We start from the raw sequence: 90,053 nt of genomic DNA on the forward strand, positions 1-90,053 counted from the left end.
CCTCAAAGCGGAGCGTGGCCGTCAGCCCGACGCCTCACCCACGTAGCTCAGCGTGTCCGTGCCGCCGCCGTCCTCCCAGGTGATGACGACGTCGTCGCCGGAACGGCGGACCGTGGCGAAGGTGATGTCCTCGTCGTCGACGTCCTGTGAGGCCATCGGACGCAGCGCCATACGGAAGTTGTTGTCGTCGCGGTACTTGCCGACGCCGGTCATGATGCCCTTGCCACCGATCATGTCGATGTAGGAGAGCGGGTGCTGGCCATTGAGGTCGCCCGAGGACTGCTCCTCGCCGATCGTCAGGGTCCGCGCCTCGTCGTCCTGCCACTGGCCCTCGACACCCTTGCCGGGCGGGGTGGACTCGTCCCCTCCGGCGTCGGTGTCGTCGGGGGTCGGGGTGTACTCCTCGGTCGGCTCACCGGTCGGTGTCTCCGACTCGTCGGCCCGCGCCGACACGCTCTGCCGGGGCTTGGCCGAGGTGTCGTCGCCGTCGTCGGAGGTGAGCAGGAAGATGCCGCCGCCGATCACCGCGAGGGCCGCCACGGCGGCGACCACGATGAGCGCGATCTTGCCGCCGTTGCCGCCGGAGGGCGGAGGCGGCGGATAACCGCCGTACTGCTGGCCGTAGTTCGGCACACCGGGCCCGCCAGGGGCGCCCGGCATGCCCGGCGCACCCCCGTAGGGCGGCTGCCCGCCGCCGTACGGCTGCTGCGGGGCCGTCGTGTAGGGGTTGGGCGGCGGACCGGGCTGACCGGGAGCCTGACCGCCCGCCCCCGGCGGGGGCCCGTACGGCCCCGGGTACGGCGGTTGCTGCGGCTGCTGGGCCCCGTAACCGTCGTACGGGGGCTGGCCGGGAGGCTGAGTCATCGGCGGGTGTCACTCCTCGGGTCGCTTCGGCGAGGCAAGGAACGCCTGCCTCAAGCGAGCCCAACATCCATCACCGGCTCAGCCGTACGCAAGTGCGTATCCCGGTTGGTTACGTGGTCAGTACATGACCGGAAGGCGGCCGGGGGCGGCCGTGGTGCCGCCGCCCCCGGGGCCGTTCAGTGCCTGCGTGCGCTCCGGCGGGGCCGTCCGCCGTTCGGCCACAGCCGCGGTCGGCGCCGGGCCGCGAGGTCCTCCGCCCAGCCGAAGGCGACGACACAGCCGACGATCAGCGCCCAGGTGACCGCCAGCACGGGCCAGGGGCTCTCCAGCAGCCAGGGGACGTTCTGCTCCAGGACCACCACGGACCAGAGCCGGTCCCACTGGGTCGCGGCGATGAGGATGCACGTGTTGTGCCACAGGTAGATCGTCACCGCTCGGGAGTTGAGGAAGGTGATCACCCCGTCCCAGCGGCGCAGCCGGCGCGGCCACCGGGGCCACGAGGGGCTGATGTGGAGCAGCAGGGCCACCGTGCCGAGCGACCACAGCGCCTGGGCGAACGGCATGGCGTCCAGGTCGTTGCCGTTGCCGAAGTCGTGGTTCAGGGCGTACCAGAGACCGGTCAGGGCCACGGCCGGGGCGACGGACGGGACGATGTACCGGGGGAGGCGCCTGAGCATGCCCTCCTGGTGGGCCATGCCGAGGATCCAGCAGGCGCCGAAGGTGCTGAAGTCCGTCAGCCCCGACGCGAACCGCTCCCCGGGCAGGGACAGATAGCCCAGTTGGAACACGGCCGACAGGACGACCGGCGCGAGGAGCGTCACCACGGGCACCGCGCGCAACGCGCGCAGCAGCACCGGGGACAGGACGACGTACCAGAGGTAGGCGCGGACGTACCAGAGGGGTCCGGCGAGTTCCGCGGCCCAGTCGGCGCCGATGAGGCCGTGCACGCCGGGCAGGCCCTCGGCGTACGGCGGGTCGCTGATCGGGAGGACCCAGAAGGTGAGGTGGAACCACCACCACGCCGGGTGCCCCTCCGCGTCGGGCCGCCAGCCCTGGGCGACCATCCCGGTCACGCCGATCGCGCCCAACAGCCATACGGGCGGCAGCAGTCGGCGGAGCCGGCCCTTGACGACCCGGACGGCCGGGCGCCTCAGCGAGCGGGCCATGAGGTTGCCGGCCAGCGCGAACATCACGCCCATGGAGGGGAAGACGAGCGGCAGCCAGGCCCATCCGGTGAGGTGGTAGAGGACCACGCGGAAGAGGGCGAGGGCCCGCAGGAAGTCGAAGTAGCGGTCGCGGGCGGGCGCGGACGGCGCCTGCGGGGTCTCCTCCGCGGAGGTCTGCGTCAGGGTGCTCATCCGACCGGGCTCCCCTCACGCGGCTGCGTCTCGGCATCGGGCGTACCCGCGCCGCCGGACCCGCCGGGATCACCCGGCAGTCCCACCGCGCCCGTCCGCCGCAGCTTCTGCCAGCGCAGCCGGCCGCCGGTCAGGGCGGTGATCCACGACTGGAGCAGGACGACGTACATCAGCTGGCGGTAGAGGAGTTGCTGGAGCGGCAGGGAGACCAGATGGGTCATGCGTTCCTTGTCGAGGTGGAAGGCGTAGGCCGCGCACACCGCCTGCACGGCCAGGACGCCGAACCACGCGCCGATCGTCCTCTCGGTCGGGCCGAACACCAGCCCGTACAGCAGGAACACGTCGATGAGCGGGGCCAGCAGGGGCGCGACCACCATGAACAGCGACACCAGCGGCAGGCCCACCCGTCCGAAGCGGCCCGAGGGGCCCCGCTCGAAGAGTGCCTTGCGGTGCTTCCAGATGGCCTGCATGGTGCCGTAGCACCAGCGGTAGCGCTGCGACCACAGCTGCTGCACGGATTCGGGTGCCTCGGTCCAGGCGCGGGCCTTCTCCGCGTAGACGACGTGCCAGCCGTCGCGGTGCATGGCCATGGTGATGTCGGTGTCCTCGGCGAGGGTGTCCTCGCTCATGCCGCCGACCCGTTCGAGCGCCTCGCGGCGGAAGGCGCCGACCGCGCCGGGGATGGTGGGCATGCAGCGCAGGACGTCGTACATCCGGCGGTCGAGGTTGAAGCCCATCACGTACTCGATGTGCTGCCAGGCGCCGATGAGGGTGTCCCGGTTGCCGACCTTGGCGTTCCCGGCGACGGCGCCGACGCGCGGGTCGGCGAACGGCTGGACCAGTTCGCGGACGGTGGACGGTTCGAAGACCGTGTCGCCGTCCATCATCACGATCAGGTCGTGCCGGGCGTTGGCGATGCCCCGGTTGAGGGCGGCGGGCTTGCCCGCGTTGAGCTGCCGTACGACCCTGACGTCCGGCAGGTCCCGGCCCAGCTCCTCGACGATCCGGGCGGTGCCGTCGCTGGAGCCGTCGTCGATGACGAGGACCTCGATGGGATGGTCACTGGCCACCAGCGACCGGACGGTCTTCTCGATGCACTTGGCCTCGTTGTACGCGGGGACGAGGACGGACACCGGTTCGGTGACGGGGCCCCGCGGTCCCCAGCGGAAGTCCCGGCGGCGGACCTTGCGGGCGTGGGCGACCGACAGGATCAGCATCAGGCCGAAGCGGGCGAGGACGAGGACGCCGACGACCGCGAGGGCCACGACGAGGATGCCGGTGATCCGCTCCGAGGCCTGGACGAGCGCCACCCACGCCTTGCCCTTCCACAGGCCGACCCCGGTGACCCCGGTGTGCGCGCTGGGCGCGTTCAGCGCCCCGGTGAGGTTGTGGAACTCGTATCCCTTGGCGCGCAGTTGGACGATGAACCGGTCGAGCGCGGCGACGGTCTGCGAGCGGTCGCCGCCGGAGTCGTGCATCAGCACGATCGCGCCCCTGCCGTCCTCGGGGGTGGCCCGGCGGATGATCTCGTCGACGCCGGGCCTGCTCCAGTCCTGGCTGTCGGTGTCGCTGACGACGGTGATGTAGCCGCGGCTGCCGATGTACTTCGTCACCGGCCAGGACCGGTTGTCCATCCGGCCCGAGAACGACGAGTACGGCGGCCGGAACAGCGAGGTCCGGATACCGGCGGCGCCCGCGAGCGCCATCTGGTTCTGGGACAGCTCCCAGTCGATGCGGCGTTTGGACTGGAGCGAGAGGTCGGGGTGGTTGAAGGTGTGCAGCCCGATCTCGTGGCCCTCGTCGACCATGCGCCGCACCAGGTCCGGATAGCGCGAGGCCATGGTGCCGGTGATGAAGAAGACGGCGTGCGCGTCGTGCTTCTTCAGCATGTCGAGGACCCTGGGCGTCCAGGTGGGGTCGGGGCCGTCGTCGAAGGTGAGGACCAGTTTGCGGTCGGGTACCTCGAGGCTGGTCTCGCGGCCCGAGCGGGTGTCGATCACCGGCCCGCCGTCGAGGATCCGCTGCGGCACCCGGTCGTTCGACACGGGCGGCCGGACCCGGTGGTCGGCGAGGATCTCGCTGTGCACGTACCCGCGCAGCATCAGCATCGCCATCAGGGCGACGAGGACGAGGCAGGGCAGGATGTGGCGGAGCGGCAGCCGTACGGTCCGCCGCTTCGGCCGGCCCTTCGCGGGGCTCCCGGCCGTGCCGTCGGCGGCCTCGGACGAACGGGGTGTGCGGGTACGACACTTGGCGGCGGCACGTGAGAACGTGCCGCCGCGCCTGGAGCGGGTCATTATGCGGGGTTCTCCGGGGTCTGCGGGTCCTGCGGGTTCTCCGGCGCCGCGGGGCCGGGCTCGACCGGTGCCGGGGTCGGCGGACCGACGGCGACGGTGTCCGTCTCGGATCCCGGACCGGGATCGGCGCCGCCGGACTCGGAGGGCGTGGGCGAGGGACTGGGCGAGGCGCTGGAGCCGCCGCCCGGCGGCTGGGACGCGGGATCCGAGGGCTCGGTCTCCTTCACGCCGGTGCTCGGCTTCGGCTGCGGGCCGGCGCTCGCGCCGCCCGTGGGCCCGGCACTGGCGGAGGCCTCCGGCTCCTCCTTCTCCCCGGCGTCCCGGGCGCCGCGCGGGACGCCGCCCGGCGGGGGTGTCGCTCCCGGGGAGACCGACCCCGCGCTCGGCGGCGGCACGGCGCCGTCCGCCGTGTCGGCGATGCCGGCCGACTCGGTCGGCGGCGGCGGGGAGTCCACCTTGTCCGCGGGTGCCTTGTCCTTCTGCATGGGCATCGGCAGCCAGGGCGCGTCCGAGTTGCCGGACATCAGCGTGCCGACGATGACCACGGCGTACGCCGCGCAGGTCGTGCCGACCGCGATGCCGAGCCTGCGGTAGCGGTTGCGGCGGCGCCCCGACTCGTCCACGAAGACCGGTCCGTCGGGCCGGCCTCCGGCCGTCCCGGCCGCCCCGGCCGCGTCCTCGCCGGCGTGCCTGCCCGGCCCGTCCAGTTCCCGTCCGACGCCGTCCAGCTGGACGGTCACCTCGTGCGGGTCGTGGTTGCGGCCGGGCCGGCCGGGCTGCTCCCAGGGGGACGCCACGGCGGTGGGCCGCCCGGCCTCGCGCCCCGAGGCGTCGGGTTGCCGGGGCACACCGGCGAAGGCGCCCGGCTGCCGGGGCACCGCCCCCGTTCCCTCTGCGGCCTTGGGCCACAACAGGTCGTCTCCGGCAGAGGCGCCGGTCCTGGCGAACGGGTCGGCGGCGAGACCGCCCCCCGGTTCACCACGGTGTTCGTCACGGCGTTCGCCGTCGGACCGCTCCGGCTGGACGCCATGCGGCCACTTCTCCACGTGCACGCGCTTCCCCCCACGGGTTGCGGATGCATGTTCGATGCCGGACTCTCGCACTTTCCTGTACCGGACCGGGCCCCCACCCGATCCGGGGCGCCCCGCCCATCACACGCACCCGGAGGCCCGAATGTAGAGGTGGGAGAGATGTGCATGTGTGTGCTGTCAGGTGAAGCTCATCATGATGAGTGCATCCGTGGGCGGAATCCACCCGTCCTCCGGCTGTGAGAGCCATACTTCCGCCCCCGCATGTTCGGCGGCAGCTCGCCGCAGGGCATCGAGCCCCGGATGCGTGAACCCCTTCCGCCACACCAGCGAGACGGGTGACAGCGGTACGGGGTCGACGAGCGGCCGCAGCACACTGCGCGGCATGGGCGGGAAGTCCACCACCGCCAGCACGGGGGTCCGCGTCTTGGCCATGACCCGCGCGAACTCCTCCTCCCCCACCACGAGCGGCACCGCGGGCGCGACCTCGATCCCCCGCCCCTCGAACAACTTCCGGGCCAGCTCCGTCCACTCCGGTGTACGGGGGTTGCCGGCGCCCGCGTACACGGTCTCGCCCCTCAGCTCCGCCAGCGGCACGGCGTCCAGCGCGGCCAGCCGGTGGTCCTCGGGCAGGATCACCGCCATCGGCTCGTACCGCACGGGCTGCTGCTCCAGCCGCGCCCGCACCGCCGGGTCCAGCCCCGCGAACCTCCCGAACGACACGTCCAGCCGTCCGGCGAGGATCTCGGCGGCGGCATACGTCAGCCCGCTCTCGTACCGCGCCAGCAACTCCACGTCGGGCACCAGCTCGCGGGCCCGCCGCAGCACCCGTACGCCGGTGGCCAGCCCCGGCGAGTTCAGGTCCACCAGCAGGGGCCGGGCCTGCCGGAACGCCCCCACGAGCGCGTCCTGCGCCTCCAGCACCCGCCGCGCGTACGGCACCAGCCGCTCCCCGTCGGGCGTCAGCACCACCTGCCGCGTCGTCCGCACGAACAGCTCCGCCCCCAGCTCCCGCTCCAGCCGCCGCACATCCCGGCTCAACGCCTGCTGCGCGACATAGAGCCGAGCGGCGGCCCGGGTGAAGTGCAACTCGTCGACGACGGCGAGAAAGGCGCGCAACAGCCGCGGCGCCACGGCATCGGAGGCGATGGACATCCGCCGAATTTACAACCGGGTTGCGTGAATCACCACGGAGTAGGTGTTGGACGGTGGATCAAGGACCGGGCGACGGTAGGACGCATGCCGCACCGCTCGAACCCTCTGCTGACCGTGACCGCCGACCAGCTGGTGGCAGTCGACTTCACGCCCAGGCGCCCCCAGGAGCGCGACGACCCCGGTACCGCCCGGCCCCAGGAGCGCGACGCCCCCGGCACCGCCCGGCCTCGGGGGCGCGGGGAACCGCGCCCCGAACCTCCGCGCACCCCCAACGCCCCGCGCGCCGCCTCCTACCGGCGCCTCTTCCGACACCCCGGCGCCCGCGCCTTCACCCTCGGCGCCCTCCTCGCCCGCCTCCCCATGGGCATGTTCAGCGTGAGCGCGATCCTCATGATCGCCCCGGCCCGCGACTCCTACGCCCTGGCCGGCGCCGTCGTCGCCACCGGTCTCGCCGCGACCGCCCTGGTCGCGCCCTACACCGCCCGCCTGGTCGACCGCCACGGCCAGGCCCGCGTCGCCGTCCCGGCCACCGCGCTGGCCCTCCTCGGCGGTCTCTCCCTGATCGCCTGCGTCCACTGGAACGCCCCCGCCTGGACCCTCTTCGCCTCCTACGCGGCCACCGCGACCGCCCCCAACACCGGCGGCATGGCCCGCGCCCGCTGGGCCCACCTCCTGAAGGACGACCCGGCGGCCCTGCACACCGCCAACTCCTTCGAACAGGCCGCGGACGAACTGTGCTTCATGGTCGGCCCCGTCATCGCCGCCTTCCTCTGCACCGCCCTCTTCCCCGAGGCCGGCACCCTGATCGGCGGCCTCGTCTTCCTGACCGGCGTGCTGGTCTTCAGCGCCCAGCGCGCCACCGAGCCGCCGCCGAGCGGCCGTACGACCGCGAAGTCCCCCGTCCGCGCCCCCGGCATCCCCGCCCTCCTCGCCGTCTTCCTCGCCATGGGCGCCGTCTTCGGGTCCCTGGAGGTCGTCACGATCGCCCACGCCGACGCACAGGGCGACGCCTCCGCGGCGGGGCTGATCCTCGGCCTCCAGGCGGCGGGCTCCTGCGCCGCGGGGCTCGCGTTCGGGGCGATACGGGTGACCCGCTCCGCCGAACGCCGCTTCCCCGTCTGCCTCGCGGCCATGGCGGCCCTGATGACCCTGCCCTGGCTCACCGCCTCGGCCACCGGCTCCCTGCTCCCCCTCGCCCCCGCCCTGCTCGTGGCCGGCATGGCCACCGCCCCCACCATGGTCACGGCGATGTCCCTGGTCCAGGAGCGCACCCCCGGGGGCCAGTTGAACGAGGGCATGACCCTCGCCGTCACCGGCCTGCTCGGCGGCATCGCGGGCGGTTCCGCGCTCGGCGGCTGGATGGTGGACCACGGTCCGGGCCCGGCCACCACCGGCTTCGGCATCCCGGTCGCCGCCACCACGCTCGCCCTGCTGCTCTCCCTGGCCGCGCCGAGACGGCGTACGGCCGATTTCCGCACCCCCCATTGACGTGTCCACGCCCGACGCTTACCTTCGCCCGTCGAATCGCTTCGACGTGACTCGTCGAAACGATTCGACTGCGCGGCGCCCCGAGAACCCATCCGACTCCCCCGGAGGCACTGGATGCTGACGGCACGACGGCGTGTGACGGCGGTAGAACGGCGCGGAGCGACGGCGGAAGGACACGCGACGACACCCGCCACGGCGGCGAAGGGACGCCGGACGGCCCGCGGCGGCGCGGAGTGAAGTTCACCGACGGCTACTGGCTGCTGCGGGAGGGCGTCACCGCCGCCCACCCGGCGCAGGTCCTCGACGTCACCGCCACCGACGCGGGCGCCCTGGAGATCCTCGCGCCCACCCGGCCCGTCCGCCACCGCGGCGACCTGCTGAAGGGGCCGGTGGTGACGATCAGCGCCCACGCCCCGATGCCCGACGTCATCGGCGTCACCCTCACCCACTTCGAGGGCGAGCGGCCCCGCGGCCCCGAGTTCGAGCTCACCACAGAGGAGTTCACCCCGCACATCTCGTACGACGACGAGCACGCCGGCCTCACCGCCGGTGAGCTCTCCGTCCGCGTGGCCCGCACCGGCCCCTGGCGGGTCGACTTCCTCGCCCGCGGACGCACCCTCACCGGCAGCGGCCCCGGGTCGACGGGGATCATGCGGGACGGATCCGGCGCCCACCATCTGCGCGAGCAGCTGAACCTCGGCGTCGGCACCTCCGTCTACGGCCTCGGCGAGCGCTTCGGCCCGCTCGTGAAGAACGGCCAGGTCGTCGACGTCTGGAACGCCGACGGCGGCACCGCCACCGAACAGGCCTACAAGAACGTGCCGTTCTATCTGACGGACGCGGGCTACGGCGTCTTCGTCGACCACCCGGGCAAGGTGTCCTTCGAGGTCGCCTCGGAGGTGGTGTCGAGGGTCCAGTTCAGCGCGGAGACCCAGCGGCTGACGTACTACGTCGTCTACGGCCCCACCCCGAAGGAGATCCTCCGCAAGTACACGGCCCTCACCGGCCGCCCGGCCCTGCCGCCCGCCTGGTCCTTCGGCCTGTGGCTGTCGACCTCGTTCACCACGTCCTACGACGAGGAGACGGTGACCTCGTTCATCGAGGGCATGCGGGAGCGCCGGCTGCCGCTGTCCGTGTTCCACTTCGACTGCTTCTGGATGCGCGAGTTCCAGTGGTGCGACTTCGCGTGGGACCCGAGGGTCTTCCCGGACCCGGAGGGCATGCTGGCCCGCCTCAAACGCCGGGGCCTGCGGATCTGCGTCTGGATCAACCCGTACATCGCCCAGCGCTCACCGCTGTTCGCCGAGGGCAGGGCGCTCGGCCATCTGCTCCGCAGACCCGACGGCGGTGTCTGGCAGTGGGATCTGTGGCAGCCCGGCATGGCCCTCGTCGACTTCACCAGCCCGGCGGCCCGCCAGTGGTACGCGTCGAAGCTCCGGGCGCTGCTCGCGCAGGGCGTCGACTGCTTCAAGACCGACTTCGGGGAGCGGGTCCCGCTGGACGTGACCTGGTCCGACGGCACCGACCCCGAACGGATGCACAACTACTACACCTACCTCTACAACCGCACCGTCTTCGACGTCCTCCGCAAGCACCGGGGCGAGGGCGAGGCGGTCCTCTTCGCCCGCTCCGCGACCACCGGAAGCCAGCGCTTCCCCGTCCACTGGGGCGGCGACTGCGAGTCGACGTACGAGGCGATGGCCGAGTCGCTGCGGGGCGGCCTGTCGCTGGGGCTGTCGGGCTTCGGGTACTGGAGCCACGACATCGGCGGCTTCGAGGGCACCCCGACGCCCGCGCTGTTCAAGCGGTGGATCGCCTTCGGCCTGCTCTCCTCCCACAGCCGGCTGCACGGCTCGTCGTCGTACCGGGTGCCCTGGCTCTTCGACGACGAGTCGGTGGACGTCCTTCGGACGTTCACCCGCCTGAAGCTCGGCCTCATGCCCTACCTGTACGAGGCCGCGCGCACCGCGCACCGCGAAGGCGTGCCGATGATGCGGGCGATGGTCCTGGAGTTCCCCGACGACCCCGGCTGCGCCCATCTGGAACGCCAGTACATGCTCGGCCCCGACCTCCTCGTGGCACCGGTCCTCAACGACGAGGGCGACGTCGCGTACTACGTCCCCGAGGGCACCTGGACCCACTACCTCACCGGCGGGACGGTCGACGGCCCCCGCTGGGTCCGCGAACGGCACGGCTTCCTGAGCCTGCCGCTGCTGGTGCGCCCGGGGGCGGTGATCCCGGTGGGCGCCGTGACGGACCGCCCGGACTACGACCACGCCGACGGCGTCACCCTGCACGCGTACCGCCTCGCCCACGGCGCCCAGGTCACCGTCCCGGTGGGCGACGTGACCTTCACCGTCGTACGGGAGGGGGACGTCCTGCGGGCCTCCTGCGGCGACCCGAGGGCCCCCTGGGGCCTGTCCGCGGACGGCCGGGAGGTCCGGGCGGAGCCCGGCACGGGCTTCCTGACGGTGGAAGTGGAGCCCGACCCGGAAGGCGGGGGAGCGCGATGACGGTGAAGATCACGGACGTGGCGCGGCACGCGGGGGTCTCCCCCAGCACCGTGTCGTACGCGCTGAGCGGCAAGCGCCCGATCTCGGCGGAGACCAAGGCGCGGGTCGAGGCGTCCATCCGCGAGCTGGGCTACCGCCCGCACGCGGGTGCCCGCGCCCTGGCCAGCAGCAAGTCGAACGTGCTGGCGATGGTGGTGCCGTTGCGGGCCGGGATCCATGTGCCGGTGGTGATGGGCTTCGCGGTGTCGGTGGTGACGTCGGCCCGCGCACACGACCACGATGTGCTCCTGGTGACCCAGGAGGAGGGCGAGGAGGGACTCCGCCGGGTCGCGGACACGGCCCTCGTCGACGCGTTGATCGTGATGGACGTCCAACTCCACGACCCCAGACTGCCGTTGCTGCGCATGCTGGACCGCCCCTCGGTGCTGATCGGCTTCCCGGCCTCGGCCGACGGCCTGACCTGCATCGACCTGGACTTCCGGGCGGCGGGCGAGTTGTGCGTGGACCACCTGGCCGGTCTGGGCCACCGTGTCGTGGGCCTGATCGGCTCGCCTCCCGAGGTCTACGTCCGCCGCACCTCGTTCGCGCAGCGGGTCCTCCAGGGTTTCACCGCCGCCGCCACCCGGCACGGCATGACCTCCACGGTCCATCCCTGCGAGGCCACGCCCGCCGGGGCCCGCGAGGTCGCCGAGCGCCTGCTGCGCGAACACCCCGCCCTCACCGGCGTGGTGGTGCACAACGAAGCCGTCCTGGACCACCTCCTGGACGCCTTCGAGCACCTCGGCCTGCGCATCCCGGCCGACCTCTCGGTCACGGCCCTCTGCCCCGACGACCTGGCGACGTCCCTCCGTGTCCCTCTCACCTCGATCGCCATCCCGTCGACGGAACTGGGCGAACAGGCGGTGGACCTGCTGATGAGGAAGCTGACCGGCACGCCCGTCCCCCAGGCCACCCTGCTCGCCCCGCACCTGACCCCCCGAGCGAGCACGGCCCGCCGCCTGACGGGCTGAGGAGCGGCGCGAGGAGCGGAGGGCGGAGGCGCGCAACGCAGCGGGGCCCGGTGGTCTGAGCGACCACCGGGCCCCGCTGTTCATGCGTCACATGGGAATTGTGGAGATGGCGGGAATCGAACCCGCGTCCAACGGTGCGGAACCAGGGCTTCTCCGTGTGCAGTTCGCTATGAGTTTCTCAGCCCCGGCGATCACGCGAACAAGTCGCCGACGGGCTCAGTCACTGTTTGATTTCCCTCTTCACCCCGTGACCGGGATCAAGGTTTAGTCCCCTAGCTGATGCCAGGATCCGGGTCGGGAACAGCCCCGGGCTGACACTCCCTTTAGATGAGAGGCTCGGTCTCGCTACCTGAGATCAGGCGGCGAGAGCGAAGCGCTGCTCGGGAGAATCGCTCTTAACAGTGGCGATTATTTTTTTCGGCCTGTGGTTTACGAGATCATGGCCGCTTCCTCGACACGCTTCCCCTGCTTCGACATCCGCTGTCGAAACCGATCATCCCCATGTTGTTTTTTCAACCCCTCCGGAGAGGGCGCTGCACCCGCTGTGCGGTGCGGATGCCATCGTACGTGACCAACGCGCGCGCGTGCCACCGTATTCCCGGCCGCCACGCGCCCGTCACCCCGGCTACGCGCGCTGCTTCCGCTTAGCCGCCGCGATCGCGCGGTCCGACTCGCGCCGGTCCTGCTTCTCCCGCAGGGTCTGCCGCTTGTCGTACTCCTTCTTGCCTCGTGCGAGCGCGATCTCCGCCTTGGCACGGCCGTCCTTGAAGTACAGGGCGAGGGGCACGATCGTGTGACCCGTCTCCTGGGCCTTGGCCTCCAGCTTGTCGATCTCCTCGCGGTGCAGCAGCAGCTTCCGCTTGCGGCGCGCGGAGTGGTTGGTCCAGCTGCCCTGGTGGTACTCGGGGATGTGCGCGTTGTGCAGCCACGCCTCTCCCCGGTCGATCTGGACGAAGCCGTCGGTCAGCGAGGTCCGGCCCTCGCGCAGCGACTTGACCTCGGTGCCGGTCAGGACGAGCCCGGCCTCGTAGGTGTCGATGATCGCGTAGTCGTGGCGGGCCTTCTTGTTCTGGGCGACGATCTTGCGCTTGCCGCCCTTCTCGCCGTCCCTCGCCTTGGCGGCCGCCCCGCCCTGCTTGGGCTGGGACTCCTTGGGTACGTACATTCCCTTGCTCATAGTGCCGTCCATTTTCGCACTACGGAGGGGTGCCGGGGAAAGCCGATTACTCGTACTCGCCGAGCCCGCTCAGGACCGTCTCGGCCCGCTGCAGGGCGTCGTCGGCGGCGTCCAGGTCGGGTGTGATGCCCCTGCCGTCGACGCCGCGGCCGGAAGGGGTGCGGTAGTGGCCGACGGTCAGCTCGGCGACGGACCCGTCGGGCAGACGGCTCGGCATCTGCACGGAGCCCTTGCCGAAGGTGCGGGAGCCCACGACCACCGCGCGGCCCCGGTCCTGGAGCGCTCCGGTGAGCAGCTCGGCCGCGCTCATCGTGCCGCCGTCGACGAGTACGACCAGGGGTCTGGTGCTGTCGCCGCCCGCGTCGGCGTGCAGGGCGCGCTGTTCGCCGTTGACGTCGTAGGTGGCGACGAGGCCGCCGTCGAGGAAGGCGGAGGAGGCGGTGACGGCCTCGGCGACCAGGCCGCCGGAGTTGCCGCGGAGGTCGAGCACGAACCCCCGCGCGCCCTCGGCCTGCTCGACGGCGGCGCGCACCATGTCACCGGAGCCCTTGGTGAACGCGTCGGCCTTGATCACGGTGATCCCGCCGGCGAGGCGGCTGACGGTCACGTCCTCGGTGGACAGTCGGGCCCTGCGCAGGGTCTCCTGCCACGTGCGGGTGCCGCGCTGCAGGCCCAGCGACACCTTCGTACCGGCGGCGGCGTCCTCGGCGGTGTCCTGCTCCCCGTCGATCGCGTCGCCGCGCAGTAAGGAGACGACGTCCGTGACGGGGCGGCCGTCGACCTTCTCGCCGTCGACGCTGACGAGCCGGTCCCCGGCGCGGATCCCGGCGTCGGCGGCGGGCGAGCCGTCCTGGACCCGGGTGATCTCGACCCGGCCGTCGCGCTCCAGCCGCGCCCACAGCCCGACGCCGGTGTACTCGCCGTCGAGGGCTTCCTCGAACTCCTCGTACTCGCCCTCGGAGTAGACCGCGCCCCAGCGGTCGCCGCTGCGGCTGACGGCCCGCTCGGCGGCCTCCATCGGGGACTTGCCCTCGGCCATGGCCTCGGCGGCGGCCTCGGCGACGTCCTGCTGCCGGGCGGCCGGGGCGGAGCGGGCTGCGCCGGTGGCGCCCTCCTCGCGGTACCGGTCGCCGAAGGAGCCGGTCGCGGCGCCCGTGGCGAGCACGCCGGCGAAGACCAATGTCAGCGCCGCCCCGCGGCCGATGCGGCGGGGCTGGGAGAACAGGTCGCGGCCTGGCATGTCGGCGAGTCTAGGACAACGGGAGGGACCGTACCGGACCTTGCCGGTACGGCCCCGTTGGCGTACGTCACACCATCGGACATGCCGTGATGTGCGGCACATCTCCTCCCCTGGTCGTGCGCCCGGCCCTCAGACCCTGAGGTACTTCCGCAGCGCGACGAACGCGGCCATGGCCGGCATGAGGAGACCGATCGCCAGGACCAGCGGCAGCTTGGTCAGCACGACGTCCCAGCCGATGAAGTTGACCAGCGGGATCTTCTCCGCGAGCCACTGGTCGACGAGGAAGTACTTGCCGCCGACGATCAGCGTCCCGGCGAAGCCCGCGCCGATCAGGCCCGCGATCGCGGCCTCCATGATGAACGGCGCCTGGATGTAGAAGCCGGACGCGCCCACGAGCCGCATGATGCCGATCTCCCGGCGCCGGCTGAACGCCGAGACCCGCACCGTGTTCACGATCAGCAGCAGCGCCACGACCAGCATCAGACCCATCACCCCGAGCGCCGCGACGTTCATGCCGCCGAGCAGGTTGAACAGGTTCTCCAGCACGTCCCGCTGGTCCTCGACCGACTGGACCCCGGCCCGCCCGGAGAAGGCGGTGTCGATCACCTTGTACTTCTCCGGGTCCTTGAGCTTGATCCGGTACGACTCCTGCATCTGGTCCGGGGTGAGGGAGGCGGCCAGCGGGGAGTCCTTGAACTGCTCCTTGTAGTGCTTGTAGGCCTCGTCCGCCGACTCGTAGTAGACCTGCTCCACGATGTCGAGCTTGCCCAGGTCGTTCTTGATCTGCTGCTTCTGCTCCGTGGTGACGGCACCCTTGGAGCAGTTGGCGTCCGCCTCCGCGTCCGCCTTGTTGCAGAGGAAGATCGACACCTGGACCTTGTCGTACCAGTAGCCCTTCATCGAGCTCACCTGGTCCCGCATCAGCAGGGAGCCGCCGAACAGGGCGAGCGAGAGGGCCACCGAGATGACGACCGCGAAAGTCATCGTGAGATTGCGGCGGAGACCCACACCGATCTCCGACAGGACGAACTGCGCGCGCATGGCGTCTGGTCAAGCCTTTCCGTGGACGGTCGTCGAGCAGTGGTCAGTGCTGGTAGCCGTAGACGCCGCGCGCCTGGTCGCGGACGAGGCGGCCCTTCTCCAGCTCGATGACGCGCTTGCGCATCTGGTCCACGATGTTCTGGTCGTGGGTGGCCATGACCACGGTCGTACCCGTCCGGTTGATCCGGTCGAGCAGCTTCATGATGCCGACGGAGGTCTGCGGGTCGAGGTTGCCGGTGGGCTCGTCGGCGATCAGCAGCTTGGGCCGGTTCACGAAGGCCCGCGCGATGGCGACGCGCTGCTGCTCACCGCCGGACAGCTCGCCCGGCATCCGGTCCTCCTTGCCGCCGAGGCCGACCAGCTCCAGCACCTGCGGGACGGACTTGCGGATCTCGCCGCGCGACTTCCCGATGACCTCCTGGGCGAAGGCGACGTTCTCGCCGACCGTCTTGTTCGGCAGCAGCCGGAAGTCCTGGAACACCGTCCCCAGCTGGCGGCGCATCTGCGGCACCTTCCAGTTGGACAGGCGCGCGAGATCCTTGCCCAGCACATGCACCTGCCCCTGGCTGCACCGCTCCTCCCGGAGGATCAGCCGCAGGAAGGTGGACTTTCCGGAGCCGGAGGACCCCACGAGGAACACGAACTCGCCCTTCTCGACCTCCAGGGACACATCCCTGAGGGCGGGGCGGGTCTGCTTCGGGTAGACCTTGGACACGTTGTCGAATCGGATCACGGATGCACCACAGGCCGTCGGGGAATGGATGGTCGAGACTGTACCGCTACCCGTCCTCGTCAGAGGTGCGGGGAAGTGGGCGAGTGACCTCGACGAGCCCGGCCCGTGCGACGAACGGCACCCGTCCCTTTCGCGGGCGCCCGCGCACGCTCCGGAGGAACCTGGCACAGTGGAGTAGGCGGGGACCGGCGGATCAGCGGAACGCACCGGTTCCGCCAAGCGTTGAGGTGTGTGTGAGGCCATTGCAAGGAGGGCGAGGCGCATGACGTACGACCGGTTGGTGTGCGCGAACTGCGCGTCGCCCGTCGCCGAGGGCCGCTGCCATGTGTGCCGGGCCAGTCGCGAGCGGCTCCAGCAGGAGAACCCGTTCGCGGGCCTGAGCCCGATGACCCTGATCGCCCTCCTGGCGATCCTGATAACGGCTCTGGCGCTGCTGGCGCACCAGACGACCGCGTAGGGCGACGGCAGCGGAGAGTGAGCGACCGGCGGTCACGGCCGGCCGCGACCGGATACGACGAAGGCCCGGGGCCGGAAGCGCTGCCCCGGGCCTTCACCCGTGTGTGGTGCCGTGCGTGACCGCGAGAGGTCAGGCGGCGGCGCCGCGGCCGTCCATCAGGCGCGGCAGCAGACGGAAGCCGATACCGCCGACGATCATCGTGGCGGCCCCGACCAGCAGGAACGTGGTCTCGGCGGCACCCGTCTCGGCCAGCTCACCGGTCCCGGAGCCCTGAGCCTCGGTCTCGGAACCGGTGTCGGTCAGCTGCGAGGAGCCCTCTTCCTGGACGACCTCGTCGTTGCCGCCGTCGGGGTCGGCGCCACCGGAGGTGGCGTCACCGCCGCCGATGGTGGAGGAACCGCCGCCCGAGGTGGAGTCGCCGCCGCCGATGGAGCTGTTGCCACCCGAGTTGCCGTTGCCACCCGTGGAGCTGTTGCCACCCGAGTTGCCGTTACCGCCGGTGGAGCCGTTGCCGCCCGAGTTGCCGTTGCCACCGGTGGAGCTGTTGCCACCCGAGTTGCCGTTACCGCCGGTGGAGCTGTTGCCACCGGAGTTGCCGTTGCCGTTCGAACCGCCGTTGCCGTTCGAACCGCCGTCGGTCGTGGTGCCGCCGTCCGTGGTGGTACCGCCGTCGGTGGTCGTACCACCGTCCGTGGTCGTACCACCGTCGGTCGTGGTGCCACCGTCCGTGGTCGTACCACCGTCCGTGGTCGTACCACCGTCGGTCGTCGTGCCACCGTCCGTGGTCGTACCACCGTCGGTCGTCGTACCGCCGGTCGTGCCCTGCGTGGCACCGATGGACGTGCCGTCCGTGTCACCCTCGGTGTCGACCGAGACACCGACGTCGGCGGAGACGCCGTTACCGGTGTTGACGCCGATACCGACGCCGAGGTCGAGAGCGGAAGCGGCACCCGCGGCGGTCAGCGACGCGCCGGCGGCGATCACGGCACCCGCGGCGATACGCGCCACGCGGATCCGCGTCTTCTTCGTCATATGGCTGCTACCCCCAGTAGCTCATCAGAAAATGGAGCAGCGCCCGGGGCCGCGATCAACGGGGGCAGTCGGTAGCTTCGAAGTCCCCCGGTTCACATGCGTCCCAGTAATGCGCATGCCACGCGCCAGCCTTCCCAGTTTTTGATGCAACGTCAAGGTCGTTGCGTACGCGATGTCCTGTTCACCGGATTTGACCGCGGTAACGTCGTGTGAGTGTGACGTAAAACCCAGACATCCCCCTACAGACAAGGCAACTGCCATCCGGTGAATGGCAGTTGCCTTGTCGACAAAGCGCTGAAATTGTCCGGGGTTGTGCGGCGGGGTCGCTTCCCCTACTTCTCCTGCTGCTTGCGCCAGCGAATTCCGGCCTCCAGGAAGCCGTCGATCTCGCCGTTGAACACTGCCTCGGGGTTGCCGACCTCGTAGTTGTTCCGCAGGTCCTTGACCATCTGGTACGGGTGGAGGACGTACGAACGCATCTGGTTGCCCCAGGAGTTGCCGCCGTCGCCCTTGAGCGCGTCCATCTTGGCCTGCTCCTCCTGGCGGCGCCGCTCGAGCAGCTTCGCCTGGAGGACGTTCATGGCCGTGGCCTTGTTCTGGATCTGCGAGCGCTCGTTCTGGCAGGAGACGACGATGCCGGTCGGCAGGTGCGTGATGCGCACGGCGGAGTCGGTCGTGTTGACACCCTGGCCGCCGGGGCCGGAGGACCGGTAGACGTCGATGCGCAGCTCGGACTCGTCGATCTCGACGTGGTCGGACTGCTCCACGACGGGGAGCACCTCGACACCGGCGAAGGAGGTCTGGCGGCGCCCCTGGTTGTCGTAGGGCGAGATCCGGACGAGGCGGTGCGTGCCCTGCTCGACGGAGAGGGTGCCGTACGCGTACGGCGACTGCACGGCGAAGGTGGTCGACTTGATGCCGGCCTCTTCCGCGTACGACGTCTCGTAGATCTCGGTCTTGTAGCCGTGCTGCTCGGCCCAGCGCAGATACATCCGCTGGAGCTTCTCCGCGAAGTCGGCCGCGTCGACGCCTCCGGCCTCGGCGCGGATGTTGACGAGCGCCTCACGGGAGTCGTACTCGCCGGAGAGGAGCGTACGGACCTCCATCTCGTCGAGGGCCTTCTTCACGGAGGCGAGCTCCGCCTCGGCCTCGGCGCGGGTGTCCGGGTCGTCCTCCTCCTCGGCCATCTCGAAGAGGACACCGAGGTCGTCGATACGACCACGGAGCGCCTCCGCCTTCCTGACCTCGGCCTGGAGGTGGCTCAGCTTGCTGGTGATCTTCTGCGCCTCGTCGGGGTTGTCCCACAGGGACGGCGCGGCCGCCTGCTCCTCGAGCACGGCGATCTCTGCCCTCAGCTTGTCGAGGTCCAAAACGGCCTCGATCGACTCCATGGTCGAGGAGAGGGACTTCAGCTCTTCGGATACATCGACGACTGCCACGCCCCCAGCGTAACGGCTACGGCAACGGATCCCTCCCGGGAGCCTGTGAGCACCTCAGAGCTCGGGGGTGCGGGTTCGCTCTGCGGTGCGGGTGGCTGGGGGCTGATCGCGCAGTTCCCCGCACCCCTGGAAAAGCAGGGGCCTGCGGCCCCGTGCTTCTCCGATGAAGGGCGGGCCGCAGGGCCCGTTCCTTCAGGGGCGCGGGGAACTGCGCGAGAAACCACGACGAACCCGCAGCCGCCGGACAACAGTGGCCCCCGAGTCAGAAGGCGCCCCGGTCAGGGAGAACCCGGCGCCGAATTCTTCGTGTCGGACGGCGCTCCGCCCTCCTCGTCCCCGGAGGTGGCCGCCCACGTCCCCAACCCGACCACGGCGATCAGCGCCACCGCCGCCGCGCCGAGCGTGATCCGGCGGCGACGGGCGGTCGCCCGGTTCCGCGCGGACCCCGGCCGGGGCGCCCCCGCCGCCCGGGGTGCCCGCGCGGTCCCCCGCGCGCCCCCGGCCAGCTCGTCGGGGGCCGGCACCCGCATCGACGTGTGCGTGTCCCGGTTGGAGTCCGGCTTGGCCCCCGGCACCAGCGGCACGGCCCCGCGCCGCACCCGCTCCCGCGGGGCGGCCGCCTCCGCCGGCTTCTCCTCGTACGCGTCCTGCGTCTCCGTCCCCGGCTCGTCGACGTCCAGCGGCGGCATCCCGGCCAGCAGGGGCAGCTGCTCCCGCAGCCGCGCCGCCAGCTCCGACGCCCGCAGCCGTGAGGCCGGGGCCTTGGCCAGGCACTGCACGAGCAGCTGCCACAGCTCCTCGGGGATGCCGGGCAGGGGGACGACCGTCTCGGTCACATGACGGCGCAGCACCGCGCCGGGGTGGCCCCCGCCGAACGGGGTGAAGCCCGCCAGCAGCTCGTACAGGACCGTCGCGAGGGCGTAGATGTCCACGGCCGCCCTCGGCGGCAGGCCCTCCACTATCTCGGGCGCGAGATAGTCCGGCGTCCCGATGATCTTCGTGGCGCGGGTCCGCCGGGGAGAGTCGATCAGCTTCGCGACGCCGAAGTCGGTCAGCAGGGCCGGGTGGGAGCCGCCGGGACCGAGCGGGCCCTGCATGTCCAGCAGCACGTTCTCCGGCTTGACGTCCCGGTGCACGATCCCTGCCGCGTGGGCCGCCGCGAGGCCGTCCGCGACATCGGCCACGATGGCGACCGCCGCCTCGGGGGCCATGCGGCGCTCCCGGTCCAGCCGGGTGCGCAGATCGGTGCCCCGGACGAGGTCCATGACGAGGGCGAGGTCGTTGCCGTCGACGACGAGGTCGCGCACGGACACCACGTTCGGGTGGTCGAGACCCAGCAGCGCCGTGCGCTCCTGGACGAAGCGGCTGACGAGCTCCTGGTCGGACGAGAGGTCCTCGCGCAGCAGCTTGATCGCGACGGGGCCCTCCGGGCCCTCACCCAGCCACACCGTGCCGGCGCTGCCCCGCCCCAGAATCTGGTTCGCGGTGTACCGGCTTCCGATCTTCCGTCCCAAGACTGCTCCTACAGGCCGCGTGTTGGCGACAAAGCTACGCGCCCGAAGAGCCAACCTTCACCGCCGAGGCGGAAATCACCCCTCAGATGTCGACAAGTCCCCAACCCGGGCGCGGTTGCCGGACGGATCGCCGACCGCGCCCGTCACTGACCGGAACCAGATCCTCCGGAACCCGAGTCGGTCAGGTCGCCGATCCACTTGGTCGCCGTGTTGAACCAGTCGGTCAGCTGCTCCCAGTAGCCCTTGCCGGTCCCGATCCACTGCTGGAGGGGGGTGAACTCCCAGATCAGCCAGCCGCCGACGAAGAGCAGGACGATCATGAACAGGCAGCCCTTGAGACAGCCCAGCCCCGGGATCCTCATCGGGTTGGCGCTGCGCCGACGCGGCTCGCGCGGCGGCCTCGGCTCGCGCTGCGGTCGCGGCGCGGGCTGCTGCGGCTGGGGCTGCGGCGCGGGCGCGTACCGCTGCGGCTGCTGGTGCTGCGGGGCGGGGGCGTACGGCTGGTGCTGCTGCGGCCGGCCGTAGCCGGGGGCGGGCTGCTGGGGGCGGCGCTGCGACCGCTGCTGCCCGCGCGGCGGCTGCTGTGGCTGCGGGGCCTGCGGGGGCTGCTGCGGCCGCTGGGGCTGCCGCTGGGGGCGGCGGCGCAGCGGGTCCTCGCCCGGGTCGAGGTACTGGATCTGGGTCTGTTCGTTGCGGTCGCGGGCGGCGCGCAGCTGGTTCTGCCAGGGGTGCGGCTGCTCGGGTCCGGCCGGGTCGTGCGGCGGCACGGGCGGCATGACGGAGGTCGGGTCGGCCCCGCCGGTCTGCGGGAGGACGGCGGTGGGGTCGGCCGCGCCCGCGGGCTGGTTCCCCGGGCCCGAGGTGTGCGGGAGCACGCTGGTCGCCGCGTTCGGGTCGTACGAGCCGGCGCCGTGCGGCAGCACCTGGGTGGCGTCGGACGAGCCGAACGGCTCCGGGGCCCCTCCCGGCACCGGCGCGGGCGCCGGGTCGGGGGCGAGGAGATGGCTCACGCCCTCGGCGGCGGCGATCTGCGTGGAGTTGGCGTGCACCCCGATGCCCTCGGCGACGACGCGGAGCGCGCGGGCGAGGTTGACGGCGCCGGGCCGTTCGTCGGGGTTCTTGCGCAGACAGCGTTCGATGACCGTCCACAGCGGGTCGGGGACGGTGGACGGGCGGCGCGGCTCGGCGCTGAGGTGCTGGTGCAGCACTTCGAGGGCGCTCTGGCCGGCGAACGGCGGGCGCCCGGTGACCAGTTCGTACAGCAGGATGCCGGCGCCGTAGATGTCGACGGCGGAGGTCTGCGGCCGGCCCTCGGCGGACTCGGGGGCGACGTACGCGGGCGTGCCGACGAACTCGCTGGTCCGGGTCAGGCCCGGGGAGTCGGCGAGGCGGGCGATGCCGAAGTCGGTCAGCATCGGGTGCATCTGGCCCGCGTCCTGCCGGAGCAGCACGTTGGCGGGCTTGAGGTCGCGGTGGACGACGCCGTCGGTGTGGCTGGCGGCGAGCGCGTCGGCGATCTGCGCGGTGAGCAGCGCGGCCGCGACGGGGGTGAACGGGCCGTTCTCGCGCAGGTAGCGGTGCAGGTCCGGGCCGTCGATCAGGTCCATGACGAGGGCCAGGAGATCGCCCTCGACGACGAGGTCGCGCACCCGGACGATGTTCGGGTGGGTGAGCCTGAGCAGGACGGAGCGCTCGCGCAGGAAGCGCATCACGATGTCCGGGTCGCCGGCCAGCTCCTCCTTGAGGACCTTGATCGCCACGGTCTCCCCGGGGTGGCCCGGCACGGCCGCCTCGGCGCCCGCCGTCTCCCGCTGGCGGGCGCGCCAGACTGTGCCTGTGGCGCCGCGTCCCAGCGGCTCCTCAAGGAGGTACTTGCTCCCTACCGGCCGCACGTCATGCGCTCCCTGCTGCTTGCTTGCCCGACCCCGTCCCACGGGTGTTCCGACCCACTGTAGTGCGGCCTTCCCCGGGACCAGGGGTCCTGTCGTCCTGCGCCTGCCGTGGCTTGCCGTGGCTCGCCGTGCGCACTGTCCGTCCCGTGTACGCGGATACGTACGGGTTCCCCGGTGCGTTCGATGGAAAGACGCTCTTCCCCAGGCGCTCGGTTGCCCAAAGCGGACACGGAGCAGACGTGACCGATCTCAAGTGATCGATTGGCGGGCACTGGTCAGGCACTTTTGGGGGCAGAGCCGACCAATCAAGATCACTTGACGGTGGGCGACGGGCGTGTTGTCTGTGGCAGGTGCAAGGATGCCCCCAGTACTGGCCGACGTGCCCGTGAGCGGTGGGGGAAGTCTGCGGTGGGGACCGCGCAGTCTCGTCCTCGTCGTCGCGGGTGCCCGCGCGGAAGGGACCGCTGACGGCGATGCAGATCCGGCTGACCGTCGTAGACCCGCTCGGACCGACCTCGGAGCCGCGAGGACGTGCCACGGCCTGCGACGTGCTGGTCACGGCGCCCGCCGGGACGGCTCTCGCCGCCGTGGCGTCGGGCCTGGCCTCCGCGGTCGGCGACGGCGGCGCCGCGCAGCCGGAGCGCGGCCGTGAGGCCGGCGGCCAGGTCGTGCTGTACGCCGGTGCGGAGCGCCTCGACACCCAGCGCTGCACCCTCGGCGAGCCGCCCCTGATCGACGGCGCCGTGCTCTGCCTGGGCGCCCCCTCCGAGGCGGGCCCCGAGGTCGACGAGGCCGCCGCCCAGCTGCATGTCGTGGCCGGCCCCGACGCCGGCGGCGTCCATCTGCTGCACGGGGGCAAGATCCACATCGGCCGCTCCGCCGACGCGGACGTCCCCCTGGACGACCCCGACGTCTCCCGCCTCCACTGCGCGGTCACCCTCTCCGCCGACGGCCGGGTCACCGTCGTCGACCTCGGCTCCACCAACGGCACCACGCTCGACGGCGATCCCGTCGGCGACCGCCCCGTCCGCCTGGCGCCGGGCGCGCTGCTGCGGATCGGCGAGTCGGCGCTCCGCCTGGCCTCCTCCTCCGGCACCCGCGGCGTCGCGACGACACCCGACGGCGAGGGCCACATCCGGGTGGCCACGGGGGCCGGGGGCGCCGCGTATCCCAAGGGCTCCGCGGCGGCCGCGGGCTCGGCCGGCGGTACGACGTCGGGGACGGGGACCGGCTTCCTCGGCGGCTCCGGAGGCGTGTCCCCGGGCGGCGGAGCCGGGGAGGCCGCCCGGGCCGCGGGTCAGGGCCGTACGGAGCGGAGGACGGTGCCCGGGCAGGGCGGGGCACCGGGGATCGAGCGGGCGGCGGGTGCCGCGGGGCCGGAGGGCGCCGGGTTCGCGGGCGGGGCGGCCGCAGGCGCGTCCGGGTCCGGGTCCGGGTCCGGTGGCAGGGGTGCGGGACATCAGGGCTTCGGCGCTGCCGCCGACCCGGCCGGCCCCGGCTGGTACGACGGCTCCGACGGCGGCCCCGGTGACCTCGGTGACGGCGCCGATGCCCTGGGGCCCGCCGGTTCCGGCAGCCGCAAAGGCACGCCCCTGCGGGGGACGGACGTGCCGCGCGGGGTGCGCAGACGGGGCGGGTTCGGCGCCTGGGCGCGCCGGCTGGCCGGGGGGCGCGGGCAGGCGGGGGCCGCGTACGACCCGTACGAGTACGACACGGAGGACGAAGAGGACGAGCGCGGCGCTCCGGCGTCGCTGCTCCCCGCCGCCGGCGAGCGGCTGCCGGAGACCTGGCCGGATCCCGCCGCGCTCCTGCTCACCGCGCTGGGCCCCGGGCCCCGGCTGTGGGAGCGGGGACCCGGCCACCCGGAGGCGCTGTCGGTGCGGCTGGGCACGGCCGACCGGGCGACGCCGGACGGTTCCGGCCTGCTGCCGGCGGTGCCGGTGACCACCGGGCTGCGTGAGGTCGGCGCACTGGGCCTGGCCGGGCCGCGCCCACGGCTGATGGGCCTGGCCCGTGCCGTCGTGGCCCAGCTCGCCGCGCTGCACTCCCCCGACACCCTCGAACTGATCCTGATCAGCGCCGACCGCTCCCGCCCCGCCGAGGAGCGCACCGCCGACTGGTCCTGGCTCGGCTGGCTCCCCCACCTGCGCCCCGCCCACGGCCAGGACTGCCGTCTCCTTCTCGCCTACGACCGCGAACAGGCCACGGCCCGCGCGGACGAGCTGCTGCGCCGCCTGGACGACCACACGGCGGACACGGCCGCCCTCCACCCCGAGGACCTCGCCGGCGGACGGCCCGCCCGGCGGCCGTCGTGGGCCAGGGACGACCGGGCGGCGGGCGGCTTCCCGGGGCCGTACACGGTGGTGATCGTGGACGGGGACCCCGGCGGTGCCGATGTGCGGGAGGCCGTGGTGCGGCTGGCGCAGGACGGGCCGGCCGCCGGGATACACGTGGTGTGCCTCGCCGAGGCCGAGGCCGCGTCACCCGCCTCCCCGGTGGCGGAGACATACGCGGCGGCCTGCGCGATCTCGCCCGCGTTCCGCGCGTGCGGGGCCGTCGCCCTGCTGAGCGGTGACGTCGCCACGGCGCTGCGGCTGCTGCGTGTCGCCCCCGGGAACACCGCCGCGACCGCCCCCGGGAGCGGCCTCCCGGGGCAGGCCACGGCGGCGCCAAGTGGAGCCGTACGAGGCGGGGCCGAGCGCCTCGGCCCCGTCGACCACGCGCGCGGGAGCGGACCGGGCCACCCCGGCTCCGGGGCCGTGCCCGGCCGTTCGCGTTCCGACCGCCCCGGTGTGCCGGGCCATCCCGGTCGTCCGGCTCACCCCGAGCATTCCGGCCGTACCGGCGGGGCGGAGTCCGGTTCCGGTGGGCGTACGCACCCGCACATCGACCTCCCGGGGGCCGTACGTTCCGGCGCGGACGAGCGCACGCGTCCCGGCACCCACGAGCCGTCCTCGATCGACCCGGACCCGCCCGGGCTGCTGAACCACGGCACGGTGGCCACGCTGGACGCGGTGTCGGCGGCGTGGGCGGAGCGGTTCGCGCGGGCGCTCGCGCCCCTGCGCACGGACGGCTCGACCGGGGACCGGCAGGCGCGGGTGTCCGCGCCGCTGCCGCAGTCGGCCCGGCTGCTGGACGAGTTGGGGCTGGCACGGGCCACCCCGGCGTCGCTGATGGCGCGTTGGGCCGACGCCGCCGACGACACGACGGCGCTCGGCGGCCGGGCCTGGGCCGTGCTCGGCGCGGGACCGCGCGGACCGGTGTCCGTGGACCTCGTGGCCGAGGGCCCACATCTGCTGATCGAGGGGCCCGTGGGCAGCGGGCGTACGGAGTTGCTGCGGTCCGTCGCCGCGTCCCTCGCCGCCGCCGAGCGGCCCGACCGGCTGGGCATCGCCCTGGTTGACGGGCGGGACGGAGGAGGCGGTGCGGCCGGCGGCCCCGGTGGGGCGGCGGGGCGCGCCGGGGAAGGGCTGGGCGTCTGCACCGACCTGCCCCACGTGGGCACGTATCTCATGGCCAACGACCCCGTCCGGATGCGGGAGTTCGCGCAGTCGCTGAGCGCCGAGCTGAAACGGCGGGCCGAGTTGCTGGGCGGGCTGGGGTTCGCGGAGTGGCACACACGGCGTGAGGTGTCGGGCCGGATCGTCCCCCAGCGTTCGGCGGGGTCGGTCGGCCGGTCCGGGGCGGGGGCCACGGGTTCCGCGGCGGCGGGTGCCAAGGCGGCGGGTGGCGGACCGGAGGGCGCCGGGTCCACCGGTGGCGGTCCGGCCGGGAGCGGCGGTCCGGCCGGCGGGGTGCCGGCCGGCGGGGGTGCCGCCGATCTCGACTCGTCCTCCAGTTCCACGCTGCGGCTGCGGCCGGGTGCGGGGCGCGGGGCCGCCGAACAGGGCGGGCGGACGGGCGGGAGGGGCTCCGAGCTGCCGCGGCTCGTCGTGATCGTCGACGACCTCGACGCGCTGCTGTCGCCGCCGCTGGGTTCCACGGGCCGGCCCGCCGCCGGATCGGTCGTACGGGCGTTGGAGGCCGTGGCGAGGGAGGGCGAGCGGCTCGGTGTGCATCTCGTGGCCGCCGGCGCGGGGGGCCGGGTCGGCGAGGGTGAGCTGGGGCGGGCGGCCGGGGGACGGGTCGTCCTCAGTGCTCCGCTGCCGGGCCCGGACGAACCCTCGCCCGGCCGCGGTGAGTTGCTCACCCAGGGGCGTTCCGCACCCACCCCGTTCCAGGCGGGCCGGGTGACGGGTCGCATCCCCCGCACCGCCACCCTGCGGCCCACCGTCGTCCCCGTCGACTGGGCCCGCATGGGCGACCCGCCGGCCCGCCGCCAGGTCCGCGAACTGGGCAACGGCCCCACGGATTTGGCACTCCTCGCGAGCGCGCTCGACCGCGCGGCGAGAGAGGTGTCGGCGGCGGAGGTGGCGTCCCTGCTGTAGGGCGGCGGGCGACGGGGCGCGGAGCCGATCGGGCGCGCCCCAGGGGGCGCGGGGAACCGCGGGAGCAACCACGTACGCCGCGCACCCGCCCATGACGAGCGGCCCCGCGGCGAGGAGGCGCCCGGCCCTCACCCCGCCCTACGCATGGTCACGACGCGGTCACGATCAGGGAGTTGAGGGGGCAGGCGCTCTTGCCGCCCCCAGGCGCGCGGCGTAGACCAGAGCGCACGGGACAGCGCCTCTACGTTCGACGACGCACGGAGAACGGGGTCAGTGATGCGCAGCATGCTTCGTACACGCAACGCGACGACCGAGCACCATCCCTCACCCAGGTCGAGATCGACGACCAGGGCTCTGGCCGCCCTCGCCGCGGGCCTCCTCGCCGTATCCCTCTCCGCGTGCGGCGGGGACGACGACGGTGACGGCGGCGACAAGGCAGCGGGCGGTGACGGCGGCAAACCCACGGTCCAACTGCCTCGGCTCGAAGGCCAGAAGCTGGAGGTCGCGGCCGTCTTCACCGGCCCGGAGCTGGACAACTTCCAGAAGGTGCTGGACGAGTTCGAGAAGCGCACCGGCGCCTCGGTGAGCTTCGTACCGACCGGCAACAACACCTCCACCTTCCTCGGCACGAAGATCGAGGGCGGCAAGCCGCCGGACGTGGCGTTCCTGCCCCAGGTCGGCGTACTGCACCAGTTCGCCGAGAAGGGCTGGATCAAACCGCTCGGCGGCGAGGCCCTGGCCCAGCTCGACAAGAACTTCTCGGACGGCTGGAAGGACCTGGGCGCGTACGAGGGCAAGCAGTACGGCGTGTACGCGAAGGCCGCCAACAAGTCCCTCGTCTGGTACAACAGCGCGGCCTTCGAGGCGGCGGGCATCACCGAGGAACCGAAGACCTGGGACGAGTTCCTGCGGACGGCGCAGACGCTGTCCGACGCGGGGTCCCCGGCCGTCTCCATCGGCGGCGCCGACGGCTGGACGCTCACCGACTGGTTCGAGAACGTCTATCTCTCGCAGGCCGGCCCCGAGAAGTACGACCGGCTCGCCAAGCACGAGATCAAGTGGACGGACCCCTCCGTCGAGAAGGCCCTCACCACGCTGGCCGAGCTGTGGGGCAAGGACGAGCTGATCGCGGGCGGGGCCTCCGGCGCCCTGCAGACGGAGTACCCGAAGTCGATCACGCAGACGTTCAGCGGTGACACCCCGGCCGGCATGGTCTTCGAGGGCGACTTCGTGGCCGTCACCATCAACGGCGACACGGACGCGAAGATCGGCACGGACGCCAAGGTCTTCCCGTTCCCGGCGGTCGGCGACGATTCCCCGGTGGTCACCGGCGGTGACGCGGCGGTGGCGCTGAAGGACGGCGAGGGCGCGCAGGCGCTGCTCACCTTCCTCGCCTCGACCGACGCCGCGGAGATCTGGGCGGCGCAGGGCGGCTTCCTCTCCCCCAACAAGGAGATGGACCAGGGGACGTACAAGGACGACGTCACCCGGGAGATCGCCGAGGCGCTGCTCGCGGCGGGCGACGACTTCCGCTTCGACATGTCCGACCAGGCGCCCGCGGCGTTCGGCGGCACCCAGGGCGTCGGTGAGTGGAAGGACCTCCAGGACTTCCTGAAGAACCCCGACGACGTCGCCGGCGCGCAGAAGCGGCTGGAGACGGACGCGGCGAAGGCCTACGGGAAGGGCTGACGTCCGTCATGCCGTCCGCCGTGGCGAAGACGGCGGGGGGTGCCGGCGCGCTGCCGACACCGCCCGCCGCACCGCGCAAGAGCGTGACGGGCACCCGGCTGTGGGTGGCGGTGCTGTTCCTGCTGCCCGCGCTGGTGCTGCTCGGCGCGCTCGTGGTCTACCCGATCGGGTACTCGGTCTGGCGGAGCCTGTTCGACGCGAGCGGCTCGGGCTTCGTCGGCCTCGACAACTACGCGGAGATCTTCACCGACGACGCCACCCTCGTCGCCGTCCGCAACACCGCGATCTGGGTCGCGGTGGCCCCGGCCCTGGTCACCGCGCTGGGTCTGATCTTCGCGGTGCTGACGGAACGGGTGCGCTGGGGAACGGCGTTCAAGCTGATCGTCTTCATGCCGATGGCCATCTCGATGCTGGCCGCGGGCATCATCTTCCGGCTGGTGTACGAGCAGGACCCGGACCAGGGCGTGGCGAACGCGGTCGTGACGTCCGTGCACGACGTGTTCGCGGACGAGTCCGTGTATCCGAAGGCGCGCCCCAACGCCCAGGTCAGCGATCTACGGCCGTCCGGCGGCGGCTCGTTCACCACGGAGGGCGCCGTCCGTGCGGGCACCCCGGCGCTGCTGCCGCTGGTCGGTATCGCCCCGAACCGGCTGCCGGGCACCCCGGCGGACGCGAAGGCGCCCACCGGGAACGGTGTCACCGGCACCGTCTGGCTGGACTTCCGGCTCGGCGGCGGCGGTGAGAAGGGTGCCGTCGACCCGGGTGAGAAGGGCCTGGAGGGCGTCAGGGTGGAGGCGGTGAAGGACGGGCAGGTGGTCGCCACCGCGACCAGCGGCGCCGACGGCACGTTCCGCCTGCCGGAGTCGGCCGACGGGTCCCGGCTGCGGTTGCCGGGCTCGAACTTCGCGGCGCCGTACAACGGCGTCGAGTGGCTCGGCCCGACCCTGGTGACACCGGCCGTCATCGGCTCGTACGTCTGGATGTGGGCCGGGTTCGCGATGGTGCTGATCGCCGCCGGGCTGGCCGGTGTCGACCGGAACCTGCTGGAGGCGGCGCGGGTGGACGGGGCCAATGAGTGGCAGGTGTTCCGCCGCATCACGGTGCCGTTGCTCGCGCCGGTCCTGGTCGTCGTCCTCGTCACGCTGATGATCAACGTGATGAAGATCTTCGACCTCGTCTACATCATCGCGCCGCAGCCGACCCAGGACGAGGCCAACGTCCTCGCTCTGCAGCTCTACTTGGCGTCGTACGGCGGCGGGGGCGACTTCGGGCTGGGCAGCGCGATCGGTGTGGTGCTGCTGCTGCTCGTGCTGCCGGTGATGTGGGTCAACATCCGGCGACTGCGGAAGGAGCGCCAGCGGTGACCGCCCTCGAAACCCCGGCCCCTGCGCCGGCCCCGAAGAACCCCGCCCCCGAGACGCCCGTACGGGGCAGGCGCTCCGTCGCCGCCCGGGTGGCGAGCGGTGTGGCGGGGGGCGCGCTACGGGTCTTCCTGCTGCTGGTGGCGCTGTTCTGGCTGGTGCCGACGTTCGGTCTGCTGGTGTCGTCGTTCCGCGACCCGACCGACATCGCCGAGTCGGGCTGGTGGAAGGTGTTCTCGGCGCCCGCCCAACTCACCACGAGGAGCTACGAGTCCCTCCTGGAGAACGAGGGCATCACCGACGCCCTGTTCAACACGGTGTGGATCACGGTCCCGGCGACGCTGCTCGTCGTCCTGATCGGCGCGATGGCCGGATACGCCTTCGCGTGGATGGACTTCAAGGGCCGGGACTGGTGGTTCATGGTCGTGGTGGGGCTGCTGGTGGTGCCGGTGCAGGTGGCGCTGATCCCGCTGTCCGGGCTCTTCCGGGACCTGGGGATCTTCGGCGACATCATCGGTGTGGTCCTCTTCCACGTCGGCTTCGGACTGCCGTTCGCGATCTTCCTGCTGCGGAACTTCTTCGCGGAGATCCCGCGGGAACTGCTGGAGGCGGCGCGGCTGGACGGGGCGGGTGAGGTGCGGCTGTTCGCGACGGTCGTCCTGCCGCTGGCCGCCCCGGCGCTCGCGTCCCTCGGGATCTTCCAGTTCCTGTGGGTGTGGAACGACATGCTGGTCGCGCTGGTCTTCTCCAGCTCCGGCTCACAGCCGCTGACGGTCGCGCTCCAGCAGCAGGTACGGCAGTTCGGCGGCAACATCGAGGTCCTCGCGCCCGGCGCGTTCATCTCGATGGTGATCCCGCTCGCCGTGTTCTTCGCGTTCCAGCGGCAGTTCGTGTCGGGGGTGATGGCGGGGGCGGTGAAGTAGACAGCCGGCACGCTCCGCTTCGTGGGCCGGGAGCCGGGGGCCCAAGCCTTCAGGGGCGCGGGGCGGTGACACATGCGGCTCCGCCGTGTGGGCGCGACCAACCCCCACTCACCCGCAGCCAGAAGGCCAACGCACCACCCGGTTCACACCCACGCGCCCCTCGCTTCCGCAGATTCCCCCGTATGGCACACGCAACGTAACCAAATCATCCCATCGGCCGTTTCCGGGCAGTATGCCCGTGCCGACCCATGGATGTCCTCCTTGCCCAGGTTCAGTGTCATCGTCCCCGCGTACAAGGTTCAGGCGTACCTGCACGAGTGCCTGGATTCCGTGCTGTCCCAGTCCTTCACCGACCTCGAACTGATCGTCGTCGACGACGCCTCCCCCGACGGCTGCGGAGCGATCGCCGACGAGGTCGCGGCGCGTGATCCCCGGGTACGGCGCCCGGTACGGCTGCGGGAGAACACCGGGCCCGGTGCCGCCCGCAACCAGGGGATGCGGTGCGCGGGGGGCGACTACCTCGTCTTCCTCGACGGCGACGACAGGCTCGCCCCGGACGCGCTCCGGGCGATCGCCGACCGCGTCAAGGAGACCGGCGAACCGGACGTCCTCGTCCATGACTTCGCCGCCACCACCTGGGCGGGCGAGCCCGTCCGCGGACGGCGCGACCCCCGGCTCGCCGAAGCGGGCCCGGCCCCCTTCCGTCTCGACGGCCGCCCCGGGCTGCTGGGCGTCCGCCCCGCCGCGTGGAACAAGGCGTACCGGCGGGAGTTCGTGGCGGAGCACGGCTTCCGTTTCCCGCCCGGCATTCACGAGGACGTGGCCTGGACGTACCAGGTGCTGATGAGCGCCGCGTCCGTCGCCACGCTCGACCGGGTCTGCGTCCACCTCCGCAGGCGCCGCCACGGTGGTCTGCTGGAGCGGACCACACGGGCGCACTTCGACGTGTTCGAGCAGTACGACCGGGTGTTCGCGTACGTCGACGAGCGGCCGGAGCTGGCCCCGTGGCGTCCGCTGCTGTTCCACCGCATGCTCGACGACCTCACCGCGGTGTTCTCACGGCGCGACCGGCTCCCGCGCGCCGCGCGCGCCGAGTTCCTGCGCACCGCCCGCGCGTACCGCGCCCGCTACCGCACCCCGGGCGCCCCTCTTCGCGCCGGCGCCCGGCTCCGGCACGCGCGGCTGCGGCTGGGCAGCCACCGTCTGCACGGCGCGCTGTGGGCGACGGCCCGCGCGGGCCGTGCGGCGGGGCGTCTGGCGCGGGGCCTGGGCCTGCTGGCCCGCGGCGGCGGGCTCCGCCTGCACTACCGCGTCCAGCGCCTGCTCCCGCTGCGGGCCGACCGGGCGGTGTTCGCCGCGTACGACGGCCGTGGCTATGTGTGCAACCCGGCCGCGCTGGAGAACGCGTTCCGCACGTACGTGCCCGGCATGCGCACCTCGTGGGTCGCCCGGCCGGAGCACCACCACACCCTTCCGGTGCCGACCCGGCGGTTGCTGCCCGGCTCGATGGCGTACTGGACGGCGCTCGCCCGCTCCAAGTATCTCGTCAGCAATGTCGACTTCGACCGGCGGCTGGTCAAGCGTCACGGCCAGGTACTGGTGCAGACCCGGCACGGCACCCCGCTCAAGCGCATGGGGCTCGACCTCCAGGACCGTCCGGCGGCCGCGCGCGGCACGGACTTCGACGCGGCGCTGCGCGGCAGCGACCAGTGGGACTACGTCCTGTCCGGCAACCGCCACTCCACCCTCGTCTTGGAACGCGTCCATCCGTCCCCGTACACCGTCCTCGAATACGGTTCGCCGCGCAATGACGTGCTGCTGCGGGCCGGCTCGGTGGATGTGGCGCGCATCCGCGAGCATCTCGGGATCCCCGCGGGCTCGGTGGTCGTGCTGTACGCCCCCACGCACCGCGACTACCGCCACTCGCAGCGCGCCCATCTCGACCTGGAGCGGGTGCTGCGCGAGCTCGGGCCGCGCTTCGTGGTCCTCGCCCGGGCGCACCACGCGTACGACGCCCCGCTGACGGATCTCGCCCACGGCCGGCTGCTGGACGTCACCGGGCATCCGAGCGTGGAGAGCCTGTTCCTGGCGTCCGACGCGCTCGTCACCGACTACTCGTCCGTGATGTTCGACTACGCCAACCTCGACCGGCCGATCGTGATCCACGCGGAGGACTGGGAGGCGTACGAGGCGGCGCGGGGGATGTACTTCGACCTGCGGTCGTTCCCGCCGGGCGCGGTGGCGCGCAGTGAGGACGAGCTGATCGACATCTTCGCCACGGGGCACTGGCGGGGATCGCGGTCGACGCAGCTGCGTGGGGCGTTCCGGGAGCGGTTCTGCCGGTTCGACGACGGGAGGGCCGCGGAGCGGGTGGTGCGGCGGGTGGTCTTCGGGGAGGCGGAGACCCCGGTGATCGTTCCGCTGGCCGGCCGTCGTCCCGTGCCGTCGGCGGTGGCCGGGCGGGAGCGGTCGCCGCAGGCGTCCGTGCCGGGGCAGGGCCGGCCGGGGCAGGCCGATCCCTTGCGCAGGTAGCCACCGGGGCCCTTCCCCGCCCCCGCCGCCCCTGCCCGCCCCTCCCCCAGGGGCTGCCGCCCCTTCGACCCCGCTCGGGCGCCTCGGGGCCCGGGGGTGCCGGTTCGTCGGCGGGTGCGGGTGAGTGTGCGGTTTCTCGCGCAGTTCCCCGCGCCCCTGAAGGGACGGGCCTGCGGCCCCCCTCCAGCGAAAGCCACGGGGCGCGGCCCGGGTGCCTTTCAGGGGCGCGGGGAACTGCGCCACAGGCCCCCGCTCACCCGCACCCGCACCCGCACCCGCACCCGCACCCGCCAAACCCACCCCCGCCCCCGAGCCCTCCCGCGCAACGGACCGAACCCGAAAGGACAGAATGCCCCGCTTCAGCGTCATCGTCCCCACGCACGGTGTCGAAGGCCGCCTCCCCCTCGCCCTGGACTCGGTGCTGACCCAACCCTTCGGTGACTTCGAGCTGATCCCGGTGTACGACGCCGAGGACTCCCCCGCGGGCACGGTCACCGCGGCCTACTCCGGCCGGGACGCCCGGGTCGCCCCCGCCGAGTCACCCCCGGACGCGGGGCTCCACGGTGCCCGCAACACCGGTCTGGCCACGGCCCTCGGCACCTACGTCCTGTTCCTCGACGGAGACGACACCCTCGTGCCGGGCGCCCTCCAGCGGATCGCGGACCGGCTGCGGGAGGCGGCCGACCCGGACGTGCTGTATCTGTCGCACGAGCGGGCCCACTGGTGGGAGGGCGGTACGACCGTGGTCCGCCCCTGCGGCGTCGGGACACCGGCGTGGAGCGCCGTCTACCGCCGGGACTTCCTCACGGAGCACCGGCTCGCCTTCCCGTCCGGCCACTTCACGGACCTCGGCTGGAACGGCCTGGTCGCCCTCGCCGCCGACCGCACGACGGAGCTGCGCGGCACGGTCTGCGTACGCCATCTGCTGCGCCGTCAGGGCAGCCGGCTCGACACACCCGGCGAGCACCAGCTCGACCTCCTCGACCAGGTCGAGACGGTGCTCGCCCGGGCCACCGCCGAACGCTCCCTCTCGGAGGCGATGTTCGAGCAGCTGTTCGCTGTCGTGCTGCGGACCGCGGCCCACCCCGAGCGGCTGCCCGCCCGCCTCCGGCGCGGCTTCTTCCGCCGGGCCACCCACCTCTACCGCCACTACCGCCCGACCGGTTTCCGCCCGCCCTCCGGAAGTCTCGGCGTACAGCACCTGCTGCTCGCGACCGGCTCGTACGCCGCCTTCACGGCGCTGCGCGCCGCGAACCGGACGGTGGCGCGGGCCATGGCGGCGGCCCCCCGCCCGCGCGCGCCCCTGACCCGCGCCCTCTACGCGGCCCATCGCCGCCTCCCCCTGGACGAGAACCTCGCCGTGTACTGCGCGTACTGGGGCCGCGGCCACACCTGCAATCCGGCCGCGGTCCACGCCAAGGTCCGTGAGCTGGCTCCGCACATCCGCTCGGTGTTCCTCGTGGAGCCCGACGCGGTGGCCCGTCTGCCGGAGGGCGTCGACCACGCCGTCATCGGCAGCCGGCGGTACTGGCAGGTGCTCGCCCGCGCCAAGTACCTCGTCAACAACGCCAACTTCGCGGACGCGGTCGTCAAACGCCCCGGCAGCGTCCATCTGCAGACCCAGCACGGCACCCCGCTGAAGACCATGGGCGTGGACCAGTCGCCCTATCCGGTGGTGGCCGCCGCGTCCGGCGGCTTCACCGCCCTTCTCGCCCGCGTGGACCGCTGGGACTACAGCCTCTCCGCCAACCGGCACTCGACGGAGACCTGGGAGCGGGCGTTCCCCGGCGCCTACGAGCAGCTGGAGTACGGCTATCCGCGCAACGACGTCTACTACACGGCGACGGCCGCCGATGTGGCCCGGACCCGGCGGGAGCTGGGCGTCCCCGAGGGCAAGACGGCCCTGCTGTACGCCCCCACCCACCGCGACCACGTCTCCGGCTACGAGGCGCGGCTCGACCTGGAGGCGTTCTGCGAGGCGGTCGGCGAGGGGTTCGTGGTGCTGCTGCGGGCGCACTACTTCTACGACCGGGGCAGCGGGATCGCGGACGGCGTGGCGGGCGGCCGGGACGGCCGGGTCATCGACGTCACCGGGCACCGCTCCACCGAGGACCTCTGTCTCGCCGCCGACGCACTGATCACCGACTACTCCTCCATCATGTTCGACTACGCCAACCTCGACCGGCCCATCGTGATCCACGCCGACGACTGGGACGTCTACCGCGAGACGCGGGGCGTCTGCTTCGATCTGCCGGCCGCGCCGCCCGGCCATGTGGCCCGCAGCCGAAGGGAGTTGGCGAACCTGTTCCGCGACGGTGTGTACGCCGACGCGGCGTCGGACGCGCTGCGGGCCGCCTTCCGTGAGCGGTTCTGCCAGTTCGACGACGGGAGGGCCGCCGAACGGGTCGTACGGCGGGTGTTCCTCGGCGAGCCCCCGGAGGCTCTGCCGCCCGTCGTCCCGCTCGCCGAGCGCACCCCGGCCCCCCGCCCCACGGCCACCCTCGTTAGGAGCTGACGGACGTGCCCCGCTTCAGTGTCATCGTCCCCGTGTTCAAGGTCCGGGGCTTCCTGCGCGAGTGCCTCGACTCGGTGCTGGAGCAGTCGTACCGGGATCTGGAGGTCATCGCCGTCGACGACTGCTCGCCCGACGGCAGCGGCGAGATCCTCGACGCGTACGCCGCCCGCGACCCCCGGGTCCGGGTGGTGCACCTGCCGGAGAACGTGGGCCTCGGCCGCGCCCGCAACGCCGGACTGCCGCACGCCGCCGGGGACTTCGTCCTCTTCCTCGACGGCGACGACACCTTCACCCCGGGCGCCCTGCGCGCGCTGGCCGACCGGCTGGACGAGGCCGGTGACCCCGATGTGCTGGTCTTCGACTACGCCCGCACGTACTGGTGGGGCGGCACCCGCCGCAACTCCCTCGCGCACCTGCTGAAGGACGTCGGTGCCGGCACGTTCACGGTCGCCGAGCACCCGGAGATCCTCGAACTGCTGATGGTGGTGTGGAACAAGGCGTACCGCAGGGAGTTCGTCGAGGCGCGCGGCTTCCGGTTCCCGTCGGGCTACTACGAGGACACGCCGTGGACCTTCCCGGTGCTGCTGAGCGCGGAGCGGATCGCGACCCTGGACCGGATCTGTGTGGCCTACCGGCAGCGGCGGCAGGGCAACATCCTGTCCACCAGGAGCCGCCGGCACTTCGATGTGCACGACCAGTACGAGCGGGTCTTCACCTTCCTGGACTCGCGGCCGGAGCTGGCGCGCTGGCGGCCGTATCTGCGGCACAAGATGGCGGAGCACTGCCTGGACATCCTCGCCAAGCCGGACCGGGTGCCGCCGCGGGACAAGGGCGAGTTCTTCCGGCGGACGGCGGGGCTCTACCGGAAGTACCGCGTGCCGGACGAGGTGCCGGTGGCGCCCGAGTTCCGGGTGCTCGAAGGGAGTTGGGCCGCGTGCCGGGCCCGGACGCGGGCGGCCCGGTTCCGGGCGGCCCTCACCGCGCGCGGGGAACGGGTGCGGGCGGCGGGTGCCGAGCGGATCCGGCGGTACTGGTCGCTGGTGCACGAGCGGCTGCCGCTGGACCCGCGGCTGGCGGTGTACTCGGCGTTCTCGCACCGGGGCCTGCTCGGCGACCCGGCGGCGATCTACCGGGCCGCGCGTGATCTGGCCCCGCACATCCGCGGCGTGTGGGTGGTGCGGCCCGAGCTGGTGGGGACGCTGCCGGCGGACGTGGAGTACGTGACGCCGGGCTCGCCCGAGTTCCTGCGGGTGGCCGCCCGGGCCACGTACTTCGTCAGCAACGTGAACTGGCCGGGCACCCTGACGCGGCGTCCGGGCAGCGTGCACATCCACACCCATCAGGGCACGCCCCTGAAGTTCATGGCCGCCGACCTGCTGCACAAGCCGGGCGCCCGGCTCGGTGTGGACGTGCCGCGGATGCTGCGGCGAGCCGACCGCTGGGACTACAGCCTGGTCGCCAACCGGCACTCGGAGCTGGTGTGGAGCAGGGCCTACCCGTGCGGTTTCGTCTCGCTGCGCACCGGCAGCCCGCGCAACGACGTACTGGTGAACGCCAAGCCGGACAGCGGCGCGGCGGTCCGGGAGCGGCTCGGCATCCCGGCGGACCACACGGTCGTGCTGTACGCGCCCTCGCCGCGCGACTACCGGCGGGGCGGGCACGTCGAGCGTTTCGACCTGGCCCGGTTCGCCGACGATCTGCGCCGGAGCCTGGGCGAGCGCCACACCCTCGTCGTACGGCTGCATCCCTCGCTCGCGGACGGTCCGGCGCGCGGGTTCGGGTTGGCCGAGCTGCACCGGCGGGGCGTGCTGGTGGACGCGACGGACGAGCCGCACGTCGAGGAGGTGATGCTCGCCTCCGACGTCCTGGTCACCGACTACTCGGCTCTGATGTTCGACTACGCCAACCTCGACCGGCCGATCGTGGTCCACGCGGACGACTGGGGTGCCTTCACGGCCAGCCGGGGCGCGTACCTCGACATCACCGCCGAGGCGCCCGGCCATGTGTCCCGTTCGTACCGTGAACTGGCCGCGCTGTTCGACTCGGGGCAGTGGCGGGACACGGAGTCGGCGCGGCTGCGCGCGGCGTTCCGCGAGCGGTACTGCGAGTTCGACGACGGGAGGGCCGCCGAGCGGGTCGTCCGGACGCTGATGCTGAGGGAGACGGTGACGACGGTGCCCGCGCCGAGCGCCCACCGCGCCTCGTTCCTCGTCTCGTCATGAGGGAGCGCGCGTTCACGACCGGGGGGCGCGCGTTAGTGATGAAGGCGCGTACCTGGGTGGTGCTGCTGGCCGTGGGCTTCGCCCTGTGCCAGCTCGCGGGCGTCACCGGGCGGGCCACCCCCGACACCAAGAACTACGTCTCGTACGCCCTCACCCTCGGCGGGGCGGGCGTGCGGGAGTCGGCCGCCGGGGCCATCGACCACTACTGCGAGAGCCGGGCGGCCACCGCGGCGCGGAACCGGAGCGTGGACGTGGTGCGCTTCCGCGCGCCGAGCCCGGCCGGGCGGGTGGCCGAGGAGTGCAGCCGGGAGCTGTGGCGGAAGGTGGACCGGCGGCTGGCGGCCGGGCAGACGGACGGTCCGATCGCGCCGTTCACCTCGGAGCGGTTCCTGCGGATCTTCGAGGTGCGGCCCGGCTATCCGGTGCTGCTGATGCCGTTCGTCACGGTGTTCGGGGTGACGTGGGGGGTGTGGCTGGCGAGCGTGCTGATCGCGGCGGCCGGGGGCGTCCTCGCCTTCCTGGTGCTGCGCGCGGTGCGCGCGCCGGTTCCCTCGGCCCTCACCGGTCAGGCCCTGTACTACGTCCTGCCGTGCGGGGCGACCGCCATGCGCCCCATGACCGAGGGGCTGCTGCTGGCCCTGACGCTGGGGGCGCTGTGGGGCTGCGCGCTGGCCGCGCGGGGACGGGTGCGGGCGGGGGCGCTGCTGGTGGGCGGTGCCTCGGCGGCGTTGTTCACGGTGAAGCACTCGCAGGCGCTCTTCCTCGGGGTCTGCCTGACGGGGGCGTGCGCGATGGTGGCCCTACGGAGCGCGCGGCGTGGGAGCGGGCCGGGGGAAGGCGCCCCGGGCAGTGGGGCTCCGGGCGGTGGGGCTCCGGGCAGCGGCGCTCCGGGTGAGGGCGGTCCGGCGGAACGCGTTCCGGCGGCGAGCGGTCGCGGGGTCGAGGCGAGCGGTCGCGGGGTCGAGGCGAGCGGTCGCGGGGTCGGGGCGAGCGGTCGCGGGGTCGAGGCGAGCGGTCGCGGGGTCGAGGCGTGGGTGCGGGTGATCGGGGTGGTGTCGGCCGGCGTGGTGGTGTGCGCGCTGCTGATCGCCCGGCTGCTGCACTACCCGGCCGCCGCCGAGAGCCTCCAGGACCTGCTCACCGACCACTTCACCCGGCCCGACCGGGCCCGCCCGTGGCCGGAGTTCCTGCATCTCGAGGTCGACTTCTGGGTGGAGTGGGGCCGTCGTCAGCTGACGCAGCCGCTGTTCCTGGCCGCGCTGGCGGCGGGGGCGTGGGGGGCGCTGCGGCAGCGGCCCGTGTTCGGGTGGTTCGTGCTCGCCGGTGCGGGCACGGGCATCCTCAACCAGGCGGCCCACCCCGACATCACCATCTGGGGCGACCGGCTGATCGTGGTGGCGTGGCTGCTGCCGGTGCTGGGGCTGCCCCTGCTCCTCGAACGGGTCACCACCCCCCGCGCTTCACTCGATGTGGTGACGGCCAGCTAAGCGGCTGAACTGATCCGGGAATAGACGGCCAATGCCCTATACCGGACCTGGTTCAGCCTCCCTGGACGGTGGCGCCCGCCCCCGGCGCCGCCTCCGCGGCGCACTCGGCGCCACGGCGCTGCGCGGCGGACGTACCCGGCTGCTGACCCGCCGGCCGAGCCCGTACGCCGTGGTGGGCGGGCTGTTCTGGCTGGTGATGACGCTCGCGTACTGGCGGGTGCCGCTGTGCTGTGACGCCGGCCAGCACGCGGCGGTGATCGAACGCCTCCGCTGGGACCTGTGGCACCCGGCGCACCCGACGGCCGACCTGCCGGGCGCGGGCAGTCCGTACTACACCCCCTACACGGTCGCCCAAGGAGTCCTCGCCCGGCTGACCGGCCTGAGCGGCTGGGCGCTGGTGAAGCTGGCCGGGCCGTTGCACCTGCTGGTGCTGCTCACCGGGATCGGCCGCTTCGTCCGGGTGCTGACGCCCCGGCCGTGGGCGCCGGTCCTCGCACTGCTGTGCATGACGCTGCTGTGGGGCACCGAGCGGATCCTGTGGAGCGGCTACCTCGGACTGATGTCGATGACGACGAACCTCGGCTACCCGTCGGCGTTCGCCATCGGTCTGACGTTCTGGGCGTGGGCGTGGACGGGTGCCCGCGCGCGGGGCGGCGGCCCGCCCCGCGGGGTGCGGTACGTCGGGCCGAGCGGTCTCGGGAGCGCCTGGGCGTACGCCGGGCTGGGCGCGCTGTACGGGCTGATCGTGCTGACGCACCCGATCACGGCCGTGGCCGCGCTGGCCGGGGCCGTCGCCGTGGTGGCGGCCTGGCAGCACGCGTGGCGGCGTCCGGTGGCGGGGCGCTGGGCGCTGGCGGGCGCGGCCGCGCTGACGGTCGCGGTGTCGTGGCCGTACTACGGCGTCCTGTCGCTGGCCGGGAACACGAGCGTGGACGGTGTGCACCGGCTTCTGTACGAGAACATGGGCGGGCATCTGTGGCTGGCCCTGCTGGGGCTGCCGGCGCTGTGGGCGCGGGCGCGCAGGTCGCGACGGGATCCACTGGTGCTGATGTTCGGGGCCGAGTGCCTGGTGGTGGCGTACGGCTGGGTCAGCGGCCACTACACGTACGGCCGCGTCCTGGGGCTCGCCGCCGTGCCCGCGCAGTTCGCGCTGGCGGTCGAGCTGGCGGCGCCCCGGCCGTGGGGGTGGGGGCGGAGGATGCTGGGCGCCGTCGCCGCCGCGGGGGCCTGCGCGGGTTTCCTGACCGTGCAGGCGGGGGCGGTCGTGCCCCGGTCACTGGACCCGGTGGGCTTCGCGCAGCCGCCGCGCTGGCCCGCGTACGCGTGGGCGGCGCGGCATGTGGGGGCCGGCGAGGTGCTGATCACCGACGGGTACTTCGCGGGGCACGCGATCGCCGGGTACGGCGTGAACATGGCCGCGCCCACCTGGCCCGATCCGGCGCTGGACGAGGAGGAGCGCGCGCGGCGGTACGCGGATGTCCGGGCGTATCTGGATCCCGCGGCCACGCGCGAGGAGCGGACGAGGATCGCCCGGCGGTACGGGGTGAGGTGGCTGCTGCTCACCCGGTGGCGCGAGGCGCCGGAGGAAGCGGTGGTCGTGGACTGGAGTCCGCGGACCGGGGAGGTGCTGGCGCGGATCGCTCCGTAGGGGTGGTGCGGAGCGATCCGCGTTCGACGCGGCCGGCAGGGGGGCCGGGGGGCAGCGCGGCGTGTCACGCTTCGGCACTGCCGCGCGGCCGGGAAGGGGGCCTTCCCGGACCGGTGACTACTCGATGACGAGCTCGACCGGGATGTTGTTGCGCGTGGCGTTGGAGTAGGGGCAGACCTGGTGGGCCTGCTCGACGAGCTTGCGGCCGGTGGGCTCGTCGACGGTGTCGGGGAGCTCGACGCGGAGGGTGGCCTTGAGGGCGAAGCCCTCGCCCTGCTTGCCTATGCCGACCTCGGCGGTCACCGCGGCCTCGCTGACGTCGACCTTGGCGGCGCGGCCGACCAGGCCGAGGGCGCTGGCGAAGCAGGCGGCGTAACCGGCGGCGAACAGCTGCTCCGGGTTGGTGCCCTGGCCGTTGCCGCCCAGCTCCACCGGGAGGGCCAGGTCGAGGTCGAGCTTGCCGTCGCTGGTGACGGCGCGGCCCTCGCGGCCGTGGGTGGCGGTGGCGACAGCGGTGTAGAGCGCGTCCATGGGAAACCCATCCCTTTCACAGTTCACGTCACGTCCGGCGGTCCGTCCGACCGCCGTTCACGAACCCAAGTAGAGCACACAATTCAATTGGGCACAACTAAATGGTGGGCGGCGCGGTACCCTGGAGTCATGACCAGCGCCATCCCATTGCCCGAGGGGGTCTCCGAGGAGGAGTTCCTCCGCCTGGACCGGCAGATCTGCTTCTCCCTGCACGCCGCCTCGCGCGCGTTCAACAGCGTCTACCGGGTGGTCCTCAAGGATCTGGGGATCACCTATCCGCAGTACCTGGTGATGCTGGTGCTGTGGGAGCAGGGCGAACTGCCCGTGAAGAGGCTCGGCGAGTATCTGCGGCTCGACTCCGGGACCCTGTCCCCGCTGCTGAAGCGGCTGGAGGCCGCGGGTCTGGTGCGGCGCGAGCGCAGCGCGCGCGACGAGCGGTCGGTCGAGGTGCGACTGACGGAGGAGGGCACCGCCCTGCGGGAGCGCGCCCTGGCCGTGCCGCGCCGGATCGTCTCCGCGACCACCTTCGACGTCGACGAGATCCGCGAGCTGCGCGACCGTCTGGACCGCCTCACGACCGCCCTCGACGAGGCGGCACTCCGGGACCCCGCGGGCGGCTGAACCTCCTCCCGGCCACCGCGGCAGCGCACGGCCGGGCCGGCGACGAGCCACCCATTGATCGATCTTGACCGTCCTTGTCACTATGTGACGGCGTATCGCCGCTTTCAGGGCTTTCGGTCGCCTTACGATCCGGCCGATGAGACCTCTCACCGTCGGCTGGCTCGCCACCCGCGCCCTGATGCTGTGGCTGCTCGCGCACAACCACCTCGGCCCGCTCGGCGAGGGCGGGGTCGCGCGGGAGGCGCACGAGCTGTACGCCCGCTGGTACGGCGTCCTCGCGACCGGCACCTACCCCTCGGGCGACCGGCTGTGGCAGTACCCGCCGGGCGCGGGCCCGGTGCTCCTCTCCCCCGGGCTGCTGCCGGGGCTGACGTACTTCCAGGCGTTCGTGGCCCTGACGCTCGCGACGGACCTGGTCGTCACGCTCGCCCTCGTCCGCGCGGGACGGCGCCCCGGACGCAGCCTGCTCGGCGCGGCCCTGTGGACGGCGGCCCTGCCGCTGCTGATGTTCCTGCCCCTGGTGCGCTACGACGTGCAGGCCACCGCCTTCGCCGTCGTCGCCCTGCTCGCGCTGGGGCGCTCCCCCCGCGCGTGCGGGGTACTGGCGGCGGCCGGCGCCCTGGTGAAGGTGTGGCCGGCCCTGACGCTGATCGGTGCGCCGAGGGGCCGTACGACCCGAGAGGCATGGACGGCGGCGGTGGTCACGGCGGCGGTGCTGCTGGGCGTGCTGGCCGCGCTGTTCAGGGATCCGTTCGATTTCCTGCGACAGCAGGGCGGACGGGGCGTGCAGATCGAGTCGTTCGGCGGCACCGTCCTGGGACTCGCGCGCCGGGCGGGCTGGCCGGGGACCGTGCGCCATCGCTACGGATCGCTGGAGTTCGTCGGCCCGTACGTCTCGTCGGTGGCCGCCGCCCTGCTGGCGCTCAGCATGCTGGCGCTCGGCGCGCTGGTGCTGTGGCGGACACGGGCCCGCCGCTGGTCGCCGGCGACACCGTACGACGCCGCCCTGGCCGCCGTCCTGCTCTTCACGGTGACCAGCCGGGTCATCAGCCCCCAGTACATGGTGTGGCTGCTCGGTCTGGCCGCCGTCTGCCTGACCTCGCGGCACACCACCCAGCGGCCGGTGGCCGTCCTGCTCGTGGCGGCGACCGCACTCACCACGGTGGTCTATCCGGTGCTGTACGACGACGTGGTCGCCTCCACCTGGCGGGGGTGTGCGCTGATGGTGGCGCGCAACGGACTGCTGGCGGTCGCGGCGGGCCTGTCGTTCGCCCGGCTTTGGCGGGGTACCACCGAGAATCCGCACCCCTCCGGCACGAACGGCCCCGACGATCCGACGGAATCCCACACGCCCGAACGGAACCCGGACTCCGTGCGGGCCATCTTCCCCACGGGGCCGCGAAGTCCCTCTTAAGGGAAGATTGCAGACAAACCTCTCATAGGTCCGGGGCAACCATGCTTCTTCAGCAGGCGCAGGTCACCGTCGTCGTCATCGGGTACGACGATGCCGCTCATGTGGCGGACGCGGTGCGCTCGGCGCTCGCGCAGGGGCCGGCCGTCCATGAGGTGATCGCGGTCGACGACTGTTCGACCGACGGCAGCGGGGAACTGCTGGAGAAGCTGGCCGCCGCCGAACCCCGTCTGAAGGTCGTCCGGCGCCGGACCAACAGCGGCGGCTGCGGCACCCCGCGCAACGACGGGCTCGACGCCGCGACCGCCCCCTATGTGATGTTCCTGGACAGCGACGACGCGCTGCCGCCGGGTGCCGTGGACGCGCTGCTGGAGGCGGCCGTGGAGCACGACGCCCCGGTGGCGGCCGGGCTGTGCGTCCGCCGGGAGCTGCCCTCGGGGCGCGAGACCACCTGGCAGCCCGAGGTGTACGCCGAGCGCACGCTGGTCACCCATCCGGCCCTGCGCGAGCGCCTCGTCCACGACACGCTCTGCGTCAACAAGCTCTACCGGACCACCTTCCTGCGCGACCACGGCATCCGCTTCCCCGAGGGACGCTTCCCCTACGAGGACTTCGTGTTCGCCGCACGCGTGCTGGCCGCCGGGCCGCGCGTCGCGCTCGTCCCCGACCCCGTCTACGTGTGGCAGGTACGCCGTTCGGCGGCCCGGCTCTCGCTCTCCCTCGACCGCTCCGACATCGACAACTGGCGGGCCCGGATCGAGGCCGACCGCCTGTCGTACGACATCCTCCTCGGTGCCGGCGAGAAGCGGCTGGCGCGGGCGGCACGGACCCGTTTCCTCGACCACTCGCTGCGCATGTACGCGCGCGAGCTGGAGCTGCGCAGCGCGCACTACCGGCGCGAGTGGTGGGCCCTCACGCGCGCGTACCTGAGCACCTTCGACGAGGGGGACTTCCCGCCGGCGCCCGCGCCCGGCCGGGTCGTCGCCCGGGTGATCCTGGCCGCCGAGGAGCCGCGCGACCTGGGCCGCCTCAAGGAGATGGCGGCCCGTCCGGCCCGGCTGAACCCGCCGTACGCGCGCGCGGACGACGGCACGCCCGTCTGGTCGGCGGACCTGCCCCAGGTGGAGCTGGAGCACCTCCTCGTCCGCCCCGTGCACCTGCTGCCGGCGGCCGTCGACGCGGAACTGCGGCCACGTGCGCGGGGCACCGCCCTCCGGCTGCGCCTGCACGAGCTGTACGGGCGGATGGCCGACGCGGGGCCCGAGACGGTGGAGGTGGAGTTCACCGAGCGGGACGACGGGCGCGTGGGTTTCGCGGGCACGGCACCGCTCATCCCCCGCCCCGAGTCCGAGCACTGGGAGACCGAGGTCCCGCTGGACCTGGCAGCACTGGGCAGCGGCACCTGGGACCTGCGGCTGAGGCTGCTCTTCCAGGACGGCGGCCGGCGCGAGACCACCGCTCACGCGGTCGCGGGCGCCGGTCTGCTGCGCCGTCGCGCGCTCCCGAGCACCCGGCACGGAGTGCTCCTGGTGCAGCCGTACGCGACCCACGCGGGCGCGCTCGCGTTGCGTCTCGCGCCCGGTTGGCGTGGATTGACCGAGGTGATGATCCGTCGCCTCAAACGCCTGCTTCACTGAGGACCGACCTGGTCACGCCCTCGCCGGCACACCACCCGCGCGGGCGCGCCACGACACGGGGCCCACGGGCCCGAAAGGACTCGGAGGCCCCCGAAGGGACTCAGCGGTCCACCGACAGGACCCGTGGGGTCCACCGACAGGACCCGCGGGTCCATCGACAGGACCCGCGGGTCCATCGACGAGGGGACGGTCGTCCATGACCTGGCTGATCACCGGCGGCGCCGGCTACATCGGAGCCCATGTGGTGCGCGCGATGCTCGGCGCGGGCGAGGAGGCAGTCGTCTACGACGACCTGTCCACGGGGATCGCCGGGCGGGTGCCCGACGGGGTGCCGCTGGAGGTCGGCTCCACCCTGGACGGTGAGCTGCTGGCACGGGTGATCCGCGGCCACGGCGTCACCGGTGTCGTCCACCTCGCGGCGCGGAAGCAGGTCGGCGAGTCTGTCGAACTGCCCCTGCACTACTACCGGGAGAACGTCGAGGGCCTGCGCACCCTGCTCTCCGCCGTCACGGACGCCGGCGTCCCGTCGTTCGTGTTCTCGTCCTCGGCGGCCGTGTACGGGATGCCGGACGTGGACCTGGTCACGGAGGAGACGCCGTGCGTGCCGATGAGCCCGTACGGCGAGACCAAACTGGCCGGGGAGTGGCTGGTGCGGGCCACGGGCCGTGCGACGGGCCTGTCGACGGCGTCGCTGCGGTACTTCAACGTGGCCGGGGCGGCGGCGCCCGAACTGGCCGACACCGGCGTCTTCAACCTCGTCCCCATGGTCTTCGAGAAACTCACCGAAGCGGCCCCGCCGCGGATCTTCGGCGCCGACTACCCCACCCCCGACGGCACCTGCGTCCGCGACTACATCCACGTCGTCGACCTGGCCGAGGCCCATGTCGCCACCGCCCGGCGCCTGCGCGAGGCGCCCGGCACCGACCTCACCCTCAACATCGGCCGCGGCGAGGGGGTTTCGGTACGGGAGATGATCGACCGCATCACCGCCCACACCGGCCACACGCTGCCCCCGGCCGTCGTGGACCGGCGTCCGGGCGACCCCGCCCGGGTGGTCGCCTCCGCGGACCGCGTCGCCGGCGAGCTGGGCTGGAAGGCCAGGTACGGCGTCGACGAGATGATCGCGTCGGCATGGGAGGGCTGGACACACCACCACCCCGTGCGGTGAGTGCCCCTGGCGGCCTCGCCCGACGGCCCGTCACCGCATCGGCGTTGCGCCCGTAACCGCCCCTTTGGTACCAACGATTGACATGCGCGTCCGTGCGACGGCCGTGAAGTCCCGCTCTCCGGTGGGAACCGGACGGTGCCGGTTGCGCGTGTGTAATGAGGGAAGCGAACGTTACGGGGGTAGCGACGATGCCGGCTTGGGACATCGATCCGGTCCATGTGCAGAGCACGCTGAACTCGACCGGCGAGGCGGCGGGCGGCCTGGAGAAGGCCGCCAACTCACTGGTGACGAACATGGCGAGCGCGGCCGAGTCGGCCGGAACGGCCGTACCCGGCGGGCAGTTCAGCGGCCCCATGATCGGACCGGTCGCCGTCGGCACCCCGCGCGTACCGGTGGGACCGGTGGCGGCGGCGCTGAGCAAGTACCTGGAGGAGCGGCAGAACAAGCTGGCGTTCATGGCGCAGCGCACCATCGACTCCGTGCAGGGCGCGGCCAAGGCCACCAACGCGTACGTCACCGGTGACCTGGACATGGCCGCCCAGCACCAGGCCAACGCGCTCAAGGCGACGGTGGTGCCCCCGCCGCCGGGCGTCGGCGGCAACGGCGGGCAGGGGCCGAAGTGAGCGACGACATCCCCGTCATCCCGGAGGAGGTCCCCGAGTTCACCGGCAACCTGGAGCTGCTGGACCAGCACATCGGCGGCATCCGGTCGGCCGGGACGTCGCTCAAGGACTCGGGCTCGGCGATCGACACCCGCTTCGGCGGCCTGTCGGCGTACTACAAGGCACCCGAAGCGGAGCAGCTGTTCGCGACGACCGCGCCGGTCGCGGCGAAGGGCGAGGAGTTCTCCACCGAGCTGGCGACCGTGGCCTCCGCCCTCGACGACTACGCCGCCGCGGTCGGCCCGCTCAAGCAGAAGTTCGACCAGCTGCGTCAGGAGGCCATCGCCTTCCGCGCGAAGATCGCGGACGACGACGAGTGGCGTGCCGACGGTGACCTCGTCGAGGAGAACAACAACCGCCGCTCCGACATCAACGCCGCGTACGCGGCGTTCCAGGCGGCCGAACGCGACTGCCACAACAAGATCGTCGCCCTGGTCGGCGGGGAGCCGCTGATCGTCAACGACGGCTCGAACAAAGAGAACATGTACGGCTACCGGGGCGAGGACCTCGACAACGCCGGCGGACTGCCCTGGGGCGACCCGGTGGAGGAGTCCAACCCCTGGTACTACATCCACGAACACGTCTGGGACTTCGCCGTCGGCTTCGTCGTCGACGGCGTCTGGGGCACCATCAAGGGCCTGGGCACCCTCGTCGGCGTCAACGGCTGGGACGCGGCAGGCCAGGCTTGGACCGGCCTGGGCAAACTCCTGACCGGCATCGCGATCACCGCTACCCCGCTGGGCGCGGCGTACTGGCTCACCCCGGCCGACAAGCTGCCCTCATGGCTGCGCGACTCCCGCACGGCCGTCGTGGAGACGGGCAAGGCGCTGATCGCCTACGACGAGTGGGGCAAGAACCCCTCACGCGCCGCCGGGGCGGTCACCTTCAACGTCGTCACCACCATCTTCACCGGCGGCGCGGGAGGCGCGGTCTCCGGCGCCGGCAAGGCGGGCGCCATCGCCAAGGCGATCTCCTTCGCGGGCAAGGCCGGCAGGATCGTCGACCCGATGACGTACATCACCAAGGGCGTCGGCGCGACCGCGGTGAAGATCAGCGACGTCATGGCCAGCCTGCGCGGCATCACCGACGGCACCCACATCCGGCTCGGCGAGGGCACCTACCGCATCGCCGACACCCCGCACCTCGCGGACGACCTCCCGGCGGGCCTGACCCCCGAGAACAGCGTCCGCATGGAGACCCCCAAGGGCGAGGTCGTCTACCTCGACACCAAGACCCTGGTCATGCACAACGCCGACGGCACCGTGCGCGAGTCCCTGGACGGCATCGGGCACGAGGGGACGGCGGCAGAGCGGGGCACCGAAGTACGGACTTCGGAGCAGGAGTTGGTGGGGGCCGGGGCCAGGGTCGGCGACGGCAGTACGGCTGTGGGGCGAGTCGCGGACGACCTGAGCGGCACCGCGCGCGTAGGTGACGACCTCGGCGGCACCGGGCGGGTCGGGGACGACGGCCTCCCGGGTGGGCGTGCCGATGATCTGGGCCGTGGTCCCTCCGCGAGCCATGAGCCGCCGACCGGTCCGCGGGACCCCTCTACCCCGCCCCCGCATGGCGACGGCCCCACGGCGAACGGTCATGGCGACGACGGGGCCCGCCCCGGCACGGGGCACGAGCCGGGCCCCGTCGGACACGGAGACGACGGAGTTCGCCAGGGCGGCAATGGCGATGGCCATGGCTCGGGCAGCCATGCCGACGACGGCACGTCACCGCATGGGCAGGCCGACGGTGCCCACCACGGCGACCGGGACGTACGGGAACCGGGCGGTTCGATCGCGGAGGACGCCGCCCGCCGGGCCGCGCCCCCTACCGAGATCGTGCCGGGCCGGCCCCTGCCACCGGCCGGGCCTGGCACGAAGATCCTCGGCCAGGTACCGCCGGGCCGCGTGGAGACGGTGGAAGTCAACGGCTACGAGGTAATTACCAAGGTCGATGGCAAAAACGTCGAGCATTTCCTCAAGGAGCTGGGATATCAGCGTGCCGCTTCCTATTTGGAGGCGAAAGAACTGGGGACGTTTCCCAGGAAGCAAACAGGGGCCTGCGCCGGCCCGGTCATGGACCTGCGGACAGGCATAGTCGCCGAAGGAATCAACGGCAAGGCCACCAACATCATCCCGCCGGATCACGTCCACCCGACCATCGCGGCCCGATACGGCGAAATCGGCGACCCCCCGCCGGGACCGGACCACCCGCTCGGGCACGCCGAGGTCAAGGCAGTCAACGAGTTGCTGTGGGAACGGCAGAAGCGAGGCCTTCCCGACGGGGAGGAAGCGCTCGCCGACATGATCGCCTCCATCGAGTTCCCGTACCTGAACCACATGAAGACGGGGCTTCCCGTACGGCCGGCGGCTTTCTGCGTGAACTGCCACCATATGCTGCACGGTGTGGACAGCCTGCACGGCAGGTTCACGGGCACCCCGCCGACCGATGACAATTGGATCCCACAATGACTCCGGTACCACGAATCGACATCGACGACCCCGAGGTCGATATGGATTACGAGCAACGTCTGCTGTATCGGGGGCGCCCCTTCACCGGAGAAGTCGAAGAGCGCTCAGGCGGTGTTGTCATCAGTCTGGACTCGTACGTCGACGGCCTCCAGGACGGTCCCAGCCGCGAGTGGTACAAGGACGGCACCCTTCGCTCCGAGGCGACGGTACGCAAGGGGCGCCCGGTCGGAGTCGCCAGGGAATGGCACGCCAACGGCACGCTCGCATCGGAACAGGTCTTCGCCGAGAACGGCCTGACCATGCTGCAGGACTTCCACTGGGACGAGAACGGGCAGCCCACCAAGACTTGGCGCAAGGAATCTGAATGACCGCGCTGTTGGACACGGCCTGGCGGAGACGACAGTGACGCCGTTGTTCGAGGAGGCGCACGACGTCCTCGAAGCAGGGGAGCCGGCCCTCCGGGTCGTCCACGACCTCCGCCGGCGCGCTGCGGGCCACGAGCACCTCCCGCCGCAGCGGCGCCGGTTCCGCGAACAGCGCCTCGACCCCGGCGCACTCCCCCAGAGCCGCTCCACCCCGTCCTCGTCCTCCTGCACCAGGAGGTACCTCACCGGAAGATCCCGGCCCCACGCAACGTGATCCCCGACCCGTACCTGTCCCTCGGGCATCCGAGCAACTCCAGGAGAGGGCAGGCCCCTTGAACGAAGGACCTTCTCCCTTGGCCGTCCACCCGCAGCGCGCCCTCGGCACGGTCCTCGGCTCCGCCGTGGGTGACGCCCTGGGCGCCCCCTTCGAGTTCGGCCCCGAAGGGGCGTTCTCGGCCCGATTCCCGCAGGCGGGCCACGGCGGTGAGATGTGCGGGGGCGGTGGCTGGGATCCCGGCGAGGCGACCGACGACACCCAGATGGCCGTGCTCGTCGGGGAATCGCTCGTCGAGCACGGCGGGCTCGAACCGGCCGACGTGTTCCGGCGGTTCCAGCGGTGGGCCGCCGCAGGCCCGAAGGACATCGGGCTCCAGACCGAGGACGTCCTCGCCAACGGCGAACCCTGGGACCGCGCCGCCGCCGCGCACTTCGAGGTCAACCTCAGAGCCGCCGGCAACGGGGCCCTGATGCGGGCGTCCACCTCCGCCGTGTACTTCGCGCGGCAGGGGCGGGAGGCGACCATGGACGCCGCACGGCGGCTGTCCGCGCTCACGCACGGGGACCCGGCGGCGTGGGAGGGCACGGCCGTCCTCCACGAGCTGGTACGGGTCGCGCTGGGCGGGGACGACCCCCTGGCCGCCCTTCCCCGGACGCTGGACGAGGTGGCCCCCGCGCACCGGCCCCGGTACGCCACCGTCCTCTCCCCCGACTGGCACCCCGACCGGGCCACCGAGTTCAACGGCGCCGTCTGGCCCTGCCTCGGCTCCGCGGTGTGGGCGGTGCGGACGACGGACTCGTACGAGGACGCCGTACGGGCCGCCGTCGACCTCGGCGGCGACACCGACACCGTCGCGGCCGTGACGGGAGCACTCGCGGGGGCGGTGTACGGCGTCGACGGCATCCCGCGCCCCTGGCTCGACACACTCCACGTACCACTGCCGGGCTTCGGCGGGCGGGTGCTGCGCGCGGCGGAACTGACCGGACTGGCGCGGCGATTGGCGGCGTAGAGCCGCTCGGTGAGCCGAGTGCGTGAGGCCGTCCGGCCCAAGGCGCGGGATTCGGCGGCACCGACCGGCGGACCCGGCCCACGGGGCCGGGTCTTCAGGGGCGCGGGGAACCGAGCGGCCGGCCCCCGCCCAGCCGCGGAGAAGCACACGCCGGAACCGCCTCACCCCGGCCGGCCCGCGGCCTACAGCGCCCGCAGCGCCGCCGCCGTGGCCCGGGTCAGCCCCTCCAGGTACCCCTTCGGCAGCTTCGGTGTGCGGACCACCACCGACCGCCAGTACAGCGGGCCGGAGATCAGGTCCAGCGCGAGGTCCTCGTCGATGCCCTCGCGCACCTCACCCCGTGCGACCGCCGCCGCGACGATGCCCGTGGCGACGCTCTGCTGCCCTTCCCGCAGCGCCTTCTGCATGGCCTCGGCGATATCGGGGTTGCGCGCGGCCTCGGCCTGGAGGTCGGGGATGATCTGGCCGGCCACCGGGTGCCGCAGGGCGCGGGACGTGACCTCGTAGAGCAGCCTGAGGTCGCCCTCCAGTGACCCCGTGTCCGGCGTGGGCAGCCCCTGCACCGCCACGGCCGAGACGAGGTCCAGCACGAGGTGCAGCTTGGAGCGCCAGCGGCGGTACACCGCCGTCTTGCCGACGCCCGCGCGCCGTGCGATCCCCTCGATGGACATCCGCGCGTAGCCGACCGCCGCCAACTCCTCGAAGACCGCTGCACGGATCGCCTCGGTCACGTCCTCGCGGAGCACGGCCGCCCCGGCGGGCGCCCGGCGGCGCGGCCGGGGCGGCGGCTGGGCCGCGGAGGGATCGGCGTTCGTCGTCATGCGGACCAGCATAGGGGCGTCACGACGAAACGGTTGCGTTCCGACGTCCGATCGGCTTACGCTCACGTGACGACGATACGGTCCCGTCCCGACGCAGCCCGGGCGGGACAGTCCGCACAGACCCCGTCGCCCTCGCCCTCCATCGCCCCCACCTAGCGAAAGCAGCGGATGTGAGCCAGGTCCTCGACACACCGCCCCCGACAGCCTCCGGCGCCCGGCCCCCCGCCGAGTCCCCGGCGCAGCTCGCCGCGCGCCACGGCCTCAGCGTCAGCGGGGCCCGCCCCTCCCTGGGTACGTACGTACGGCAGCTGTGGGCGCGGCGGCACTTCATCACGGCCTTCGCCACGGCGAAGCTCACCGCGCAGTACAGCCAGGCGAAGCTGGGCCAGCTCTGGCAGATCGCCAACCCACTGCTCAACGCGGCGGTGTACTACTTCATCTTCGGCGTGCTGATGGGCACGAAGAACGGCGTCCCGGACTACGTCCCGTTCCTCGTGACCGGCGTGTTCGTGTGGACCTTCACCCAGAGCTCGATCATGGCCGGCACCCGGGCGATATCCGGCAGCATCGGCCTCGTCCGCGCCCTGCACTTCCCGCGGGCCTCACTCCCGGTGTCGTACTGCATCCAGCAACTCCAGCAACTGCTGTTCTCCATGGCCGCGCTGGCCGTCATCCTGCTGGCCTTCGGGGTTCCGGTCTCCCTCTCCTGGCTGCTGATCGTGCCCGCCCTGGCCCTGCAGTTCGTGTTCAACGCCGGCGTCGCGATGGTCATGGCCCGGATCGGTGCCAGGACCCCCGACATCTCCCAGCTGATGCCGTTCGTGCTGCGGACGTGGATGTACGCGTCGGGCGTGATGTTCAGCATCGACCAGAAGCTCTCCGGCCGCGATCTGCCGTACGCGGTGCACCTGTTGCTGGACTACAACCCGGCGGCGCTCTACATCGACCTCATGCGGTTCGCGCTCATCGACAGCTTCGAGGGCGGCCATCTGCCCCCGCACGTGTGGGCGGCAGCCGCGGGGTGGGCGCTCCTCGCGGGCGTCGGCGGATTCATCTACTTCTGGAAGGCTGAGGAGACGTACGGCCGTGGCTGACACCAACACCCTCCAGGGCACGCGGCGGGAAACGCCGGGCGCCGCCCACGCGGCCGCCCCCGCCGTCGAGGACGAGCGCGTGCCCACCGTCGTCGTCGACGGCGTCGACATCGTCTACCGGGTCAACGGCACGGGGGCCGGGCGCGGCAGCGCCACGGCCGCGCTGAACCGCATACTCCGGCGCGGGAAGGCCGAGAAGGCGGCCGGTGTGCGCAAGGTGCACGCCGTACGGAACGTGTCCTTCACCGCGTACCGGGGCGAGGCCATCGGGCTCATCGGCACCAACGGCTCCGGCAAGTCGACGCTGCTCAAGGCGGTGGCGGGGCTGCTGCCGGTGGAGAACGGCCGTATCTACACCGACGGCCAGCCCTCCCTGCTCGGGGTGAACGCCGCGCTCATGAACGACCTCACCGGGGAACGCAACGTGCACCTCGGGGGGCTCGCGATGGGGATGTCCCGTGAGCAGGTCCGCGAGCGGTACCAGGAGATCGTCGACTTCTCCGGCATCAACGAGAAGGGCGACTTCATCACCCTGCCGATGCGGACGTACTCCTCCGGCATGGCGGCGCGGCTCCGGTTCTCCATCGCCGCGGCCAAGGACCACGACGTGCTGCTGATCGACGAGGCGCTGGCGACGGGCGACCGGTCCTTCCAGAAGCGGTCCGAGGCGCGCATCCGCGAACTGCGCAGGCACGCGGGCACGGTGTTCCTGGTCAGCCACAACAACAAGTCGATCCGGGACACCTGCGACCGGGTGCTGTGGCTGGAGCGGGGCGAGCTGCGGATGGACGGGCCCACCGACGAGGTGCTGAAGGAGTACGAGAGGTTCACCGGCGGGAAGAAGTAGGCCCGCCGCTCATCTCTCCAGGAACGCGAAGAGCTTCTCCCACCTGTCCACGATCTCGGCCGTCCCGTAGCGCCGAATGTTCTGCCTCGCCCTGTCGCCCATACGGTCCCGCAGCGCCCTGTCCGACATCAGCAGGTCCAGCCTGCGGGCCAGTTCGGCCGTGTTGCCGGGGGGCGCGAGCAGGCCGTCCTCCCCGTCGGCGACTATCTCGCGCACACCGGGGGCGCAGTCGAAGGCGGCGCACGGGACGGCCAGCGCCATGGCTTCCATCAGGGCGAGGGGGAAGCCCTCGCCCCGGGAGGAGAGGACGAAGACGGAGCCCTGCCGCAGGGCCCCCGGGACATCGGCCGTACGGCCCATCCAGGCCACCGAGTCGTCGAGGCCGAGTGCCGTGCACTGCTTGCGCAGGATCTCCTCGTCCTCACCCGACCCGTGGATGCGCAGGGTCCAGTCGGGGTGGGCCGGGGCGACCTCCGCCCAGGTGTCGAGGAGCATGTCGACGCCCTTCTCGTCGCTCAGCCGGCCGATGCTGACGACGGTCTTCTCCGTGCGCGGCGAGGGGACGTCCGGCAGCCAGGGCACGGCGTTCGGCATGAACGAGGCGTTGTTGAGTCCCTCGCCGATCCACAGGTCGGCGTCCTCACGGGTGAGGACGAGCATGCGGTCGACGTCCCGGTAGTACTTCAGGACGCGGCGGAAGCGGGAACTGGCCTTCGCGGTCTCGTACGACTCGTGGCTCATGCCGATGACGGTCAGCCCACGGGTGTCGGCGAGCCGCACCCACTCCATCGCCCACACCTGGGTCACGACGACGACCCCGCCGGGGCGCGCGGCGCCGAAGAGCCGGGTCAGCCGGGCGGCCCGGTCCCGCATGCCCGCCTCCCGCGCCCGGCCGGGGGCCGGCGGCTGACCGTCGTACAACCTGGTCGTCGCGTAGGGGAGTTCGCCGAGGTCGTAGGGGTCCTCCGGGGTCGCGACACCGATCACGTGGACGCGGTGGCCGCGTTCGGTGAAGAGCCGGGCCATGTGATGGGTCCAGCTGGTCACCCCGCCCAGTTCGTCGACGCTGTTGGCGACGAGGAAGATGTCCCGCTGCCCGGTCACTTGCGCCTCCACTCGGAGAAGAACTCGTCGACGATCTGCCGCGCTGCCGTGCCCTTGTCGTACTCGCCGAAGTCGGCCACGAACCGCAGCCGGGCGGCCGCGTACTTGACCGACTGCTCCTCCAGCGAGGAGCCGGCGAGGGCCGCGTGCAGTTCGTCCTCCGTGCGGACCACCGGGCCCGGCGCCCGTTCCAGCAGGTCGAAGTAGGTGCCCCGGCCCTCGTGCACATACTCGTCGTAGTCGTACGTGAAGAAGAACATCGGCCGGTCCAGGAGCGCGTAGTCGAACATCACCGACGAGTAGTCCGTGATCAGCGCGTCGGCTAGGGCGAGGACGGGCGTCACGTCGTGGTGGTCGGAGACGTCGATGACGCGGCCCCGCACCGAGGGCGGGAGCACGACGTGGTTGAGGTAGTGGGCGCGGACGAGGAGGACGTACTCGTCGCCGAAGGTCTCCGCGAAGCGCTCCACGTCGAAGGGCAACGCGAAACGCTTCTGCCCCGACTGGCGGAACGTGGGTGCGTACAGCAGCACCTTCCTGTCGGCCGGAATACCCAACTCGGCCGCGAGCGACGGTCGTTCGACGGCGTTTCGCGCCTGGACGAGCGCGTCGTTGCGCGGGTAGCCCACCCGCAGCAATGCCTTCTCGCGCAGCCGGAATGCCCTGGCGAGGGTGCGGACGTCGTGCTCCGAGCGGATCAGGAAGTGGTCGAAGCGGTCCAGCGTGCGCTGCTGTTCCGCCTGCGCCGCACGGGACTTGAGCTTCCAGCTCGGCTCGTCGAAGCCCATCCGCTTGAGGGCGGAACCGTGCCAGGTCTGCAGGTACGTCGTGCCGGGCCGCTTGGTCAGCTTCAGCGGGTAGCTCTGGTTGTCGATCCAGAACTCGGCGCGGGCCAGCGCCCTGAGGTAGGGCAACGACCAGCGGCGTACGAGGGTGGCGTCGGCGGGGAAGCCGTCCGGGCGGCCCGCGTACGACCACACCGCCTCGAAGTCGAGGCCCTGGCGGCGCATCTCCTCGTAGATCGCCCGCGGGCTGTCGCTGTACTGCCGGCCCAGGTGGCTCTCGAACACCACCAGGCGCCGGCGCACCGGCATCCGCAGGAACGCCTCGTGATACAGCCGGATCTTGCTGTCTCCGGAAGTCGCCTTCCTCCGCAGCGCCTTGGCCTTGCGGTAGCCGTTCTTGGCCAGCTGCCCGGGGGTTCCCCGCAGACCGCGGGCGACGAGGGCGTTGGCCTTCTTGTCCGGGACCAGCCGGAAGGCGAGGTGGCCACGGGCGGAGACATGCGGTTCGACACGGTCGGCGACCAGCCGGGTCAGCCGGGGGCGGACCGGCAGTTCCCCGGTCGCGAGGCCCGGTTCGGCGGCGGTCAGCCGCGTGGACGTCCGCTCGCCGTCGACACCCAGGTGGAGGCGGACGTCCCACACGGCGTCCACGATGCCCAGAGGCCGCAGGACCTTCGAGATGTCGGCCGTGGCCTCCCACGACACATACGGGCCCTCGTGCCGTACGGCACTCACCGGCACACGGAAGGTGCGGAAGCGTACGCCGGGGCGGCGGGCGTAGAACTCCAGCTCGGCGGTGAGCCGGGCGCCCGGCGGGATCACCCCGAGGGGGTTGGTGACACGGCCCGCCAGCCGGACGACTCCGGCACGCCCCGGCCGTGTGTACTCCGTCAGTTCGTTGCGCAGGAACATCTTCCGGACCGGTCTGGCGTGGTAGCCGAGTTCGGTGACGTCCAGGATCCGCCGCGCGAAGGGGTCCTCGTCGAGATGCTCGGCACACCAGTAGATCCGCCCGTCACGCTCGACCATCGGGGCGGACACCTTGTCGCGGTTGGTGAGGGTGTCCACGGCGGGCAGCAGGTTCTCCCAGTCGCTCTCGCGCAGCAGATAGGCGCAGATCGCGTGGATGGGCTCGACCTCGTCGTACGCTGCCGGATCGATCGACGCCAGATAGGCGTTGGCCAGCGCGGCGAACTCCCGGCGGTAGGCGGCGTCCCGGAAGGGCAGGTCGCGCAGGTGCAGCACCAGGTCGTGCTTGAGGAACTTGACGTCCTTGGCGAACTTCAGCTCCAGCAGCCCGCGGTCGGCGAGGAGCCGGTCGACCCGGCGGTGGATCTCCATGCGGTGCGCGAAGTTGGCGATCTCGGCCCGCCGGTTGCTGATCGACCTGGCCTCGGACCGCTCGACCACGTTCCAGTCGTAGACCCGGTTGGGTATGAGCGTGATCCGGCGGGCGGCCGCGTACACCTGGGCGGAGAAGAACAGGTCCTCGTAGTGGATGCCCACCGGGAACTCAAGGCCGCGCTCGACCAGGAAGTCACGCCGGTAGCACTTGTTCGTCGACAGGGTGTCGTAGACCAGCAGGTCGGGCAGCTCGGAGACGGAGTCGAGGGTGCGTGTGCGGGCGTACAGCCACGGGTACCACTTGACCTCCTTCCTCGTACGGGTGTCCACGTGCACGCGGACGCAGAGCCCGGAGACGAGGTCGGCGCCGGTGGTCTCGGCCGCCTCCAGCATGTTCCGGCAGGCGTTGCGCTCCAGGACGTCGTCGCTGTCGAGGAAGAGGACGTAATCACCACGGGCCCGCCGGATGCCCTCGTTGCGGGGCGCGCCGCAGCCGCCGCTGTTCTCGGGGAGCCGGTGCGCCCGTACGCGGTCGGGGTGCCGGGCGGCGAGCCGGGCGGCCACCTCGTACGAGCCGTCCGTGCTGTGGTCGTCGACGATCACGACCTCGACGCTGCGCAGCGTCTGCTCCAGGACGGAACGCACGGCCGTGGGCAGTCTGGCCTCGTCGTTGTAGACGATGACGACGACGGACACGGCCGGCCGGGCGGGCACGGCCGGCCCGCCTGTCGCTGGTTGCGGCTGCTGCTCCACGTTCACCCCAAACGTCATGCCTTGTTCCCTCTATAAGCCATCCAGCCGTTGAGGGCCACTCAGGTAGAGGTCGTGGGAGGTGCCCGGGTTGCGTCCGGGGCGCGGTGGGGCGGCGTCCCCCGCGATACCCTCCGGGAGGACGGGGAGCGGGGAGCAGAGGGGGCCGGTCGATGCGCGGAGTGGTGCCTGGGCCGCTGCGGGCGGACGATCCGCGGGAGATCTCCGGGTATCCGCTGTACGCCAGGATCGGCGAGGGCGGCATGGGGACCGTGTACCTCTCCCGCAGCCGGGGCGGCCAGCCCGTCGCGCTGAAGCTGGTCCGTCCCGAGTACGCCGGCAGCCCGGCCTTCCGCGAACGCTTCGCCCGCGAGGTGGCCACCGGCCGCCGGGTCTCCGGCTACCACCTGGTGCCGATCGTCGACCACGACGCGGGAGCGGAGCGCCCCTGGCTGGCCACGCGCTACGTCCCCGGCGTCCCGCTCGGCGACGCCCTTCAGACGCACGGCCCGCTGCCCATGCCGACCGTCCTGCAACTGCTGGCCTGCGCCGCGTACGCGTTGGACGCCGTGCACACCGCCGGAGTGATCCACCGGGACATCAAGCCCGCCAACCTGCTCCTCGCGACCGACGGGCCCTGGCTGCTCGACTTCGGCATCGCCCGGGCCGCGGGAGCCGCCACGCTCACCACCGCCGGCCGCCTCATCGGCACCCCGCGCTACATGTCCCCCGAGCACGCGCTGGGCCGCCCGGTCACGTCCGCGTCGGACGTGTTCGCCCTCGGTCTGGTCGCCGCGGTCGCCGCCACCGGACGACACCCCTACGGGCGGGGCAACCCCCTCGCCATCGCGACCCGCATCGCCGCCACCGACGTCGACCCGCCCGCCCTCGACGGCATCGACCGCCCCCTGCTCGACGTCATCCGCCGCTGCCTCACCGCCGACCCCGTCGCCCGCCCCTCGGCCGCCGACATCGCCGAGCACTGCGCGGGAGCGGCCCGCCGGGACGTCCGCGACTTCACCGGCTGGCTCCCGGCCCCGTTCGCGACCTCGGTGGCCATCATCGAGACGGCCTTCCGCACCCTGTCGCTCGCCGAGGCCCCGACGGCTCCGGTCCCCCCGCGGCTGGCGGAGGCGCCGACGGTCCGCGGGGTCCCGGCGACGGCGCCGATCACGGTGCGGGACGAGGAGTGGCAGCGACGGGTACGGCGCGAACCGTAGCCCTTATACGGCGCCACGTACCGGTACCCACACGGAACCGTCACGCCCGCTCCCGGTGTCGTAAGTGGCGTATAAGCTTCGGAACCGCTTCAAGTGCCCGCGCGCGGCACAGGAGTTCGGCACCGTACCGGGGGAGGCTCCCATTACCACCAGCACTGGCGACATCCTGAGCCCGCTGGGACCGCAGGACCCACGTGAGACCGCCGGCTACCACCTGCAGGCCCGCATCGGCGAGGGCGGCATGGGCACGGTCTACCTGTCGCACACCCGCGGCGGCCAGCCGGTCGCCCTGAAGGTCATCCGCCGCGAGTACGGCCAGGACGCGGACTTCCGCCGCCGTTTCGAGCAGGAGGTCCAGGCGGCCCGCCGCGTCCAGGGCTACCACATCGTCCCGGTCGTCGACCACGACACCACGGGCGAACTGCCGTGGCTGGCATCCGCGTTCATCGCCGGCATCTCCCTGCACGACGCCCTCGTCGCCTTCGGGCCGCTGCCGCTGCCCGCGGCCTTCCAGCTGGTCGGCTGCGCGGCCCGCGCCCTGACGTCGATCCACGCGGCCGGCGTCATCCACCGCGACCTCAAGCCCAGCAACATCCTGCTGGGCACCCAGGGCCCGTACGTCATCGACTTCGGTATCGCCCGCGCCGCCGACGCCACCCAGCTGACCCAGTCCGGCGGCCTGATCGGCACCCCGCAGTACATGTCGCCGGAGCACGCGCTCGGCGAGCGGGTCACCCCCGCGACCGATGTCTTCTCCCTGGGGCTGATCGCGGCGGTCGCCGCCACCGGCCGCCATCCGTACGGCGACGGCGGCGCCATCACGATCGCCGCGCAGATCGCCAACACCGCCCAGCGCCCGCCGCAACTCGACGGCTACGACGAGCAGTTGAGGCCACTGCTGGAGCGCTGCCTGACCGCCGACCCGGCCGAGCGCATCGGTACGGAGGAACTTGCCTCCCTCTGCCAGGAGTTGGCGGGCCGCGGCCTCAGCGACTTCAACGGCTGGCTGCCGGGGCCGCTCACCGCCGAGATCGCCCGGCGCGAGCAGTCCGCGCAGACCCCGCCGCAGCCGACGGCACCCCGGATGCCGGCCGCGCCCCCGGTCACCGCTCCCCCCACCACGGCTCCGGCGGCCGCTCCGACGCCCCCGCCGCACGACCCGGCGCCGGGCACCACCCAGGGCGTACCGCAGGCGGCCCCGATGCCCGGCTTCGGCCCCGCCGCCCAGGGCCCGGTCGCGGGCTACGGCTACCCGCAGCCCGCCGCTCAGACGTACAGCCTCACCCCGCAGGCCCCCGCCCCGGCGCCGCCCGCCCCCAAGAAGGGCCGACGCGGCCTCAAGGCGGCCCTCGTCGCCCTGGCCCTCGTCGTCGTGGCAGGCTCCGGCGCGGCCGCCGCGGCGTGGGTACTGAACAGCGGCAACGACAGCAAACAGACGGCGGGCGGCACCAAGGACAGCGGCAAGAGCGATGCCGCCCCGTCCCCGACCGAGTCCGAGACCGGGTCCGACACGGGCTCCGACACCGGCTCCGGTGACCAGGGCGGCGAAGGGGAGGGCACGGACCCGGGCGAGTCCCCCAGCATCCCCGAGAACGCCCGGTACACGCCGATTTTCGAGGGCAAGCCCTTCACGCTCCGCACTCCCGCCGGCTCGTCCTACGTCAACGTCGACCTCGACAAGCCGGAGGTCGACGCCAAGGACGAGATGGTCGACGGCCTGAAGGACATGTACCTCGACAACAGCTACTGGTACTTCGACACGACGATGGGCAAGAGCGCGGGCACCACGCCCCAGGAGTGCGCCGAGGGCACGGGGACGGACGCCCTGCCATCGAGCCTGGACTCCGGTCACTTCGGCGAGGAGGCCGAGATCGACAAGGGTGTCCGGCTCTGCACGATCACCAAGCAGGGCAACCTCGCCATGTACGAGATCACCAGTCTGACCCCGGGCAAGTACAGCTGGGAAGTCCCCACGGTCCAGGGCAAGCTGACCCTCTGGGAGATCACCGAGTAGGGCCTGCGACGCCTACGGGACACAAACGGTGGGGGCGCCCCGAAGCCACGGGGCGCCCCCACCGCCGTATCGCTACGAGTGGCTGCGCAGCAGCGTGCGCATCGTGCGCATGGCCACCGACAGGTTGGCCAGATCGAACGCGTCGGAGCTCTGGATCTCCTCCAGGGTCGTCCGCGCCCGGCCCAGGATGGGCGCGTTCTTCTGCTCCCACACCTTGAACCGCTGCTCCGGCGTCGACGAGCCGTTGCCGGCGGACAGCACGTCGGCGGTGAGCGCGGCGTGCGCCGCGTACAGGTCCTCGCGGATCGCCGCGCGGGCCATGGACTGCCAGCGGTCGGCGCGCGGCAGCTCGATGATGCGGTCCATGAGCTGGGTGATGCTCAGCCGGTCGGCGAGGTCGTAGTACACCTCGGCGACCTCCATCGGCGTCCGGCCGACCCGGTCGGCGACGGCGACGATGTCGAGCGTCGGGAACGCCGAGGAGAAGCCCGCGACACGGGTGGCCAGTTCCTCGGGCACCCCGGCGCCGGCCAGCTCGTCGTAGATCTGCTGGTACCACTCGAGGTCGGCGCCGCGCAGCAGCTTGGGCAGCTCGCCCCAGACGAGGTCCACGCCGTCCTTGAAGAAGGCGATGGTCTCGGTCAGTTGGAGCGGCTGCGGCCGGTTGTTGAGCAGCCAGCGCGTACCGCGCTCGACGAGGCGACGGGAGTGCAGTCGGATCCGGGTCTGGACGGCCGCGTCGACCTTGTTGTCCAGGCCCTCGACCCCGTCCCACACCGCGCCCGACCCGAAGATCGCGCGGGAGGCGGTCTGCGCCCGGACGATCTCCTCCAGCGAGGCCCCGGTCTCCTCCCGCAGCCGGTGCAGGAAGCTCGTGCCGCCCGTGTTGACCGTGTCGTTGACCAGCAGGGTGGTGACGATCTCCCGGCTCAGCGGGTGGCTGTCGATGTGCTCGGGGAACTGCCGGCGCAGCGCGGTCGGGAAGTACGTGTGCAGCAGGGTGCGCAGGTAGGGGTCGTCCGGCAGCGAGGTGTGCAGCAGTTCCTCGGCGACGGTGATCTTCGTGTAGGCGAGGAGGACCGCGGTCTCGGGACCGGTGAGGCCGTGGCCGGTGTTCAGCCGCTCACGGATCTGCCGGTCGGAGGGCAGGAACTCCAGCGCCCGGTCGAGATGGCCCTCCCTGACCAGGTGGCGCATGAAGCGCTGCTGGGCGTGGAGCATGTCCTTCGACTGGGCGAGGGCGTTGGCGATGGCGGTGTTCTGCGCGTAGTTGTTGCGCAGGACCAGCCGGCCGACCTCGTCGGTCATCTCGGCGAGCAGCTTGTTGCGCTGCTTGACGGTCATGTCGCCCTCGGCGACCAGGCCGTTGAGCAGGATCTTGATGTTCACCTCGTGGTCGGAGGTGTCCACACCCGCGCTGTTGTCGATGGCGTCGGTGTTGACCCGTCCGCCGTTCTGCGCGAACTCGATCCGGCCCAGCTGGGTCAGGCCGAGGTTGCCGCCCTCGCCGACGACCTGGACGCGCAGGTCCCGTCCGTCGACGCGGATGGCGTCGTTGGCCTTGTCACCGACGTCGGCGTGCGACTCGGCGCTCGACTTGACGTATGTTCCGATGCCGCCGTTCCACAGCAGGTCGACCGGTGCCTTGAGGATCGCCTTCATCAGGTCGGCCGGGGTCATCTTGGAGATCTTCTCCTCGATGCCCAGGGCGTCCCGGATGTGGCCGTTGATCGGGATGGCCTTGGCGGTGCGGGGGAAGACGCCGCCGCCGGCGGAGATCAGATCGGCGTCGTAGTCCTCCCAGCTGGAGCGCGGGAGTTCGAAGATCCGGCGCCGCTCGGCGTACGAGGTGGCCGCGTCCGGGTTGGGGTCGATGAAGATGTGCCGGTGGTCGAAGGCGGCGACCAGCCGGATGTGCTCGCTGAGCAGCATGCCGTTGCCGAACACGTCACCGGACATGTCACCGATGCCGACGACCGTGAAGTCCTCGGTCTGGGTGTCGACGCCCAGCTCCCGGAAGTGCCGCTTGACCGACTCCCAGGCGCCCCGGGCGGTGATGCCCATGCCCTTGTGGTCGTACCCGGCGCTGCCGCCGGAGGCGAAGGCGTCCCCGAGCCAGAAGTTGTACGACTCGGCGACCTCGTTGGCGATGTCGGAGAAGGTGGCGGTGCCCTTGTCGGCGGCGACGACGAGGTAGGTGTCGTCCTCGTCGTGGCGGACGACGCCGGCGGGCGGGACGACCTCTCCGGCGACCATGTTGTCGGTGATGTCGAGCAGCGCGGAGATGAAGGTCCGGTAGCTGCGGATGCCCTCGGCCAGCCAGGCGTCGCGGTCCACCGACGGGTCGGGCAGCTGCTTGGCGACGAAGCCGCCCTTGGCGCCGACCGGCACGATCACGGTGTTCTTGACCATCTGCGCCTTGACCAGGCCCAGGATCTCCGTGCGGAAGTCCTCGCGCCGGTCGGACCAGCGCAGACCGCCGCGGGCGACCTTCCCGAACCGCAGGTGCACGCCCTCGACGCGCGGCGAGTACACCCAGATCTCGAACGCCGGGCGCGGCGCGGGCAGGTCGGGGATCGCCTGCGGGTCGAACTTCATGGAGACGTAGTCGTGCGGCTTGCCGCCGTCCGCCTCCTGGAAGAAGTTGGTGCGCAGCGTCGCCTTGATGACGGTGAGGAAGGACCGCAGGATGCGGTCCTCGTCCAGGGAGGCCACCTGGTCGAGTGCGGCGTCGACCTCCTCGAGGAGCGCGTCGACGATCTCCCGTCCGGCCCGCTGCCGGTCCGGCGACATCCGCGCCTCGAACAGCGACACGAGCAACCGGGTGGTGTGGACGTTGTTGCGGAGGGTGTCCTCCATGTAGTCCTGGCTGAAGGTGGAGCCGGCCTGCCGCAGGTACTTGGCGTACGCGCGCAGCACCATGGCCTGCCGCCAGGTGAGCCCGGCGCTCAGCACCAGCGCGTTGAACCCGTCGTTCTCGGCCTGCCCGGTCCAGGTGGCGGCGAAGGCCTCCTGCACCCGCTCCCGGGCGTCGTCGCCGTGGAGGTCCCCGGCCGCCGAACGGGGCATGCGCAGCCCGAAGTCGTAGATCCAGGCGGTCGAACGGTCCTCGCAGCGCAGTTCGTAGGGCCGCTCGTCGATGACCTCGACGCCGAGCCGGTTGAGGACGGGCAGCACCGCCGAGAGCGAGACCGAGCCGCCCCTGCGGTAGATCTTGAACCGCCGCTCGTCGGGCGCGGCGCCCACGGGCTCGTAGAGGCTGAGCGCGAAGTCCTCCTCCTCGGCGAGCTGTTCGATGTTGACGAGGTCGGCGACGGCGGAGCGGGGGCTGTGGTCGGCCTTGTACCCCTCGGGGAAGGCGTTGTTGTAGCGGCGCAGCAGCTCGGCGGCGCGCTCCTCGCCCAGTTCGGCGTTGAGCGCCTCGCCGAATCCGTCGGCCCAGGAGCGGGCGGCCTCCACCAGGCGGGCCTCGACGCGCTCCTTGTCGGCGTCGGTCAGCTGCGGCAGTTCGGTGCCCTGCGGGACGCGGACGACGAAGTGCAGCCGGGAGAGGATCGACTCGGTGTTCCAGGCGGTGAAGTCGACGCTGGTACCGCCGAGTTCCTCCTTGAGGATGTCGATGATCCGCAGCCGTACGCCGGTGGTGTACCGGTCGCGCGGCAGGTAGACGAGTGCGGAGTAGTAGCGCCCGTACTCGTCCTGCCGCAGGTAGAGCCGCAGCCGCCGGCGTTCCTGGAGGTAGAGCACGGAGGTGACGATGGACCGCAGCTCGTCGGCGGGTGTCTGGAACAGCTCGTCGCGCGGATAGGTCTCCAGGATCTGGAGCAGGTCGCGTCCGTCGTGGCTGTTGGGCGAGAACCCGGCGCCCTTGAGGACCTCGTCGACCTTGCGCCGGACGACGGGGACTCGGCGGACGGACTCGGTGTAGGCGGCCGAGGAGAACAGGCCCAGGAAGCGCCGCTCACCGACGACGTTCCCCTCGCTGTCGAACTTCTTCACGCCCACGTAGTCGAGGTAGGACGGCCGGTGCACGGTGGCGCGGCTGTTGGCCTTGGTGAGGATGAGGAGCTTGTGCTCGCGGGCCTTGGCGCGGGCGTCGGCGGGCAGCCGCTCGAAGGAGGAGCTGACGGGGTGGTCGTCGGGCCCGGCGTGGTGCGGGTCGGCCCGCAGGATGCCGAGTCCGGTCCCCGCCACGGCGGCGAGTGTGTCATCGGGACGCAGTTCGTACTCGCGGTAGCCGAGGAAGGTGAAGTGGTCGTCGGCGAGCCAGCGCAGCAGCTCGCGGGCCTCCTCGACCTCCTGGTCGCGCAGATCGTCGGCGGTGGGTTCGGTGGGCAGTCCGTCGGCGATCCGGAGTGCCGCGTCCCGCATCTTCTCCCAGTCCTCGACGGCCTCCCGCACGTCGGACAGCACCCGCAGCAGGTCGTTGGTGATCTGCTTCAGATCGGCCCGGTCGGTCTCGCGGTCGATCTCGACGTGGATCCAGGACTCGATGTGGGCGTCGTGCGGAAGCGTCTCGCCGGCGGCCACGGCCGCCGCGGCGGCGGCGACGGCGGACGGCTCGCTGACCAGCTCGACGAGCTTGCCGGTCACATCGCGCCGTACGACGACCTGCGGGTGGATGACGACATGGATGCCGCGACCCTGCCGTGACAGCTCGTTGGTCACGGAGTCGACGAGGAAGGGCATGTCGTCGGTGACGACCTCGACGACGGAGTGGCTGCAGGTCCAGCCGTTCTCCTCCACCGTCGGGGTGTGGACCCGTACGTTGGCCGTGCCCTGGGGGCGGTTCTCGGCCAGTCGGTAGTGCGAGTAGGCGGCTCCGAAGACGTCGACCGGGTCGCGGCCGCTCAGGTCCTCCGGGGCGGTGTGCAGGTAGTAGCGCTGGAGGAACGCGAGCACGGTGTCGTGGTCCGGGGTGTCCGGGGCACCCGCGGCACTCTCGCTCGTCGTCCCAGTCGGTAGGTGCCCCCCGACCGGGCTGTTCTCAGCTACCCGGGCGGCCCTCTCGAGCAACTCGGCCTTGGCTTCGTCCAGCTTGGTCTGCATTGTCCTCTGGCTCCTGTCGCGCGCCGTTGCGTGACGTAGAAGGAAGTACGGCCTCATCCCCTCCGACGCGACGCCACGACACGGGGTGTCCGGTCTGGTTCGACGCTATGCCGCGGGGTGGGATGAGCGGGGGGCAATCGGCCATTCTGGCCATGGAACCGGCGTGTGACGCTGCTCTCGGGGCCGTCGGCCCACCGGCGTCGGTCGGCGCCTCGGGGGCCTTCAGCGCCCCCGCCCGCCCGCAAGGACCAGCGAGCGCCGCCCGGTCACGGATGTGGTCCGTGCTCACCGGGCGCGGGGCAGGGACGACGGCGTCCCCGCGAACTATCGCGCTGATCACGCCACCAAGGCTATCGCTCCTTGCGGGCCCCCCGTCATGAGCCGTATGTGTACAAAACCGGGGCCGGAACTTTGACATTCCACACAGAGACAACCACCCGACTTCCACACTCACCCCGCGCACCCGAGCATACTCCCGCTCAACTGTGCCTCTCGGGCGGGGCGCGGGCAGGGTTTCTCCACCGAACGGACCGTCTCGGGAGCAGGCGCACCCACCGAGTGACCGGAATGCGCCGGGGCAACCCTTACGCGTCAAGGCGGCAATCGGAGGGTGAGGCTGCCGCCAAAGAGGTGGCGAAACGGCCGCACCGGCACCGCGTCGCCGCAGACCCCCTTGGCAAACCCCCACCCTGGATGCACGGTGCCCAGGACACCCCTGGAGACGAACCCCACCACGAGGCCGAGGGGAACCCGCCATGACAGCCAAGATCCTCATCATCACCGGTGACGCGGCCGAGTCACTTGAGGTCCTCTACCCCTACCAGCGCCTGCGCGAGGAGGGCTACGAGGTCCACATCGCCGCCCCCTCCCGCAAGCAGCTCCGCTTCGTCGTCCACGATTTCGAACCCGGCTTCGACACCTACACGGAGAAACCCGGCTACACCTGGCCTGCGGACCTCGCCTTCTCCGAGGTCGACCCCGGCCAGTACGCCGCCCTCGTCATCCCCGGCGGCCGGGCCCCGGAGTACCTCCGCAACGACCCGGAGCTCCGCAAGATCCTCAAGTCGTTCTTCGACACCGACAAGCCGGTCGCCCAGATCTGTCACGGGCCGCTGCTCACCGCCGCCGTGGACGCGCTCCACGGCCGCCGCGTCACGGCGTATCCCGCGCTGGAACTCGACATGCAGTCCGCCGGCGCGACCTTCCAGGACGCCGAGACCGTGGTGGACGGCACGCTCGTCTCCGCCCGCGCCTGGCCGGACCACCCCGGCTGGATGCGCGAGTTCCTGAAGGTGCTGCGGGCGAAGGCGCCGGCGACCTGAGCCGGTCCTCCCGGCAGGAGCGGGCACCGGCCGACCGCGCCCCCGGTGAGGGCACGTGCCCCGGGACCCGCTCTCCCCGGCGGGGACCGCTACGCCGCCAGCCGCTCGGCCTCGGCGACCGCCTCCTCCAGGGTGTCCACCACGGGCACCCCGGGCACGCTCTCCAGACTGGCCCGGCTGTGGGAGCCCCCGGTGTAGAGCACGGCCCGCGCCCCGACGTGCCGGGCGGCGATGGCGTCGTCCGCGGCGTCCCCGATCACCACCGTCCGCTCCGGTTCCACCCCCACGAGCCGGCGCAGGTGGCGCACCATGTGCTCGGCCTTGCTGCCCCCGGACGGCCCGGTCCGCCCGTCGACCCGCATGAAGTGCGGCTCGATGCCGAACCCACGGACCAGCGGCACGAGTTCCTCGTGCACGTACATGCTGAGGATCGACTGGCTGTGCCCCTCGGACCGCCAGTCGGCGAGCAGCGTGGGCACCCCGTCGGTGAGTCCGCACACGACCCGGTGCTCCGCGTAGTACCGGTGGAAGACGGCGTCCATGGCGTCCCACTCCGCGTCGGTGGGCAGCCGCCCGATCAGCCGCTCGTAGAACTTCGGCACCGGCACGCAGTACAGCTCCCGGTACCGCTCCAAGGTGAGCGGCTCGATCCCCAGCTCGGCGAACGCGGCGTTCGTCGCCCCGATGATCGCCTCGTTGTCATGGAACAGCGTGCCGTTCCAGTCCCAGACGATGTGCGCCCCAGCGCCCTGCTTCCCCATACCGAAAAAATACCCCTCGCCACCGACAACGCACCGCGACCTCGAGTGCGCACCCCGCGAACCCGTACGACACCGAACCTTCGCACGAACCGCTCCCGCCGGGAGCGTGCCGGGCTCCGCCCGCTCCCCTTACGGGGCGCCGGGCGCGGTGGACCTCACTCCCCCGGCCCCACGAGGTTCGGGATCTCCTGCGTCGCGTACCACAGCAGCTCGTGGTCGTCCGCTCCGTCGACGATGAACTGGGCGTCGTCGTCGCCCTGGTCCGCCGCACCGAGCGCGTCCGCCGCCTCGGCCACCTCGGCCTCGGCCTCCGCCGAGTCGACGTGCACGGCCGCCGCCTTGGCCAACGGCACCGGCCCGGCGACCCGCACCTCGCCGAGCGCCGCCGGATCGAGCCCCCGGTCGGGGTCGGCGACCGCGTCCCGGTCGGCCACGTCCACGGCCACCACGACCCGGCGCCGAGCGGCCCCCGGCTCCTCGGCGACCAGCCGCAACGACGCGAGCGCGGCCCGGTTCAGCGCGGCGTACTCCAACTCCTCGATGTCGTCGGACAGGTACCACTCGCGCAGCGCCGGCGTGACGGCGTACGCGACGAGCGGCCCCTCTCCCAACTGCCCCGTCTTGTACGCCTCGGCGAGCCCGGGAAGGGTCAGGGGGACGTAGACGCGCATGGCAGGCCGCTTTCGTAGTCGTGTTCGCCGCAAGGCTCCGCGGAGGGCTCCGGCGGGGACGGTCCGTCCCGCCGGGAACGATCCGTACCCCGATGGGGTCGCTCCCGCACCCCGGCAGGGGCCCGGGGCGGTTGGAGGAGTCCCGACGGGCCTTCAGGATACGTGCGGGCGTCCCCTTTCGAGCCCCCGGCCGGACCTCCGGCCCCGTCCACCCCACGCCCACCGCCTCACCCGGTACACCCCCGCCACCCCGGCCTCGGACCCCGCCCCCATCACCCTGATAGGTGAACGTTCCGGGGCCCTCGCCGATCGCCGCCCTTCCTTGCGACGGCCGCCTCCCGCCTCGTACAAGATCCCCAACGCGAAGTTACCGACTGGTACCCGCGGCTCGCCCGACACCGACGAACGGGGATCCCGATGAACAAGGTCATGACCAGGACCCAGCGCCGCCCCGGCACCCGCCCACCCGTCCGCCACGACACGCGCCGCCCCGGCCGCGCCCCCGCCCGCACCACGCCCGGCGGCGGCCGTTCCTCGACCACAGGCCGCAGCCCGGCCGCGACCCTGCTGCACGAGGCCCTCGCCGCGCCCGCCCCACGGCCCCGCCCCACCGACCGCTTCGCGGACCTCCTCCTGGCCGTCCTGAGCGGCCGCCGCCCGGTCCACAGCATGCTGCGCCACACCGCGGGCCGGGCCTACGACGAACTGGCCTGGCTCGCCGAACGAGGTCCCTTGCGCACCGCCCACGGCGCCGACCCGGTCATCCGCGACATCGGCTACTACGTGGCCGCCCCCGGAGCCCTGGAGGTCTTCGCCCGCATCGGCGCGGGCGACCGCCTCAGCGCCATGGCCTTCCGCCTGGAGCACGGCCCCGACCACCGCTGGCGCTGCACAGCGGTGGAACTGGGCGGCCCGAGGCGACCCCACACGGACGACGTCTGAGCCACCACCGCGCCACCCGGCCGTACGCCGTACGCCCGCATCCGCCCGCATCCCGGCCGCCCCCAAACCGCGCCCAGAGCGCCCCAGCACCCGTACCGCGCACGCAGAAGGGCCGGGCACCCGAAGATGCCCGGCCCCTCCCCGTCTCACGGCCTACGGCCTCACAGCCCCCTCGGCACCGGCGCCACGGGCCCACGCCCACCGGGCCTGCACGCGGGACGACGACGCGGACCGGCGGCCGCTCACCGCCCCGCGTCCCGCGGAGCCGCGAGTGCCCTCACTTCTTGCGGCGACGGCCGCCCGCCCTGCCCTGCTGCTTGCGGCGCTCCGCGCGGGTGAGGCCGTCGGCCTCGGAGCGGATGGGCTCGTCCTCGGGGAGGTCGCCCTCGACGATGCCGCCCTCGCCGTCGACGGTCGGCGCGGAGAAGTGCAGCCGGTCCCGGCGCTGCGGGGCCTCCAGGCCCTTCGCCCGGATCTCCGGCCGTGCGGCACCCGCCTGGGCCGGCACCGCGTCGCCCTTGTCCAGGGTCGGCCGGGCGTCCTCGACCGGGACCTCCTCGACCTGCTGCTCGACCTGGACCTCCAGGTTGAACAGGTAGCCGACGGACTCCTCCTTGATGCCCTCCATCATGGCGGTGAACATGTCGAAGCCCTCGCGCTGGTACTCGACCAGCGGGTCCTTCTGGGCCATCGCGCGCAGGCCGATGCCCTCCTGGAGGTAGTCCATCTCGTAGAGGTGCTCACGCCACTTGCGGTCCAGGACGGACAGGACCACCCGGCGCTCCAGCTCACGCATGATCTCGGAGCCGAGCTGCTCCTCACGCGCCTGGTACTGCTCGTAGATGTCGTCCTTGATGGACTCGGCGATGAACTCGGGGGTCAGCCCGGCCCGGTCACCGGCCGCCTCCTCAAGCTCCTCGATGGTGACCTTCACCGGGTAGAGCTGCTTGAAGGCGCCCCACAGCCGGTCGAGGTCCCACTCCTCGGCGAAGCCCTCGGCGGTCTCCGCGGCGATGTACGCGTCGATCGTGTCGTCCATGAAGTGCTGGATCTGCTCGTGCAGGTCCTCGCCCTCCAGGACGCGGCGCCGCTCGCCGTAGATGACCTCGCGCTGGCGGTTGAGGACCTCGTCGTACTTGAGGACGTTCTTGCGCGTCTCGAAGTTCTGCTGCTCGACCTGCGACTGGGCCGACGCGATCGCGCGGGTGACCATCTTGTTCTCGATCGGCACGTCGTCCGGCACGTTCGCCATGGACATCACACGCTCGACCATCTGGGCCTTGAACAGGCGCATCAGGTCATCACCGAGGGAGAGGTAGAAGCGGGACTCGCCCGGGTCGCCCTGACGGCCGGAACGACCGCGCAGCTGGTTGTCGATACGGCGGGACTCGTGCCGCTCGGTGCCGAGGACGTAGAGACCGCCGAGGGCCTCGACCTCCTCCTTCTCGGCCTTGACCGCCGCCTCGGCCTTGGCGAGGGCCTCGGGCAGGGCCGCGGCCCACTCCTCGATGTGCTCCTCGGGGTCGAGCCCGCGCTGGCGCAGCTCCGCCTCGGCGAGGTCCTCGGGGTTGCCGCCGAGCTTGATGTCCGTACCACGGCCGGCCATGTTGGTGGCCACGGTCACGGCGCCCTTGCGGCCGGCCTGGGCGACGATGATCGCCTCACGGTCGTGCTGCTTGGCGTTCAGCACCTCGTGCTGGACGCCGCGCTTGCTCAGCTGCTGGGACAGGTACTCGGACTTCTCGACCGACGTCGTGCCGACGAGGATCGGCTGGCCCTTCTCGTGCTTCTCGACGATGTCGTCGACGACCGCCTCGAACTTCGCGACCTCGGTGCGGTAGATCAGGTCCGACTGGTCCTTGCGCACCATCGGCCGGTTCGTCGGGATCGGGACGACACCGAGCTTGTAGATCTGGTGGAACTCGGCGGCCTCGGTCATGGCCGTACCGGTCATGCCGGACAGGCCCGGCATCTCCTTGCCGTTGTGGTCGCGGCGCTTGTAGAGACGGAAGAAGTTCTGGAGGGTGATCGTGGCGAGCGTCTGGTTCTCGTCCTTGATCGGCACCCCTTCCTTCGCCTCGATCGCCTGGTGCATGCCCTCGTTGTAGCGGCGGCCGGCGAGGATACGGCCCGTGTGCTCGTCGACGATCATGACCTCGCCGTCGATGACGACGTAGTCCTTGTCCTTCTTGAAGAGCTCCTTCGCCTTGATGGCGTTGTTGAGGTAGCCCACCAGCGGCGTGTTCACCGACTCGTACAGGTTGTCGATGCCCAGCCAGTCCTCGACCTTGGAGACGCCGGACTCGTGGATGGCGACCGTGCGCTTCTTCTCGTCGACCTCGTAGTCGCCGGTCTCCTCGATGCCCTTGAGGGGGTTGCCGGGCTCGCCCTTCTTCAGGCGCGTCACCAGCTTGGCGAAGTCGCCGTACCACTTGGTGGCCTGGTCGGCGGGGCCGGAGATGATCAGCGGCGTACGGGCCTCGTCGACGAGGATGGAGTCGACCTCGTCGACGATCGCGAAGTTGTGGCCGCGCTGGACGAGCTCGTCCTTGGACCACGCCATGTTGTCGCGGAGGTAGTCGAAGCCGAACTCGTTGTTCGTGCCGTACGTGATGTCGCAGTTGTACTGCTCGCGGCGCTGGGCCGGCGTCATGTTGGCGAGGATGCAGCCGACGCTCAGGCCCAGGAACTTGTGGACGCGACCCATCATCTCGGAGTCGCGCTCGGCCAGGTAGTCGTTGACCGTGATGAGGTGGACGCCCTTGCCGGACAGCGCGTTCAGATACGCGGGCAGGGTGCCGACGAGGGTCTTGCCCTCACCGGTCTTCATCTCGGCCACATAGCCGAGGTGGAGGGCGGCGCCACCCATGATCTGCACGTCGTAGTGACGCTGGCCGAGGGCGCGCTTGGCGGCCTCGCGGACGGTGGCGAACGCCTCGGGGAGCAGGTCGTCCAGGCTCTCGCCGTCGGCGTACCGCTGCTTGTACTCATCGGTGAGGGCACGCAGCTCGGCGTCGGAGAGGTCGACGAAGTCCTCTTCGATGGAGTTGACCTGGTCCGCGATGCGGTGCAGCTTGCGCAGGATCTTGCCTTCGCCTGCACGCATGATCTTCGAGAGGACGGACACGGGGGTTTGTCTCCTTGCCGGTCGGGCCTGGGACGGTCGGTTTCAATTGACAGATTCAAATCACAGCTTGAGCAACGGCCATCGTAAGCGAGGACCCCGCCGTGCCGGGAGGTCTGGCCCTGACAGCCACTAGGACAACGGGCAGGCGTCACCGATGGTGCCGCGTTCCGCCCACGAAATGCACGAATTGTGACCGCCTGGTCGCCGCCGTGCCCCGGTTCCGGCCACGGAACGGGCGCACATGAGATGGCGCCCTTCCGCGGCGCCGAGCACAATCGCCCGATGGACCCCGTCACCCTGACCACCGAGCGCCTGCTGCTGCGCGCCGTGGACGCGCGCGACACCGACACGGTGTACGCCGCCGCGCAGGACCCGGACATCCAGCGCTGGACCACGATCCCCTCGCCGTATCTGCGCGAGCACGCGGTGACCTTCGTCGAGCACGCGGTCCCCGAGGGCTGGGCCCACGCCTCCATGTTCACCTTCGGCGTCTTCCTCCCCTCCGGGGTGCTGACGGGCATGCTCGGCATCACCATGCGTTCCCTGGGCACCGCCGAGATCGGCTTCTGGACCGCCAAGGAGCACCGCCGCAACGGCTACACCTCCGAGGCGACCCGTGTAGCGGCCCGCTGGGCCTTCACGGCGCTCGCCGTCGACCGCCTGGAATGGCGCGCCGAGGTCGGCAACACCGCGTCCCGAGCGGTCGCCGAGCACACCGGCTTCACCGTGGAGGGCACCCTGCGCTCCGCCCTCAACAACAACGGCACCCTCCGCGACTGCTGGGTGGGCTCCCTCCTCCCCTCGGACCTGAGCCTCCCCTCCAGGTCCCCTTACCTGCCGGCGCCTCGCTGACGCACCAGCCCCGGCCCGGCCGCCCGCTCGCCGGTTCTTCGAGTGTTTCCCCAGCTCAGCCCGGCTTGTCAGTGCTCTGGCCTACCCTGCGGACCATGACACCCCTGCCGCCCCCCACGACAGAACTCACCGCGGACGAGGCCCGCCGCATCGCCCTGCGGGCCCAGGGCTTCCTCGGCGCCCCCGACCGCAGGGCCGGCGTCCGCGGCGTGCTCCGCCATCTGGGCGCGGTCCAACTCGACACCATCTCGGTCCTCGCCCGCTCCCACGAACTCGTGCCGTACGCCCGCCTCGGCGCCATAGGCCGCACCACGGTCGACCGCGCCTACTGGGCCACCGGCCCGGACGGCGCCGTTCCGGCCCGGCCCCACGCCTTCGAGTACTGGTCCCACGCGGCCTGCATCCTCCCCATCGAGGAGTGGCCCCACTTCGCCTTCCGCCGCCGCGCCTACCGCGCCCGCCCCCCGTGGGGTCACGACCTGCCCGACGGCGCCTACGACCGCGTCATCAAGCAGCTCCGCGACGAGGGCCCCCTCACCGCCACGGAACTGGGCGGCGCGAAGCGCACCAGCGAGTGGTGGGACTGGTCCGGCGAGAAGATCGCCGTCGAACGCGCCCTGATGTACGGCGAGGTGGTCTGTGTGCAGCGCCGCGGCTGGAAGCGGGTGTACGACCTCGCCGAGCGCGCCGTCCCCGCCGAGCTGCTCCATGACGAGCTGGACGACACCGAATGCCTGCGCCGCCTGGTGCGGCTGGCCGGTGAGGCCCTCGGCGTCGGCACGCGCGCGGACATCGCCGACTACCACCGCCTCAGGGGCGAGCAGTTCGACGCGGTGGTCGCCGACTCGGGCCTGGTGCCCGTGACGGTGGAGGGCTGGTCCAAGCCCGCCTGGGCCGACCCGGCGGCCCTGGCCGCACCCCCGCGCGGCCGCCACCGTACGACGCTCCTGTCCCCCTTCGACTCCCTGATCTGGGAACGGGCCCGCACGGAACGCATCTTCGGGTTCACCCACCGCCTGGAGGCCTACGTCCCCAAGCAGAAGCGCGTCCATGGCTATTTCGCGATGCCGGTGCTGTCCGGCGGCCACCTGGTCGGCCGTGTCGACCCCGCCCGCGACGGTCGCACCCTGGTCGCCAAGCAGGTCACCCTGAAGGGCCCGAAGGCGGTCCCGGCCGTGGCGCAGGCCCTGTTGGAGGCGGCGAGCTGGGTGGACTGCACGAACGTCCGTGTGGAGCGGGTGGACGCCGCCGAGCTCCGCGACCCGTTGACCAGGGAACTCACCCGCGCACTGGCCTGACCGCGACCGGTCCGGTCCCGGCCGGCGGGTCGCGGGGGCTGCTCCCGGCCGGCTGTTCCCGCGCGGCCGGACCGGTACGCGACCGGGGGTCAGCGGATCTCGAGGATCTTCTCCCGCATGGCGTACACCACGGCCTCCATCCTGGAGTGCAGCTGCAGCTTCTCCAGGATGTTGCGCACGTGGTTCTTCACGGTGTTCTCGGAGATGAACAACTCCTTGGCGATGTCCCGGTTGTTCATCCCGGTCGCCACGAGCTTGAGGACCTCCAGCTCCCGGTCGGTCAGCCGAGGCGCCGGCACCAGCCGCCGCTCGTCGGTCCGCTGGATCATCGACTTGAACTCGGTGAGGAGCTTCGACGCCATGGACGGGCTGATCTGCGACTGCCCGTCGGCGACCGCGCGGATCGCCGTGGCCACCTCGTCCGTGGAGATCTCCTTGAGGAGGTAGCCCGTCGCCCCGGCCTTGATCGCGTCGTAGAGGTCGGCCTCCTCGTCGCTGATCGTCAGCATGATGATCTTCGCGCTGGGGGCCACCTCCTTGATGGAGGTGCACGCCTCGATCCCACCGCGCTTGGGCATCCTGACGTCCATCAGCACGATGTCGGGCAGCAGGTCGGCGGCCTTGTCGACCGCCTCCGCCCCGTCGCCGGCCTCGCCGACGACCTGGATGTCCTCCTCGGCGGCGAGCACGATCTCCAGACCGCGGCGGAAGAGCGCGTGATCGTCCACGACAAGGACACGGATGGGCTCCTTGCGGCCGCCCGCTCCGGGGCCCATGCCGACGGAATCCTCGTCGGCCTCCGCGTCACGCATCGGTCCGAAGCTGCTGTCCGCCATCGTTCCTCCCCCTGAAGGCCGTGGCCTGTGTTTCTGTGCCATCGCCAACCCAAGGCAACGACCCGCCGGTTGGGGCCGGTTCGGCCATGATTTCATGCCGGGGCGACAGTGCGGTGACAGAGCGGGCCTCCAGGGGTGGCACACCGGTGCCCCTGGGGGCGCACGCGCGCTCCAGGGGCACCGGCGCAGCTGTCACCCGGCGCGGTCAGCCTCCGAGCGTGCCGCCCGCATCGTTCGAGTGCACCTCTGTGACCATCGGGTCCGTGCTGAGGTGGATGACGCCGTAGTCGTAGGCGTGCCGCCGGTAGACGACGCTCGGTTCCTTGGTCTCGGAGTCGACGAACAGATAGAAGTCGTGCCCGACCAGCTCCATCTCGTACAGCGCCTGGTCGAGGCTCATCGGTGACGCGACATGGGTCTTCTCACGGACGACGAGGGGGCCTTCGCCCTTCACTTCGAGCGAGCCGATCCGCTTGGTGGGCACGCCGTCGGTCTTCTCCTCCTCGACGACATATCCGTTGCCGTTGAGAGTCGCCACGCCCGGGACGTGGTCGGCGACCTCGGCGGCCGTGAGCCTGCGCGCGCCCCGGCGCGTGTAACGCTTGTCGTGCTGCTTGCGCAGCCGGGCCTCGAGCTTGTCCGCCGCGAGGTCGAGCGCCGCATACGGATCGCTCGCCGCGGCCTCCGCCCGGATCACCGGTCCGCGGGAGCGGAGCGTGATCTCCACTCGGTCACTGCGGTCGGCCTGTCGGGGGTTGGGCTCCTTGGACACCTCGACGTCGAGGCTGATCACCTTGCCATCGAGCTTCTGGATCTTCTCCAGCTTCAGCTTCTCGGCCACGTGCTTGCGGAACCGCTCGGGCACCTCGGTCTTGCGGCCCTTGACGACGATGTCCACGCAGAACTCCGTTCCCGGATCGCTCCGCTCCACTGGCGGAGCATCTCCCTTGTGCACCAGGTTCCGGCTACTTCCGGAACCGCGGACTCGGTGACTCCACCTCCTCCTCCCCCGTGGACGAGATCTCCACCCCACCGATACGGGTGATTACAGAAATCCCGCAGCACGGCATCCGGATATGTGGTGAACGGCCGGGGCCATTCCCTCACAACCGAACATATCTCGCCCGGGCGGATGGCGTCACCCTCTACCGAGACGTACCTCCGTTCAGGTGAATTGACCCTCGCATTACCTGCAACGATGGAAGTTCTCTGTCAGTTCCGGTTTATCTGGAAAGCATCCGGCGGCGCGGCGACGACCGCCGCGCACAGCCCCTCACCTGCACGGTCCACCCCGTGGATTCCTCTGGCGCCCCGGGACCGGACCGCGTTCCTCACCGTTCGCCCAGCGCCTTTCCCCTCTGGCGCCGACGACACCCCCCATCTGTCATGTGCCGCCCGGACCGCCCGTGCCGCCTCCGCGAGCGACGCCCCGGTGGTCATCAGGTCGTCGACGAGCACGACCCGGCCGTCGCCCAGCAAGGTGACGCCTCCGGCGGCCACCTCCAAGGCGCCCGCCAGGTTGTCCAGCCGCTGCCGGGAGTCCAGCCCCGACTGGTCGGCCACGGCCCGCCGCTGCCGCAGCACCGCGAGCACCCGGGCCGGCGTCCCGGCGCGCCTCAGCACGCGGGCCGCCGAAAGCGCGATCCGCCGTGCCGGGTCGTGCCCGCGCGCCCGAACCGCCCGTCGCGCGGAGGGCACCGGAACGAGCAGCACGTCCCCACCCGCACCGCTCCCCTCACCCGCCGCCGAAGCCCCACGCCTCCGCGGGCGGTCCTCGGCGCCCCCGGTCCACGGCTCACCCAGACTCGCCCGCACGGCCCCCGCCAAGGCCGTGCCGAGCGGTTCGGCGAGCGCCAGGGCACCTCTCTCCTTGTGCGCGAGCAGCGCCGCCCGGACCGCGTCCTCGTACGGAGCCGCCGCGTGCACCTCGGGCAGCCCGACCGGCTCCGGCACCGGTCGCACCCGGCTCGGCAGGGCCCCCATCAGGGCGGCGCGGCACTCCGGACAGAGCACCTCGCGAGGCCTCCCGCAGCCTCCGCACTCGGCCGGAAGCACCAGATCCGTGAGGTCCTGCCACCACCCCCGCATGCCCACCACTGTGCCCCCGCGTACGCGGCCCTGCCACCCCTGTGGAAAACCCCCTGTGGACAACTCACCGAAACAGCAACGGCGTTCACCCACACGGGTAAGCCCGGTGCGCGGAAGGCCGTGGGGCACTTTCTGAAGGCCCCGCCACCGGCGCGGCACGGCCTTCGAGCAGTCGTGCGGCAGGTCGGCCGAGCGGTCCTCCCGAAGGATCCCGGCCGGTCCTCCCGAAGGATCCCGGCCGGTCCTCCCGAAGGATCCCGGCCGGTCCTCCCGAAGGGTCCCAGCCGGTCCTCCCGAAGGGTCCCGGCCGGTCCTCCGGGAGGACTCACCCCGGATAGACCGGAGCCGTCCCCTCCTTGACCACCGTCTGCCACTGCTCCCCGGGGGCCAGCCGGACGATGCCGTCCGCGGAGTGCGCGACCAGCGGCTGGCTCTCGTCCTCGGACGCGGCGATCTCCTCCACCCCGGTCAGCGCGGAGGGCGCGGGACCCGGCATCGTGGAGCCGTCGACCTGCACGTACCGCGTCTGCTGCACCCCTCCGGACTCCCGGCCGACCACCACGAGCCGGCTGTCACCGGCCCACGACATGGCCGAGACGTCCTCGAGGTCCGGTGTCACGGAGCGCGGATCGACGATGGAGACGGTGGTGCCGTCCGCGTCCGCGTCCCGCTCGACGCGCCCGATGAACAGCGACCGCTCGCCGCCCTTCTCCACGATCAGCGCCACCCGCACCCCGTCGGCGGCCACGCGCACCGCCTCGATGCGCCCGTCGAGCCCGGTCGTCCGCACCTCCAGCGGCTCGCCCATGCCGTCCGCCAGGACCAGCAGACGCGGCTTCCCGGGATCGCGGTCGGCCACCCACAGATCGCCACGCCCGTCCCAACTGGGCGTCGTCAGCCGGTCCTTCGCTGTGGCACCCGCGCTGCGCAGCACCGGTTCGCCGATGGCGCCGCCCGACGTCAGCGGCGCCACGTACAGCGCGCTCCCGTCGGTCGACACCCCGGCCGCCCGCTCCTCGTCCCGCGACACGGCGGCCGACCGCAGCTGCTTCACACCCTCGCCGAGATCGCCCGGAACCGGCGTGGGCGTGCTCTCCCTCGCGGACAGCCGCACAAGCCTGTGCTCGCCGTCGATGAAGTACTCGTACTCGATGCCCTTGCCTGGCCGGCGCACGGCGTCGAGGTCGGTCTCGCTCTCGCCGAGCGCGCACAGCTGCGCCCCGGTCGAGCCCTGGAGCTCCACCTCGTCGATGCCGTTGGGCATGTAGTCGCGGAGCGTGTACAGGAGCTGGGCCGCCATCTCCTGGCATCTGCTCGCCGAGACCCGGTCGGCCTTGGCGTTGAGCGGCACGACCAGTCTGTTCTGCTCGTCGGGCGTCAGATGCGCGGTGCCCTTCCGCAGTGCCGTGCCCGAGGGGAAGCTGGTCCTCGCGACCCAGTTGAGCCAGCGGGTCGGGCCCTTCAGCAGATCCCGTACGACCTGGGTCACCGGGTCGACCTGGCTGCGCACGTACACCGGGTCGGCGACCGTCCCCGCCTCACCCGACTGCGCGGCGGAGGTGAAGTAGTACTTGTTGATCGACTTGTAGTTCCGCTCGAAGTCGGACCTGCCGAGCACCACACCCTGCGGCAGCTTGTCGATGCGCCACTGCCGGGTGTCCTTCACCTTCACCTTCGTGAGGTGCACGGTCTCCTGGTACTCACCGCTGGCGGGCGTGTAAGCGTGCTGCCCGTCCACACGGGCGACCTTCTTGCCGCTCAGCTCGTACCGGTACTCGGTGGTCTCCGGCTCGCTCCCCGTGACCTGCGTGAACGGGGAGGGTGCCTCGGCCAGGACCATGGTCGACGTGCCCGGATCCCACTTCTTCAGCGCGTCACCGGTCAGATACTTGCGGGCCGTCTCGTAGTTCGGGTCATCGCTGGTGAGGGCCTCCAGGAAGCCCTGCACGATCTCCCGGGGCTGGGCGTCCTCAGCGGGCGGCAGCGCGAAGACCCGCACCTGCGTGTCCTGCCGCGGAGTCGACTCGACGTCGCTCATGTCCCCGCTGTCCGGCATCGAGGCACACCCCGCCAGCAGTACGGCACCGATGCCCACGTACGCCGTCGCCCGCCCCGGACGCCCACGGCCGCGTTTCGCGCGGTCAGCGCCCACGGAATGCCTCCCCCTGCTTCTCGTGCTGCTGGTCGGAGCCGGCCGCGGAGAGCCGGTCCTCCGCGTGCCCCGCGTCCTCGCCCGCCCGCTGCGCGGGCGGTGCGGTGGGCGTGCCCGGCCGGGACACCACACGCGCGCCGTTCCCGGGCAGCGCCGTCGGATCGGCCGTGGGCACCTGCCCGCCGCCCGGCCGCGGCCCTATGGCCGCCCTGGCGACCCCGTGCTCCCCCGCCTGCACCGGCACCGTGGCCAGCTTGCCGCCGGCGGGCCGCGCGGCGCCGTCGCCGAGGCCGTGGTTGCGCCGGGAGTCCTTCGGTTCCAGGGGTATCGGAGAGCCGCGCAGCGGTTCGTCCGCCGTCCTCGGCAGGGTCAGCCGGAACTGCGAACCGCCGCCCGGCTCGCCCCACGCCTGCAGCCAGCCGCCGTGCAGCCGGGCGTCCTCCAAGGCGATGGACAGCCCCAGTCCCGTACCGCCGGTGGTACGCGCGCGCGCCGGGTCGGCCCGCCAGAAACGGCTGAACACCCGCGTCGCCTCGCCCGGCTTGAGCCCCACGCCGTAGTCGCGCACCGCGACCGCGACGGCTCCGCCCGCAGCCGCCAGCTTGACCACGACGTCCTTGCCCTCGCCGTGCTCCACGGCGTTGACCACGAGGTTGCGCAGCACCCGCTCCACCCGCCGGGCGTCGGCCTCGGCGACGACGGGCTGCTGGTCGCCCAGGACCCGTATCCGCGTCCCCTTGCGCTCGGCGAGCGGCTCGGCCCCGCTGACGACCTTCCGCACGACTTCACGCAGGTCTATCGGCTCGGCCTCCAGGGCCGCCGCGCCCGCGTCGAACCTGCTGATCTCCAGCAGGTCCGACAGCAGCGACTCGAACCGGTCCAGCTGGTCGGCGAGCAGCTCGGCCGACCGCGCGGTCACCGGGTCGAAGTCCACACGCGCGTCATGGATGACGTCCGCCGCCATCCGGACGGTCGTCAGCGGCGTCCGCAGCTCGTGCGAGACGTCGGAGACGAACCGCCGCTGCATCCGCGACAGGTCCTCCAGCTGGCTGATCTTCAGCTGCAGGTTCTGCGCCATCTTGTTGAAGGCCTCACCGAGGCGCGCGATGTCGTCCTCACCGCTGACCTTCATCCGCTCCTGAAGGCGCCCGGCGGACAGCCGCTCGGCGATCCCCGCCGCCATCCGCACGGGCGTGACGACCTGGCGCACCACGAGCCAGGCGATGGCCCCGAGCAGGACGACGACGAACAGCCCGGCCGTCGCCAGCGTGCCCTTGACCAGGCTGAGGGACTTCTCCTCCTGGGTGAGCGGGAAGAGGTAGTAGAGCTGGTACGGCCTGCCGTTCGGGTCGCTGACCTGCTTGCCGATGATCAGCGCCGGCTGCGACTCCTGACCGTTGGTGTAGAAGATCCGCGTATAGCTCTGTACGGCGCTGGTGCCGTCGTCGACGCGCTCGCGCAACGCCACCGGCACGCTGAGATCCCAGGCCACACCACCCGAGGCGCGCGGACCGAGCCCGCCGGTCTCGCCGTCCGCGGAGGCCGGGCTGAGCGTCACGACGTCGAACGCGCCCTGTCCACCGCTGGACAGGGAGTTCACCAGGTTGGTCATCCACTCGACGACGTTCTGCACCCGGTCGCCGCCCAGCTCGGCACTGTCGTTACCGGCCCCGCTCGCCGCGCTGTCGGACCGCTGCTGGGCCACCGTGAACCCGCCCGTGGCCTGGCTCTGCGCGGCCTTGACCTTGGCGTCCAGCAGCCCGTTGCGCACCTGGCCGATGACGACGAAGCCGAGCAGCAGCACCACGCTGAGCGACATCAGCAGCGTCGTGACGACGATCCTGAGCTGGATGTTGCGTCGCCACAGCCGCATCACGGGCAGCAGGGGGCGGCGCACCCAGCGCATGAAGAGCCTCAGGACCGGGCTGCCGTGGACTCCGCCCTGCAGCAGCCCGCCCTCGAGAAAACGCCCCCAGCGGGAACCCGACGTCTTCCGGCCGACAGGCCGCTCCGTGCGGGTCCCGGACTGACCGGGCGCCGAAGCGGCGCTGTCCCCGGGCATGTCAGCTGGGTCCTGCCTTGTATCCGACACCACGGACAGTCACCACGATCTCCGGCCGCTCCGGGTCCTTCTCGACCTTGGAACGCAGCCGCTGCACATGAACATTCACCAGACGGGTGTCCGCCGCATGGCGGTACCCCCAGACCTGCTCCAGCAGGACCTCTCGAGTGAACACCTGCCACGGCTTCCGCGCCAGCGCCACCAGAAGATCGAACTCCAGCGGCGTCAGCGCGATCGACTGCCCGTCGCGCTTCACGGAGTGCCCGGCAACGTCGATGACCAGGTCGCCTATGGCGAGCTGCTCCGGCGCCGGCTCCTCCGACCTGCGCAGCCGCGCCCGGATCCGCGCCACCAGTTCCTTCGGCTTGAACGGCTTGACGATGTAGTCGTCCGCGCCCGACTCCAGGCCCACGACCACATCGACGGTGTCGCTCTTCGCCGTGAGCATCACGATCGGCACCCCGGACTCCGCCCTGATCAGGCGGCACACCTCGATCCCGTCCCGGCCCGGCAGCATCAGATCGAGCAGCACCAGATCCGGTTTGACCTCTCGGAACGCGGCCAGCGCCTTGTCGCCGTCGGCTACGAAAGACGGCTCAAAACCTTCACCACGCAGCACGATGCCGAGCATCTCGGCCAGTGCGGTGTCGTCGTCGACGACAAGGACTCGTCCCTTCATAAACGACATCATCCCATTAACTAAATCGTTACCTGTCGTGACCTGCCACACAGCTCCGCGAGGGCACCGGCCGTCACCGGCGACACCGCCCCCTCCTCGGTGACGATCGCCGTCACCAACTCCGGCGGTGTCACATCGAACGCCGGGTTGTACGCCTGGGTCCCCAGAGGTGCCACCGGAATACCGCCTCCCGCCTCCGCTCCCGCCACCGGCACCTGGGGCGCTGTGATCTCCGTCACTTCATGCCCCGCGCGCTGCTCCACCTCGATGGACGCCCCGTCGGGGGTGTCCGGATCCACCGTCGTCAACGGAGCCACCACGATGAACGGAACATGGTGGTACCGGGCCAGCACCGCGAGCGGATACGTCCCCACCTTGTTCGCCACCGAACCGTCGGCGGCTATCCGGTCGGCCCCCACGAGCACCGCGTCGACCTCTCCGGCCGCGAACAGCGAGCCCGCCGCGTTGTCCGTGAGCAAGGTGTACGCCATCCCGCTGCGCGCCGCCTCGTACGCCGTGAGCCGGGCGCCCTGGAGCAGCGGCCGGGTCTCGTCCACCCACAGCCTGCGCAGCCGCCCCGCCCGGTGCGCCGCGAGCGCCACCGCGAACGCCGTGCCCTCACCGCCCGACACCAGTGCTCCGGTGTTGCAGTGCGTGAGCACGCGGTGCCCGCCGCCGGGCAGCAGTTCGTCGAGCAGCGCCATCCCGTGCCGGGCCATGCGGGTACTGGCCTCGGCGTCCTCCCGGTGCAACGCCCGCGCGGCGGCGAGGGCGGCCTCCGCGGCCTGCTTCTGGTCGCCCGTCCGACCGAGTTCGGCCAGGTACGCGCCCTGCGCACGCCGCACCCCGACGGAGAGGTTCACCGCGGTCGGCCGGGCACCCGCCAGCGCCTCGGCGGCCTCCTCCACCGCGAAACCCCGCGCGGCGGCGAGCGCGACGCCGTACGACCCGGCGATGCCCAGCAGCGGCGCCCCGCGGACGGCGAGCGAACGTATCGCCTCCACCAGCGCGGACGCGTCCGTGCACACCAGCTCGACCTCCTCGGCCGGCAGTCTCGTCTGGTCCAGCAGGACCACGACGGGGCCTTCGGGTGGCTCCTCCCATCGGATCGCAGGGGTCTCGGTCGGCCGGGTGTCGTCGCCGGTTCGCGCGTACTGATCAGCCATGCGGCCAGTCTGCCCCGTATCCGACGGACAATTGAAGGTGCGCAGCCCATACGGCCCCTCGTCCCTTCCCGGACACCGCGTGGCACGATGGGCGCCAACCTGCCGCCGCGACCGCGGACGAGCACCGTGAAGGAGCGACGATGAAGGACACTCCGGGCTGGGCCTCGCCCGGATCGACCCCCTCGGACGGCCAGGACGCGGGCCGGCAGGACACCCCGCAGCCGGCCGACCAGAGCGGAGCGGATCAGACCCAGCCGCCGTCCAAGTGGTCCAAGGAGCAGCCCCCGCCGGCCCAGTGGAGCAATCCGAGCCCGCAGGCCCCCGGCCAGGCCCCGCCACCCTCGCAGCCCGCCCCGGGCTGGGGCGGCCACCCCGGCGGCCCGCAGCCCGGCCCCGGCGGCTACGGCCCGCCCGGCGGCTACGGCCCGCCCGGCTGGGGCGGCGGATGGGGCGGGCCCCCGCCCGCGGCCAAGCCCGGTGTGATCCCGCTGCGCCCCCTCGGCGTCGGTGAGATCCTCGACGGCGCGGTCTCCACCATGCGCACCTACTGGCGCACGGTCCTCGGGATCTCCCTGACCGTCGCCGTCGTCACCCAGATCGCGGTCATCCTGCTCCAGGGCCTCGTCCTCAACGACGCGGCGAACGCGGACGTCCTCAGCGACCCCACCGCCACACCCGGCGAGCTGAGCCGCGCCCTCGGCGAGACCCTGCTGAGCACCTCGGCGGTCCTGGTGATCTCCCTGCTCGGCACCATCATCGCGACGGCCCTGCTCACGACGGTGACCAGCCGAGCCGTCCTCGGCAGGTCGGTGACGACCGGCGAGGCTTGGCGGGACGCCCGGCCCCAACTCCTCCGGCTGGGCGGCCTCACCCTGCTGCTGCCCCTGATCGCCGTACTGATCATGACCGTCGGCGTCCTGCCCGGCATCCTCCTGGTCGCCGGGGGCGCGGAAGGCGCGGGCGTGGCCCTCGCCCTGTTCGGCGGACTCGGCGGCTTCGTCCTCGCCGTGTGGCTGATGATCCGCTTCTCGCTCGCCTCGCCCGCGCTGATGCTGGAGAAGCAGGGCGTCCGCAAGTCCCTGGGCCGCTCCGTCAAGCTGGTGCGTGGCTCCTGGTGGCGTGTCCTCGGCATCCAGCTGCTGGCCGCGATCATCGCCTACGTAGTGGCGTCGATCGTCGTGATCCCGTTCGCCGTCCTCGGCACGGCCCTGGACGGGGAGGGTTTTTCCGGCCTCCTCACCGGCGGCACCGGACTCGGCTGGACGTACCTCGTCATCAGCGGCGTCGGCTCGGTCATCGGCTCCACGATCACCTTCCCGATCAGCGCGGGCGTCACCGTGCTGCTCTACATCGACCAGCGCATCCGCCGCGAGGCACTCGACCTCGAACTGGTCCGTGCCGCGGGCGTGCAGGACTACGGCGGCAACGCCTCCACCGCCACCCCGGGGAGCTGATGCGGTGAGACTCTCGGGGGGAGTTCCGACCGCCGTCCCCGTCGCCTGGCGCTCGGCGGACGAACCACCGGTCACCCTCCCGCGCGACCCCGCGCGGGAGGCGGCCCGGCGCGAGCTGTCCAAGGGCATGTACCACGAGAACGACCCCAGTTGGTACGAGCGCGCCATGGACGCCTTCTGGAAGTGGGTGGACGAACTGTTCGGCGCCGCCTCCGCCGCCACTCCCGGTGGCGCGATCGGCCTCGTCGTCATCGTCCTGGCCGTCCTGGCTCTCATCGGTGCGCTGTGGTGGCGCCTCGGCACCCCGCGCCGCGCCCCCGCCGCCTCCGCCCAGCTCTTCGACGACCGCCCCCGCAGCGCCGCCGAACACCGCGCGGCCGCCGAGGCGCAGGCCGCCCAGGGCCTCTGGAACCAGGCCGTCCAGGAGCGCATGCGCGCGGTGGTCCGCTCCCTGGAGGAACGCGCCCTCCTCGATGTCCGCCCGGGCCGTACCGCCGACGAGGCCGCTTCCGAGGCCGGCCGTGTGCTCCCCGCCCACGCGGACCGTCTCGGCATCGCCGCCCGGGACTTCGACGACGTCACATACGGCGGCCGGCCCGCGGCCGAAGGAACGTACCGCCACCTCGCCGCCCTCGACGACGACCTGGAGCGTGCCAAGCCCGCTCTGGCCGGCAGCAGTGCCCGGAGCACGACGAGCACCGCACACAACAGCCGCCGGGGGGCCGCCGAATGACCGCTGAGGCCACGCTCCCGAACACCTCGGCCTCGCCCACCGCGCGACAACTGTGGGGCCGTGCACGCGGTGTCGTCATCGCCGCCGTGATCCTGCTGGCCGCGGCCGTCGTGATCGCGGTCATCCGCTCCGGCGCCGAACACGGCCGCCTCGACCCGCGCTCCGCCGACCCCACCGGCAGCCGCGCGATCGCCGAACTCCTCGACGACAACGGCGTGTCCACCCGCGTGGTCACCACCCTCGACGAGGCGACCGCCGCCGCGGCTCCCGACGCGACCCTCCTGATCGCCGTCCCGGACCTGCTCACCGAGTCCCAGCAGAGCCGCCTGCGCACGGCGACGACGGCCTCCGGCGGCCGCACGGTCCTGGTCGCCCCCGGCATTCCGTCGGTGGGCACCCTCGCCCCCGGTGTCACCGCCGACGCCGCCCCCAGCTTCGACTCCACGCTCGCGCCCCGCTGCGACCTGCCCGCCGCCCGCCGCGCGGGCTCCGCCGACCTCGGCGGTGTGCGCTACCAGGTCACCACCCGCGACGCCGACACCTGCTACCCCGAGAGCGGCCTGCCCAGCCTCGTACGCCTCCCGGCGGACGAGGGAGGCGGCGACACCGTCGTCATCGGCGCCCCCGACATCCTCTACAACGACCGCCTCGACGAGCAGGGCAACGCCTCCCTCGCCCTGCAACTCCTCGGCTCGCGCCCCCATCTGGTCTGGTACCTCCCCTCGCTCTCCGACGACTCGGCCGCCGACGCCGGCGACCGCAGCTTCTTCGACCTGCTCCCCTCGGGCTGGCTCTGGGGCACCCTGCAACTGTTCGTCGCCGGCTTCATCGCCGTCCTCTGGCGGGCACGCCGACTGGGCCCCCTGGTGCCCGAGAGACTCCCGGTCGCGATCCGCGCCTCCGAGACCGTCGAGGGCCGCGCCCGCCTCTACCGCAAGGCCAACGCCCGTGACCGCGCGGCCGCCGCTCTTCGCTCCACCACCCGCACGCGCCTCGCCCCCCTCGTAGGTGTCCCCGTCTCCCGGGCGCACACGCCCGAGGCCCTGCTCCCGGCTCTGTCCTCCCACCTCCACGGCGACGGCCAGAGCCTGCACACCCTCCTCTTCGGCCCGCCGCCCGGCGACGACACGGCCCTCATCGCCCTCACCGACCAACTCGACGCCCTCGAAAGAGAGGTACGCCGTTCATGATGGACCCGACCACTGACAACGCCGGTGCCACCGGGGATCCGGGCGCCGCCCGGGCCTCCCTGGAGGCCCTGCGTGCCGAGATCGCCAAAGCCGTGGTCGGCCAGGACCCCGCCGTGACCGGCCTCGTCGTCGCCCTCCTGTGCCGCGGACACGTCCTCCTGGAAGGAGTCCCCGGGGTCGCCAAGACGTTGCTCGTCCGCGCCCTCGCGTCCGCACTGGAGCTGGACACCAAGCGCGTCCAGTTCACCCCGGACCTGATGCCGAGCGACGTCACCGGCTCCCTCGTCTACGACACCCGCACCGCCGAGTTCTCCTTCCAGCCCGGCCCGGTCTTCACCAACCTCCTCCTCGCGGACGAGATCAACCGCACCCCGCCGAAGACCCAGTCCTCCCTCCTGGAAGCCATGGAGGAGCGCCAGGTCACCGTCGACGGCACGCCCCGTCCCCTCCCCGACCCGTTCCTGGTCGCGGCGACCCAGAACCCGGTCGAGTACGAGGGCACGTATCCCCTGCCCGAAGCGCAGCTGGACCGTTTCCTCCTCAAGCTGACGGTCCCGCTTCCGTCCCGCCAGGACGAGATCGACGTACTCAACCGCCACGCTGCCGGCTTCAACCCTCGCGACCTGCGCGCCGCCGGCGTACGCCCCGTCGCGAACGCCGCCGACCTCGAAGCGGCACGCACGGCCGTGGCCAAGACGACCGTCTCCCCCGAGATCACCGCCTATGTCGTCGACATCTGCCGCGCCACCCGCGAGTCGCCGTCCCTCACTCTCGGTGTCTCCCCCCGAGGCGCGACGGCGCTCCTCTCGGCCTCCCGCGCCTGGGCCTGGCTGACGGGCCGCGACTACGTCATCCCCGACGACGTCAAGGCACTCGCGCTGCCGACGCTCCGCCACCGCGTCCAGCTCCGCCCGGAGGCGGAGATGGAAGGCGTGACGGCCGACTCGGTCATCAACGCGATCCTCGCCCACGTCCCCGTACCCCGCTGATGGCCCCCACCGGACGCGCCGCACTCCTCGCGGCCCTCGGCACCCTGCCCGTCGGCATCTGGGAACCCGGCTGGACCGGCATCCTCGCCGTGAACGCCCCCTTGGCCCTGGCGTGCGCCTGCGACTACGCCCTGGCTGCCCCCGTGCGCCGCCTGGGCCTCACACGCTCCGGCGACACCTCGACGCGCCTCGGCGAAACCGCAGACGTCACCCTGACGGTCACCAATCCCTCCAGGCGCCCGCTGCGCGCCCACCTGCGCGACGCCTGGCCCCCGAGCAGCTGGGTCCCCGGCACCGAGATCGCCGCCTCCCGGCACCGGCTCACCGTCCCGGCAGGCGAGCGACGCCGTGTCACGACCCGTCTGCGCCCCACGCGCAGAGGTGACCGCCAGGCCGACAGGGTCACGATCCGCTCGTACGGGCCTCTTGGTCTCTTCGCCCGCCAGGCCGGCCACAAGGTCGCTTGGACCGTACGCGTCCTCCCTCCGTTCACCAGCCGCAAGCACCTGCCGTCCAGGCTGGCCCGCCTGCGCGAACTGGATGGCCGTACCAGCGTCCTGACCCGGGGGGAGGGCACCGAGTTCGACAGCCTCCGCGAGTACGTCCCCGGCGACGACACCCGCTCGATCGACTGGCGGGCCACGGCCCGTCAGTCGGCGGTGGCTGTACGCACCTGGCGCCCCGAACGCGACCGCCACATCCTCCTCGTCCTGGACACGGGCAGGACCTCAGCGGGCCGCGTGGGCGACATCCCCCGCCTCGACGCCTCGATGGACGCCGCTCTGCTCCTGGCCGCGCTCGCCTCCCGCGCCGGTGACCGTGTGGATCTCATGGCCTATGACCGGCGTGTCCGTGCCCTCGTCCAGGGCCGTTCGGCGGGGGACGTCCTCCCGTCGCTGGTCAGCGCGATGGCTCCGCTCGAACCGGAACTCGTCGAAACGGATGCCCGTGGCCTCACCGCCACCGCACTCCGGACGGCCCCTCGACGCGCCCTGATCGTTCTGCTGACCAGCCTGGACGCCGCCCCCGTCGAAGAGGGTCTCCTCCATGTCCTGTCCGGCCTCACCCAGCGCCACACGGTCCTGGTGGCCTCCGTCTCCGACCCGCGCGTCGCCCGCATGGCGAACTCACGGGGCTCCACGGAGGCTGTGTACGAGGCCGCAGCGGCAGCCCAGGCCCAGACAGACCGCCACCGCACCGCGGAGCAACTCCGCCGCCGCGGCGTCACAGTCGTGGACGCGACCCCGGAAGACCTGGCGCCGGCCTTGGCTGACGCCTATTTGTCACTGAAGGCGGCTGGCCGTTTGTGATTCCTCCCTTCGGACAGCTCCGAAGGGAGGAGTGGGCACCCTTTGACTTTGAAAGAGGTCTCTAAACGCAGAAAGCCCCCGCCGGTTTCCCGGCAGGGGCTTTCTCAATGATTGTTCGGCGGCGTCCTACTCTCCCACAGGGTCCCCCCTGCAGTACCATCGGCGCTGTAAGGCTTAGCTTCCGGGTTCGGAATGTAACCGGGCGTTT

General features: G+C 72.1%; 62 protein-coding genes, 1 rRNA gene and 1 other RNA gene. 34 read left to right on the forward strand and 30 right to left on the reverse strand.

The annotated features are described in order from the left end of the window. Window positions 1–21: 21 nt before the first annotated feature. The 5 genes from AC067N_RS09180 to AC067N_RS09200 all read right to left on the reverse strand — a co-directional run bounded on the left by AC067N_RS09180 (window position 22) and on the right by AC067N_RS09200 (window position 6,702). Window positions 22–864 carry a hypothetical protein gene (locus AC067N_RS09180; protein ID WP_478678228.1) on the reverse strand — a complete coding sequence of 281 codons (843 nt, stop codon included), beginning with the start codon at window positions 862–864 and terminating at the stop codon, window positions 22–24. Window positions 865–1,040: 176 nt separating this feature from the next. Then, entirely contained in the window at window positions 1,041–2,222 is a 1,182-nt protein-coding gene (locus AC067N_RS09185; RefSeq protein WP_478678229.1) for an acyltransferase family protein, read from the reverse strand. After that, entirely contained in the window at window positions 2,219–4,519 is a 2,301-nt protein-coding gene (locus AC067N_RS09190) for a bifunctional polysaccharide deacetylase/glycosyltransferase family 2 protein (RefSeq protein WP_478678230.1), read from the reverse strand. Before AC067N_RS09190 ends, AC067N_RS09185 begins: the two co-directional genes overlap by 4 nt. Next, a complete protein-coding gene (locus AC067N_RS09195) occupies window positions 4,519–5,565 on the reverse strand; it encodes a hypothetical protein (RefSeq protein WP_478678231.1) in 1,047 nt (348 codons plus the stop codon). Before AC067N_RS09195 ends, AC067N_RS09190 begins: the two co-directional genes overlap by 1 nt. Window positions 5,566–5,727: 162 nt before the next feature. After that, the gene (locus tag AC067N_RS09200) at window positions 5,728–6,702 is read right to left on the reverse strand and encodes a LysR family transcriptional regulator (protein WP_478678232.1); all 975 of its coding nucleotides are present in this window, start codon (window positions 6,700–6,702) and stop codon (window positions 5,728–5,730) included. A gap of 84 nt (window positions 6,703–6,786) precedes the next feature. Between AC067N_RS09200 and AC067N_RS09205 the strand changes: the two genes are divergently transcribed. The 3 genes from AC067N_RS09205 (at window position 6,787) to AC067N_RS09215 (ending at window position 11,713) form a co-directional block, all read left to right on the forward strand. Then, window positions 6,787–8,190: an MFS transporter gene (locus tag AC067N_RS09205; protein WP_478678233.1), complete on the forward strand. Its 1,404-nt coding sequence runs from the start codon at window positions 6,787–6,789 to the stop codon at window positions 8,188–8,190. Between the two features lie 233 nt (window positions 8,191–8,423). Beyond that, window positions 8,424–10,703: an alpha-xylosidase gene (gene yicI, locus AC067N_RS09210; RefSeq protein ID WP_478678234.1), complete on the forward strand. Its 2,280-nt coding sequence runs from the start codon at window positions 8,424–8,426 to the stop codon at window positions 10,701–10,703. After that, window positions 10,700–11,713, forward strand: coding sequence for a LacI family DNA-binding transcriptional regulator (locus AC067N_RS09215; RefSeq protein ID WP_478678235.1), 1,014 nt, complete (start codon window positions 10,700–10,702; stop codon window positions 11,711–11,713). The genes yicI and AC067N_RS09215 overlap by 4 nt, the downstream gene beginning before the upstream one ends. Before the next feature lie 98 nt (window positions 11,714–11,811). Here the strand turns inward: AC067N_RS09215 and ssrA are convergent. The 5 genes from ssrA to ftsE form a co-directional block, all read right to left on the reverse strand. Beyond that, window positions 11,812–12,214, reverse strand: a transfer-messenger RNA (tmRNA) gene (ssrA, locus tag AC067N_RS09220). A 124-nt stretch (window positions 12,215–12,338) separates the two neighbouring features. Continuing rightward, complete coding sequence (gene smpB, locus AC067N_RS09225; RefSeq protein ID WP_478678314.1) at window positions 12,339–12,878, reverse strand: SsrA-binding protein SmpB; 540 nt, start codon at window positions 12,876–12,878, stop codon at window positions 12,339–12,341. A 58-nt stretch (window positions 12,879–12,936) separates the two neighbouring features. Then, complete coding sequence (locus tag AC067N_RS09230; protein ID WP_478678236.1) at window positions 12,937–14,130, reverse strand: S41 family peptidase; 1,194 nt, start codon at window positions 14,128–14,130, stop codon at window positions 12,937–12,939. A gap of 129 nt (window positions 14,131–14,259) precedes the next feature. Further along, window positions 14,260–15,171 (reverse strand): permease-like cell division protein FtsX, encoded by a 912-nt coding sequence (gene ftsX / locus AC067N_RS09235; RefSeq protein WP_478678237.1) that lies wholly within the window; start codon window positions 15,169–15,171, stop codon window positions 14,260–14,262. Window positions 15,172–15,214: 43 nt separating this feature from the next. Further along, the gene (gene ftsE, locus AC067N_RS09240) at window positions 15,215–15,904 is read right to left on the reverse strand and encodes a cell division ATP-binding protein FtsE (RefSeq protein ID WP_468071591.1); all 690 of its coding nucleotides are present in this window, start codon (window positions 15,902–15,904) and stop codon (window positions 15,215–15,217) included. Between the two features lie 262 nt (window positions 15,905–16,166). Between ftsE and AC067N_RS09245 the strand changes: the two genes are divergently transcribed. Then, complete coding sequence (locus AC067N_RS09245) at window positions 16,167–16,361, forward strand: hypothetical protein (RefSeq protein WP_055518486.1); 195 nt, start codon at window positions 16,167–16,169, stop codon at window positions 16,359–16,361. Between the two features lie 129 nt (window positions 16,362–16,490). Here AC067N_RS09245 and AC067N_RS09250 read toward each other — a convergent pair whose 3' ends face one another. The 4 genes from AC067N_RS09250 to AC067N_RS09265 all read right to left on the reverse strand — a co-directional run bounded on the left by AC067N_RS09250 (window position 16,491) and on the right by AC067N_RS09265 (window position 22,238). Continuing rightward, complete coding sequence (locus tag AC067N_RS09250) at window positions 16,491–17,393, reverse strand: hypothetical protein (protein WP_478678238.1); 903 nt, start codon at window positions 17,391–17,393, stop codon at window positions 16,491–16,493. A 332-nt stretch (window positions 17,394–17,725) separates the two neighbouring features. Next, entirely contained in the window at window positions 17,726–18,832 is a 1,107-nt protein-coding gene (prfB, locus tag AC067N_RS09255) for a peptide chain release factor 2 (RefSeq protein WP_478678239.1), read from the reverse strand. A gap of 278 nt (window positions 18,833–19,110) precedes the next feature. Next, the gene (locus tag AC067N_RS09260) at window positions 19,111–20,346 is read right to left on the reverse strand and encodes a serine/threonine-protein kinase (RefSeq protein ID WP_478678240.1); all 1,236 of its coding nucleotides are present in this window, start codon (window positions 20,344–20,346) and stop codon (window positions 19,111–19,113) included. A 143-nt stretch (window positions 20,347–20,489) separates the two neighbouring features. Continuing rightward, entirely contained in the window at window positions 20,490–22,238 is a 1,749-nt protein-coding gene (locus AC067N_RS09265) for a serine/threonine-protein kinase (RefSeq protein ID WP_478678241.1), read from the reverse strand. A 473-nt stretch (window positions 22,239–22,711) separates the two neighbouring features. On the opposite strand from AC067N_RS09265, the gene AC067N_RS09270 reads away from it, so the two are divergent. From AC067N_RS09270 to AC067N_RS09310, 9 genes are all read left to right on the forward strand, one after another. After that, the gene (locus AC067N_RS09270; protein ID WP_478678242.1) at window positions 22,712–26,665 is read left to right on the forward strand and encodes an FHA domain-containing protein; all 3,954 of its coding nucleotides are present in this window, start codon (window positions 22,712–22,714) and stop codon (window positions 26,663–26,665) included. Window positions 26,666–26,950: 285 nt separating this feature from the next. Further along, a complete protein-coding gene (locus AC067N_RS09275; RefSeq protein ID WP_478678243.1) occupies window positions 26,951–28,354 on the forward strand; it encodes an ABC transporter substrate-binding protein in 1,404 nt (467 codons plus the stop codon). 8 nt (window positions 28,355–28,362) lie between these two features. After that, a complete protein-coding gene (locus tag AC067N_RS09280; RefSeq protein ID WP_478678244.1) occupies window positions 28,363–29,718 on the forward strand; it encodes a carbohydrate ABC transporter permease in 1,356 nt (451 codons plus the stop codon). Continuing rightward, window positions 29,715–30,638 carry a carbohydrate ABC transporter permease gene (locus AC067N_RS09285; RefSeq protein WP_478678245.1) on the forward strand — a complete coding sequence of 308 codons (924 nt, stop codon included), beginning with the start codon at window positions 29,715–29,717 and terminating at the stop codon, window positions 30,636–30,638. Before AC067N_RS09280 ends, AC067N_RS09285 begins: the two co-directional genes overlap by 4 nt. Before the next feature lie 252 nt (window positions 30,639–30,890). Further along, window positions 30,891–33,170, forward strand: a complete 2,280-nt coding sequence (locus tag AC067N_RS09290; RefSeq protein WP_478678246.1) for a bifunctional glycosyltransferase/CDP-glycerol:glycerophosphate glycerophosphotransferase — start codon at window positions 30,891–30,893, stop codon at window positions 33,168–33,170. A 349-nt stretch (window positions 33,171–33,519) separates the two neighbouring features. Continuing rightward, window positions 33,520–35,685: a bifunctional glycosyltransferase/CDP-glycerol:glycerophosphate glycerophosphotransferase gene (locus tag AC067N_RS09295; protein WP_478678247.1), complete on the forward strand. Its 2,166-nt coding sequence runs from the start codon at window positions 33,520–33,522 to the stop codon at window positions 35,683–35,685. 5 nt (window positions 35,686–35,690) lie between these two features. Continuing rightward, window positions 35,691–37,907, forward strand: coding sequence for a bifunctional glycosyltransferase/CDP-glycerol:glycerophosphate glycerophosphotransferase (locus tag AC067N_RS09300; RefSeq protein WP_478678248.1), 2,217 nt, complete (start codon window positions 35,691–35,693; stop codon window positions 37,905–37,907). Window positions 37,908–37,945: 38 nt separating this feature from the next. Beyond that, window positions 37,946–39,394: a hypothetical protein gene (locus tag AC067N_RS09305; RefSeq protein WP_478678315.1), complete on the forward strand. Its 1,449-nt coding sequence runs from the start codon at window positions 37,946–37,948 to the stop codon at window positions 39,392–39,394. A 31-nt stretch (window positions 39,395–39,425) separates the two neighbouring features. Continuing rightward, a complete protein-coding gene (locus AC067N_RS09310) occupies window positions 39,426–41,042 on the forward strand; it encodes a hypothetical protein (protein ID WP_478678249.1) in 1,617 nt (538 codons plus the stop codon). 117 nt (window positions 41,043–41,159) lie between these two features. Here AC067N_RS09310 and AC067N_RS09315 read toward each other — a convergent pair whose 3' ends face one another. Beyond that, window positions 41,160–41,573 carry an organic hydroperoxide resistance protein gene (locus AC067N_RS09315; RefSeq protein WP_478678250.1) on the reverse strand — a complete coding sequence of 138 codons (414 nt, stop codon included), beginning with the start codon at window positions 41,571–41,573 and terminating at the stop codon, window positions 41,160–41,162. Between the two features lie 129 nt (window positions 41,574–41,702). Here AC067N_RS09315 and AC067N_RS09320 point away from each other — a divergent pair, with 129 nt between their 5' ends. The 8 genes from AC067N_RS09320 (at window position 41,703) to AC067N_RS09355 (ending at window position 51,185) form a co-directional block, all read left to right on the forward strand. Next, window positions 41,703–42,194 carry a MarR family winged helix-turn-helix transcriptional regulator gene (locus AC067N_RS09320; RefSeq protein ID WP_478678251.1) on the forward strand — a complete coding sequence of 164 codons (492 nt, stop codon included), beginning with the start codon at window positions 41,703–41,705 and terminating at the stop codon, window positions 42,192–42,194. A 136-nt stretch (window positions 42,195–42,330) separates the two neighbouring features. Next, window positions 42,331–43,608 (forward strand): glycosyltransferase 87 family protein, encoded by a 1,278-nt coding sequence (locus AC067N_RS09325; protein WP_478678252.1) that lies wholly within the window; start codon window positions 42,331–42,333, stop codon window positions 43,606–43,608. Between the two features lie 41 nt (window positions 43,609–43,649). Then, on the forward strand, window positions 43,650–45,242 hold the full coding sequence (locus tag AC067N_RS09330) for a glycosyltransferase family 2 protein (protein ID WP_478678253.1): 1,593 nt from the start codon (window positions 43,650–43,652) through the stop codon (window positions 45,240–45,242). 196 nt (window positions 45,243–45,438) lie between these two features. After that, window positions 45,439–46,410, forward strand: coding sequence for a UDP-glucose 4-epimerase GalE (gene galE / locus AC067N_RS09335; protein ID WP_478678254.1), 972 nt, complete (start codon window positions 45,439–45,441; stop codon window positions 46,408–46,410). 188 nt (window positions 46,411–46,598) lie between these two features. Next, entirely contained in the window at window positions 46,599–47,033 is a 435-nt protein-coding gene (locus tag AC067N_RS09340) for a DUF6507 family protein (RefSeq protein WP_478678255.1), read from the forward strand. Next, on the forward strand, window positions 47,030–49,534 hold the full coding sequence (locus AC067N_RS09345) for a hypothetical protein (RefSeq protein ID WP_478678256.1): 2,505 nt from the start codon (window positions 47,030–47,032) through the stop codon (window positions 49,532–49,534). Before AC067N_RS09340 ends, AC067N_RS09345 begins: the two co-directional genes overlap by 4 nt. Continuing rightward, window positions 49,531–49,902, forward strand: coding sequence for a toxin-antitoxin system YwqK family antitoxin (locus AC067N_RS09350; protein WP_478678257.1), 372 nt, complete (start codon window positions 49,531–49,533; stop codon window positions 49,900–49,902). Before AC067N_RS09345 ends, AC067N_RS09350 begins: the two co-directional genes overlap by 4 nt. Window positions 49,903–50,252: 350 nt before the next feature. Next, window positions 50,253–51,185: an ADP-ribosylglycohydrolase family protein gene (locus AC067N_RS09355; protein ID WP_478678258.1), complete on the forward strand. Its 933-nt coding sequence runs from the start codon at window positions 50,253–50,255 to the stop codon at window positions 51,183–51,185. A gap of 182 nt (window positions 51,186–51,367) precedes the next feature. On the opposite strand, the gene AC067N_RS09360 is transcribed toward AC067N_RS09355, so the two are convergent. Next, window positions 51,368–52,006, reverse strand: a complete 639-nt coding sequence (locus tag AC067N_RS09360; protein ID WP_478678259.1) for a TetR/AcrR family transcriptional regulator — start codon at window positions 52,004–52,006, stop codon at window positions 51,368–51,370. Window positions 52,007–52,176: 170 nt separating this feature from the next. Here AC067N_RS09360 and AC067N_RS09365 point away from each other — a divergent pair, with 170 nt between their 5' ends. Together AC067N_RS09365 and AC067N_RS09370 are read left to right on the forward strand one after the other, a co-directional pair. Next, complete coding sequence (locus AC067N_RS09365) at window positions 52,177–53,100, forward strand: ABC transporter permease (protein WP_478678260.1); 924 nt, start codon at window positions 52,177–52,179, stop codon at window positions 53,098–53,100. Then, a complete protein-coding gene (locus AC067N_RS09370) occupies window positions 53,093–53,947 on the forward strand; it encodes an ABC transporter ATP-binding protein (protein WP_478678261.1) in 855 nt (284 codons plus the stop codon). The genes AC067N_RS09365 and AC067N_RS09370 overlap by 8 nt, the downstream gene beginning before the upstream one ends. A gap of 9 nt (window positions 53,948–53,956) precedes the next feature. Here the strand turns inward: AC067N_RS09370 and AC067N_RS09375 are convergent, their stop codons facing one another. Both AC067N_RS09375 and AC067N_RS09380 read right to left on the reverse strand, forming a co-directional pair. Further along, window positions 53,957–55,051, reverse strand: a complete 1,095-nt coding sequence (locus AC067N_RS09375) for a glycosyltransferase (protein WP_478678262.1) — start codon at window positions 55,049–55,051, stop codon at window positions 53,957–53,959. Next, window positions 55,048–57,951, reverse strand: coding sequence for a bifunctional glycosyltransferase/CDP-glycerol:glycerophosphate glycerophosphotransferase (locus AC067N_RS09380; protein WP_478678263.1), 2,904 nt, complete (start codon window positions 57,949–57,951; stop codon window positions 55,048–55,050). The genes AC067N_RS09375 and AC067N_RS09380 overlap by 4 nt, the downstream gene beginning before the upstream one ends. Window positions 57,952–58,103: 152 nt before the next feature. On the opposite strand from AC067N_RS09380, the gene AC067N_RS09385 reads away from it, so the two are divergent. Together AC067N_RS09385 and AC067N_RS09390 are read left to right on the forward strand one after the other, a co-directional pair. Next, window positions 58,104–59,150, forward strand: coding sequence for a serine/threonine-protein kinase (locus tag AC067N_RS09385; protein WP_478678264.1), 1,047 nt, complete (start codon window positions 58,104–58,106; stop codon window positions 59,148–59,150). A 241-nt stretch (window positions 59,151–59,391) separates the two neighbouring features. Continuing rightward, window positions 59,392–61,164 (forward strand): serine/threonine-protein kinase, encoded by a 1,773-nt coding sequence (locus tag AC067N_RS09390; RefSeq protein ID WP_478678316.1) that lies wholly within the window; start codon window positions 59,392–59,394, stop codon window positions 61,162–61,164. 72 nt (window positions 61,165–61,236) lie between these two features. Here AC067N_RS09390 and AC067N_RS09395 read toward each other — a convergent pair whose 3' ends face one another. Continuing rightward, entirely contained in the window at window positions 61,237–66,213 is a 4,977-nt protein-coding gene (locus AC067N_RS09395; protein ID WP_478678265.1) for an NAD-glutamate dehydrogenase, read from the reverse strand. Window positions 66,214–66,968: 755 nt separating this feature from the next. Between AC067N_RS09395 and AC067N_RS09400 the strand changes: the two genes are divergently transcribed. After that, complete coding sequence (locus AC067N_RS09400) at window positions 66,969–67,535, forward strand: DJ-1/PfpI family protein (RefSeq protein WP_478678266.1); 567 nt, start codon at window positions 66,969–66,971, stop codon at window positions 67,533–67,535. 89 nt (window positions 67,536–67,624) lie between these two features. Here AC067N_RS09400 and AC067N_RS09405 read toward each other — a convergent pair whose 3' ends face one another. Continuing rightward, window positions 67,625–68,296 (reverse strand): HAD family hydrolase, encoded by a 672-nt coding sequence (locus AC067N_RS09405; protein ID WP_478678267.1) that lies wholly within the window; start codon window positions 68,294–68,296, stop codon window positions 67,625–67,627. 155 nt (window positions 68,297–68,451) lie between these two features. Further along, on the reverse strand, window positions 68,452–68,967 hold the full coding sequence (locus AC067N_RS09410) for a DUF6912 family protein (RefSeq protein ID WP_478678268.1): 516 nt from the start codon (window positions 68,965–68,967) through the stop codon (window positions 68,452–68,454). A gap of 417 nt (window positions 68,968–69,384) precedes the next feature. On the opposite strand from AC067N_RS09410, the gene AC067N_RS09415 reads away from it, so the two are divergent. Next, a complete protein-coding gene (locus AC067N_RS09415; RefSeq protein ID WP_478678269.1) occupies window positions 69,385–69,909 on the forward strand; it encodes an Rv3235 family protein in 525 nt (174 codons plus the stop codon). Window positions 69,910–70,186: 277 nt separating this feature from the next. Here the strand turns inward: AC067N_RS09415 and secA are convergent, their stop codons facing one another. Then, window positions 70,187–73,036 (reverse strand): preprotein translocase subunit SecA, encoded by a 2,850-nt coding sequence (gene secA / locus AC067N_RS09420; RefSeq protein ID WP_478678270.1) that lies wholly within the window; start codon window positions 73,034–73,036, stop codon window positions 70,187–70,189. A gap of 282 nt (window positions 73,037–73,318) precedes the next feature. On the opposite strand from secA, the gene AC067N_RS09425 reads away from it, so the two are divergent. After that, window positions 73,319–73,888 carry a GNAT family N-acetyltransferase gene (locus tag AC067N_RS09425; RefSeq protein WP_478678271.1) on the forward strand — a complete coding sequence of 190 codons (570 nt, stop codon included), beginning with the start codon at window positions 73,319–73,321 and terminating at the stop codon, window positions 73,886–73,888. A gap of 95 nt (window positions 73,889–73,983) precedes the next feature. Continuing rightward, a complete protein-coding gene (locus tag AC067N_RS09430; RefSeq protein WP_478678272.1) occupies window positions 73,984–75,186 on the forward strand; it encodes a winged helix-turn-helix domain-containing protein in 1,203 nt (400 codons plus the stop codon). 89 nt (window positions 75,187–75,275) lie between these two features. Here the strand turns inward: AC067N_RS09430 and AC067N_RS09435 are convergent, their stop codons facing one another. The 7 genes from AC067N_RS09435 to mtnA all read right to left on the reverse strand — a co-directional run bounded on the left by AC067N_RS09435 (window position 75,276) and on the right by mtnA (window position 84,169). Continuing rightward, on the reverse strand, window positions 75,276–76,022 hold the full coding sequence (locus AC067N_RS09435) for a response regulator (protein ID WP_478678273.1): 747 nt from the start codon (window positions 76,020–76,022) through the stop codon (window positions 75,276–75,278). Window positions 76,023–76,227: 205 nt separating this feature from the next. Then, complete coding sequence (hpf, locus tag AC067N_RS09440; RefSeq protein WP_478678274.1) at window positions 76,228–76,920, reverse strand: ribosome hibernation-promoting factor, HPF/YfiA family; 693 nt, start codon at window positions 76,918–76,920, stop codon at window positions 76,228–76,230. A 314-nt stretch (window positions 76,921–77,234) separates the two neighbouring features. Continuing rightward, window positions 77,235–78,110 carry a ComF family protein gene (locus AC067N_RS09445; protein WP_478678275.1) on the reverse strand — a complete coding sequence of 292 codons (876 nt, stop codon included), beginning with the start codon at window positions 78,108–78,110 and terminating at the stop codon, window positions 77,235–77,237. A gap of 325 nt (window positions 78,111–78,435) precedes the next feature. Beyond that, window positions 78,436–80,262: an LpqB family beta-propeller domain-containing protein gene (locus AC067N_RS09450; RefSeq protein ID WP_478678276.1), complete on the reverse strand. Its 1,827-nt coding sequence runs from the start codon at window positions 80,260–80,262 to the stop codon at window positions 78,436–78,438. Beyond that, the gene (gene mtrB / locus AC067N_RS09455; protein ID WP_478678277.1) at window positions 80,252–82,324 is read right to left on the reverse strand and encodes an MtrAB system histidine kinase MtrB; all 2,073 of its coding nucleotides are present in this window, start codon (window positions 82,322–82,324) and stop codon (window positions 80,252–80,254) included. Before mtrB ends, AC067N_RS09450 begins: the two co-directional genes overlap by 11 nt. 1 nt (window position 82,325) lies before the next feature. After that, a complete protein-coding gene (gene mtrA / locus AC067N_RS09460; RefSeq protein WP_206187907.1) occupies window positions 82,326–83,015 on the reverse strand; it encodes an MtrAB system response regulator MtrA in 690 nt (229 codons plus the stop codon). Between the two features lie 8 nt (window positions 83,016–83,023). Beyond that, window positions 83,024–84,169 carry an S-methyl-5-thioribose-1-phosphate isomerase gene (gene mtnA / locus AC067N_RS09465; RefSeq protein ID WP_478678278.1) on the reverse strand — a complete coding sequence of 382 codons (1,146 nt, stop codon included), beginning with the start codon at window positions 84,167–84,169 and terminating at the stop codon, window positions 83,024–83,026. Window positions 84,170–84,309: 140 nt separating this feature from the next. On the opposite strand from mtnA, the gene AC067N_RS09470 reads away from it, so the two are divergent. From AC067N_RS09470 to AC067N_RS09490, 5 genes are read left to right on the forward strand one after another with little or no spacing between them, the layout of a single operon-like run. Further along, window positions 84,310–85,623 carry a DUF7847 domain-containing protein gene (locus tag AC067N_RS09470; RefSeq protein ID WP_478678279.1) on the forward strand — a complete coding sequence of 438 codons (1,314 nt, stop codon included), beginning with the start codon at window positions 84,310–84,312 and terminating at the stop codon, window positions 85,621–85,623. 4 nt (window positions 85,624–85,627) lie between these two features. Continuing rightward, window positions 85,628–86,356, forward strand: a complete 729-nt coding sequence (locus tag AC067N_RS09475; RefSeq protein ID WP_478678280.1) for a DUF4129 domain-containing protein — start codon at window positions 85,628–85,630, stop codon at window positions 86,354–86,356. After that, on the forward strand, window positions 86,353–87,546 hold the full coding sequence (locus AC067N_RS09480; protein ID WP_478678281.1) for a DUF4350 domain-containing protein: 1,194 nt from the start codon (window positions 86,353–86,355) through the stop codon (window positions 87,544–87,546). Before AC067N_RS09475 ends, AC067N_RS09480 begins: the two co-directional genes overlap by 4 nt. Beyond that, window positions 87,546–88,535, forward strand: a complete 990-nt coding sequence (locus tag AC067N_RS09485) for an AAA family ATPase (protein WP_478678317.1) — start codon at window positions 87,546–87,548, stop codon at window positions 88,533–88,535. The genes AC067N_RS09480 and AC067N_RS09485 overlap by 1 nt, the downstream gene beginning before the upstream one ends. Then, on the forward strand, window positions 88,535–89,845 hold the full coding sequence (locus AC067N_RS09490) for a DUF58 domain-containing protein (RefSeq protein ID WP_478678282.1): 1,311 nt from the start codon (window positions 88,535–88,537) through the stop codon (window positions 89,843–89,845). The genes AC067N_RS09485 and AC067N_RS09490 overlap by 1 nt, the downstream gene beginning before the upstream one ends. 113 nt (window positions 89,846–89,958) lie before the next feature. Here the strand turns inward: AC067N_RS09490 and rrf are convergent. Further along, a 5S ribosomal RNA gene (gene rrf / locus AC067N_RS09495) occupies window positions 89,959–90,053 on the reverse strand; the annotation flags it as partial.

This window comes from Streptomyces sp. NPDC042364, assembly GCF_056437585.1.

What these genes read in the sequence shown, in the direction of transcription:
- AC067N_RS09485 (WP_478678317.1), top strand. Translation starts at nt 87,546, where the DNA reads ATGGACCCGACCACTGACAACGCCGGTGCCACCGGGGATCCGGGCGCC.
- AC067N_RS09290 (WP_478678246.1), top strand. Translation starts at nt 30,891, where the DNA reads ATGTCCTCCTTGCCCAGGTTCAGTGTCATCGTCCCCGCGTACAAGGTT.
- AC067N_RS09320 (WP_478678251.1), top strand. Translation starts at nt 41,703, where the DNA reads ATGACCAGCGCCATCCCATTGCCCGAGGGGGTCTCCGAGGAGGAGTTC.
- AC067N_RS09205 (WP_478678233.1), top strand. Translation starts at nt 6,787, where the DNA reads ATGCCGCACCGCTCGAACCCTCTGCTGACCGTGACCGCCGACCAGCTG.
- AC067N_RS09350 (WP_478678257.1), top strand. Translation starts at nt 49,531, where the DNA reads ATGACTCCGGTACCACGAATCGACATCGACGACCCCGAGGTCGATATG.
- AC067N_RS09280 (WP_478678244.1), top strand. Translation starts at nt 28,363, where the DNA reads ATGCCGTCCGCCGTGGCGAAGACGGCGGGGGGTGCCGGCGCGCTGCCG.
- AC067N_RS09295 (WP_478678247.1), top strand. Translation starts at nt 33,520, where the DNA reads ATGCCCCGCTTCAGCGTCATCGTCCCCACGCACGGTGTCGAAGGCCGC.
- AC067N_RS09470 (WP_478678279.1), top strand. Translation starts at nt 84,310, where the DNA reads ATGAAGGACACTCCGGGCTGGGCCTCGCCCGGATCGACCCCCTCGGAC.
- AC067N_RS09395 (WP_478678265.1), bottom strand. Translation starts at nt 66,213, where the DNA reads ATGCAGACCAAGCTGGACGAAGCCAAGGCCGAGTTGCTCGAGAGGGCC.
- AC067N_RS09380 (WP_478678263.1), bottom strand. Translation starts at nt 57,951, where the DNA reads ATGACGTTTGGGGTGAACGTGGAGCAGCAGCCGCAACCAGCGACAGGC.
- AC067N_RS09325 (WP_478678252.1), top strand. Translation starts at nt 42,331, where the DNA reads ATGAGACCTCTCACCGTCGGCTGGCTCGCCACCCGCGCCCTGATGCTG.
- AC067N_RS09360 (WP_478678259.1), bottom strand. Translation starts at nt 52,006, where the DNA reads ATGACGACGAACGCCGATCCCTCCGCGGCCCAGCCGCCGCCCCGGCCG.
- AC067N_RS09435 (WP_478678273.1), bottom strand. Translation starts at nt 76,022, where the DNA reads ATGGCGGACAGCAGCTTCGGACCGATGCGTGACGCGGAGGCCGACGAG.
- mtrB (WP_478678277.1), bottom strand. Translation starts at nt 82,324, where the DNA reads ATGCCCGGGGACAGCGCCGCTTCGGCGCCCGGTCAGTCCGGGACCCGC.
- AC067N_RS09275 (WP_478678243.1), top strand. Translation starts at nt 26,951, where the DNA reads ATGCTTCGTACACGCAACGCGACGACCGAGCACCATCCCTCACCCAGG.
- ftsX (WP_478678237.1), bottom strand. Translation starts at nt 15,171, where the DNA reads ATGCGCGCGCAGTTCGTCCTGTCGGAGATCGGTGTGGGTCTCCGCCGC.
- AC067N_RS09400 (WP_478678266.1), top strand. Translation starts at nt 66,969, where the DNA reads ATGACAGCCAAGATCCTCATCATCACCGGTGACGCGGCCGAGTCACTT.
- AC067N_RS09430 (WP_478678272.1), top strand. Translation starts at nt 73,984, where the DNA reads ATGACACCCCTGCCGCCCCCCACGACAGAACTCACCGCGGACGAGGCC.
- AC067N_RS09340 (WP_478678255.1), top strand. Translation starts at nt 46,599, where the DNA reads ATGCCGGCTTGGGACATCGATCCGGTCCATGTGCAGAGCACGCTGAAC.
- smpB (WP_478678314.1), bottom strand. Translation starts at nt 12,878, where the DNA reads ATGTACGTACCCAAGGAGTCCCAGCCCAAGCAGGGCGGGGCGGCCGCC.
- AC067N_RS09270 (WP_478678242.1), top strand. Translation starts at nt 22,712, where the DNA reads ATGCAGATCCGGCTGACCGTCGTAGACCCGCTCGGACCGACCTCGGAG.
- galE (WP_478678254.1), top strand. Translation starts at nt 45,439, where the DNA reads ATGACCTGGCTGATCACCGGCGGCGCCGGCTACATCGGAGCCCATGTG.
- AC067N_RS09305 (WP_478678315.1), top strand. Translation starts at nt 37,946, where the DNA reads ATGAAGGCGCGTACCTGGGTGGTGCTGCTGGCCGTGGGCTTCGCCCTG.
- AC067N_RS09445 (WP_478678275.1), bottom strand. Translation starts at nt 78,110, where the DNA reads ATGCGGGGGTGGTGGCAGGACCTCACGGATCTGGTGCTTCCGGCCGAG.
- AC067N_RS09230 (WP_478678236.1), bottom strand. Translation starts at nt 14,130, where the DNA reads ATGCCAGGCCGCGACCTGTTCTCCCAGCCCCGCCGCATCGGCCGCGGG.
- mtnA (WP_478678278.1), bottom strand. Translation starts at nt 84,169, where the DNA reads ATGGCTGATCAGTACGCGCGAACCGGCGACGACACCCGGCCGACCGAG.
- mtrA (WP_206187907.1), bottom strand. Translation starts at nt 83,015, where the DNA reads ATGATGTCGTTTATGAAGGGACGAGTCCTTGTCGTCGACGACGACACC.
- AC067N_RS09385 (WP_478678264.1), top strand. Translation starts at nt 58,104, where the DNA reads ATGCGCGGAGTGGTGCCTGGGCCGCTGCGGGCGGACGATCCGCGGGAG.
- AC067N_RS09410 (WP_478678268.1), bottom strand. Translation starts at nt 68,967, where the DNA reads ATGCGCGTCTACGTCCCCCTGACCCTTCCCGGGCTCGCCGAGGCGTAC.
- AC067N_RS09310 (WP_478678249.1), top strand. Translation starts at nt 39,426, where the DNA reads ATGCCCTATACCGGACCTGGTTCAGCCTCCCTGGACGGTGGCGCCCGC.
- AC067N_RS09315 (WP_478678250.1), bottom strand. Translation starts at nt 41,573, where the DNA reads ATGGACGCGCTCTACACCGCTGTCGCCACCGCCACCCACGGCCGCGAG.
- AC067N_RS09190 (WP_478678230.1), bottom strand. Translation starts at nt 4,519, where the DNA reads ATGACCCGCTCCAGGCGCGGCGGCACGTTCTCACGTGCCGCCGCCAAG.
- AC067N_RS09215 (WP_478678235.1), top strand. Translation starts at nt 10,700, where the DNA reads ATGACGGTGAAGATCACGGACGTGGCGCGGCACGCGGGGGTCTCCCCC.
- AC067N_RS09330 (WP_478678253.1), top strand. Translation starts at nt 43,650, where the DNA reads ATGCTTCTTCAGCAGGCGCAGGTCACCGTCGTCGTCATCGGGTACGAC.
- AC067N_RS09390 (WP_478678316.1), top strand. Translation starts at nt 59,392, where the DNA reads ATGGGCACGGTCTACCTGTCGCACACCCGCGGCGGCCAGCCGGTCGCC.
- AC067N_RS09245 (WP_055518486.1), top strand. Translation starts at nt 16,167, where the DNA reads ATGACGTACGACCGGTTGGTGTGCGCGAACTGCGCGTCGCCCGTCGCC.
- AC067N_RS09405 (WP_478678267.1), bottom strand. Translation starts at nt 68,296, where the DNA reads ATGGGGAAGCAGGGCGCTGGGGCGCACATCGTCTGGGACTGGAACGGC.
- AC067N_RS09250 (WP_478678238.1), bottom strand. Translation starts at nt 17,393, where the DNA reads ATGACGAAGAAGACGCGGATCCGCGTGGCGCGTATCGCCGCGGGTGCC.
- AC067N_RS09425 (WP_478678271.1), top strand. Translation starts at nt 73,319, where the DNA reads ATGGACCCCGTCACCCTGACCACCGAGCGCCTGCTGCTGCGCGCCGTG.
- AC067N_RS09185 (WP_478678229.1), bottom strand. Translation starts at nt 2,222, where the DNA reads ATGAGCACCCTGACGCAGACCTCCGCGGAGGAGACCCCGCAGGCGCCG.
- AC067N_RS09490 (WP_478678282.1), top strand. Translation starts at nt 88,535, where the DNA reads ATGGCCCCCACCGGACGCGCCGCACTCCTCGCGGCCCTCGGCACCCTG.
- AC067N_RS09180 (WP_478678228.1), bottom strand. Translation starts at nt 864, where the DNA reads ATGACTCAGCCTCCCGGCCAGCCCCCGTACGACGGTTACGGGGCCCAG.
- AC067N_RS09480 (WP_478678281.1), top strand. Translation starts at nt 86,353, where the DNA reads ATGACCGCTGAGGCCACGCTCCCGAACACCTCGGCCTCGCCCACCGCG.
- AC067N_RS09200 (WP_478678232.1), bottom strand. Translation starts at nt 6,702, where the DNA reads ATGTCCATCGCCTCCGATGCCGTGGCGCCGCGGCTGTTGCGCGCCTTT.
- AC067N_RS09415 (WP_478678269.1), top strand. Translation starts at nt 69,385, where the DNA reads ATGAACAAGGTCATGACCAGGACCCAGCGCCGCCCCGGCACCCGCCCA.